At 52.9% G+C, this 115,343-nt stretch carries 109 protein-coding genes and 2 pseudogenes (1 of these 111 running past the window's edge); 63 read left to right on the forward strand and 48 right to left on the reverse strand.

The window, feature by feature from the left end; all coding sequences use genetic code 11:
• From CRO33_RS25030 to CRO33_RS15575, 20 genes are all read left to right on the forward strand, one after another.
• Positions 1-519: phage late control D family protein (locus tag CRO33_RS25030; protein WP_441339541.1), on the forward strand; the 519-nt coding region annotated here is incomplete at its 5' end.
• A gap of 24 nt (positions 520-543) precedes the next feature.
• Positions 544-1,953 (forward strand): DUF2345 domain-containing protein, encoded by a 1,410-nt coding sequence (locus tag CRO33_RS15485; RefSeq protein ID WP_441339542.1) that lies wholly within the window; start codon positions 544-546, stop codon positions 1,951-1,953.
• Between the two features lie 14 nt (positions 1,954-1,967).
• Entirely contained in the window at positions 1,968-4,343 is a 2,376-nt protein-coding gene (locus tag CRO33_RS15490; protein WP_097118708.1) for a hypothetical protein, read from the forward strand.
• Positions 4,340-5,302 (forward strand): formylglycine-generating enzyme family protein, encoded by a 963-nt coding sequence (locus CRO33_RS15495; RefSeq protein WP_097118709.1) that lies wholly within the window; start codon positions 4,340-4,342, stop codon positions 5,300-5,302. Before CRO33_RS15490 ends, CRO33_RS15495 begins: the two co-directional genes overlap by 4 nt.
• Positions 5,303-5,467: 165 nt before the next feature.
• Complete coding sequence (locus CRO33_RS15500; protein ID WP_097118710.1) at positions 5,468-6,430, forward strand: formylglycine-generating enzyme family protein; 963 nt, start codon at positions 5,468-5,470, stop codon at positions 6,428-6,430.
• A 198-nt stretch (positions 6,431-6,628) separates the two neighbouring features.
• Positions 6,629-6,886: a hypothetical protein gene (locus CRO33_RS15505; RefSeq protein ID WP_097118711.1), complete on the forward strand. Its 258-nt coding sequence runs from the start codon at positions 6,629-6,631 to the stop codon at positions 6,884-6,886.
• Entirely contained in the window at positions 6,883-7,845 is a 963-nt protein-coding gene (locus tag CRO33_RS15510) for a formylglycine-generating enzyme family protein (protein WP_097118712.1), read from the forward strand. The genes CRO33_RS15505 and CRO33_RS15510 overlap by 4 nt, the downstream gene beginning before the upstream one ends.
• Positions 7,846-8,093: 248 nt before the next feature.
• Positions 8,094-8,630 carry a hypothetical protein gene (locus tag CRO33_RS15515; protein ID WP_097118713.1) on the forward strand — a complete coding sequence of 179 codons (537 nt, stop codon included), beginning with the start codon at positions 8,094-8,096 and terminating at the stop codon, positions 8,628-8,630.
• A gap of 12 nt (positions 8,631-8,642) precedes the next feature.
• Positions 8,643-8,903, forward strand: coding sequence for a PAAR domain-containing protein (locus CRO33_RS15520; RefSeq protein WP_097118714.1), 261 nt, complete (start codon positions 8,643-8,645; stop codon positions 8,901-8,903).
• A complete protein-coding gene (locus CRO33_RS15525; RefSeq protein WP_097118715.1) occupies positions 8,903-10,093 on the forward strand; it encodes a hypothetical protein in 1,191 nt (396 codons plus the stop codon). The genes CRO33_RS15520 and CRO33_RS15525 overlap by 1 nt, the downstream gene beginning before the upstream one ends.
• A gap of 11 nt (positions 10,094-10,104) precedes the next feature.
• The gene (locus CRO33_RS15530; protein WP_097118716.1) at positions 10,105-13,491 is read left to right on the forward strand and encodes an ImcF-related family protein; all 3,387 of its coding nucleotides are present in this window, start codon (positions 10,105-10,107) and stop codon (positions 13,489-13,491) included.
• Positions 13,491-15,074, forward strand: a complete 1,584-nt coding sequence (gene tssA, locus CRO33_RS15535) for a type VI secretion system protein TssA (protein ID WP_097118717.1) — start codon at positions 13,491-13,493, stop codon at positions 15,072-15,074. The genes CRO33_RS15530 and tssA overlap by 1 nt, the downstream gene beginning before the upstream one ends.
• Before the next feature lie 19 nt (positions 15,075-15,093).
• Complete coding sequence (tssF, locus tag CRO33_RS15540; protein ID WP_097118718.1) at positions 15,094-16,857, forward strand: type VI secretion system baseplate subunit TssF; 1,764 nt, start codon at positions 15,094-15,096, stop codon at positions 16,855-16,857.
• Entirely contained in the window at positions 16,812-17,909 is a 1,098-nt protein-coding gene (gene tssG, locus CRO33_RS15545) for a type VI secretion system baseplate subunit TssG (RefSeq protein WP_097118719.1), read from the forward strand. The genes tssF and tssG overlap by 46 nt, the downstream gene beginning before the upstream one ends.
• Positions 17,884-18,423, forward strand: coding sequence for a type VI secretion system lipoprotein TssJ (tssJ, locus tag CRO33_RS15550; protein ID WP_097118720.1), 540 nt, complete (start codon positions 17,884-17,886; stop codon positions 18,421-18,423). The genes tssG and tssJ overlap by 26 nt, the downstream gene beginning before the upstream one ends.
• Positions 18,423-18,863, forward strand: coding sequence for a type VI secretion system baseplate subunit TssE (gene tssE / locus CRO33_RS15555; RefSeq protein ID WP_097118721.1), 441 nt, complete (start codon positions 18,423-18,425; stop codon positions 18,861-18,863). The genes tssJ and tssE overlap by 1 nt, the downstream gene beginning before the upstream one ends.
• A gap of 19 nt (positions 18,864-18,882) precedes the next feature.
• Positions 18,883-20,010, forward strand: coding sequence for a VasL domain-containing protein (locus CRO33_RS15560; RefSeq protein WP_097118722.1), 1,128 nt, complete (start codon positions 18,883-18,885; stop codon positions 20,008-20,010).
• 150 nt (positions 20,011-20,160) lie between these two features.
• The gene (locus CRO33_RS15565) at positions 20,161-21,492 is read left to right on the forward strand and encodes a sensor histidine kinase (protein WP_097118723.1); all 1,332 of its coding nucleotides are present in this window, start codon (positions 20,161-20,163) and stop codon (positions 21,490-21,492) included.
• 4 nt (positions 21,493-21,496) lie between these two features.
• Entirely contained in the window at positions 21,497-22,108 is a 612-nt protein-coding gene (locus CRO33_RS15570) for a response regulator transcription factor (protein WP_045834320.1), read from the forward strand.
• An 86-nt stretch (positions 22,109-22,194) separates the two neighbouring features.
• Complete coding sequence (locus tag CRO33_RS15575; protein WP_097118724.1) at positions 22,195-22,668, forward strand: GlcG/HbpS family heme-binding protein; 474 nt, start codon at positions 22,195-22,197, stop codon at positions 22,666-22,668.
• A 130-nt stretch (positions 22,669-22,798) separates the two neighbouring features.
• Here the strand turns inward: CRO33_RS15575 and CRO33_RS15580 are convergent, their stop codons facing one another.
• The 3 genes from CRO33_RS15580 to CRO33_RS15590 form a co-directional block, all read right to left on the reverse strand.
• Positions 22,799-23,581 carry a molybdate ABC transporter permease subunit gene (locus tag CRO33_RS15580; RefSeq protein ID WP_097118725.1) on the reverse strand — a complete coding sequence of 261 codons (783 nt, stop codon included), beginning with the start codon at positions 23,579-23,581 and terminating at the stop codon, positions 22,799-22,801.
• Positions 23,581-24,504 (reverse strand): extracellular solute-binding protein, encoded by a 924-nt coding sequence (locus tag CRO33_RS15585; RefSeq protein WP_097118726.1) that lies wholly within the window; start codon positions 24,502-24,504, stop codon positions 23,581-23,583. The genes CRO33_RS15580 and CRO33_RS15585 overlap by 1 nt, the downstream gene beginning before the upstream one ends.
• 114 nt (positions 24,505-24,618) lie before the next feature.
• Positions 24,619-25,179: a hypothetical protein gene (locus tag CRO33_RS15590; RefSeq protein ID WP_034830218.1), complete on the reverse strand. Its 561-nt coding sequence runs from the start codon at positions 25,177-25,179 to the stop codon at positions 24,619-24,621.
• Positions 25,180-25,467: 288 nt separating this feature from the next.
• Between CRO33_RS15590 and CRO33_RS15595 the strand changes: the two genes are divergently transcribed.
• The 3 genes from CRO33_RS15595 (at position 25,468) to ahr (CRO33_RS15605) (ending at position 28,137) form a co-directional block, all read left to right on the forward strand.
• Entirely contained in the window at positions 25,468-25,737 is a 270-nt protein-coding gene (locus CRO33_RS15595) for a hypothetical protein (protein ID WP_034830226.1), read from the forward strand.
• Positions 25,738-25,846: 109 nt separating this feature from the next.
• Positions 25,847-26,863 carry an NADPH-dependent aldehyde reductase Ahr gene (ahr, locus tag CRO33_RS15600; RefSeq protein WP_034830227.1) on the forward strand — a complete coding sequence of 339 codons (1,017 nt, stop codon included), beginning with the start codon at positions 25,847-25,849 and terminating at the stop codon, positions 26,861-26,863.
• A gap of 257 nt (positions 26,864-27,120) precedes the next feature.
• Entirely contained in the window at positions 27,121-28,137 is a 1,017-nt protein-coding gene (gene ahr / locus CRO33_RS15605) for an NADPH-dependent aldehyde reductase Ahr (RefSeq protein ID WP_097118727.1), read from the forward strand.
• A gap of 43 nt (positions 28,138-28,180) precedes the next feature.
• Here ahr (CRO33_RS15605) and CRO33_RS15610 read toward each other — a convergent pair whose 3' ends face one another.
• Together CRO33_RS15610 and CRO33_RS15615 are read right to left on the reverse strand one after the other, a co-directional pair.
• Complete coding sequence (locus tag CRO33_RS15610) at positions 28,181-29,938, reverse strand: DUF2534 family protein (protein ID WP_097118728.1); 1,758 nt, start codon at positions 29,936-29,938, stop codon at positions 28,181-28,183.
• Positions 29,939-30,000: 62 nt separating this feature from the next.
• Positions 30,001-30,417 carry a DUF2946 domain-containing protein gene (locus CRO33_RS15615; RefSeq protein WP_097118729.1) on the reverse strand — a complete coding sequence of 139 codons (417 nt, stop codon included), beginning with the start codon at positions 30,415-30,417 and terminating at the stop codon, positions 30,001-30,003.
• A gap of 186 nt (positions 30,418-30,603) precedes the next feature.
• On the opposite strand from CRO33_RS15615, the gene CRO33_RS15620 reads away from it, so the two are divergent.
• The gene (locus CRO33_RS15620) at positions 30,604-31,545 is read left to right on the forward strand and encodes a D-2-hydroxyacid dehydrogenase (RefSeq protein ID WP_097118730.1); all 942 of its coding nucleotides are present in this window, start codon (positions 30,604-30,606) and stop codon (positions 31,543-31,545) included.
• A gap of 4 nt (positions 31,546-31,549) precedes the next feature.
• Here the strand turns inward: CRO33_RS15620 and glsB are convergent, their stop codons facing one another.
• Positions 31,550-32,476, reverse strand: a complete 927-nt coding sequence (gene glsB / locus CRO33_RS15625; protein WP_097118893.1) for a glutaminase B — start codon at positions 32,474-32,476, stop codon at positions 31,550-31,552.
• A 264-nt stretch (positions 32,477-32,740) separates the two neighbouring features.
• Between glsB and CRO33_RS15630 the strand changes: the two genes are divergently transcribed.
• On the forward strand, positions 32,741-33,088 hold the full coding sequence (locus tag CRO33_RS15630; RefSeq protein WP_097118731.1) for a cupin domain-containing protein: 348 nt from the start codon (positions 32,741-32,743) through the stop codon (positions 33,086-33,088).
• Between the two features lie 100 nt (positions 33,089-33,188).
• On the forward strand, positions 33,189-34,592 hold the full coding sequence (gene clcA, locus CRO33_RS15635) for a H(+)/Cl(-) exchange transporter ClcA (RefSeq protein ID WP_097118732.1): 1,404 nt from the start codon (positions 33,189-33,191) through the stop codon (positions 34,590-34,592).
• On the opposite strand, the gene CRO33_RS15640 is transcribed toward clcA, so the two are convergent.
• Complete coding sequence (locus CRO33_RS15640; protein WP_097118733.1) at positions 34,589-35,785, reverse strand: L-talarate/galactarate dehydratase; 1,197 nt, start codon at positions 35,783-35,785, stop codon at positions 34,589-34,591. The two genes, clcA and CRO33_RS15640, sit on opposite strands and share 4 nt — an antisense overlap.
• 199 nt (positions 35,786-35,984) lie before the next feature.
• On the opposite strand from CRO33_RS15640, the gene CRO33_RS15645 reads away from it, so the two are divergent.
• Together CRO33_RS15645 and CRO33_RS15650 are read left to right on the forward strand one after the other, a co-directional pair.
• The gene (locus CRO33_RS15645; RefSeq protein WP_097118734.1) at positions 35,985-36,998 is read left to right on the forward strand and encodes a LacI family DNA-binding transcriptional regulator; all 1,014 of its coding nucleotides are present in this window, start codon (positions 35,985-35,987) and stop codon (positions 36,996-36,998) included.
• A gap of 93 nt (positions 36,999-37,091) precedes the next feature.
• A complete protein-coding gene (locus tag CRO33_RS15650) occupies positions 37,092-37,556 on the forward strand; it encodes a heme-degrading domain-containing protein (RefSeq protein WP_034830236.1) in 465 nt (154 codons plus the stop codon).
• 252 nt (positions 37,557-37,808) lie between these two features.
• Here CRO33_RS15650 and CRO33_RS15655 read toward each other — a convergent pair whose 3' ends face one another.
• The 5 genes and pseudogenes from CRO33_RS15655 to CRO33_RS15675 form a co-directional block, all read right to left on the reverse strand.
• Entirely contained in the window at positions 37,809-39,122 is a 1,314-nt protein-coding gene (locus CRO33_RS15655) for a cytochrome c (protein ID WP_097118735.1), read from the reverse strand.
• 2 nt (positions 39,123-39,124) lie between these two features.
• Positions 39,125-39,409, reverse strand: a pseudogene (locus tag CRO33_RS15660) (GMC oxidoreductase); the annotation flags it as partial.
• A gap of 96 nt (positions 39,410-39,505) precedes the next feature.
• Positions 39,506-39,964, reverse strand: coding sequence for a gluconate 2-dehydrogenase subunit 3 family protein (locus CRO33_RS15665; protein ID WP_255253281.1), 459 nt, complete (start codon positions 39,962-39,964; stop codon positions 39,506-39,508).
• 273 nt (positions 39,965-40,237) lie between these two features.
• The gene (locus CRO33_RS15670) at positions 40,238-41,062 is read right to left on the reverse strand and encodes a sugar phosphate isomerase/epimerase family protein (RefSeq protein ID WP_097118736.1); all 825 of its coding nucleotides are present in this window, start codon (positions 41,060-41,062) and stop codon (positions 40,238-40,240) included.
• Between the two features lie 17 nt (positions 41,063-41,079).
• Positions 41,080-42,093 (reverse strand): LacI family DNA-binding transcriptional regulator, encoded by a 1,014-nt coding sequence (locus tag CRO33_RS15675; protein WP_097118737.1) that lies wholly within the window; start codon positions 42,091-42,093, stop codon positions 41,080-41,082.
• Between the two features lie 453 nt (positions 42,094-42,546).
• Here CRO33_RS15675 and CRO33_RS15680 point away from each other — a divergent pair, with 453 nt between their 5' ends.
• From CRO33_RS15680 to CRO33_RS15690, 3 genes are all read left to right on the forward strand, one after another.
• Entirely contained in the window at positions 42,547-43,725 is a 1,179-nt protein-coding gene (locus CRO33_RS15680) for a Gfo/Idh/MocA family protein (protein ID WP_097118738.1), read from the forward strand.
• An 8-nt stretch (positions 43,726-43,733) separates the two neighbouring features.
• On the forward strand, positions 43,734-44,675 hold the full coding sequence (locus CRO33_RS15685) for a sugar phosphate isomerase/epimerase family protein (protein ID WP_097118739.1): 942 nt from the start codon (positions 43,734-43,736) through the stop codon (positions 44,673-44,675).
• A gap of 87 nt (positions 44,676-44,762) precedes the next feature.
• A complete protein-coding gene (locus CRO33_RS15690; protein WP_058962005.1) occupies positions 44,763-45,113 on the forward strand; it encodes an ArsR/SmtB family transcription factor in 351 nt (116 codons plus the stop codon).
• Here CRO33_RS15690 and CRO33_RS15695 read toward each other — a convergent pair.
• On the reverse strand, positions 45,110-45,955 hold the full coding sequence (locus CRO33_RS15695; protein WP_237449309.1) for an MBL fold metallo-hydrolase: 846 nt from the start codon (positions 45,953-45,955) through the stop codon (positions 45,110-45,112). The two genes, CRO33_RS15690 and CRO33_RS15695, sit on opposite strands and share 4 nt — an antisense overlap.
• Before the next feature lie 129 nt (positions 45,956-46,084).
• On the opposite strand from CRO33_RS15695, the gene CRO33_RS15700 reads away from it, so the two are divergent.
• A complete protein-coding gene (locus CRO33_RS15700) occupies positions 46,085-46,966 on the forward strand; it encodes a LysR family transcriptional regulator (RefSeq protein WP_097118741.1) in 882 nt (293 codons plus the stop codon).
• On the opposite strand, the gene CRO33_RS15705 is transcribed toward CRO33_RS15700, so the two are convergent.
• Positions 46,959-47,411 carry a GNAT family N-acetyltransferase gene (locus tag CRO33_RS15705; RefSeq protein WP_255253282.1) on the reverse strand — a complete coding sequence of 151 codons (453 nt, stop codon included), beginning with the start codon at positions 47,409-47,411 and terminating at the stop codon, positions 46,959-46,961. The genes CRO33_RS15700 and CRO33_RS15705 overlap by 8 nt on opposite strands.
• Before the next feature lie 217 nt (positions 47,412-47,628).
• Here CRO33_RS15705 and sfnG point away from each other — a divergent pair, with 217 nt between their 5' ends.
• Positions 47,629-48,717 (forward strand): dimethylsulfone monooxygenase SfnG, encoded by a 1,089-nt coding sequence (gene sfnG, locus CRO33_RS15710; protein ID WP_097118742.1) that lies wholly within the window; start codon positions 47,629-47,631, stop codon positions 48,715-48,717.
• On the opposite strand, the gene CRO33_RS15715 is transcribed toward sfnG, so the two are convergent.
• The 3 genes from CRO33_RS15715 to CRO33_RS15725 form a co-directional block, all read right to left on the reverse strand.
• Entirely contained in the window at positions 48,693-49,910 is a 1,218-nt protein-coding gene (locus CRO33_RS15715) for a CynX/NimT family MFS transporter (RefSeq protein ID WP_097118743.1), read from the reverse strand. The genes sfnG and CRO33_RS15715 overlap by 25 nt on opposite strands.
• A gap of 129 nt (positions 49,911-50,039) precedes the next feature.
• On the reverse strand, positions 50,040-50,348 hold the full coding sequence (locus CRO33_RS15720) for a CcdB family protein (RefSeq protein ID WP_097118744.1): 309 nt from the start codon (positions 50,346-50,348) through the stop codon (positions 50,040-50,042).
• A 2-nt stretch (positions 50,349-50,350) separates the two neighbouring features.
• Positions 50,351-50,590, reverse strand: coding sequence for a type II toxin-antitoxin system CcdA family antitoxin (locus CRO33_RS15725; RefSeq protein ID WP_058962011.1), 240 nt, complete (start codon positions 50,588-50,590; stop codon positions 50,351-50,353).
• A gap of 154 nt (positions 50,591-50,744) precedes the next feature.
• On the opposite strand from CRO33_RS15725, the gene CRO33_RS15730 reads away from it, so the two are divergent.
• Positions 50,745-51,275: a sterol desaturase family protein gene (locus tag CRO33_RS15730; RefSeq protein WP_058962012.1), complete on the forward strand. Its 531-nt coding sequence runs from the start codon at positions 50,745-50,747 to the stop codon at positions 51,273-51,275.
• Here CRO33_RS15730 and crtB read toward each other — a convergent pair.
• Genes crtB through CRO33_RS15755 form a run of 5 tightly spaced genes read right to left on the reverse strand, consistent with a single transcriptional unit; the run spans position 51,214 to position 56,978 of the window.
• Positions 51,214-52,143, reverse strand: coding sequence for a 15-cis-phytoene synthase CrtB (gene crtB, locus CRO33_RS15735; RefSeq protein WP_097118745.1), 930 nt, complete (start codon positions 52,141-52,143; stop codon positions 51,214-51,216). The two genes, CRO33_RS15730 and crtB, sit on opposite strands and share 62 nt — an antisense overlap.
• Positions 52,140-53,621, reverse strand: coding sequence for a phytoene desaturase (locus CRO33_RS15740; RefSeq protein WP_058962014.1), 1,482 nt, complete (start codon positions 53,619-53,621; stop codon positions 52,140-52,142). The genes crtB and CRO33_RS15740 overlap by 4 nt, the downstream gene beginning before the upstream one ends.
• On the reverse strand, positions 53,621-54,787 hold the full coding sequence (crtY, locus tag CRO33_RS15745) for a lycopene beta-cyclase CrtY (protein WP_097118746.1): 1,167 nt from the start codon (positions 54,785-54,787) through the stop codon (positions 53,621-53,623). Before crtY ends, CRO33_RS15740 begins: the two co-directional genes overlap by 1 nt.
• Complete coding sequence (locus CRO33_RS15750) at positions 54,787-56,058, reverse strand: glycosyltransferase (protein ID WP_097118747.1); 1,272 nt, start codon at positions 56,056-56,058, stop codon at positions 54,787-54,789. Before CRO33_RS15750 ends, crtY begins: the two co-directional genes overlap by 1 nt.
• A gap of 14 nt (positions 56,059-56,072) precedes the next feature.
• On the reverse strand, positions 56,073-56,978 hold the full coding sequence (locus CRO33_RS15755) for a polyprenyl synthetase family protein (RefSeq protein ID WP_097118748.1): 906 nt from the start codon (positions 56,976-56,978) through the stop codon (positions 56,073-56,075).
• Positions 56,979-57,219: 241 nt separating this feature from the next.
• Here CRO33_RS15755 and CRO33_RS15760 point away from each other — a divergent pair, with 241 nt between their 5' ends.
• The 6 genes from CRO33_RS15760 (at position 57,220) to CRO33_RS15780 (ending at position 61,516) form a co-directional block, all read left to right on the forward strand.
• Complete coding sequence (locus tag CRO33_RS15760) at positions 57,220-58,161, forward strand: 2-hydroxyacid dehydrogenase (RefSeq protein WP_097118749.1); 942 nt, start codon at positions 57,220-57,222, stop codon at positions 58,159-58,161.
• A gap of 117 nt (positions 58,162-58,278) precedes the next feature.
• Positions 58,279-59,460 carry an NAD(P)/FAD-dependent oxidoreductase gene (locus tag CRO33_RS15765; protein WP_097118750.1) on the forward strand — a complete coding sequence of 394 codons (1,182 nt, stop codon included), beginning with the start codon at positions 58,279-58,281 and terminating at the stop codon, positions 59,458-59,460.
• A gap of 119 nt (positions 59,461-59,579) precedes the next feature.
• The gene (locus tag CRO33_RS24835) at positions 59,580-60,089 is read left to right on the forward strand and encodes a Gfo/Idh/MocA family protein (RefSeq protein ID WP_237448818.1); all 510 of its coding nucleotides are present in this window, start codon (positions 59,580-59,582) and stop codon (positions 60,087-60,089) included.
• Between the two features lie 29 nt (positions 60,090-60,118).
• The gene (locus tag CRO33_RS24840) at positions 60,119-60,604 is read left to right on the forward strand and encodes a Gfo/Idh/MocA family oxidoreductase (protein ID WP_369682979.1); all 486 of its coding nucleotides are present in this window, start codon (positions 60,119-60,121) and stop codon (positions 60,602-60,604) included.
• Between the two features lie 100 nt (positions 60,605-60,704).
• Entirely contained in the window at positions 60,705-61,196 is a 492-nt protein-coding gene (locus CRO33_RS15775; RefSeq protein WP_097118751.1) for a GNAT family N-acetyltransferase, read from the forward strand.
• Between the two features lie 101 nt (positions 61,197-61,297).
• Positions 61,298-61,516, forward strand: a complete 219-nt coding sequence (locus tag CRO33_RS15780; RefSeq protein ID WP_441339543.1) for a hypothetical protein — start codon at positions 61,298-61,300, stop codon at positions 61,514-61,516.
• Between the two features lie 37 nt (positions 61,517-61,553).
• Here the strand turns inward: CRO33_RS15780 and mazF are convergent, their stop codons facing one another.
• From mazF to CRO33_RS15820, 8 genes and pseudogenes are all read right to left on the reverse strand, one after another.
• Positions 61,554-61,886: an endoribonuclease MazF gene (mazF, locus tag CRO33_RS15785; protein ID WP_097118753.1), complete on the reverse strand. Its 333-nt coding sequence runs from the start codon at positions 61,884-61,886 to the stop codon at positions 61,554-61,556.
• The gene (locus CRO33_RS15790) at positions 61,886-62,131 is read right to left on the reverse strand and encodes an AbrB/MazE/SpoVT family DNA-binding domain-containing protein (protein ID WP_058961633.1); all 246 of its coding nucleotides are present in this window, start codon (positions 62,129-62,131) and stop codon (positions 61,886-61,888) included. Before CRO33_RS15790 ends, mazF begins: the two co-directional genes overlap by 1 nt.
• Before the next feature lie 113 nt (positions 62,132-62,244).
• Positions 62,245-63,333: a mechanosensitive ion channel family protein gene (locus tag CRO33_RS15795; RefSeq protein ID WP_097118754.1), complete on the reverse strand. Its 1,089-nt coding sequence runs from the start codon at positions 63,331-63,333 to the stop codon at positions 62,245-62,247.
• A gap of 279 nt (positions 63,334-63,612) precedes the next feature.
• Complete coding sequence (proP, locus tag CRO33_RS15800; RefSeq protein ID WP_097118755.1) at positions 63,613-65,121, reverse strand: glycine betaine/L-proline transporter ProP; 1,509 nt, start codon at positions 65,119-65,121, stop codon at positions 63,613-63,615.
• A 459-nt stretch (positions 65,122-65,580) separates the two neighbouring features.
• Positions 65,581-66,045 (reverse strand): annotated as a pseudogene (locus CRO33_RS15805) (Qnr family pentapeptide repeat protein); the annotation flags it as partial.
• A 22-nt stretch (positions 66,046-66,067) separates the two neighbouring features.
• Positions 66,068-66,550 carry a glutathione peroxidase gene (locus tag CRO33_RS15810; protein WP_097118757.1) on the reverse strand — a complete coding sequence of 161 codons (483 nt, stop codon included), beginning with the start codon at positions 66,548-66,550 and terminating at the stop codon, positions 66,068-66,070.
• 85 nt (positions 66,551-66,635) lie between these two features.
• Entirely contained in the window at positions 66,636-66,866 is a 231-nt protein-coding gene (locus CRO33_RS24300) for a cytoplasmic protein (RefSeq protein ID WP_101749444.1), read from the reverse strand.
• Between the two features lie 4 nt (positions 66,867-66,870).
• Complete coding sequence (locus tag CRO33_RS15820) at positions 66,871-67,671, reverse strand: YggS family pyridoxal phosphate-dependent enzyme (RefSeq protein ID WP_097118758.1); 801 nt, start codon at positions 67,669-67,671, stop codon at positions 66,871-66,873.
• 69 nt (positions 67,672-67,740) lie between these two features.
• Between CRO33_RS15820 and ptsJ the strand changes: the two genes are divergently transcribed.
• Positions 67,741-69,069 (forward strand): MocR-like B6 salvage transcription factor PtsJ, encoded by a 1,329-nt coding sequence (gene ptsJ / locus CRO33_RS15825; RefSeq protein ID WP_097118759.1) that lies wholly within the window; start codon positions 67,741-67,743, stop codon positions 69,067-69,069.
• Positions 69,070-69,103: 34 nt separating this feature from the next.
• Positions 69,104-69,823, forward strand: a complete 720-nt coding sequence (locus CRO33_RS15830) for a type 1 glutamine amidotransferase (protein ID WP_097118760.1) — start codon at positions 69,104-69,106, stop codon at positions 69,821-69,823.
• Between the two features lie 165 nt (positions 69,824-69,988).
• Here the strand turns inward: CRO33_RS15830 and pckA are convergent, their stop codons facing one another.
• Positions 69,989-71,608: a phosphoenolpyruvate carboxykinase (ATP) gene (pckA, locus tag CRO33_RS15835; protein WP_097118761.1), complete on the reverse strand. Its 1,620-nt coding sequence runs from the start codon at positions 71,606-71,608 to the stop codon at positions 69,989-69,991.
• A 156-nt stretch (positions 71,609-71,764) separates the two neighbouring features.
• On the opposite strand from pckA, the gene CRO33_RS15840 reads away from it, so the two are divergent.
• The gene (locus CRO33_RS15840; protein WP_097118762.1) at positions 71,765-72,655 is read left to right on the forward strand and encodes a LysR family transcriptional regulator; all 891 of its coding nucleotides are present in this window, start codon (positions 71,765-71,767) and stop codon (positions 72,653-72,655) included.
• 153 nt (positions 72,656-72,808) lie between these two features.
• Here CRO33_RS15840 and CRO33_RS15845 read toward each other — a convergent pair whose 3' ends face one another.
• Positions 72,809-74,008 (reverse strand): MFS transporter, encoded by a 1,200-nt coding sequence (locus CRO33_RS15845; RefSeq protein WP_097118763.1) that lies wholly within the window; start codon positions 74,006-74,008, stop codon positions 72,809-72,811.
• A 951-nt stretch (positions 74,009-74,959) separates the two neighbouring features.
• Between CRO33_RS15845 and CRO33_RS15850 the strand changes: the two genes are divergently transcribed.
• Together CRO33_RS15850 and CRO33_RS24625 are read left to right on the forward strand one after the other, a co-directional pair.
• Positions 74,960-76,615 carry a methyl-accepting chemotaxis protein gene (locus CRO33_RS15850; RefSeq protein WP_097118764.1) on the forward strand — a complete coding sequence of 552 codons (1,656 nt, stop codon included), beginning with the start codon at positions 74,960-74,962 and terminating at the stop codon, positions 76,613-76,615.
• Positions 76,616-76,847: 232 nt separating this feature from the next.
• A complete protein-coding gene (locus CRO33_RS24625; RefSeq protein WP_176505781.1) occupies positions 76,848-77,021 on the forward strand; it encodes a hypothetical protein in 174 nt (57 codons plus the stop codon).
• A gap of 166 nt (positions 77,022-77,187) precedes the next feature.
• Here CRO33_RS24625 and CRO33_RS15855 read toward each other — a convergent pair whose 3' ends face one another.
• Entirely contained in the window at positions 77,188-77,427 is a 240-nt protein-coding gene (locus tag CRO33_RS15855; protein WP_176505782.1) for a transcriptional regulator, read from the reverse strand.
• A gap of 715 nt (positions 77,428-78,142) precedes the next feature.
• Between CRO33_RS15855 and CRO33_RS15860 the strand changes: the two genes are divergently transcribed.
• A complete protein-coding gene (locus tag CRO33_RS15860) occupies positions 78,143-79,957 on the forward strand; it encodes a bifunctional diguanylate cyclase/phosphodiesterase (protein ID WP_097118896.1) in 1,815 nt (604 codons plus the stop codon).
• A gap of 2,091 nt (positions 79,958-82,048) precedes the next feature.
• On the forward strand, positions 82,049-82,951 hold the full coding sequence (locus tag CRO33_RS15865) for a LysR family transcriptional regulator (protein WP_097118765.1): 903 nt from the start codon (positions 82,049-82,051) through the stop codon (positions 82,949-82,951).
• A 107-nt stretch (positions 82,952-83,058) separates the two neighbouring features.
• Here the strand turns inward: CRO33_RS15865 and CRO33_RS15870 are convergent, their stop codons facing one another.
• Positions 83,059-83,913 carry a helix-turn-helix transcriptional regulator gene (locus CRO33_RS15870; protein WP_097118766.1) on the reverse strand — a complete coding sequence of 285 codons (855 nt, stop codon included), beginning with the start codon at positions 83,911-83,913 and terminating at the stop codon, positions 83,059-83,061.
• Positions 83,914-84,029: 116 nt separating this feature from the next.
• Between CRO33_RS15870 and CRO33_RS15875 the strand changes: the two genes are divergently transcribed.
• Positions 84,030-85,439 carry an MFS transporter gene (locus tag CRO33_RS15875; RefSeq protein WP_097118767.1) on the forward strand — a complete coding sequence of 470 codons (1,410 nt, stop codon included), beginning with the start codon at positions 84,030-84,032 and terminating at the stop codon, positions 85,437-85,439.
• Positions 85,440-85,642: 203 nt separating this feature from the next.
• The gene (bamA, locus tag CRO33_RS15880) at positions 85,643-88,081 is read left to right on the forward strand and encodes an outer membrane protein assembly factor BamA (protein ID WP_097118768.1); all 2,439 of its coding nucleotides are present in this window, start codon (positions 85,643-85,645) and stop codon (positions 88,079-88,081) included.
• Positions 88,082-88,270: 189 nt separating this feature from the next.
• On the opposite strand, the gene CRO33_RS15885 is transcribed toward bamA, so the two are convergent.
• Genes CRO33_RS15885 through CRO33_RS15905 form a run of 5 tightly spaced genes read right to left on the reverse strand, consistent with a single transcriptional unit; the run spans position 88,271 to position 93,301 of the window.
• Positions 88,271-89,353, reverse strand: coding sequence for an ABC transporter ATP-binding protein (locus CRO33_RS15885; protein ID WP_097118769.1), 1,083 nt, complete (start codon positions 89,351-89,353; stop codon positions 88,271-88,273).
• A gap of 3 nt (positions 89,354-89,356) precedes the next feature.
• Complete coding sequence (locus tag CRO33_RS15890) at positions 89,357-90,298, reverse strand: carbohydrate kinase family protein (protein WP_097118897.1); 942 nt, start codon at positions 90,296-90,298, stop codon at positions 89,357-89,359.
• Positions 90,299-90,306: 8 nt separating this feature from the next.
• Positions 90,307-91,146 carry a carbohydrate ABC transporter permease gene (locus CRO33_RS15895; RefSeq protein ID WP_097118770.1) on the reverse strand — a complete coding sequence of 280 codons (840 nt, stop codon included), beginning with the start codon at positions 91,144-91,146 and terminating at the stop codon, positions 90,307-90,309.
• Entirely contained in the window at positions 91,136-92,044 is a 909-nt protein-coding gene (locus CRO33_RS15900) for a carbohydrate ABC transporter permease (RefSeq protein ID WP_097118771.1), read from the reverse strand. The genes CRO33_RS15895 and CRO33_RS15900 overlap by 11 nt, the downstream gene beginning before the upstream one ends.
• Before the next feature lie 9 nt (positions 92,045-92,053).
• On the reverse strand, positions 92,054-93,301 hold the full coding sequence (locus CRO33_RS15905; RefSeq protein WP_097118772.1) for an extracellular solute-binding protein: 1,248 nt from the start codon (positions 93,299-93,301) through the stop codon (positions 92,054-92,056).
• 261 nt (positions 93,302-93,562) lie between these two features.
• On the opposite strand from CRO33_RS15905, the gene CRO33_RS15910 reads away from it, so the two are divergent.
• Positions 93,563-94,732 (forward strand): ROK family transcriptional regulator, encoded by a 1,170-nt coding sequence (locus CRO33_RS15910; protein WP_097118773.1) that lies wholly within the window; start codon positions 93,563-93,565, stop codon positions 94,730-94,732.
• Positions 94,733-94,859: 127 nt separating this feature from the next.
• Here the strand turns inward: CRO33_RS15910 and CRO33_RS15915 are convergent, their stop codons facing one another.
• Both CRO33_RS15915 and CRO33_RS15925 read right to left on the reverse strand, forming a co-directional pair.
• Positions 94,860-95,561, reverse strand: a complete 702-nt coding sequence (locus CRO33_RS15915; protein WP_097118774.1) for a GNAT family N-acetyltransferase — start codon at positions 95,559-95,561, stop codon at positions 94,860-94,862.
• A 393-nt stretch (positions 95,562-95,954) separates the two neighbouring features.
• Positions 95,955-96,203, reverse strand: coding sequence for a hypothetical protein (locus CRO33_RS15925; RefSeq protein WP_058961653.1), 249 nt, complete (start codon positions 96,201-96,203; stop codon positions 95,955-95,957).
• A 364-nt stretch (positions 96,204-96,567) separates the two neighbouring features.
• Here CRO33_RS15925 and CRO33_RS15930 point away from each other — a divergent pair, with 364 nt between their 5' ends.
• The 3 genes from CRO33_RS15930 to CRO33_RS15940 all read left to right on the forward strand — a co-directional run bounded on the left by CRO33_RS15930 (position 96,568) and on the right by CRO33_RS15940 (position 98,170).
• The gene (locus tag CRO33_RS15930) at positions 96,568-97,026 is read left to right on the forward strand and encodes an acyltransferase (protein WP_097118776.1); all 459 of its coding nucleotides are present in this window, start codon (positions 96,568-96,570) and stop codon (positions 97,024-97,026) included.
• Positions 97,027-97,133: 107 nt separating this feature from the next.
• Entirely contained in the window at positions 97,134-97,595 is a 462-nt protein-coding gene (locus CRO33_RS15935) for a helix-turn-helix domain-containing protein (protein ID WP_097118777.1), read from the forward strand.
• Complete coding sequence (locus CRO33_RS15940; RefSeq protein ID WP_097118778.1) at positions 97,595-98,170, forward strand: PIN domain-containing protein; 576 nt, start codon at positions 97,595-97,597, stop codon at positions 98,168-98,170. The genes CRO33_RS15935 and CRO33_RS15940 overlap by 1 nt, the downstream gene beginning before the upstream one ends.
• Positions 98,171-98,216: 46 nt before the next feature.
• Here CRO33_RS15940 and CRO33_RS15945 read toward each other — a convergent pair whose 3' ends face one another.
• The 3 genes from CRO33_RS15945 to CRO33_RS15955 are packed head-to-tail and all read right to left on the reverse strand — an operon-like array spanning position 98,217 to position 102,590.
• Positions 98,217-100,007, reverse strand: a complete 1,791-nt coding sequence (locus CRO33_RS15945) for an ABC transporter ATP-binding protein (protein WP_097118779.1) — start codon at positions 100,005-100,007, stop codon at positions 98,217-98,219.
• Positions 100,004-101,446, reverse strand: coding sequence for a M81 family metallopeptidase (locus CRO33_RS15950; protein ID WP_097118780.1), 1,443 nt, complete (start codon positions 101,444-101,446; stop codon positions 100,004-100,006). Before CRO33_RS15950 ends, CRO33_RS15945 begins: the two co-directional genes overlap by 4 nt.
• A 10-nt stretch (positions 101,447-101,456) precedes the next feature.
• A complete protein-coding gene (locus tag CRO33_RS15955; RefSeq protein ID WP_097118781.1) occupies positions 101,457-102,590 on the reverse strand; it encodes an ROK family transcriptional regulator in 1,134 nt (377 codons plus the stop codon).
• 201 nt (positions 102,591-102,791) lie between these two features.
• Here CRO33_RS15955 and CRO33_RS15960 point away from each other — a divergent pair, with 201 nt between their 5' ends.
• The 5 genes from CRO33_RS15960 to CRO33_RS15980 all read left to right on the forward strand — a co-directional run bounded on the left by CRO33_RS15960 (position 102,792) and on the right by CRO33_RS15980 (position 108,507).
• Positions 102,792-104,327 (forward strand): ABC transporter substrate-binding protein, encoded by a 1,536-nt coding sequence (locus CRO33_RS15960; RefSeq protein ID WP_097118782.1) that lies wholly within the window; start codon positions 102,792-102,794, stop codon positions 104,325-104,327.
• A 3-nt stretch (positions 104,328-104,330) separates the two neighbouring features.
• Entirely contained in the window at positions 104,331-105,251 is a 921-nt protein-coding gene (locus CRO33_RS15965) for an ABC transporter permease (protein ID WP_097118783.1), read from the forward strand.
• Positions 105,251-106,117: an ABC transporter permease gene (locus tag CRO33_RS15970; protein ID WP_097118784.1), complete on the forward strand. Its 867-nt coding sequence runs from the start codon at positions 105,251-105,253 to the stop codon at positions 106,115-106,117. The genes CRO33_RS15965 and CRO33_RS15970 overlap by 1 nt, the downstream gene beginning before the upstream one ends.
• On the forward strand, positions 106,114-107,046 hold the full coding sequence (locus tag CRO33_RS15975) for an ROK family protein (protein WP_097118785.1): 933 nt from the start codon (positions 106,114-106,116) through the stop codon (positions 107,044-107,046). The genes CRO33_RS15970 and CRO33_RS15975 overlap by 4 nt, the downstream gene beginning before the upstream one ends.
• A 228-nt stretch (positions 107,047-107,274) precedes the next feature.
• A complete protein-coding gene (locus CRO33_RS15980; RefSeq protein ID WP_097118786.1) occupies positions 107,275-108,507 on the forward strand; it encodes an MFS transporter in 1,233 nt (410 codons plus the stop codon).
• A 38-nt stretch (positions 108,508-108,545) separates the two neighbouring features.
• Here CRO33_RS15980 and CRO33_RS15985 read toward each other — a convergent pair whose 3' ends face one another.
• Positions 108,546-109,424, reverse strand: coding sequence for a LysR family transcriptional regulator (locus CRO33_RS15985; RefSeq protein ID WP_097118787.1), 879 nt, complete (start codon positions 109,422-109,424; stop codon positions 108,546-108,548).
• 123 nt (positions 109,425-109,547) lie between these two features.
• Here CRO33_RS15985 and CRO33_RS15990 point away from each other — a divergent pair, with 123 nt between their 5' ends.
• Positions 109,548-110,273, forward strand: coding sequence for a pirin family protein (locus tag CRO33_RS15990; RefSeq protein WP_097118788.1), 726 nt, complete (start codon positions 109,548-109,550; stop codon positions 110,271-110,273).
• A 199-nt stretch (positions 110,274-110,472) separates the two neighbouring features.
• On the opposite strand, the gene iolG is transcribed toward CRO33_RS15990, so the two are convergent.
• Positions 110,473-111,471, reverse strand: coding sequence for an inositol 2-dehydrogenase (iolG, locus tag CRO33_RS15995; protein WP_097118789.1), 999 nt, complete (start codon positions 111,469-111,471; stop codon positions 110,473-110,475).
• 238 nt (positions 111,472-111,709) lie between these two features.
• On the opposite strand from iolG, the gene CRO33_RS16000 reads away from it, so the two are divergent.
• The 3 genes from CRO33_RS16000 (at position 111,710) to CRO33_RS16010 (ending at position 113,526) form a co-directional block, all read left to right on the forward strand.
• Positions 111,710-112,732 (forward strand): LacI family DNA-binding transcriptional regulator, encoded by a 1,023-nt coding sequence (locus CRO33_RS16000; protein WP_097118790.1) that lies wholly within the window; start codon positions 111,710-111,712, stop codon positions 112,730-112,732.
• Positions 112,733-112,849: 117 nt separating this feature from the next.
• Positions 112,850-113,104: a type II toxin-antitoxin system Phd/YefM family antitoxin gene (locus CRO33_RS16005; protein ID WP_034831240.1), complete on the forward strand. Its 255-nt coding sequence runs from the start codon at positions 112,850-112,852 to the stop codon at positions 113,102-113,104.
• Positions 113,101-113,526 carry a type II toxin-antitoxin system VapC family toxin gene (locus tag CRO33_RS16010; protein WP_097118791.1) on the forward strand — a complete coding sequence of 142 codons (426 nt, stop codon included), beginning with the start codon at positions 113,101-113,103 and terminating at the stop codon, positions 113,524-113,526. The genes CRO33_RS16005 and CRO33_RS16010 overlap by 4 nt, the downstream gene beginning before the upstream one ends.
• Positions 113,527-113,773: 247 nt before the next feature.
• Here the strand turns inward: CRO33_RS16010 and CRO33_RS16015 are convergent, their stop codons facing one another.
• Together CRO33_RS16015 and CRO33_RS16020 are read right to left on the reverse strand one after the other, a co-directional pair.
• A complete protein-coding gene (locus CRO33_RS16015; RefSeq protein WP_217992812.1) occupies positions 113,774-114,274 on the reverse strand; it encodes a hypothetical protein in 501 nt (166 codons plus the stop codon).
• A gap of 107 nt (positions 114,275-114,381) precedes the next feature.
• Positions 114,382-115,056, reverse strand: a complete 675-nt coding sequence (locus tag CRO33_RS16020; protein ID WP_097118793.1) for a GntR family transcriptional regulator — start codon at positions 115,054-115,056, stop codon at positions 114,382-114,384.
• 114 nt (positions 115,057-115,170) lie between these two features.
• On the opposite strand from CRO33_RS16020, the gene CRO33_RS16025 reads away from it, so the two are divergent.
• On the forward strand, positions 115,171-115,343 hold the start of the coding sequence (locus tag CRO33_RS16025) for a DUF2848 domain-containing protein (protein ID WP_097118794.1). It continues 508 nt past the right edge of the window; only the first 173 of its 681 coding nucleotides appear in the window; the start codon lies at positions 115,171-115,173; its stop codon lies off the right edge, out of view.

Raw genomic sequence — 115,343 nt, forward strand, 5'->3', positions numbered from 1 at the left:
CAGCCAGACACTCAGACTGAGGTCATCCGTTTTGGTGACGCGCAGAGCGCTTATTCCGATCAGAAGTCGCTGCCGCTGAACAGTCCCTCGGGTCTTGAAGACAATGCTCAGGAATCCGTCTGGAACCTGAATCTGACCCACAACGTGGTTGAAGCGGGTGTGACAGCAAAGGATTACAACCACCGTGAGGCACAGCGCATGCTGCGGTCGGTGAAGGCCGATATGACGCGGGGTGATGGTGACAACATCTCTTACGGGCAGGTTTATCACTATCGTCCCCGCCATCCCTACAGCGGCGATAAGTTTGCCCCGGAGACCGAGACCGCAAACTTTTATGCCCGTCTCGATCATGAACGTTTTCTTGCCCGGCAGACGCTGATATCCGGTGTTTGCAACGATGCTTTTATCAGCCCCGGACATGTTTTATCTGTTACCGAAACAGGCATACCCACTCTGCCTGCACAGTTGCAGAGTCCCGTTTTAATCACCCAAATCAATGTCAGTGCGAGCCGACGTTAGGCCTTCCAGGCCACGCTGAATGCTGTGCCCTACAGTGAGACGCTTTGCTGGCGTCCCGCACTGATTGCTCGTCCTAAAGTCAGCGGCACCATGACGGCGCGTGTGACCAGTGCGAAAGACAACGACATCTATGCCTGGCAGGATGCATCCGGGTTATATCGTGTGGTGTTTGATGCGGACGAGGATGGCAAGGATCGCGGCCTGGAAAGCATGCCCGTTCGCCTCGCGAAACCTTACGGCGGGGATATGTACGGCTTCCACTTCCCGCTGATACAGGGGACGGAGGTGGCAATAGCGTTTCGTGAGGGAGACCCGGACCAGCCGTATATTGCTCATGCGCTGCATGATTCTCGTCATGTTGATCACGTCACCGAGAAAAACAGCACCCGCAATGTTATCCGTACGGCAGGGCTGAATAAACTGCGCATGGAGGACAAGCGTGGTGAGGAGCATATCAAGCTCAGCACGGAGTATGGTGGCAAGACGCAGCTGAATCTGGGGCATAACGTGAGTGCAACCCGGGAGTTACGCGGTGAAGGGGCTGAACTCCGGACCGACAAGCATATTGCGATTCGGGGCGGAGCAGGGGTGTTAATTTCCGCAGATAAACAGCCAAAATCCCAGGGCAGTATGCTGGATATGAATACAGCAATTGCAGAACTGCAGAGCGCGCTTCAGATGGTCACTGCGCTTGCACAGAGTGCTCAAACATCCGGTGCGCTTGAGTCTGATGCTCAGTCCCAACAAAAATTAGCGGAAGCGCTTAATAAGTTTAAAGATGCCGGAATTCTGCTTTCTGCACCCGCAGGCATAGCCGCAGCAACGGCGAGCAATATTCAACTCTCTTCAGGCCAAAGCCTGACGGCAACAGCAGGCAAAAATGTCGATATGAGTATTGTGAAACGTTTCACTGTTGCGGCGGGTGAAGCCATCAGCCTTTTTGCGCACCGGATGGGGCTAAAAGTATATGCAGCAAAAGGCGATGTCGACATTCAGGCACAAACCGATGCCATGCGTCTTCAGGCAAACAAAAATTTGGCGGTTAACAGTATCAGCGGGGAAATAATCCTCAATGCCAGCCGGGGAATTACCCTGACCAGCAAAGGTGGCGCCTATATAAAAATTAAAAACGGATCCGTAGAAATAGGTGCTCCTTCGAGGATATCTCTTAAAAGTGGAGATATTGCGTGGGGTGGTAATGCCTCACTGGAAACTGCACTTTTAGCCGTTCCCGTTAGCGACCCGCAGTTTACGAACACAATGAATGGTCGATTCCGTGTACTGGATCAGGCCACACAACAGCCTAAAGCCTATATACCTTACCGAATTGAAAGCGCAGACGGACAAATCCTGCGTGGCGTGACGGACGAGCAGGGATATACGCAAGCGCACTACGGCCTGAACGAGGCGGCGATATCACTGCATTACGAATAAAGGGACTTTAATCAATGAGCGCGAAACACCCTCCCGCGGCAGAAAATGCACTGAGCAAAAAAGACGGTAACACTGTTAATGCGCATCACACCTCCTGCCAGTGCTATTTCCGACCGGAAACCACGGAAGTCATTTTCCTGGATGAATCTGATTCAGGTGAGTTTGATGATTTAACCAGCAAGCTAAGTGAGTTGATGGACAGGCTTGAAAAGGCACGGGTCCGTCATTCAGCTGCGATTGAGGCTTATTATAAAAAGCGTAATGACATAGCCAGTCAGGAAGCGCTACCGGCCTATTTCGATGCGGTCGTGTCGACGGAAATAGAGACTGAAAAAGCGACAGAGGCGCTGCAGAAGGAGGTGGGGGAGTTTGATGAGCAAGCGGGTTATGCCGGTCTCGTTGAACTTATTCCTCTTGAGCCTCTTAAGAAGGGCATCTACGGGCGATTCTACTGTTACATGAAGAAAACGGACTACGAGGCTTTCTCGGGCAGGATGACGGTCATCAGCCTGAACAACCTGGGTGCAGAGGATTTTTACCAGCGTGATAAGGACGGGAACATCATTGCTATCAGCACGAAAGCGATACGGGAACGTTTTCAGAAGGTCAGAGAGTCGCTCACGCAAATGTCCTCAGGAAACACCGCCTTCGGTGCGGACGGAACGTATGAGGCCAGCCTGACTGAGTGGGCAGAGGCCTGGAACGGGCAGGATGACTATGCTGCACAGGGGCGCGTAATAGATGTCTCCGCAGGCGCACAGTTTCTCCGTTTTTCCTCTAACGCGGGTGCGCAGCTTGACTGGAACCGGAATGAAAATGCGGGAAGCATCAGCGGCGAGGCTGAGGCAATGCTGACGCTTGCAGAGGCGTACGTCAAAGCCACCTTTTATCAGCCGGATCGTGGCGGGTGGCAGTTGAAGTTTATCATCAACGATGAAAATAAAGAGGCGAACCTGGGCGTGCTGCGCTCAAGGATTGATACGGGACTGAAGGGATTTGCAGGCGCCTCAGCGAGGATAGAAGGGAATCTGCAATTTGTGGTGAGTGACGGACAGCAGAAGCTGATGGGTGTCCGCGCGCCATACTCCCGCTTTGCACAGCGTCAGAAAGGGGTGATGGTTGATACGGAAAAGGAGACATCTGCCGCAACGTCGGTCAGGGCAGAGTTGTTCGCGGGTGTATCCGCCGGCGGGACCTTTGGCGGCGCGCTGCAGTGGCTGAAACCGTTTGAGTCTCTGGTAGACCACCTGCCGGATATGTTACGCACGTTTGGCATGGAGGCGTCGATATCGGACACGAAGGTGCTGGATAAAGTGCTGAGTATCAGCCCTAAATCCGCGGGGTCTGCCCAACGGGTGGGCAAGTTCACCGATTTTGCCGCATTCATTGCGGGTGGCGAGCTACAGGCTGGGCTGGGCGGGTCCGGGGAGTACGAGTTCTGGTTCGAAGATGGGAAGTTTAAATTCCAGATATCCGGCGGGGTTTGCCTTGGTGTCGGAGCTAAAGGCTCAGCTCAGGGAGAAGTTACACCACATCAGTTTACCGAGTTTGCAGTGTGGGCGGTTTACCAGCTGTACGGGATGGATTACCGTTATTTTAAGGTGTTCGCTAAGGATGCTTTTAAGGCTCTGACCCTGATAGTTCTTATGGGTGGGAAGAGTATTTATGAAAACTATTACAATAAAATGAAAGCCACATATTATACAGTGTCAGAAGATTTTGACGATTTCATAAAAAATATCAAAAAGAATCTATCGAATGCTGCTGAGGCATCCGATAGCAGAAACCAGTTTGCTGAGCAGATAAATAATAATCCGTCAGAAGTTTATCATTTCACTCCTGAAGGAAAGGGTATTTCAATTTATCTTCTCATACAGGGGGGAATGTATGACCGGATTGACCCCAGTAATCACAAATTAGCATCTTTAATCGATAACTCTGAGAATGGTCTGTTGCCCATCCCGGATACGGCGCATCAGCGGAAAAAAGCCGTGCTAACCATACTAAGCAGCATACAGACGAAACGTGAGTGGGCTGAAGTACTGATAAGGATGACCGGTAACGGCGAAAAGGTTGCAGGCGCTCCCATTTCTAAATTAGGGCAGGCGAGATTAATTAAACAGCAGGAAGAGCTAATACGCACCGCTCTGCAAATCGGTATTAATCAAGATCACCGGTTAAATGAGATGATTAAACGGCTTGAATTGCAGGATTTCCGTGAAGTTTACCGCCGCTTAAAAGAAAAGCCCGCTTTCGGGTATCCTTTTGCACCGAACTGCACGAAGCAATACGCCCTGTATTGTGACGATAATCCCTGGTACGCCTCACTTTGCCATATTGCACCAGCAAATCCAGTAATCACGAATGCACTTAACTTTTTGAATAAATGAAGAAAAAAATCTTATTGTTATTACTGTTCATCCTGTCCGGATGTGATGAAAAAAAAATAGTCGCGCCGGAATTATCTGCACCACAACAAAAAAAACTGGACGCATTTATCAGCCGTATTAAGTCCGATATGGTATATATGCCTGCGGGCACCTTTCTGATGGGGGATTTTTGTTCAGAAATGCGCAACGGCGGGGCGTTCTGTACTATAGATAAAAACAACAAGCCAGCTCATGAGGTTGAGCTATCATCCTTCTCAATATCCAGATTCAAAATCACGCATCAGGACTATAAGTTTTACCTGGAAGTTTCTGGGTTGCCAGCGCAGAGCTTTAATAAAGAGTACAGGAATGAAAGACTCGCTAAAATGACGGTGCTAAAAAACAGCCCGGCGATTATCAACTGGCACAATGCAGATAAGTACTGCCATTGGCTTAAGAGCCAGACTGGGCTAAATTTCTCGCTCCCGACGGAAGCACAGTGGGAGTATGCCGCGAGAAACCGTGGGAAGTACGTCAGTATCGCCACGGATGACGGTTCCCTGCGCGTCAGCAGAGACACAGAGTTAGGGGTGAATTTTGGTACTTATGAAGATCGGGAACTTGCAGCCCGGCCTGTTGGAATCGACCCAGGGATTCTAAGTTTACCTGTCGATAAATTTCCCCCGTCTCCGGCAGGTTTGTATGGTATGGCGGATAACGGCAGAGAGTGGGTCATGGACTGGTATGACCCGGGCTGGTACGCAAAATCTCCGGTCAAAGACCCTCATGGCCCGGAGTCCGGCGTGATTAAAGACGAAGAGACAGGGCAATACTGGAAGGTGCTGCGCGGAGCCATCCTGCCAGCACCTGGCCGTCCGTCCGGCCTCACGTTCAGCCGCAGTTATGACATTCCGGAACCGGGATATCCTGCGGGCCATACGGCCCGTTGCGTAGTGAATGAGCCGGAGCCGCTGAATTAGTCTCTGTAGTTTAAAAATCAATAAACCGAAATGATACCGGACTGAAACCGGTGCAGCCCAACTGTACGCACTCTTTAATTGCGAAGACGAACCCTGATATGCCTCGCTCTATCATGTGACACCACAGAGTGCCATTACACAACATAACCTTGAGCCGGCCCGAAAATGAAAAAGAACTTAGCTGTTTTCCTTCTAATACTGCTTTCAGGGTGTGATGATAAGAAGGTGGTCACGCCGCCCCTGACGGCAGAACATAAGAAAGAGCTGGACGTATTCCTCAGCCGCGTCAGAGCGGACATGGTTTACATGCCGGCAGGGACGTTTCTGATGGGGGACTTTTGTTCGGAAATGCGTAATGGCGGGGCGTTTTGCACAAGCGATAAGAATAATAAGCCGGCTCACAAAGTTGAGCTATCAGCCTTTTCAATTTCAAAGAAAAAAATCACGCATGAAGATTATAGCTTTTATCTAAAAATAAGCGGACGTCCTCTTCAGCAATTTGAAAAACCATGGAGAAATAAAGCTCTTTCTGAAATGACGGCTATGAAAGAAGGTCCAGCTATTATTAATTGGCGTGAGGCTGATAATTACTGCACTTGGCTGAGGAAGCAAACTGGTTTTAATTATTCACTCCCGACTGAGGCTCAGTGGGAGTATGCTGCAAGAAATAAAGGGGGTTATGTCAGTATTGCCACTGATGACGGTTCTTTGCGTCATAACCGAAAAACAGATGTTGGTGATAACTTTGCTACGGATTATGACAGACAGACAATTTCAGAGCAATTGGGTATCGACTCCCAGTATGTTTTCTTTCCTGTTGATAAATATCCTCCTTCACCGGCAGGCTTGTATGGTATGGCAGATAATGGAAAGGAGTGGGTTATAGATTGGTATGATCCTGATTGGTACAAGATATCGACAACAAAGGATCCTCAAGGCCCTGATTCAGGGGTGATCAAAGATAATACCACTGGGCAGTATTGGAAAGTTTTAAAGGGGGCTGACCATCCATCGCCCGGATGGCCTTCAGGTCTTACCTTCAGCCGCAGCTACAAAATTCCCGAACCGGATTTTCCTGCGGGCGTTACTGCTCGCTGTGTGGTGAACCAATCTGCTCCTCTGGAATAAATACACTAATTTATAATTATGGGGTATGCCCCAACCTTTATTAAAAAAATCAGCAGATATTAACTGCGGCTATGAAAAAAATTGACCAATCTTAAATTTTTGCAAGCATAAATAACGTTTTAAGTCAGTGGTGGTTAAATTTTTTCACATAGTCTTCTTTATTCTGGGCTGGAATGGTTAATTAGACGGGGTGAAGAAATGATACGCATTTTCCTGACGTCGGCTGTTAATCATGACAAGCAGTTGAATGACCTGATTCAGAAGCTGGAACTGCAGGACTTCCGCGAAGTGTATCGCCGTTTAAAGGAAAAACCAGCTTTCGGATACCCGTTTGCGCCCAACTGCACGAAGCAGTACGCCCTTTACTGCGAAGACAATCCTTGGTATGCCTCGCTTTGTCATGTGACACCGCAGAGTGCCATTAAAAAACATAACCTTGAGTCGGCCCGAAAATGAAAAGAAATTTAGCTGTTTTTCTCCTGATAATTCTTTCAGGGTGTGATGATAAAAAAGTGGTCACGCCGCCCCTCACGGCAGAGCAGAATAAAGAGCTGGACGTATTCCTCAGCCGCGTCAGGGCGGACATGGTTTATATGCCGGCAGGGACGTTTCTGATGGGGGACTTTTGTTCGGAAATGCGTAATGGCGGGGCGTATTGTACGGGTGATAAGAGCAACAAGCCGGCTCACATGGTAGAGCTGTCTGCCTATTCGATTTCAAAATATAAAATCAGTCATGAAGAGTACGCATTGTATCTGAGGTTATCTGGGAGCTCTCCGCGAAATTATAATGATGAAGTGAGTGATACGATGCTCTCGGAGATGACGATATTAGATAACAGCCCTGCAATAATTGACTGGCGCGAGGCGGATACGTATTGCCGTTGGTTAAAGAAAAACACAGGTTTAAATTTCTCGCTCCCGACGGAAGCACAGTGGGAATATTCAGCCAGAAATAAAGGGCAGTATGTCATTATTGCCACTGATGACGGTACGTTGCGTTATAACCGGAAAACGGAGCGTGGTGAGAACTTTGCGACGGATGAAGATCGTGAGATAGCCGCCCAGCAGTACAGAATCGACTCACCGCTTATCCGCCTGCCAGTAGATAAGTACCCACCTTCACCGGCGGGGCTTTATGGAATGGCAGAGAACGGCAGAGAGTGGGTCATGGACTGGTATGATCCGGACTGGTACAAAAAATCTCCGGTCAAAGACCCTCATGAACCGGAGTCCGGCGTGATTAAAGATGAAGAGACAGGGCAATACTGGAAGGTGCTTCGCGGGGCCATCCGGCCATCGCCCGGATGGCCGTCCGGACTCACGTTCAGCCGCAGTTATGACATCCCGGAACCGGGATATCCCGCCGGCCATACGGCCCGTTGTGTGGTGAATGAGCCGGAACTGCTGAATTAGCCTCTGTGGTTTAACAATCAATAAACCGAAATTATGCCGGACTGAACCTGTTACGTCCCGGTATGCCCCCTGTACAGCGAAGATAATCCCTGGTACGCCTCGCTCTGTCATGTGACACCGCAGAGTGCTAACACAGCACAACCTTGAGCCGGCCTGCTTTAATTTCTTAGGATAATAGATTCCCTTTCATTATCAATTGGTGCTGTTGACCCACTGGTATGACGTTCTTATAACGGAAGGTGGAAATAATGAGTGATGCTGAAATGCATGATTCGCTTTTAATGTTAAAAAAAGAGTTGTTGGCTCTAAATTACGAGATTGATATTCCATTTAATATAGTTTCTTCAAGGGATGAACTAATCGCCTCGTGGAAAATAGTCGATGCCAAAGCAATAGAGCCTTTTGGTATGGAGGGATTGAAAAAACAGTTTGAACTGAAATTGATTTTTGATGTGGATAACAAAACAGTGCGTTACACAGAAAAATCGACAGACATTAACTGGGACGTGCAATTAAAACGTTTTATTAAGAAAAAAGAAGTACGCCTGGGAAGTCGTAAGGAATTCAGTCAGGGAGCTTCATGGGGGATTAAAGAGGACGGTTCATTCGGTCAGCAATATGCTTTCAAATTCAGAACGCGAGACATTAAAAACCCAATTTTTAAGGTTGTGCAGAATTCAGGATGGCACCTGAAACTCAGTGCAACAGACAAGGTGGGGTGTCACATTTTCACCATTCTGATTGCGGTAATGGTGATCTGTGGTTTGGTGGTTTACCTGTTTTAAGGAGAGAAATGAGTGAAAGGAGTGATTCGTATCGGGGATACCCTGTCCAGCGGTGGCACCGTCCTGCAGGGCAGTTCCGGGGTAAGATTCCAGGGCAAGGACGTTTCCTGTGCAGGGGATAAGGTGATGTGCTCGGCCCATGGCGGGACGACCATTGCAGAAGGCGATGAAGTGGCAAAAATTAACGGTAAACCTGTTGCACTTCAGGGGCACCGCTGTGGTTGTGGCTGCACGTTAATCTCCTCATTACCCATTGCCGGAAGGCGTCAGTAATGCCCATTGAACTGGAAAAAATCCCGCCAAAGCGGCAACTGCCGGAGGCGCCTTCATCATTGCGATGGATCCTGGTCATTGCACTCCTCACGTTAAGTGGTGTGATGCTCTCTCTCTGGCTGTGGCCCAGGGATATGCCTACAAACTCTGTCTGGTTCTGGTTTTGCACCCTGGCAATACCTCTCTCTGCCGGATTTGCGTGTTATGGTCTCCGGCTAAAGGCTTATGAAAATGAAAGGGATAAGACCTGCTACTGGAACCAGCTTCATCAGCAACAGCATGACAGGTATGTCGAGCAGGGGCAGCGCGCTGTCGGTGTCTTGGGCCAGTCTTTTATAACGCCCTACGGCTGCAACAAACTCAGCTCCGTATTGCTCACTCATGGCAGCATGCTGTGCTCGCAATACAGTCCAGCACTACAGCGTGCGGTAACCACTGCACGTCTGTCAGACTGGATGCCGGATGTCCCGATACTGACCTTTGAAAAAAGGCTGGCTGGTTATCTCAATGATGTTCTTCACATGCTGAAAGCGGAGTTGTCAGCTCTCTCTGATGACAAGATTTCTGTACGTATTCAACACGATGGTGTGCTGACTAATTCGCAGGTGGGGCGGATCTGGCAGAGCATAATTTCACCCATTCATACTTTTTCCCTACCTGAGATTAGCACAGAGGACGCTGGGCTCATGTGGCTGGATCCCTTGCTTGATCAGGATGAAGCAACCGTCATGCTGTCGGTTGAAATCAATCTTTTTCACTCGCTGCGGGATCGCCAGTCTGAGTCAGTATCGGCACTCATACTGGCAACACCAGAATGGTTGTCCCGGCATAACGTTAAATCCGAGGTACTGATCCATCGTCCGGTAGTGGCAACAGAACTGATGAGTTCACTGGAGGATGTGCTGCGCTGGGGGAAACTGTCCCATGGTGAACCACACACACTCTGGCGGTCAGGTGTGTGTCAAATGTCGCTACAGCGTGTAATTCAGCAGGCTGAACGTCTGGGATATGTTCCGGGAAATATAGAGAGTTACGACATTGACGATCTATTTGGCGGGCCGGGAGCGGCGACAGGAAATATCGCTTTAATCTGCGCCAGTGGACATGCTGCATTGTCAGGAAACCCGCAGTGGATAATGGTTGAAGGTAATAACGCCCATCAATTAATTGTGCGTAAATCAGAAAGCTGAAGGAACGCTGTATGATTAAAAATAAACGGATAAGTACCTGGGTTATCATCACCGTTATATTCATAATAAGTGCCGGTCTCATCTGGTCAAATAATCCATTTTTACACCTCAGCGGTCGTGAACAAAAACTTTATGCATCATTAATCACTGCTGTGATGTGTCTGCTGTTATTACTGATGGACGAACTGCTCATCGAGGCGTGGCTCTGGCTGATATCACGGACTTTCCTGCAGCGATTAATAATGCTCACAGGGACCAAAACACAACAGACAGAGCATGCGCCTGATAACGACTTTTATCGGGACACGTTAAAACAGTGCAGACTTCATCTGCGTATAAATTCTGGCCTACGCTGGCGGCATAATGTTCGCGTCACACTCATCACCGGGAGCGTTGCGGATGTAGAGTCTCTGATCCCCGGACTCCCGACTCAGCTCTGGCAGGAGGACGGCGGTACACTTTTATTCTGGGGGGGAGACCCGTCGGAAAACCTTAACAACAGCTGGTTTAAAATGCTGAGTGGCTTTAGCCGCCGTCCGGCTGATGCAATGGTGTACGTTACGTCTGCTGCGGACCGATGTGCGGCAAGTCGTCGCGACGCCTCAGCATCTTTACCGCCAGCAATGAACATTGATGTTATCGTTCGGGGGATCGCAGCCCGTTATGATACCCTGGGGTGGCATCTTCCACTGTTTATCTGGTCGCTCCATCCGCGCACTGGTGAGCAAAAGGATCGTATCACTCAGCCCCTGGGCTGCCAGTTGCCTGAAACCAGTAATGTTGATGCTCTGCTGGCAGAACTCACAGGCCTACTCACCTCACAGGGTATTCAGCAGGTGGCTGGTAATCCGCAGCATCACTTTCTTCTCGGCCTGGCTGACCAGCTCAGCAGAAGTCCCGAGTCTGTTACTGCGATGATTTCTCACTTTCTGAGTCCACGTCGCCCATTCCCGCTGGCAGGTCTTGTTTTCAGTGCCCCTTCTGGAAAAGTCGAGGGCGGCATACCGCACCGCTGGATACGGGACAATCGCTGGGATACGTTGCCCGCGAACTCTAACGAACTGCCTGCACATCTTCGCCCCATCCGCACTGGCCTGCAGTGGAGCCGTATGCTCGCTGCAGCCGCCTGTGCGTTAGTCATTCTGTGGGGAGCGGGGATGCTGGTCTCTTTTGCCACCAATCGCAGCATTATTAGTGGTGCTGCTGAGGTTGCTGAAAACGCTGCTGACCGCAGTCAGCCTTTAGCGCAACGTCTGGGTGCACTGGGGAAGTTGCAGGAGACTGTCGCACAACTCCAGTATCGCGCTGAGCAGGGTGCCCCATGGTACAGCCGTCTCGGACTAAGTCAGAATACGATACTGCTTTCAGCCTTATTGCCCCGATATAGTGCAGCGGCTAAGCCATTAATTCGTGATGCTGCTGCATCGTATCTCACTGACGCACTGAAAGCCTATGCCTCACTCCCATCTGACAGCCCATTGCGGGAAACGCAGTCAAAGCAGGCCTACACGCAGCTCAGGTTGTATCTGATGCTGACGCGTCCTGAACGTATGGACCCCAGTTGGTTCAGCCAGGCACTGATGCAAAACTGGACGCAGCGGCAGAGTCTGGACCAGGCATACTGGCAGGGTGCCGGGAGTCCGCTGCTGGCTTTCTATGCAGAGAATTTCAATGCTCACCCTGAATGGGCGCTGAAAGCAGACCCGGAGCTGGTCAGGCAGGTGCGCACCCTGCTGGTACGTCAGATGGGGGTAACCAACAGCGAAACCCGCCAGTACCAGCGGGTGCTGGCGCAGGTGGCGCACCAGTATGCCGATATGCGCTTGGCAGACATGACCGGCGATACGGATGCGGGTCGCCTGTTTACCACCGATGAAGTGGTGCCCGGCATGTTCACCCGTCAGGCGTGGGAAGACGGCGTTAAACCCGCGATTGAAAAAGTGGCGAGGGAGCGGCGTGAGGAGATGGACTGGGTACTGAGTGATGCGCCGCCGTCTGCCGGTGATGCATCCTCATCCGAAGCGCTGGAAGCGCGGCTCAGCAGCCGTTACTTTGCCGATTATAGCGCCGCCTGGCTGAACTTCCTGAACAGCCTGCGCCTGCAGCCGGCACCGACGCTTTCAGACGCTATCGACCAGCTCACGCTGATGGCAGACGTCAGACAGTCGCCGCTGGTGGCATTAATGAACACGTTTAATGTGCAGGGCCGCACTGCACAGAGCGGCGGCGCGATTGGCGACTCACTGGTGAAATCCGCGCAGAACCTCTTTAACCGCGAAAAGCTCCCTGCCATTGACCAGAACAGCGGACCGATCGGCCCACTCGATGCGACTTTCGGCCCGCTGCTGGCGCTGACTGACAATCAGGGCAGCAGCAGTATGAGCCTGCGTACCTTCCTGACGCGCGTGACTCAGGTGCGTCTGCGCCTGCAGCAGGTCACCAACGCGGCAGACCCGCAGGCCATGACGCAGACGCTGGCGCAGACGGTGTTTCAGGGGAAAACCGTGGACCTGACTGACACGCGTGATTACGGCAGCCTGGTCGCCGCCGGGCTGGGACAGGAGTGGAGCGGTTTCGGACAGACGGTGTTTGTGCGTCCGATAGAGCAGGCCTGGCAACAGGTGCTGATGCCGGCTGCGGGCAGCCTGAACGCCCAGTGGCAGCAGGCGGTGGTGAACGAGTGGAACAGCGCGTTTGGCGGCCGCTATCCGTTTAAAAATGTCAGCAGTGAGGTGTCACTGCCGCTGCTGGCGAAATATCTGAACGCTGAGAACGGACGCATCACCCGCTTCCTGCAGTCGCGTCTGAGCGGCGTGCTGCACCGCGAAGGCACGCGCTGGATACCGGACAGCATCAACGCTCAGGGGCTGACTTTTAACCCGGCTTTTCTGCAGGCGCTTAATCAGCTCAGCCGGATTTCTGACGTGGTGTTTACCCGCGGCGAGGCCGGGCTGCACTTTGAGCTGCGTCCTGGTACGGCTGCAGACGTGATGCAGACTGACCTGATTATCGACAGTCAGAAGCTCACCTACATGAATCAGCAACCGGTGTGGAAGCGCTTCACCTGGCCTGCCGACACAGAAGCGCCGGGTGCATCACTGAGCTGGATAAGCACGAAGGCCGGCACCCGCCAGTACGGCGACATGCCGGGCAGCTGGGGTCTGATTCGCCTGCTAGATAAGGCTCAGGTCAGCGCCAATCCGGGCATCAGCAGCAGCTGGCGGCTCACCTGGCAGGCTCCCGACGGCCGCCCGCTGAACTACATTCTGCGAACAGAAGCGGGTGAGGGGCCGCTGGCGCTGCTGAAGCTGCGCAACTTCACGCTCCCGGCAGACATATTCATTATCAGTGACACACCGGAAGTGCCGGATGAAACTTTTGTCAGCGAGGAAGACTAATGCCACTGCAATCCCTGATTAATGCCTGCGGTGCGAATGTGGACCATCTTCGGGTGCTGGCCACGGAGTCTGTTTCGCTGTGGGAGCCGTGGCTGAAGCCCCTGGCGGACACTCACGCTACAGGGGAAGACCCGACCTACAACGATGCGTTCCAGCAGATGCAGGAAGAGATGAACCGTTTGTCTGGCGCGGATACGACGCTTATCTGTGCGCTGGCGGAACAGGTACTGACGACGGAAGCCAAAGACATCCGCGTGGCAGTCTGGTACTGCTGGGCGCGTTTGCAACGAGACGGTGAAGAAGGGTTTGCCGACGGTCTGGCCCTGCTTGCCGGCCTGCTGCAGCGCTTCGGTGATGCTTTGCATCCACAGCGGGCGCGCAGTCGTGAGGCGGCGCTGGGCTTTCCCGCCAGCGCGCGCGTGCTGGATACGCTGACGCTCTATCCCGAAGTGATGACATCTTCGGCGCAGCGTACCGTGGCGGCGTTGCTGGTGATTGATGACGTATGCAGAGCGCAGGGCGGGGCCGGCCTTGGTAGCCTTTACGGCGCGCTGGAGGCAAGGTTGCTGAGGGCAGGCGGCCCGGATGCGGTTGTGCCCCAGACGGCGGCAGACGGTCCCGCATCCCAGTCGTCTTCAGCCTCCGCCGCCCCCGCTCTGGCGGCTATCAGTTCCGGGCGTGATCTGCTGGACCAGGCACGAACGCTGGCCGCTTATCTGCGCGATCAGCCAGGCGGATGGCTAGCCGCGCATAGGCTGATGAAAACCATCCGTCATGACACGCTCAGCCAGCTGCCACCATTGTCCGGCGACGGCAAAAGCCGTATCGAGCCACCCAAGCCGGACCAGCGCGCACAGCTCAAGCGCCTGTGGCTGCAGCAGAGCTGGGCCGAACTGGCCGAACAGGCCGACAGCCTGTTCAGCCGGGGCGGCAATCACTTCTGGCTTGACCTGCAGTGGTACCAGCACCAGGCGCAGCTGCGCTCGGGCAATGCGACGCTGGCGGCGATTGTTCAGGACGACCTTAAGGGCCTGCTGTCGCGCCTCAACGGGCTGGAGACGCTGGCCTTCAGTGACGGAATGCCGTTTGCGGATGAGGTCACCATGGGCTGGATCCAGCAGCATGTGCTGATGTCTGCGGGAGTGTTTGGATTGGAGGCTGTCTCTGTGACTGCTGGCGCAGAGGATGATGTGTTGCAGCTGGAGAGCGAGGCCACTGACCTGGCAGACAGGGAGGGCATTGAAGCTGCGCTGGCCTGGCTGCAGCAACGGCCCGGCATAACGTCACCCAGGCAGCAGTGGTTGTTGCGTTTGCTGATGGCCAGACTTGCTGAGCAATTTGGCCGTCAGGAAATGGCGCTTCATCTGCTATGTGCGCTCGATACGCAAGCAGAGAGTATGACGCTGGACGAGTGGGAGCCATCTCTGTTGTTTGAGGTGCAGTCCCGCAGGCTGAAGCTGTTGCGCAGCCGTGCAGGCCGAAGCGAAGCGGATAAAACCAGGACGCACACAGAGATGGAAAGACTACTTTCATCGCTTATCCGGATTGATGCCGCTCGTGCTGCCATACTGACCACTTCGTAAAGGAAGACGAAACCCGTTTATGAAAGACTTAACTCTACGCTATTACGATAACGAAATGCGCTATCTGCGCGACGCCGCCAGAGAATTTGCCGAAACTCACCCTGACCGCGCCGCCATGCTCAACCTGGACCGTGCAGGCACGCCAGATCCTTTTGTGGAGCGCCTGCTTGAAGGATTTGCTTTTTCCGTCGGTCGACTGCGTCAGAAAATTGACGATGACCTGCCGGAGCTGACCGAAGGGTTGGTCAGCATGCTCTGGCCGCATTATCTGCGCACGATCCCTTCACTGAGCATAGTGTCGCTCTCGCCTGATCTGACGAAAATGAAAATGGCGGAGACCGCTCCCGCCGGGCTGGAGGTGTATTCCCGCCCGGTAGGCCCCAAAAATACTGTCTGCCACTACCGCACCACAAAGCCGGTTACGCTTAATCCGCTGTCAATCTCAGGCGTGGTCATGGGCACCGAGCCGGACGGACGTTCCGTGTTGCGTCTGCGCATAGCCAGCAGCGGGCAGGCGGACTGGAGCCAGTGTGATCTGCGTCATCTCAGCCTGTGGCTGGGAGAAGACGTGCCCGTGGCGACCGCGCTGCATCAGAGGCTGACCCGCCGTCAGGCCGCGATATACGTCCGCATGGCCGGGCAGCAGGAGCGGATCGCCCTCAACGCCTGGTTCAGCCCGGGTGGATTTGGTGAGGACGACAGGCTGTGGCCAAAGGGTGACAGCGCCTTCAGCGGCTATCAGTTGCTGCTGGAGTACTTCACCTTCCCGGAGAAGTTTCGCTTTGTGACCCTGAACGGACTGGAAGCTATCCCTCTTCCACCCGGACTCACGGGGTTCGATATTGAGGTGGTATTCAGTGAGGCGTGGCAGAGTGATTTGCCGGTGACCGATGCTTCGCTGAAACTGCACTGCGTACCGGTGATTAACCTGTTCACGCTGGAAGCTGACCCGCTGACGGTTAACGGACTGGAGAGCGAGTACCTGCTGCGCGCGAAGCGCCTGCAGGACGGACATACCGAAATTTACTCGGTGGATGCGGTCAGCGGTTCAGGGCTGACCGGTGCGGCTGAATACGTTCCGTTCACCAGTTTCCGGCACCGGGGCGGCATGATGCGACGCCTCGCACCTGAGCGCTATTTTCATACGCGCGTTCGAAAAGGCGTGACCGGGATGCACGACACCTGGCTGATACTCGGCGGTCAGCAGTGGGAGGAGGGGGAAGAGCTTTCCCGCGATACGCTCTCGCTGCGTATCACCGGCACCAACGGGCAGCTTCCCCGTCGTGCGCTGCAAAGCACCCTGCTGGACCGCTGCGAACAGGTGTTGCAGACCCCTGTCACGGTGCGCAATCTGACTCGTCCGACACTTCCTGCTTATCCACCTGCTGAGGACCGCTTTCACTGGCGGGTGCTAAGCCACCTCGGTTCCGGCTTCATCAATATGATGAATAGCGCAGAAGTGCTGCGCGGCACGCTGGCGTTGTACAACTGGCAGGATGACGAACTCTGCAACCGCAGGCTGGATGCGATTCTTGACGTACAGCATCACCGTCTGCAGCGGTTTGAGTCTGGTTACCTGCTGCGTGGTCTTGACATTGAGGTGACGCTCGACAGCAGCGGTTTTAGCGGTGATGGCGACATACACCTGTTTGGCGAGATGCTCAACCGCTTCCTGTCGCTTTATGCAGACATGAACCAGTTCATTCAGCTCTCCTTGATTATCCGGCCTGAAGGAAAATGCATCCGGTGGAAAGAGAATCACAGTCAGCGCCTGCCCGGCTAATCGCGCGGCTGGGTGACCGGCTGCCTTACATGAATTTTTACCGCTTCTGTCAGCTTCTGGAAAGGAGCGATCCCGAGGCACCTGTGCCGGGCAGCACTTGGCAGGTGCGGCACGAGCCAGTGCGCTTCCGGCCTCATCCCGGCATGGGCTTTCCGGCAGGAGAAATTCGCGGTGCAGAAGCGCCCGCTCATCCGCATCTGCCGCCCACGGTACGCATTAATTTCATGGGGCTCTATGGCACGGCGTCTCCGCTGCCGTCGCATTACATTGATGATGTGACGCGGCAGCGCGAAGGGCACGAGGCCACGCAGGATTTCCTGGATATCTTCAGCCACCGCCTGACCACGCAGTTTTACCGCATCTGGCGCAAATACACCTACCCGGCAACTTTCGCTCCTGGTGGCACCGATGACACCTCTCAGTACCTACTGGGGCTGGCGGGTCTGGGGATAAGCGGCTGTGCGCAGAATATCGCGACGCCGGTCTCGCGTTTCCTTGCGCTGCTGCCGGTGATGCTGCTGCCCGGTCGAACCGCCGAAGGAGTCTCCTCGCTAGTGAAGCTGCTGGCACCGGACACGCGCGCGCAGGTCGTGCCCTGGGATTCACGTCGTATTCCCCAATCCACCATACTGAATATGAGCACGCGCCACCCTGTCAGTCTGACGCATCGACCGGTGGTGGGGACGCATGCCACAGACGTCAACGGTCAGGTATTGCTGAGGCTGTTCACCGGCAACCCTGAGGAAGTCCGGGGATGGCTCCCCGGCGGGCAACTGCACGGCGACTTGATGGCGCTGTTGCACGTCTACCTGGGATCAAAGCTAGATGCGCGACTGGAGCTGTGCGTTTACCGCGCAATGATGCCTGATGCACAGCTAAGCTGCCGGAAGGAGGGGGCGCAGCAACTCGGGCGCACGGCGGTGCTGCCTCTGACACAAATCACGGGCTCCCGCGAGTCTAACCAGATAACCATACAGCTCGGTCGCTATCAGCGCGTCCGGGTGCAACCTTCAAGGATCGAAACCGATGAACAGGGCGACTATCGCTGGTAAAACGCTTATCCCTCTTATGCTGGCACTGAGCGTCAGCAGCTGCGGTCTGACGCAGAAAGTATCAGAGGGCACCGTCTCCGTAACAAAATCCATTTTTTTCAAGCAAATACGCACACTGCATCTCGATTTTCGCGCCCGTGAAGGGGCAAACCGCAACGCACAGGGTGCTGCGCTCTCAACCGTGGTGCGCATCTGGCAACTGAAGGACAGTAGCGCTTTTGACGCCTCAGACTACCCCTCGCTATTCACTGCTGACAGTCAGGTTCTGAAGGCGGACCTGCTGGCACAAAAGGACATCCGCATCCGCCCGGGTGAGTCAGTCAGTATTGATATGCCGATGGACGATAAGGCGGAATTCGTGGCAGTGGCTGGGCTATTCCTGTCGCCAGACACGCAGGATGATAAGTGGCGAATCTTACTGACCCGCAATGACCTCGATCCGGACAACGCGCGCGTGATTGAACTGGGTGACGGTACACTGACTTTGGTCGCGGAAAAGGCTAAAAGACCCTGATGATGCCTTCACTTTATGAGATCCTTTACGGCAATTTTAGTGGCGGGCTGGCGCTCGATGCCGTTAGCGAACGGGACCAGGTCATTCTTTCGGTGCTGGATAACCTGCAGCGCATCCTCAACACCCGCGCTGGTTCAATTGCACACATCCCCGACTACGGTTTGCCGGATATGACCCGCATCCTGCAGGGGATGCCGGGCACTGCGCACCAGCTGCTTCACACCTTTTCAAGCGTGTTGCTGAAGTACGAACCGCGCCTCAAGCGTATTGAGGTGGCATTGCTGGAACAAACGGTGCCAGGCGAATTGCGCTACGCCATTGAAGCCGAACTCACCGGTATTGGCCTGGTGCGCTACGGCACGGAATTCAAACCAGAGGGCAGAGTGTTGCTGCGTCACTTAAAGCAACAACAGTTAATGGGCAGTGGTTTGACGGGATAAACAAGGAAGGTTGCTGAATATGAATCAGGTGATTAAAACCGGTGCAGATCCGCGCACCTTACCAGGCTATTCCCAGTTGCGGGAAGAGATGAGTAAGCTGACGCATCCCGCCCGGCCCGATGTTGATTGGGGGAAAGTGGAGAGACTCACGCTGGGGTTGTTTGAACAAAATGGACTGGAGTTGCAGAGTGCGGCCTGGTTCACTTTGGCGCGTGCCAACAACGCGGGTTTGAGGGGGCTCAATGAAGGCTTGAATCTGATTGACGCGCTGGTGGTACATCAGTGGTCGATTTTCTGGCCGCTGGCGATTGATGCGCGCGCCGATATCCTCAGCGTGATGTTTCGACGTCTGCAAAGTCTTTACCGTGGCTGGCAGGTGGTGGGCAGCGAGATGGCGGCGCAGCTATTAGAAACGGAGCGGTTGCTGATATCCTTGCGTGAAGCGTTGTTACGTTTTGGTATTAGGGAATTCGCGCAGGCCAATACGTTATTGCATCAGGTCAAACACTCCATAACGCAGCTTCAAGAAAGACTGCCCTCTCCGGTACAGCTTATTCCGGCAGCACTCAACAGTGAACACCACAGCCATCCGGCTCGCGTTTATGTGGTCTATCCTGATGCGGATGAGCAGCAAGACGCGCCCACAACGGCTTCATCATTAAAATCATTTGTGAGTGGGGCCTGCTGTGCCTTACTGGCTGGCGTTTTAGTCTTTGTCTGTGGCAGTTGGTATCGATACGAACAGCATCAGCACTTGATGGCCTCTCAAGCCCTGCTCGAACAACAGCGCAGAGAGAAACAAGCGATATCGTTGGAAAAATTACAGAGCTGGCATCGTGGTATGGCGCAGTTGGAAAATATGGCTGAACAACTCAATGGACTGGATAAAACTAAAGGAAAATATCTCACGGTGAGTGAGCTTAAAACGGGGATTTTTTCCGCGATGCAGGCCTTTAACCAGCAGATTCCGGTTGAAGAGCAACTTCGACGTTATGCCGAGGGTAATGGTGATCAGCTGAGTGAACAAACGCAGACGGGATTACTGTTAAAACAGCTGATGTTTCGTTATCAACTCATACAACAGGATCACGCAGAGTCGCTTACCGTTCGGGAAAAAGCCAATCTAAATCAAAGTCGTACCAGGTAGACTTCTGAAATCAGCGCTAAACCAGTAAAACAGATTGAATCCAATGGGTGGGCAGGTTACAACGTTGCAAAACCATGAATGGATGCTGGTGCAGTATCGACAACCCTCCTGACCCGGAGGGCTTTTTTATCGCTTTAACAACGGAAAACTATGCCTCACACTTACCGCCCATGGATGAAAAGGTATTGGCTGGTCTGGCTACTTCTCACGCTGGTGACTTTGTTCGCATTACTTGCCGAACAAATCCTGGATCAACAGCGCACGCATGAAGCGGAATTCCATCAGCAGTTCAGTCGTATTGCGGCCTATTTAACGCAGAATGAAACTCTGTTGCCATTATTGACGGGTGATGAAAACCTCACTGAATTGCAGAAGAAATTTCCGCAAATCGTGCAGCTTGAGCACACACAGAACAGGCCGCTAACCGGCCCGCGGTTTGAAGATGCCAGCGAAGGACGGTACTGGCTGTATAACCCCTATCGACAATTCCGCATGCTGGTGGATTTGCATTTTGCCGTGCAAGCCCCAGAGGTCGGGCTGGCACTTGCATTTCATATTCATTCTCAGCCCGCAATATTAACTTTGGCCTATTCTGAAACGGCGCGCTGGCAATGGCAGCGTCCGTTTATCAACCTCTACCAACCTTTTCTAATTAAAGGCAGCGCGAATCCTGATTGGCGTGCGCTGCATGTCGCTCCGCCCCTGCTGGCTTTGACGTTGTGGCTCATCATCGGTTTTCTCGGTTGGGGATTATTGCGTCACTGGCGACAAAACGTCGAAATGCGTCTGCGGGCTGACTATTTCCAGCGCACGCGGCGTGAATCTTTGGGTGAATTCACGGCGGGTATCATCCATGAAATTAACCAGCCGCTCACCGCGATTAACACGTGGTTACACACCAGTCAGCTGCTGCTTAAGCAAGGCAAACACGATAGCCTGCCGCAGACACTCGGTGCCATCAGTTTACAAACTGAACGATTGGCCGGATTGCTGCAACGTTTTCGCGACATTGTCAGCGAACGCCCGGTGGCGATGACTGCGATCGGTGTTGAATCAACATGGCGGCGAGTCACGGTGCTATTACAACAAGAACTGGATGCGGGCGCTGTGGTGCTTCATCAGCAGTTTCAGCATGACCACGCGCGTGTTATCGGCGACGAACAATGGCTCGAACAGGTCTTTCACAATCTGCTACAAAATGCGATCCACATGCAGCAAGGGCAGGCGGATGCGTGGGTGGCTATCAATTCAGAACGCCTGGCGCACGAGATTAAAATCATCATCAGTGATAACGGACCAGGCTTTTCTGTCGAAGGATTAGCGCAGGCCTGTATGCCGTTTTACAGCTCGCGACCAGAAAGCATGGGGCTTGGCATGACGCTGGTTGAGAGCTTGATGTTACGCATGAATGGCCAGCTGCGGCTGGCAAACCGCGCCGAAGGCGGCGCGGAAATCACCCTAATTTTCCCACTGGCGGAGTAACGGAATGAGCGCAAAAGTTTGGTTAGTGGATGATGATTTGTCGGTGCGTGAATCATTGGGTTTTCTCTTGAGAACGCTGGAATATGACGTTGCCGACTTTGCTGATTTGGCCTCATTTGAGGCGGCTACGTCAGCGCAGGAACCGCTGCGCGGCTGTTTGTTGCTGGACGTCCGCATGCCGGGCATCAGTGGCCTTAGCTGGTTGGCAGAGAAGGGCGAAAGGCATCCGCTGCTGCCGGTGATCATCATGACCGGTCATGGCACGATTGAAGCCTGTCGCCGTGCGTTCCGTCAGGGGGCTTTCGAGTTCTACACCAAACCGTTAGAGATTGAACCGTTGCTGGAAAGCGTGCACCAGGCAATGCATGAAAGTGAACAGCGCGCGCAGCGCTGGCAGGCGCAACAGATTTTGCAGTCGCGTTTTGCATTGTTGTCGGTGCGTGAAAACGAAGTGATGCAACTGATGATTGCCGGGCAAACCAGTAAAGAGATAGCGCGTGATTTATCGCTGTCACCACGAACGGTTGAAGCCCATCGCGCCGCAGTTCTGACTAAACTGGAAATGGACAATCTTGCGCAACTGATTCACGCCTGGCAGCAACTTAACCAGGTATAACTACCTGGCAGAACGCGTGATCACCCGAATATTTATTAACCTGCTCTCATTTTACAGTGTCACCTAACATAACTCAGGAGTGACACATGACTATTCGCCTTTCTTTGATTGCTGCTGCGGCGGCATTTGTTTCTTTTGGCAGCCAGGCCGCCGTGACTGAATCCAATCTGTCATTGGCTGAGGCGCAAAAACTGGCCAGCGTAGCTATTCAGTCCTGCGCAGCAAAAAATTACAATGTCACCGTGACAGTAGTAGATCGCGCAGGTTTAGTGACTGCGGTACAGCGTATGGACAATGCCGGTCCGCACACCGTAGAAGCGAGCCGTATGAAGGCCTACACCGCGTTGAGTACCAGGAATCTGAGTGGCAAAGTGATGGAAACGGCACAGAACAATCCAGGCGCGCAGAATATGCGTGACGTACCAGGCTTTCTGCTGTTAGCCGGTGGCGTGCCGGTAAAAAGTGGTAATCAGGTGATTGGTGCGATTGGTGTCGGTGGTGCGCCGGGCGGTAATCTTGATGAGGCTTGCGCGCTGGATGCATTGAAAGCGATTGATTAAGTCATGATGGGCGCAATATATTGCGCCCATCAAGCACATGGTCTGTCGTGTCATTTCAATTAGCCTGTCCAACATAGCCAGGGCACGTCCTGCAGGCCACCCGCTACGGAATATCGGTTTCCCTGCCGCGCTATGACTCCACTGATGAACTGCCATAACGTACGCGTCTTGACGTCACAAAACACAGCAGCGGCACCGGTAAGGTAAACAACAGCAGCAACCACAGCAGTACGTACACCGCATCGACGCCGTCATTTTGCAGATTGTTATAAAGCTGAACCGGCATGCCCTGAGGGAAATAGGCGAAAATCATGACAATGCCGAACTCACCCATGGCGCGCACCCACGCCAAAGCTGTTGCAGAGGCCAAACCCGGCGCGGCCAGCGGAACCGACAAACGCCAAAATCCTTGCCACGGTGAGGCACCTAAGGTACGACCGGCATCCAGAATATCCTGCGGAACGCCCGCAAAAGCGGAACGCGCAGTGGTAATGAAGTAGGGCAGTGCGCCGTACCATTGCGCCAGAATAAACGCGGCAGGATTGTTAACCAGCGTCCAGCCAAATTTCCCCAGTAATTCCCCCGGAACACTATAAGGTCCGTAAGCGCTCACCAGTAAAATCCCCATTGCCAGCGGAGGCGTCAGTAATGGAATCATCACCAACAGTTCCACAATGGCGCGTGCGCGACCCTTTGCCTGCGACAACCACCACGCCACCGGCAATCCGCTGATAAAGATCAACAGCAGCGCAATCGCGCCCAATCCCAAAGAGGTGGAGATGGCACTGCCATCGCCCCAGGCAAGGTGCATGTGCTGCCATTGAGTGACACCAATCAGGGTGACGAATGGCACTGCCAGCAACATCAGTGCTGGCAGTGACAACCAAAGCGCGGTGGCGTGACCGGTCTTCATTACTGATAAACAGCTCCGCCTTTCGGCGCGGCGTAGCCATTCTGTTTAAACAGCGCCTGACCTGGCTTACTCAGCATGAAATCGACAAAGGCTTTACCCGCCGCCGCACCGTGCGGAGCGTTTTTCAGCACGGCTGCGTAGTAAACCAGCGGTTGAGTGTGCAGCACTTTATCTTTGCCCGCGCTATCTTTGACGCTGAAGCTGACAGTGTCATACCACTGTTTTGCCATGTCTGGGTTGCTCAGGTTGATCTCATCCGGCAGCGCCACGTAAGGCAGATGCGCGGATATCACTTCACTCTCATAACCTGCCGCGGCATCGACCTGACCACTCTCCAGACGAGCCAGCAGGCCACCTTCAAGATGGGTCTGAGCAGGGTTTTGGTAGCCACCAAGAATTTTATCGGCGATGCCCGGCTGCTTGTAATACTTCTCAGCCAGCAGCAGGGTAAAGATAATGTTCTGGCCTTTTGGATCGTTAATCGGATCAGTACGCCCGAACTTAATGCCCGGTGTCGCCAGCACTTTCAGCCAGCTAGCGTCTGTGCCTTTGGCCTGTGCAAACTGCTGAGCAAATTTCCCTTTAGGGCTGTACGCCACCACCATGCTGGTGCTGGCAACCGGTACGGCACCATCAATCAATCCAGCATCTTTTAAGATCTGCATCGGGCCTGGCGTGATGGAGACGAACACGTCAGCAGTGATTTTTTTACTCGCCAGCAGACGTGCCATGCCGTATGCGCCCTGGCCTTGCCCTTCATATTTTCCGTCGTTCTGTTTGGCAAAGGCTGGACCTAAAGACTGGTCCATCACTTTCCCCATCGAACCAGCATAAGTTACGCGAATATCGGTACTGGCTTGTGCTTGCAGGCTGAGGCCCGCGGCGGCGGTTAACATCAATGCTGTGAGGTATCTGACTTGCATTCCCTTTCTCGCTATATAATTAGGTAGATAACGATTATCGGAAATTGTGCAATCAGTGCAAGCTGAAATCTGTTGCGAAATATGGGGATAGCCCGCCGGAGCGGGCTGACGACATCAGGCGAGAATGCGCTGTGCCCAGGACTCAATATCATCACCGCTGCCAATATCCAACTGCACCAGGCCGTTGGTGATAAAGGTGGGTGAGACGTGAATACCGTTCTGGCGCGAATATTTACAATGCCATTTAATTTCGTTCTGCAGCTCGGCGCGCAGGAACGGCGCGTGTGCATCGATGCCGCTGTACTGCTGCAAACGTGCAAGGATTTGGTTCGGCGTCGCGTCCATATTGGGCCCATGACTGTGATCGGTGAACTCAAACTCCTCACGATGATCGGCGACCGCCTGCAGCACACGTTTTGCAGCGGCTTTGCCCTCTGGCAAAGTGGATGCGGCGAGGATGTAACGAACGATCAGTCCGGAATACATATGCCATGGCTGGGATTGCAGCCGAATCTTCAGCGTCATCTTATCTTCCCCCACCAATGCCAGCAGCGCATCCAGCTTATTAAAAGCACGGACTGAGAACGGGCAGGTAGGTTCCAGAAACACTTCAAACACTTTGGGGCCGTGGCCCCAGATTAATGGATCGGCGTGTAAAGCAGTGGTTTGACTCATATTCATTCCCTGTTGCGAGGTTAAACGTTGCCCTACTTTGGCAAAGCGCGGCGACGACAGCCAGCTTAGGTTTATGCTTTTTTGTTACAAGGACATTTGCGGTCGTCAGCACGATGCAAAATAAAAATCATTTTATAGATCCGTTAACTACAAGAATGTCCGCTGTTCCGGCATTTGCTCAGAAAATAAGCGGCTATAGTTATGCCAGCTTTGTTCTCTTTTTGTGCGGTCAGCGCCGCACGGTTTATTCATTTGCCTGGAGCCAATAGATAAGCAACGAGGTTCAATGTGTTTGCCGAAATATCCTGGAAAATCATCCATCAGGTCATTAACCAGACCATCGCGGAGATGGTGGATGAGCAGCAAACGTTGGATGTGATAACCCTGCGTAGACGGTTGCGTGAAATGGCCGAAAACGAAACAGATGAAGAGATGGTGCTGTGTTACTGGCAAGCCAGCAAAGTGCTGACGCGCTTGCCGGCCACAGTAACAGCCAGCCAGTTGGTTGAAGCGGCACGCCACGCTTTTCGCAGCCCGCTCAATCATGATCCGCTTTAACCTTGAATGCTTTTCTTACAAATCGCGGATAATTGATTGATTTATCGTCATAATCCTGGCGTGCGCTCTGCTAAACTAGAGCGTCAAAACGCTGAAACAGAGGACAGTAATGAAAATCAAAAGTTATGCCGCGATGAACGCAGGCGAAGCGCTGGTGCCTTTTGAGTATGAGGCCGGTCCGCTGGCAGCTGAAGAGGTACAGGTTGAGGTCGATTACTGTGGCGTTTGCCACTCTGACCTGTCGATGATTGATAACGAGTGGGGCATCTCAGCCTTCCCGGTGATCGCGGGCCATGAAGTGATTGGCCGCATCAGTGCATTAGGTGAAGCCGCACAGAATAAAGGGCTGAAAGTTGGTCAGCGCGTGGGCATCGGCTGGACAGCGAAAAGCTGCCAGCACTGTAATGCCTGTATCAACGGTGAGCAGGTTAACTGCGAAAACGGTTCAGTGCCAACCATCATGAACAAAGGTGGTTTCGCCAGCCATCTGCGTGCTGACTGGCAATGGGTGATCCCGCTGCCAGAGTCAATGGATATCACCACTGCCGGCCCACTGCTGTGCGGCGGTATCACCGTGTTCAAACCGCTGCTGATGCACAACATCAATGCCACCAGTCGTGTGGGCGTGATCGGCATCGGTGGCCTTGGCCACATGGCGATCAAACTGTTGCGTGCGATGGGTGCGGAAGTGACTGCGTTCAGCTCCAACGCCAGTAAAACGGAATCTATCCTGGCGATGGGTGCGGATCGCGTGGTGAACAGCCGTGATCCACAAGCATTGAACGCGCTGGCAGGCCAGTTTGATCTGATCATCAGCACCGTTGCGGTTGATTTGGACTGGCAACCGTACTTCCAGGCGCTGGCACCGCACGGTAAATTCCACACCGTGGGTGCCGTGATGAAGCCCTTTGAAGTTCCGGCTTTCAGCCTGATCATGGGTGACCGTGCCGTGACAGGATCATCCACCGGTTCTCCGGGCCAGTTGCGTTCGTTAATGAAACTGGCATCGCGTGCTGACGTTGCGCCAACGGTAGAAGCGTTCCCGATGTCGAAAATCAACGACGCGCTGGATCATGTCCGCGCCGGTAAAGCGAATTACCGCGTAGTGCTGAAAGCGGATTTCTAACATGGTGATAAAGTCGGCAGCCGTGCCCTTGCAACTTCAATGTCAGATGAGGGTCCGACTATTGCGTTGCAGTGCAGCCATGCCGACCTGAAGTCTTACGGTGCGCAGCGTGCGCACCGATTCTTCGCCCCTCCATTCTTAAGCTGCATCGTCCTTCCAAACAGCATTCCCCTTACTAATAACCTGATTATTCAGCATTATATTGCTCATCACTTTGCTACTCTGATGCTCTATCGAGCAAAACTCCGAGGACAGCGATGAAGATTTCCAGCTATGCCGCTCTGCAAGCGGGTGAGGCGTTAGTGCCTTATGAATATGATGCCGGCCCGCTGGCAGCGGAAGACGTACAGGTTGAAGTCGATTACTGCGGCGTGTGCCATTCCGACTTGTCGATGATCGACAATGAGTGGGGCGGTTCACGTTATCCGTTGATTGCCGGACATGAAGTGATTGGTCGCGTGGCGGCGCTGGGAGAGGCGGCGCAAAACAAAGGGCTCAGCATCGGGCAACGCGTCGGTATCGGCTGGACGGCAAAAAGCTGCCATCACTGTGATGCCTGCATCGCAGGCGATCAGGTCAATTGCGAAAATGGCAAAGTCTCGACCATTAATAACCGTGGTGGTTTCGCCAGCCATCTTCGTGCCAATTGGCAATGGGTGATCCCGTTGCCCGAGTCGTTGGATTTGGCGTCTGCGGGTCCACTGCTGTGCGGTGGTATCACGGTATTTAAGCCGTTACTCATGCATAACATCAACGCCACCAGCCGCGTAGGGGTGATTGGTATCGGTGGGTTAGGACACATGGCGATTAAGCTGCTGCGTGCGATGGGCGCGGAAGTCACCGCCTTCAGCTCCAATGCCAGTAAAACCGACTCCATTCTGGCGATGGGCGCCAATCGGGTGGTAAACAGCCGCGATGCGGAAGCCCTGAATGCATTAACTGGTCAGTTTGATCTGATCATCAGCACCGTTGCCGTGGATTTAGACTGGAAGCCCTACTACCAGGCACTGGCGCGACAAGGCAAGTTCCACACGGTGGGCGCGGTGATGAAGCCGTTTGAGGTTCCGGCGTTCAGTTTGATTGTCGGCGATCGTGCGCTAACAGGATCTTCAACCGGTTCTCCCGCTCAGTTGCGTACCTTGCTCAAGTTAGCCGCCCGCGTGGATATCGCTCCACAGGTGGAGGAATTTCCGATGTCGCAGGTCAATGCCGCGTTAGAACATGTGAGAGCGGGAAAAGCCCATTATCGCGTGGTACTCAAAGCGGATTTTTAAGTCTCGTTGATGAGATGAGGTGCGCATCCTTGCGCACCAACCCTTATTTACCTTGTGGATCGCTTTCGCCCAGGAAGAAATACCACAACGGAATCGACATCAGTGCGGTGAACACTGCGCTGTATAAGGCAATCATCAACCCCTGCGTGATGTACATCGTCAATGACCAGTGGCTAAACGGGATACCGTATTGATCGATCACTCCGCCAATAATCGCATTGCTCATCACCGAAACGACAATCACCGCCAGAATGCACACGCCGCGCAGGAAGTTACGCATCTCCTTGCGCTTCACCGTAAAGCGGGCGCGAATAATGCCAAGCGGTGACTGCTGCGACGCCAGAATCTCTGCTTCGGTCATCGGAACACGTTGCTGTTTACGCCAGCGCAGAATATCGATCAGTAAAAACGCCAGCAGGCTTACGCCCATCACCGGCAGCGCATAACCCAGCGCCAACGCCACTATCAAGCAGGTGCCTTTACTGTAGTGCGGTATGGCGAGCCAGGTTTCGGTTAATGTTTTCGCCGGGCTGGCTTCCGCTTGCTGCGGACGGCGAGCCCACCACATGCGATAACCCAGCACGATCATCGTGCATAAACCAAGTCCAAAGAACGCCAACAGCAGTTGGTTAGGCAAGCCAAACAGCACGCCCATATGCGCATCCACGCCCCAGCGCGTCAGTTTTGCCACCAGTGGGAACTGGGCGAAATAGACGTGATCAACAATCGTGAAGTCCTGCGGATTTACGGAAACCGCATCAACCCGTGTCGGCCAGCTTCGATCGATTTCGGTCACTGCCCATGCTTTGTCCGCGCTTTTCGGCTGACGTAACTCTAGCTTACTGGCGCTCAATCCATCCTGGCGGGCGGCGTTGAGTACGCGATCCCAGTCACTGTCCGGCAGATTGTCAGGCATTGGCTTCGCGGGCTGTGCAACCGGTTTTGTCATTGATGACATCGACATTTTGGACATGTCCATATCCGACATATCCATATCAGGCATCCCTGGCATGCTGTGATGGTCAGCATGAGGATCGGCGGGCGCCGTATCGCCATTGAGTGAGGTGTTGACCTGCGGTGTCAGCCAGTTCAACTCCGTACGCCAGCGGTCAATATTATTACCCGCCCACTGCGACCAGGTTAAACCGGTGGCGGAGAAGAATACCAATCCCAGCACCAGCGTTAGACCCAGCGTGATATGCCAGTGGCGGCTAAAGGCGAATCCCTTGCGCGCGGCTTTCAGCTTACGTTTCGGGCGCGTGCCCAGCCACAGCACCACGCCGCCCAGTGCGGCAACCCACAACCAGGACGCCGCGAGCTCGCTGTAGTTGCGGCCAAAATCACCCAACAGCAGACTGCTGTGCAGCAGATCAAGCGTGGTACGCAACGGCAGTACACCGCTGGTGCCGTACACCGTCATATCGCCTTTAACTTTCAGGCTATAAGGATCGATAAACACCGCGCGAGACTGCGAAGCACCCAGTGAGGCATCGCTGAACTGTACGCGAGTGGTATCCGTTGCGCCTGGCGCAGGCCGCACAGCGTAAATGTGCTGTTTCTCACCTGCGTAGGCGCGTGCCGCGCTGATTTGCGCAGACAGTGGCTGCGCAGGGCCATTGGGTTGTGCCGTTAACGCATCGGAGTAGATGACGTTTTCCAGTTGTGGCGTCAGCACATAGAGCGTGCCGCTGAGTGCCGCGACAAAAATAAAGGGCGCGACAAACAGGCCAATATAAAAATGTAAGCGACGAAGTAGATTAAGCACCGCACCACGCGGTGCTGCAGAGTAAGCAGCAGACAAAGCCGTCTTCCTTCCGGTTAGAGAATGCCGTGACGCAAAAAGGTGCGTCGTTAATGATGTTATCAGCAGGAGAGAACAGCAGGCGGCGCACGCGGACGGTGTGTTGGGCTAAAGCGTCGGATCACCGGAGCCTGCAGAGGCGGCAGCGGTGGGGCGCGAGAAATCACCATCATCAGCCAGATGAACGGGATGAACACCCACATCATCAACGGCACATGCACCAGCAAGTCACAGTAGCCGCAGGCGAATTCACCGTCTTCCATCATGTGATGGTCCATGCCCGGCATCGCCATATCCATCATCATTTCGTGATGATGCATCGACATTTCAGACGTCATGCCGTGGGACGGCATATCCATCATGCGGCTTTGCCGTTCCATCAACGACTTCGATACGATCGGCGCGACAAACAGCAGCAGCACCGCCAGGATGGCGATACAGGCAGTCAGGCGCTGGCGAAGTTGATGTGAAAAGGTCATGGCGGCGACGAAATGATTCAACAAATGAGGCCGAAGTGTAACGCCATTGCCGCAGAAGGGTTACAGAAACTCAGGCTAATTTAGAAAAAATTCGCACCTTTTGAAAAAAGTCACTTTACGCGCTGTATTTGTTAACCTAAATGCAACCTGATGAGAACAGTGCGGAAACATGTAAACGGAGAAGCGATGAAAATAGTGATGCTGGATGGTGATACGCTGCCTACACCGCCGACACGCCCGGAGTGGTGTACGGAATGGGATTTTCGTGGAACAACGGCACAGCACGACATTATTTCTGCCTTAAAGGGCGCGCAGATTGCCATCACCAACAAAGTGCCGCTGCGCGCGGAAACACTGAAACAGTTGCCGGATCTGCGCTACATCTGTGTCGCGGCAACGGGTTACGACTGCATCGATTTGGATGCATGTCGTGAACGCGGCATTGTGGTCAGTAATGTGCCCGGCTACTCCACGCGAAGCGTCTCCGAAGGCGTGATTGCCGCCTTATTTGCCCTGCGTCGCCATCTGGTGGATTACGCCAACAGCACGCGCGCGGCCTGGCCTGCATCGTCGCATTTTTGTGTGCATCGCCAGCCGATTCAGGATATTTTCGGTGCGACCTTAGGGATTGTCGGCAAAGGCGACATCGGCAGCGCGGTGGGTGCGATGGCAGAAGCGCTCGGCATGACGGTACTCTACGCGGACCGCAAAGGCAGTTCAGCGCCGCGCGCTGGTTATGTTCCGTTTGAAGAGGTGCTGGCGCGTAGTGATGTGTTGAGCTTGCATTGCCCGCTGACGCCGCAAACTCAGCAGTTAATCGATTTGCAGGCGCTGGCGCAGATGAAGCCGTCAGCCTGGCTAATCAACACTGCACGCGGTGGACTGATCAATGAAACGGAACTGGCCCACGCGCTGCGTCAGGGTGTGATTGCCGGTGCAGCGCTGGATGTGCTCAGCAGTGAACCACCAGCAGCCGATCATCCGCTGTTGCAACCGGAAATTCCTAACCTGCTGCTGACACCACACATCGCCTGGGCCAGCCAGCAAGGTGTGACGAATCTGCTGCGCGGCATCGAAGCCAATCTGGAAGGATTTGCTCAGGGCACCCCATCACATGTGGTGAGCTGAGCGTTTAAAAAATCGAGCGACCCAGTCGCTCGGTAAGTTTCTCCAGCAGCGCGGTGCCCGCCAGGGAGTTGCCTGAGTGATCCAGCGCCGGCGACCACACCGCGATACACATCTCTCCGGGAATAACTGCAACAATGCCGCCGCCCACACCCGACTTCGCGGGCATTCCTACACGCCAGGCGAACTCGCCAGCGCCGTCATACATGCCGCTGGTCATCATCAGCGCATTGACCTGGCGTGCCTGCCGCGGTGAAATCACGGCCCACTCATCGTGTTGGCTGCGTCCTTGATTGGCGAGATAGAGGAAGGTGCGCGCCAGCTCTTCACAACTCATCGACAGCGAGCAGTAATGGAAGTAGGTTTCCATCACTTTGCTGACGTCATTGTGAAAATTGCCAAACGACTTCATCAGCCAGGCAATCGCGGCATTGCGAGCGGAATGCTCGTATTCAGAGCGCGCAACCACACGGTCATAGTGAATATCGTTTTGCTGTGCCAGACGACGCACAATCTCCAGCATGCGCTGACGTGGTGCGGTCAGGCGGCCTTCCAGCAAATCGCACATCACCAGCGCACCGGCGTTGATAAAAGGGTTACGCGGCTTGCCCTGTTCCAGCTCTAGCTGAACCAGCGAGTTAAACGCCTGTCCGGAAGGCTCTTTGCCCACGCGCTGCCAGATTTCAGCATCGTCATAGAGCGTCAACGCTACAGTCAGCGACAACACTTTGGAAATCGACTGAATGGAAAAACGCGTGGAAGCATCGCCCGCCTGAAAATGCTGCCCATCTGGCGTGACAATGGCGATGCCGAGCTGATCGGCATCGACACCGGCCAGCGCGGGAATGTAATCCGCCACTTTACCCTGACGCGTTAACGGACGGACTTCAGCGACAATTTCTTCCAGCAATCCATTTGTGAGTTCTGACACCAGATGGCTCCAATTTTCTTGTTTTTCCGTTTCAAATACGTTTTCGGCGTGTTTCATAGCACGTATCTGCAGTCATGAAGCCGCTATCAGCTGCGCAATAAAGAGTATGGCAATCGAAGTGCGGTAGTAGAGACAGCATGATCTTTAAGGCCAGGATCATGGTGATTTGCCCCTAACACGTCAACGGGCGACGTAAAATTCTGTGAGCCTTCCAGGTGAAGCATGCGTTACAGTGCATAAATCCAGCAAAAACATCGGGCTCATATCATGTTCACCAATCTGTTGCGTGATTTTCCGTCTGCGGCGCAAACCGGCAGCGCCGAAACCTTCGAAGCACTGCTGTCACAACCCAATGTACTGATTGAACGTATCGTTTCAACCGGACAGGCCAGTCCGCCGGATTTCTGGTACTGCCAGACGCAAGGTGAATGGGTGATGATTTTACAGGGTTCGGCTGGATTGCAGTTGGAAGGCGAAAGCGAAGAGCGCACACTGTTACCCGGTGATTTTATCGATATCCCGGCGGGCTGCCACCACCGCGTTAACTGGACCGATAGCCAGGGCCCCACGGTATGGCTGGCGGTGCATTACGGAGAGCTGCCCAGCCAACCGTAAAATTCTGTTGCCAATGATTGCGTTACGCTCTCGCCAGCTTTGGCTATGCTGACGGCTTTTCGTCGCCGGAGATGCGGCGCTGATGTAATTGAGGATCTGCATGTCTGTTTCGCAAAATGCCACTCAGCCTGAGAATACGATGCGCGCCGGGCGCTTTATGTTGCTGCAAAAGCTGTTGCGTCGCGATAAAACCCCCGTGGCGTTGTTGCTGTTGGCCGCACTGGTCGGTGTGCTCACAGGTCTGGTCGGCGTTGCCTTTGACCGCGCGGTCAATTTCATCCTGCATTTACGCCTCAACTGGCTGGAAAGTGCCGTCACGCATCCGATTTTAAAAGTCCTGTGTGCTTTTCTGGTCGCCGCCATTCTCGGCGCTATTGGTTACTTTCTGGTGCGGCGATTCGCGCCGGAAGCGGGCGGATCAGGCATACCCGAAATCGAAGGGGCGCTGGAAGAACTGCGTCCGGTGCGCTGGTGGCGCGTGCTGCCGGTGAAGTTTATCGGCGGCATGGGTGCACTGGGCTCAGGCATGGTGCTAGGGCGCGAAGGCCCAACCGTGCAGATTGGCGGCAATATTGGCGGCATGTGTCTGGATCTGTTCCGCGTTAAATCGTCTGAATCCCGCCACACCTTAATCGCTACCGGCGCAGCGGCGGGGTTATCGGCGGCTTTTAATGCGCCGCTGGCAGGCATCCTGTTTATTATCGAAGAGATGCGTCCGCAGTTTCGCTACAGCCTGATTTCAATCAAAGCAGTGTTTGTCGGCGTGATCGTTTCCAGCATCGTATTTCGTTTGTGTAACGGGAATGAAGCCATCATCAACATCGGCCAGTTGCGCGATGCGCCAACCAATACACTATGGCTGTATCTGTTGCTCGGCATCCTGTTTGGCGGCTGCGGTGTGGCGTTTAACCGCCTGATATTTCTCGCGCAGGATCAGTTTCAACGATTACATCAAGGCCGCATTGCCGCCTGGGTAATGTGGGGCAGCCTGCTGGCGGGATTGTGTGGTGTGCTTGGCCTGTTTCTGCCTGCTGCCGTGAGTGGGGGGATCACGCTGATTCCCGATTTCTCTGCGGGAAGTTACAGCGCGCTGGCCTTGTTCGGTCTGTTCGCCCTGCGGACATTGGTGACAATTTGCTGCTTCTCTTCAGGCGCGCCGGGCGGGATCTTTGCGCCGATGCTCACCCTGGGCACCTTACTGGGTACCTGTTTTGGTCAACTGTGCATTCACTGGTTCCCCGGTTATCAACTGGAGGCCGCGACCTTTGCCGTAGCAGGCATGGGCGCACTGTTTGCCGCTTCGGTGCGCGCGCCCTTAACCGGCATCGTGCTGGTGTTGGAAATGACCAACAACTACCAGTTGATTCTGCCGATGATCATCACCTGCCTGGGTGCAACGCTTGCCGCACAGTTCTTTGGCGGCAAGCCGCTGTACTCTTCAATTCTGGCGCGCACGCTGGCTAAGGCTCAGCTCAGCGGTCACGCCAGTGCAAAGACACACTAAGGACGTTTACCCACGCTATGCGTCAGCGTGGTCCAGCGGCGCGCCTGTTCGCTAAGACTGAAGCCGAGGCCGTGACGATCGGATATCAACATACGACCGTCACGCAGTTCTAACTGCTCATTGAACAGCGGGTTGAGCCATTCAAAATGCTCCAGCCAGGGTTCGATGGGATAGGCTGCTGCGAGATGAATGTGAATCTCCATCGCGAAGTGGGGTGCCAGTTTACGTCCGTGGCGCGCCGCCAGACCCATGATCTGCAAGAATGGCGTAATACCGCCCACGCGCGGCGCATCCGGCTGCACAAAGTCGCTGGCGTTGCCAAGGATGAGTTGCTCATGTTCACGGAAGCTGGTGAGCATCTCACCGGTGGCAATCGGCGTATCTAACGCGGCAGTCAGTGCTGCGTGGCCTTCCACGTCATAGGCATCGAGCGGTTCTTCGATCCACACCAGATTGAACTGCTCCATCTTACGTCCCATGCGAATCGCTGTTTCACGATCCCACTGCTGGTTCGCGTCCACCATTAGCGGGAAATCATCGCCCAGCGTCTGACGCACCGCAGTGAGGCGCCGCAAGTCTTCAGCGGTGTTGGGTTGGCCGACTTTGAGTTTGATGCCGCCAATGCCATTTTCACGCGAGATAGCCACATTTTTGATCACCTGATCAAGCGGCGTATGCAGGAAACCGCCCGAAGTGTTGTAGCACTGCACGGAATCACGATGCGCGCCGAGCAGCTTTGCCAGGGGTAATTGGGCACGCCGTGCTTTCATATCCCAAAGTGCAATATCAAACGGTGAAATCGCCTGCACCGCCATGCCGCTGCGGCCCACGGACGCGCCTGCCCACAGCAGTTTGGTGTAAATCTTGTCGATGTCATTGGGATCTTCACCAATCAGCGCATCGGCAATTTCACAAGCATGGGCGTAAATGCCCTGGCCGCCCGCGCGTTTGGAATAGCTGAAGCCGATGCCCTGAAAGCCGTCACGCGTTTCGATCTCCGCGACGATGATCGCCACTTCTGTCAGCGGCTTCTGGCGTCCAGTCAGCACTTTGGCATCGCTCACCGGCGTGGCCAGCGGCAAAAACGCCAGTGACAGATTGACCCAAACGATGCGGTCACCGCTCTCGGAGGCATTACCGGCTCCTGTTGTTTTGGCATAGCTTACGGCACTGGAATTCACACTCGACATGATGTTCTCCTGTAAATGATTGCGCTAACATTTTGAATCGGAGAAGACTATGCGCCAATAACGTTGAGCTTTAATGCAGAGCCGATCACAGAATGGACAATTCGGGGATTTAAATGATAGCCCTAACATTCTCAGCGTTTTGCGCTGGCTTTGATAGGGCGGCCTGCTATGCTAGCGCTATCTGCTTCTACCCTGAGCCGCCATGAAACTACGCAACCCCGAGCGCAATGCTGCCCCTACGCTGGAAGATGTCGCCCGCGTCGCGGGAATATCGCCGATGACGGTGAGTCGTGCGCTCAATTCCCCGCATCTGGTTCGACCGGCGACTGTCGCCAAAGTCAAAGCGGCAATCAGCGCCACCGGCTACATTCCCAACGCGCAAGCGGGCAGTCTGGCGAGCAATCGTAGTCGCCTGATTGCCGTTGTGGTGCCGCAAATCAATAACAACATGTTCGTGGACACCATTCAGAGCCTGAATGACAGCCTGAGTGCGCAGGGCTATCACATGCTGTTGTGTGTCACTGGTTATGAAGCGGAAACAGAAGCTGAAACCGTAGCCACGCTGTTGTCTCGCCGGCCGGATGGCATCGTGCTCACCGGTATTCATCACAGTGCGCAGCTGAAAAAAGTGTTGTTACAAGCCAATGTCCCGGTAGTCGAAATATGGGACATGACGCCCACCCCCATCGATATGCTGGTAGGTTTTTCTCATGAGAAAATCGGCGCGCGCGTTGCCGCTTACCTTGCCGAGCGCGGTTATCAAAAGCCGGGTCTGATATGGACAGATGACCGCCGCGCATTGCAGCGTAAACAGGGCTTGCTGGATGCGTTAATGTCATTGGATATAGAACCGCTGGCTGATGTGCCCGTTCAACTCCCGGCGCTAATGGCACGCGGTCGCGAAGCCAGTTCACAATTGCTGGAGCAACATCCAGATGTCGATGTGCTGGTGTGCAGTTCAGACACGCTAGCGCAGGGCGCATTGATGGCGGCGCAGGCGCGTGGTTTAAACATTCCGCAGCAGCTGGCGGTGATTGGTTTTGGTGACCTTGATTTTGCCGCGGCAAATTATCCGGCGATTTCGACGGTCCGCATTGACAGACACCGCATGGGGGAGCTTGCTGCAGAGCAATTGTTAAAGCGCCTGCAACATCAGACGGTGGATAATCCGATAATTGATATGGGATTTACCATGGTGTCGCGTGATTCAGGTTGACCCAAACTGAACTGCGATCTTCATCACATGCGAAAAATATCTTCCATGTTATAAAAAGTGGAAAATAAATTTCATTTTGAGAGGATCCTATCAATGTCAGCACTGCCTTCATTAGAAACCCTGCTACAGCAGGAAGCTGAGCACCGTTTACCGCAGTTTGATTTCGATTTGGCCTGGCAAATTGGTCAGGGCATTCAACAGCGTGGCCGCGAAATGAATGCGCCAATTGCTATCGAAGTTTATGCTTTTGGGCAGGTGCTGTTTCTGGCGGCGTTACCCGGTTCCGCGCCCGAAAATCTGGAGTGGATGCGTCGTAAACGCAACACGGTGCTGTTGACCGGCCACTCTTCGATGTATGTAGGGTTCGCTAATGAGCAGAAGGGCGAACGTATGGCGCAGCAGCGTAACATTCGCCAGGAAGATTACACCGATCACGGTGGCTCCTTCCCGCTGCTCAGCCCGCAGGGCGCGATCATTGGTGCAGTTAGCATCAGTGGCTTACCTTCTGAAGACGATCATGCTTTAGCGCTGTGGGGAATCAACCAACTGCTGCGCTAATTCCGACGCAATGAGACGTCATCGAGCACAAAACTGGAAAGCCGGTTTAGCGAAAATGTTAATGGTTGTTGGATGAGGGGAGTGATACAGAGCGGCCTGTTTTTTAAATTCCCGTGAATGCTTACGGCAGCTCATTGTTGAACCCCCTACTCGTTGGCATGGTGTCCAATTTTCGGAATTCACTTCAGAGCTTGCGCCGCTATTCTTTGCACAGAAAGGAATAGCGGCGCGTTGATGAAAAACGAGAAGCCGTTATTTCGTTGCCGGTACTTTCAGCTTATCTCCCGCATCCGTGGCTTTGCGCAGCGTGGCAACATCGCTGGCTTTCACCTCGGCAGCCTCGTTACTCCATGAATTGCGCACGTAGTTGAGCACATCTGCCATCTCTTGATCGTTCAATTTCCACGAGAAGGAAGGCATGCCGGCAGACGTTGGGCGTCCTTCGGTGTGCGGCGCTCGCGCCCCATCCAACAGCGCATGGATCATGTTGGTGGGATCATTCTGCATCGCGGTGTTACCCGCGAAAGCCGGCACCATACCCGTGATACCTTCTCCCGACAAGCCATGGCAGGCTGAGCAGTCCACCTCATAGCGCAGTGCCGCCTGATCGTGTTTCGTCTTATCCATGACAAATGCAGTTGGCTTAGCCGTTGCAGAAGCGGGCAGGCTGCGCAAATAGGTGGCAATGGCTTTCAGGTCCTGGTCATTGAAATATTGTGTTGAGTGCTCAACCGCTTCTGCCATCGGACCGGCCGCAACACTCTCCCCGTTGGAGCCGGTTTTCAGGTAATCCGCGATCTGCTCATCGCTCCATTTTCCGATGCCAGCATGAGGATTCGGCGAGATATCAGGTGCATACCAGGTCCCTAAGTTGCCACCTTGCAGATACTGGCTGCTGATCTCTCCTCCTAACGCATTACGTGCGGTGTGACACACACTACAGTGCGCGGGGCCATCAACGATGTACTTACCGCGGTTCCAGGCATCATTCTGCGCACTCTGGGGCTTGAACGCACTGTTATCGAAGAACAACAGGTTCCAACCCGCCATCGCCAGACGAATGTTATACGGGAATTTCATGCCTGCGTTTTCGTCGATGGCATTTTTCACTGGCTTCTGCACAGAGAAATAGGCCCAGAGATCGTGCATGTCGGCATCGCTCATCTGCGTATAAGCGGTGTAAGGCATCGCAGGATAAAGGAAGCCGTGTTCGCCGCGTCCCTGACGGACCGCATTAAAGAAATCGTGCTCCGTCATGTTGCCGATGCCGGTTTCACGATCGGGTGAAATGTTGGAGGTTTGCAGTGCACCAAAGGGGGTGTCGATCTTGTAGCCGCCGGAAAAGTCCGCGTTGTGGCACGCCGCGCAATCCGCCAGGCGCATCACATATTCGCCACGTTTAATGGCATCTGCGTCACTGCTGTGGAAATCGGCTAACCTGACCTTATCATCAGCCACATTTGAACGTGAGCTGTCCATCACAACCCACATTCTGCCGGTCACGCCAATGGCGGCGACCACGGCCAACGCCGCGAGGGTATAGGTAATTTTCTTTGCCTTCGCCATGATTATGCCCCCACCAGCGGTGCCGGATTATTGATGTACTTCTGGTGGATAGCTTGCGCCGCACGCACCGCCAACGCCCCCACGGTGACTGTTGGGTTGTAGCCGCCATTGTTGGGGAAGGCCGAGGCACCGACCACAAACAAATTATGCGCATCCCAACTTTGCAAGTATGGGTTGAGCGCGGAAGTACTTGGATCGGCACCCATGACTGCGCCGCCAATGGTGTGCGAGCTATGCTGCATGTAAGGGTTCCAGCTTTTCTCGGCTTGGTTATCGACCACAATGTGCTATTAATTCAAAGAAGGCCTGGCTATTCACCTGTGCCCCCAAATCGATTTTTCCGTCTTCCATTTTTGTGAGGAAATCATCAACCTGCTCAGCATTTAACGCATGGAAGGAGGATTGATATTTTTTTGTGCCCAGTTTTCCAGCGCTTTTAAACCCGTTAAATGACGTTCCTTTGGTGCGGAGAGAAATTGAGGGCTGCCCATAATTTTTTCTTCGTTTTCAGGATGCAGTGGAGCTTGCAAATAAAGCGCGGCTCCTGAACCGTAATCCCCCGCTAACTGATTATCGAGGAACTCAATACAGCCCGCTTCAGTAGCTGAAGGCCCTGGCTTATCGGCCGGGATTAAACGATCAAAAATGGCTTGTAGATTCTGGCGATCCAGTGGGTTGGTGAGCACCTGGTAACCGTCTTGCCACGCTGGCTGTGGCAAATGGTCGGCACTGTGCTGGGTTTCCAGCGGCACATTGTGCAGCTCTTTGGCGCGCAGTTGCGGTGCCACGGCAAGTGAGGCGACAATACCGCTCAGCGAAAAGAGCGCTTCTCTTCGGTTCATACTTCTTTCCCTTGATCATTCCATCGTCTGATGGACACGGCAGATTAATATTGACAGAGCACGACGTTCCGGACATTCAGACATAGACCGGCCACACGTTAATTAGCGCGCAGCCGTCCACGACGAATCCATGTTCGTTATTATGATTTCTCAGAAAGTATTGAAAGACGTTATGCGCGTGTTGTTAATCAACACGCGATTCCGTAGACTGGATTTTTCCCGCCATTGCCAAATGTCTTCACGGAAAACCCGTTATTCGGGCCTCCTTTATTTTTAATAAATATATTTTTTCATGTCGTCGATGCTGTGACGGGCAATATCCCAGAGATCATCTTCCCAGTTGAGCGGGCTCAATAATTCCGGTGACCATACGCCGTTGTATCCCGTGGCTTTCACTGCCGCCACCCAGGCTGGAATATCAACATCTCCCTCACCGGGCGCGTAATTGCGCTGGACCCATTCATCCCAGTCTTCGCCCGGATAGGCGGCGCGACCATCACAGAAATGCACACCGTAGATCAAATCCTTGTCCATGCGCGCCACTTCATCCGGTGTGGTGCCACCGCCGGCGTGCAGGTGCCAGAAATCGACCACCACGCCAAGGTTATCTTTGCCACTCTGTTTAATCAGATCCAGCGCGTGTCGCAGTGAATTGAAGGCAGTGAAGGCCACCACCTCTATCTGGAATTTAATGCCATGTGGCTTGCCGATATCGGCGATGGCGCAGAGGTTTTCCAGCAAGATGGCGTCACGTGCGGCGTCTGGCAGATGATCTAATTCGGTTAACGCCATTATTTGCACCACCGGGCAGCGCAGTTCCACGGCCGCCTGCACCACTTTCTCCGCTTCACGCAGCAGGGCGGCACGTTCTTCTGGCTGGAAACGACCCATCCGCTTCAAAGCATTAATGCAGGTAATCTCAATCTGATACTTCGCCAGCAGATCACGATATTTTGCGTAACTGCCGCCGTTATCCAGATAGCGATACAGATGTTCAGGCAGAATCTCCAGTCCGCTGTAGCCTGTTTCGTGGGCGATGCGTAACTGAGTGACGGCATTGCTGTACCAGACAGAAACACCATGCAGTGACAACTTCATCTCTCCTCCTTGTTACCTCAGGGTTTCAGGTGAGAGCGTCGTAAGCGCAATTCTCCCTGAGACCAAACACCACCTGGAGTGGCCTTTCCGTCAATCAAGCGGTTGAGGGCTTCATTGACAATTAAATCCAATCGCTGGCTAAACGTGGTCAGTTGCCAGCTGGACAAACTGGCTTCATCGATATCATCAAAACCCACCACCGCCATAAAACGGTTGCCTGCATGCTCTTTAAGCGCCGTCAATGCGCCGAGTGCCAAAATGTCATTCTCGCAAAACAGGGCGTCAACCCGCTGCTGAGGGGCGTGCGAGTTGAGATAATCACTCAGCACTTCATAACTCCGCTCACGAGAGTACTCGCCTGCAGTGAGCAGTAATTCCAGCGTCAATCCAGCCTCCTGGAGTGCCAGGTTTAGGCCATCCAGGCGCTGGGTATGATGGCTGCTGGTTTCCGGTCCCATCATATAGCCGATACGGGTGTAGCCCTGTGCCAGCAACAGTTCGCCCAGCTGTTTACCCGTGCGTAAACCGTCAACGTTCACCACATCGATATCGGGCTCGTCATTGTTTCGGCACACCTGCACCAGCGGAATCTGATGCATCTCGCGCGCCACGCTAATCAGTTCGTCGGTTAACACGGTGCCGAGAAACAGCAGGCCATCCACTTGCAACTGATCGGCGAGCGTCAGCACGGCGCTGTAATTTTTTCCGCTACCAATATTCAGTAACAACGCCATATAGCCGCGCTGTTGCAATTGACGTGTGACCATGTCGAGCATCAGCATCGAGTGAGGATTCTTCATCTCATCGATCACCACGCCGATAATGTGCGTTTTCTTCTGCGACAGGCTGCGCGCCAGCAGGTTAGGGCGATAGCCCAATTCTGCGGCGATTTTCAATATTTGTTCACGCGCCTTGTCAGAGATGGATGCACCGGGCGTGAAAGCGCGGGATACGGTCCATTTTGAGACGCCGGCAAGTCGTGCGACATCACTTGCTGTGGCTTTGTGGGGCTTCTTTGTTGGTTTATTCATAGCACCTGCGTAGGGATAAAAGGCGGAGTCCCCTGCATTGAACGTGAAAGCCAACTGAAAATAAACACCTAAGCGCAGGCAAATGAGGCAAATGACATCGAATAACCCTGTTTTTATGATGTTACGATTATGTTTGATCTTTGCACCCGATTGCAATGAGTTTTGCATTCGGGTGCAAATTTAACGGTTTTTGTGATCTTCTTCGCTGAATTGCATGTTGCCAGATTGACTAAAAAGTCGGCATCGCTGACATTCAGCGCTTGTAAGCACAAGAATCATCCTTTTTATGCCCGATTCTGATGCGATTTGCACTCGGTAGCATCTCGTGAAGTACGGCAGTACGTGCAGTGCAATGGATTCCAGTGCATGAATAAATAACAAGAATCAGCAGTAACAGATAAGAACATCTACCCTCAACCTAATTTGCACCCGGGTGCAAAAACAGGAGTGACTATGTTAAATGGTGAAAAACACATTCCACGCCCGCTCCGCTGGGCAATGATCGGTGGCGGCCGCCTGAGTCAGGTGGGTTATAAACATCGGTCCGGTGCCTTGCGTGACAATACCGCCTACCAGATGGTAGCCAGCGCCTTTGATATTGATGCTACACGTGGGCGCGAATTTGGCGTCAATCTTGGACTTGCGCCGGAACGTTGTTATGACAACTACCAGCAATTGCTTGAGGAAGAGGCAAAGCGTGACGATGGGGTGGAAGTGGTATCAATCGCCACCCCCAATGGCACCCATTATGAGATCACGAAAGCGGCGCTGAATGCCGGTATTCATGTGATTTGTGAAAAACCGCTGTTCTTCACCAGCGCGGAAGCGCAGGAGATTAAAGCACTGGCAGAGGCAAAAAAGCTCATCGTCGGCGTGACATACGGCTTCTCCGGCCATCCATTGTTGATGCAGATGCGAGCCATGATCGCCAACGGCGAGATCGGCGAAGTGCGTATGGTTGAGCTGCAATATACCCACGGCTTCAGCGCCAATGACAGTGCCGATAAATTTAGCGAAGCACAGAAATGGCGTGTCGATCCAAAAATCGCTGGTCCCTCGTTTGTACTGGGCGATATCTCCACTCACACCTTCTACATCTCGCAGCTGGTGCTGCCGCAGATGAAAGTCAAATCGCTGCTGTGCGATCGCCAAAGCTTTATTCCCTCACGCGCACCGCTGGAAGACAACGCGATGGTGCTGATGCATTACGACAACGGGGCGGTTGGGCGCATGTGGGCGTCGTCGATCAACGCCGGTTCAATGGACAGCCAAAGTATCCGCATTATCGGTTCACGCGCCAGTCTGGAGTGGAGTGATTACAACCCGGGCGAATTGAAATACGAAGTCCAGGGCCAGCCAAATCAACTGATGCATCACGGTATGCCGTATTTGCATGAAAGTGCGCTGGCGGATGAGCGTCTGGGTGCATTGCATACTGAAGGCCTGGCCGAGTCCTGGGCCAACATCTACCTGAAATTCGCCATCGCTATCAGTGCCACCCAGCGTGGCGATCAGCACACGCTTGATAACCTGATCTATCCCGACATTAATGCCGGGCTGGAAGGCGTGCGCTGGATTGAAAACTGTGTTCGTTCTGCCGACAACGGCGCGACCTGGGTCAACTACCAATAAGGACTGCCATGAAACTCTCTTTTTGTACCGACAGCCTGGGGCATCTGCCGTTTGAGCAAATGCTGGACAAACTGCTGGAACTGGGCGTTTACGGCGTTGAAATGACGACGGGTGGCTGGTCTTCTGCACCGCATTTGCCGACAGAAGCGTTACTGGGTAGTGCCACGCAGCGTCAAAACCTGCTGAAAGCACTGGAAACGCGTGGGATGTCGATTGCCGCCCTGAATGTATCGGGCAATCCGCTGGATCCTGGTGAACTGGGGCAGAAACATAAACGCGATACCGAGAATGCCCTGGCGTTGGCGGGTGAGTTAGGGGTGAAGAAAATCGTCATGATGAGTGGGTTACCGCCTGCCAGCCCGCATGACACCATTCCCAACTGGATCACCTATACCGTGAGCTGGCCGCCGACACTGAAAAACTGCCTCGACTATCAATGGAATGAAGTGGCGATCCCTTACTGGCAAGGGCTGGTGGCGCGTGCGAAGCAAAGTGGGGTCGAGAAATTTGCGCTGGAGAACTTCAGCTCCATGCTGGTGTGGAATCCAGAGACCCTGTTCCGGCTGCGCAATGCGGTGGGCGACATGGTAGGGCTGAACCTTGATCCCAGCCATTTACTGTGGATGGGCGCCGATCCGATTGCCGCAGCTCGGGCGCTGGGGCCGGCGATTCATCACTGCCATGGTAAAGATGTGCGGATGGAACGGGGTCTGGTCAATATCAACGGTCTGCTGGAAACCAAACCGGTGGAGGATGTGGCAAACCGCGCCTGGAACTACGTTGCTGTGGGCTGCGGCCAGGATTTGCAGTGGTGGAAGGAGTTCTTCTCGGTGGTCCGTATGATGGGCTACAACGACTGGGTCTCACTGGAAATGGAAGATCTCACCATGTCGGTGGAAGCGGGCATCACCTCATCGATTGCCGCGTTGAAACAGACCATCAGTCAGTAGGCGTTGAGCGCGGTGTGCTGCCGCGCTGTACATCCCGCATCCGCTGCCCGATACTTCGTGTTTATACGAACTATCATGAGGCAGCCTATGCTGGAAAATCACCCGCAGCGCGATGAAATCCGTCTGGAAAATGTATTGGCCGCGCTCGGCAATCCCCTGCGCATGAGTGTGGTCGCTATCCTGGCTGAGGGGGGTGAGCACACGTGCGGATCGCTGCTTAAGGGCGTGTCCAAATCCACTCTAACGCATCACTGGCGCGTACTGCGCGACAGTGGCGTCATCTGGCAGAAACCTTCAGGCCGTGAAAACCTCTTGTCACTGCGTCGTGACGACCTGGACGCACGCTTCCCCGGGCTGCTGGACGCATTTCTTACGGCGACCACGCAGGATGGTCTGACGCGTGGCACCGTCAACGACTTTCACAGCTCAGCGTCTTAATCCGTTTTTGGCCGCAACAGATAGCCGGAGCGCACATCACCCTCAATATAGCCAAATGCGGATGCGCCAAAGTGCATGCCTGCTACCCGCGTTTTGTCCCTTGAAACCTGTTCGATAATCGCTTTGCGCGTGGTTTCAGCCAGTGCCGGATCGTTATCAAAGGAAATGGAAACGTCTGGTCGAGCTAACTGGATATGCGGGTAATGCACAATATCGCCCCAGATCAGTAGACGTTCATTGTCGGAATCAATCAGATATCCGGTATGCCCCGGCGTATGGCCTGGCAGACTGATAGCCTGGATATCCGCAGTGATATTATTCTGCTCAATCAGGTGCAGGCTGGGCCGATAGGCCTCGAGCGTACGACGCACCAGCAAGGCATTTCTCTGAGTGCGTTCGTTGGCTGTTTCAAGCTTTTCATCATCCCGCCAAAATGCCGCTTCAGCCGTAGAGAGATAAAGTTGCGCATTAACAAAGGCGGGTTGACCGTTGGCTGTTAGTAAGCCGCCAATATGATCGGGATGGCAATGCGTGAGCAACAGAGTATCAATGGCGTCGGGGTTAACACCCAGCGCTAACAGATTAGGCTGCAATTCCCCGCCAATATGATTGACGGCGCCCATGCCGCTATCAATCAAGATCGTGCGTCCTTCACCGCGAATCAGATAACAGTAAATATGAATATCACCCGGCACATCGATACCCGATTGCGCTTGAATTGACTCTGCGCTGGGGATATCAATGCCGGAGAGCAGCGTAAGGCTGGCTTTCATGGTGCCATCACTGATAGCCGTGACCAGATAGTGACCCACGCGTTGTGAGGAGAAATGTTTGACCATCATTACCGCCTTTGTTCTTCACCGAAAGAGAAAACGCTGTTTAATCATTAAGCTGCATCAGCAATGAAATATTGCAGGGAACCGGCGGGTGTGACTATCATCCTTTTCGACTGAGTTGAGACCGAAAAAGCTGTGGACATTAAATTATTGCGATCTTTTGCTACTGTGGCGCTGCTGGAACATGTCGGTCAGGCGGCGGAAAAGCTGCATATCTCGGCATCCCCGCTGAGCAGGCAAATTCAACAACTTGAGAGTGAACTCGGCGTCACGCTGTTTCATCGTGAGAAAAAGCGTCTGCGATTGACGGAAGCAGGGCGAAAATTTCTGGATGAGGTCACGCCTTTTCTGCAACATCATGCGCGTCTCACCGATTATGGCCGCAGCCTGACGCAGACGGCCAGGGGGCGTCTGGATATTGGTTATGTTGAGGCGGCGATACATTCGCGCATACTGCCAGATGCCATTGCCCGGATTGATCAGCAAAGCGGCACCGCTATCCATCTGCACGCGATGCGATCCCAGCAACAACGCGAATTACTTGAGGAAAGGGCGCTGGATGTAGCGCTACTGCATACCCCTCCCGAAAAGGGCGACTGGTTTTTGCAGAAAAAAGTGCTGACGGAACCGATTCTGTTAGTCATGCCAAAAGCACAAACCATCGCTACACCCACACCGGCAGATTTACAAAAACAGCGCTGGATAGCCGATCATGCGCACCTCAATCCAGCTGCGCGCGCCCGCTTACTGGCTGCATGTGAGCAAGCGGGTTTCCAGCCGGATATTACCTTTGAGGTGAACGGGCCGCTGGCTGCCCTGGCCTGCGTGGAAGCGGGCCTGGGGTTTACCTTCATTCAACAAAGCCTGGCGAGTCGGGTCGCAGATACCGTTTCACTGGTGATGCTGCCGTGGTTACCGCTGGAGATAACCTTATATGCTGTGTGGCGGAAGGACGATAACAGGCCGCAGATTCGGGAGTTTATTGACGCGCTACCGAGGAGGGATGCGCTCACTTAGTCGCGGCAATGAGCTGTAGCCGATGCGTGCTGATATCCTGATCCGCTAAGCAATGAAAACCCAACCGTTCATAGAGGGAATACGCTGCGTGCGGTGCATGGGTATTGATCAGAGCAAAATGGATGACCGCATCCTGAATGATCTGTTGCAGTAACAACGTTCCCAGCCCCATGCCGCGATAACATTGACCTAAATAGAGATGACGAACCCTGCCAGCCCGACAATTTGTCATGAATGGGTCCTGATTCAGCCCGCCAACACCAATCAGTTGATGGCATGAAAACAGCCCCAATAGTTTTTCGCCAGGGAGATCGAAACAATTGGTGCCGTTGCGCCAATTATCATCGAGCCTGCGAAGCATATTGAAACCCAGGTCGATGCTCTCCGCTTTGAGTGACGAAAATCCGGGGACATACGGGGTGATGGTTTCAACGCGCAGATTCAATTTCTTCTCCTCTCACTGTTGCAATGGCGACGGGCGTTTTACAACGGCTGTTGTATTTGCAACTTCTCACCCGTTAAGTAACGCTCCCATCTCAATAAAATCAACTGCTTAAATTCATGAAAATCTGGCACAGCTGCTGCATTACCCTTTATATATCGAAAAGATAGAACTTGATTGAAATTCATATTTTTTAGCTATATATCGACAGGAGAAGCCGATGTCAGATAAGAAACCCCTGCAATTTGCGTACTGGGTGCCCAATGTGTCCGGTGGATTGGTGATCAGTCAGATTGAACAGCGCACCCGTTGGGACGCGGAGTATAATCGCGAACTGGCAAAAATCGCTGAAAAGGCAGGATTCGACTATGCCCTGACGCAGATCCGATTTACTGCCGGATACGGTGCAGATAACCAGCATGAATCGGTGACCTTCTCACAGGACTTGCTGAGCCATACCTCAACGCTCAAAGTGATTGCCGCGCTGCTGCCCGGCCCATGGAATCCCGTGCTGGCCGCCAAGCAGATCGCTACCATCAGCCATCTTTACGGTCCACGCATTGCCGTTAACATTGTCAGCGGCTGGTTCCGGGGCGAATTTAAAGCGATTGGCGAACCCTGGCTCGATCATGAAGAGCGTTACCTACGGTCTGAAGAATTTATCCACTGCCTTAAAGGTATCTGGCGTGAAGACAGCTTCACCTTTGCCGGAGACTTCTATCGCTTCCGCGATTACGCATTAAAACCCAAACCTCTTTTACCTTTACCTGAAATCTTCCAGGGCGGCAGTTCCCGTGCAGCGCGTGATATGGCGGCACGCGTGTCGGATTGGTACTTCACCAACGGCAATACGCCGGAGGGCGTTCAGCAGCAAATTGAAGACATTCAGGTGAAAGCCATCACGCAAGGACATCAGGTTAAAATTGGTTTAAACGGTTTTGTCATCGCCCGCGATACAGAGCAGGAAGCACAGTCCGTCCTGCAGGAAATCATCGCCAAAGCCAATCCGGATGCCGTTAAAGGTTTCCAGCATGAAGTAAAAAACGCGGGAAGTGCGTCACCGGAAGGTGAGGGCAACTGGGCAAAATCGTCGTTTGAAGATCTGGTGCAGTATAACGACGGCTTTAAGACCAATTTAATTGGCACCCCACAACAGATCGCTGAGCGCATCATGGCGTTGAAGCAGGCAGGCGTCGATTTATTGCTGCTGGCCTTTTTGCACTTCCATGAGGACGTTGAGTTCTTTGGCCGCGAGGTGATGCCGCGAGTGCGTGAACTGGAACGTCAGGAAAGCCGGGTCTCCGCCTGATAGCAAATATGGCGGGCGCGGCCCGCCAGTAGCGCCATCATCATCTGAACCACGGTAACCGCCAGTAACATGATCAGCGGCACCAGCCAGTTACCGCTGGCATCATGTAGCATACCGAAACACAGCGGGCCAAGTGCCGCCAGTCCGTAACCGACGCACTGCGCCATGCCGGAGAGTTTTGATGCCTGGCGATGATCCTGAGTGCGCAGATTAAACAGTGAAAGGCTGATCACCAGCGATGCGCCCGCGCCCAATCCAGCCAGAATCAGCCACAAAAGTGACCATGACGGCAGCAGCAGCAAGCCGACCAACGCAACAAAGATCAGGAATGAAGCGATAAAGCCAATAGCGCGCTGATCTTTCAGGCGTTTGAGGGCGCTCATGCAGGCGAGATTGGAGACGATGGCGACGATCTGATAGACGAACAGTATGCCGCCTGCCTCAATCTGGCTAATACCGTTGTCTTGCGCAAACGGGGTGAACCAGCCAATCAGGGTATAGAACAGCAGTGACTGACTGGCCATAAACAGCGAAACTTGCCAGCCCAATGCTGAGCGCCAGGGCGATCGCGTCACGCTGTGGGTTGCTGCGGCGTGCACCTGCGGCCCCGACTTTTTCAGATAAGGTAGCCAGGCGAACAGTGCGATAAACGCGGGCACCAGCCACACCGCGAGCGACAGACGCCAACCTGCGGAGCTGATTTCAGCCAGCGGCACCGCAATCCCTGATGCAATACTGGCTGAAATCCCCATCACCATGGCATACAACCCGATGTAGCGTGCCGTGTGCTCAGTAAAGTCACGCTTGATCAGCGGGGGCAACAGCACGTTAGCGGCGGCAATACCGGAGCTCAGAATTAGCGTGCCCGCCCACATGGCATTTTCACTGCCGGTAATGCGCAGCAACGACCCCAGCGTGATCAGCAGCAGCGAGCCCCACAAACTGCGTTCCAGGCCAAAGCGATTACCAAACCAGGCGGCAGGCGGTGCCAGCGTGGCAAACATCAGCAGCGGTAAAAAGTTGATCACGCCTGCGGCACTGGCGCTCAGACCAAAACTGGCGCGGATATTCTCCAGTATGGGGCCGGTGGCGGTGATCGGCGTGCGCAGGTTGGCAGCAGTAAGCAGCAACAGAAACAAGAAAAAACCCGCGCGTTGCAGGGCTGGATTTTGGGCAATAGTGGTATGGGACATATTTGCGCACCATAGAGTTGAGGCAGAACGATTCTGCATATGGTGCGTTGATTGACGTTAACGCTTACGCAGCAGTTCATTTCCGCTGAGGAGGGGAATACTAACGAGGGACGTTTGACATGTAAAGTTTCAAAATCCATCAAAGATAAAATCAATAGAATCTTTGATTTGCTGGCGATAAGGGCGCGCATCCATCACTTGTTTTCCTAACAGAGATGCGGGCACACTTGCCATTTCATGGGTCATGACGAGATAGCCTTCTCCCTCAATTTCGATGACGGGGTTAAGCCGTTTTACCTGACCAGCCTTAAGTCGATTCATAGGGTACAAAGGAATGACAATACGCGTTGTGAGCTGATCAATGATATCGCTTTGAACATCGACCAGATAATGGTAAGCACTGTTTTTACTGGTGTTGTTATAAATCATGTACTGCATATTTAGAACGTCCTGTGTTCATCCGACAATAAACCATGCTCTTCAGTTATGCGGTTCAGTTCCTGTAAACCGGCACTATTTTCTTGTTTCCATTTTTCTGCAGCGGCTACCCGTATTTCTTGTCGCAAAGCCTCAGCAAGAATCGCGGATAAGTTTAAACCGGCCTCTCTGGCTTGTTGCAATAGCATGGGTTCGACGGTGACGCTGACGGTTTTCTTCTGGTTTACACTGGTATTAGGCATAAATCCCCCGTGTGGACTACACGTGTAGTAATGTCGATGAGTATGGATGAAAACTCAACTGCCATCAATCCAACAAAAATAAACGTTATTGACTTGCCTCTCGACCTATCCGCGTCCACTTTTAAAGCCTCTGTTCAACACAAATGGATGCACGATGCTTTGGTTATGGAATACGCTGATCCTGCTGGCGTCAGTGGTGGTGATGGAAGTGGTGGCGGCACTGTCGCATAAGTACATCATGCACGGATGGGGCTGGGGCTGGCATTTATCACACCATGAACCGCACGACGGCAAATTTGAACTCAACGATCTCTATGCCGTGGTGTTTATGTTCTTGGCGATTGCGCTGATCTACATCGGCGTAAACGGTTACTGGCCGCTGCAATGGATTGGTGCGGGCGTAACCTTGTACGGCGCACTCTATTTCATGGTACATGACGGGCTGGTGCATCAACGCTGGCCGTTCCGCTATATCCCGCGCAAAGGTTATCTCAAGCGTCTGTATATGGCGCACCGCATGCATCATGCGGTGCGGGGCCGCGAGGGGTGCGTCTCATTCGGCTTTCTTTATGCGCCGCCTTTGCATAAGTTGCAGGCGGCGCTGCGACAGCGGCATAAATCCGTTAACGCGGACGCTGCCACAACCCCTCAGGACGCGACTCCGGACGAGTCAAACGTGAAGTAAGCGCCAAGCCAGCACCTTTCACCAGCAGCGCCAGTTTTTCGCCGCTGCTGGTGCGTTGTCGCGCATCCCAGGCATGTGCGCCTGCATGTTGCACCTTCACCCCAATTTCACGATAGACGCCGCGTGCAGTGGCGATGGCCCATGCGGAGCGCAGCGGCAATCCGGGTAAGCCGGAACGAGCAGAGTGATAATAGGGTTCTGCTTCGCTCACCAGTCGCGCGGCCAGTGGTGCCAGGGCAGCGCGATGTTGCGGATCGGCCAGATTCTGGCCGGTTAAGCCCGCTTGGTCCAGCCAGCTTTGCGGCAGATAGCAGCGCCCGTTCTGCGCATCTTCAACGATGTCGCGGGCAATGTTGGTGAGCTGGAAGGCGAGCCCCAGATCGCAGGCGCGATCCAGCACCGCTTCGTCACGGACGCCCATCACACGGGCCATCATCAGGCCCACCACTCCCGCGACGTGATAGCAGTAGCGCAGAGTATCGTCGAACGTCACGTAGCGCGCCTCACGCGCATCCATCGCAAAGCCTTCCAGGTGATCAAACGCCAACTGTGGCGGCAACTGGTGAATTAACGCCACCTCCTGGAATGCTTTGAACGCGGGTTCATCCATGTGCGCACCGCTGTAAGCACGGCGGGTTTCAATTTGCAGATGCAGCATGCGCGCTTCGGCATCTTCTACCACATGTTGTGTGCCGCCTTCGCCCAGCGTTTGTCCATCAATCACGTCATCGCAGTGGCGACACCACGCGTACAGCATCAGCGTGCTGCGCCGCGTGGGCGCATCGAACAGTTTCGCGGCCGTGGCAAAACTCTTTGAGCCGATCGCCATGGTCTGAGTCACTTGCTCTAGCAGGGGTTGGCGATTCATCCAGCGAGATCCTCCTGCATCAGTTGCGCAGTGGCTTTCGCCGAGCCAATCACACCGGGTACCCCGGCGCCGGGATGTGTGCCAGCACCAACCAGATAGAGGTTGGCGATATCCGCATCGCGGTTATGTGGGCGGAACCATGCGCTCTGCGTCAAAATCGGTTCCAGCGAAAACGCTGAACCCTGATGGGCATGCAGCGTGTCGCGAAAATCAAACGGCGTAAACATGCGGTGCGTCACCAGTTGCTGACGTAGTCCCGGCATATAGTGCTCCTCCAGATAAGCAAAAATGCGATCGCGTAAACGCGGTCCTTCCTGTTGCCAGTCGATCGCCGCCGTGCCGAGATGCGGCACCGGTGCCAATACATAGAAACTGCCACAGCCTGCCGGAGCCAGTGATGGATCGCTGGAGCAGGGTGCATGCAGATAAAGCGAAAAATCGTCTGAAAGCTGGCTGCTGTTAAAAATCTCGTCGATCAGCTCACGATAGCGCGGGCCAAAGCACACGGTATGATGCGCCAGCTGTGAATGCGGGTGATTCAGACCGAAATAGAGTACAAACAGCGAATTGCTCATGCGTTTACGTTTCAGTGAGGCCGCACGTTTACTGGCGGCAGGATGCCCACGCAGCAACCGATCATAGGTATGCACCACATCGGCATTCGACGCCACCGCATTAGCTGCAAACCGGCGACCATCTTTCAACTGTACGCCACTTATGCGATTGCCCTGGGTTTCAAGCTGACTCACTTCGGCGTTGAGCAACAATTCGCCACCCATGTCGGTAAACAGCTTAGCCAGGCCCTGCACCAGCGCTCCCGTGCCGCCACGTGGGAACCATACGCCCCATTCGCGTTCCAGCGCATGAATCAAGGTATAGATCGAGGACGTTGCAAAAGGATTACCGCCAACCAGCAGCGAGTGAAAAGAGAATGCCTGACGCAGGTGATCGTCCTGTATAAATTTTGCCACCATACTGTAAACGCTGCGCCAGGCCTGCAAGCGGCCTAACTGAGGGCCAGCATGCAGCATGTCACGGAAATGCAAAAAAGGCACAGTCCCCAACTTAAGATAACCCTCTTTGAACACCTCGCGTGAATAGGCGAGAAACTGCCGATAGCCTGCGACATCGGCCGGGTTGAAGCGGGCAATTTGCTGCTCCAGCAACGGTTGATTATTGTCATAGTCGAGCTGTTTGCCGTCTTCCCAGCATAAGCGATAGAAAGGCGTAACCGGCATCAATTCAACATAATCACTGAGCGATTTACCGGCCAGCGTAAACAGCGCTTCAATCGCTGTCGGGTCGGTGATCACTGTCGGTCCGGCATCAAAAGTAAAGCCCTGTTCCTGCCATGCGTAGGCGCGTCCGCCGGGTTTATCGCGCTGCTCAAGTAGCGTGGTAGGAATGCCAGCTGCCTGCAGCCGGATAGCCAACGCCAGGCCGCCGAAACCGGCGCCAATCACATAAGTACGTGTCATTATTTCTTCCCTGGTTTAGAAGAGGTCGTCATCAGTGCGCGCACCGCTTCGCCAATCGGCACCGGCGGTTTGCCACATAAAATGCGCGCTTTATCGCCGAGCTGGAGTTGCCCGGCGTAAAAGCGGCTGATTAATCCGGCATTCAGCCGATAAAAGCGCTGCATGACACGCCAGCGCTGGTCCGGGTGCCCGGCCAAGAACAGCATTCGATTGAGCAGCCGGAAAAAACGCTGTGTTCGCCACTGCTCGCGTGCAAACTGTTCGATGGCGCGACTGAGCGTTGTCGCATCACAGGGCAACAGTTGGGCAATGCGGTCAGCCAGCGCCAGTGCTGTGGGCAACGAGTAGCCCGTGGTGGCGTGAAACAAACCGGCGCGCAATCCACTGCACGGTTGACCACGCTGTTGCAGCCAAAAGGCATCAATATCGCCACTCAATGTTATTGGCAGTGAACCTTGCTCCTCACGCAGCAGAAGGCTCAAGCTCCAGTGATGCGCTTTGGCGTAATCGGCGATATTCAGCCGCGCGGTGTGCTCTGTCAGCGTGGGCTGATTAATGTAGTGCGTATCTTCAATTAAAAGACGATCTGTACTCAGCGGTAAGGTGTAAACAAAGCGGTAGCCCTGTTGTTGATCCACTGTCGCATCCATCAAGATCGGTTGTGTTAAACCGTGAGGCCTAGCCAGATGCCACTCCTGACCGATAAAGGCTTGATAGCCGAGTTGCAGATGCGGCGTGTGTTGCAGGCCGCGACCATCAATCACCACCGCAGCATGCAGTACGCGATGGTCGTCCAGGGTGACCTGAGTGGGGCGCACCTCATTCACCGGGGTATTGATCCAGAGATCATCCGCCATGACCTCATAAAGCCGTTGGGCAAAATCTGCAGAGGTGATTGAGCAATATTCTCCGCTGAGATTGCGGCGCAGTGTAGGGAATCGCACCTGATAGCCGGGCCAGCGGTGGGCAATCAACGGTTGCAGCCACTGTAGCTGATTGGGGCTGAGATCGTCCTGATGAAAGGACCAGGTATGATTACCTGCCGGATGCGCGTGACTTTCCAGCATCAGAATGCGCAACTGGGGTTGGCGCTGACGCAGCTTCAGCGCAATCAAGCCATTAGCCAGGCCGGCCCCCACTAAAATCACGTCATAATTCTCGGGCATCAGGTCGCCTCCGCCAGCACAACACGGTGTTGCCCCAATGCCTGCTCAACGATATCAGCGGCGCGCTCGCAACCGCCTGAGCGCTGCAGCTGCGCCTGAATCGGCGAGATACGCAGCCGATAGCCGTCATCCGTCAACAGTTGCTGCAGGTGCTGCTCCAGCTGATGCACGCGGCTAAAGCGAGACGCGCGATGACCGACACCGTGCCAGGCAATACGTGACGCCACGCCGGGTTGGTCAAAGGCCAGCGGCAGCGCCAGCATCGGGGTGCCCCATTCCAGTGACTCTAACGTGCTGTTGAGTCCGGCATGGGTGATAAACAGCTGCGCATGTTGCAGCGCGGCTGGCTGATCGAGAAAATCCGTCACCCACGCCGCACCGGCGCGCTTAAGCTGCTGCACCTGATTGGCGTCCAAACCGCCACAATGGGCAATCACCAACGAGAGCTGCTGGTTGCGGCACGCTTTTGCCAGATGCAGGAACAAGCGAAAACGATGACCTTGCAAGGTGCCAAAAGAGGCATAAACCACCGGCTGTCGCAATTCTGGCCAGGGCGCGCTGGCACTGCGGGGAGGATTCGATGCCTGCAGCAGACCCACAGCGTGAAAATGGCTGGGCAGATGCTGGCGCGGAAAATCAAATGCCGGAACGAGTTGGCTAATCTGCGCCAGCGGTGACAAACATTGATGCAGGCTGTGGCGATCGGGTAAACCCCATCGTTGCGCATGGTGGCTGATCACCGCGCCATGGCGCTGCATCAGGCGATCATAAATATCCTGACTGGCCTGAAAACGTTGCAGTGATTTTTCATCCTGACCAAAGCGAAACGGCATCACCGCCAGCGGTATGCCAGGCTCGCGATTCACCGGCAGCGCGCAGGCCACTGAAACAAAGGGAAGGTGCAACGCTTCTGCCACTAAGCCACCCGCCGCTTCCATCTGATCGGCAATCACACCATCGACTTGCAAAGAGGTTAAACGCGCAGGCAGTTCACGACACAACATATCGGTGCTGGCGGCGATATCACTGATTACCCGCCATAACGAAAGGGGCGAGGCCAGATGCTGTAACACCCGTGCCAGAGAACCGGCGGGATGGCTGCGCTCACCTACGGTGCTGAATCCTATACATTCATCCGTTAGCAGGAGACGTGCATCATCCTGTTGCACAAAGGTGATGCGATGACCGCGCGCAATCAGCGTCTGTGACAACGCCTGCAGCGCGTGAAAATGGCTATACAGTGGCGGCGCAATCACGGCAAAGTGCCCCATCGGCAGTCCCGCGATCAGTGAAACATCGCCAGCTGTTGATTAAACAGGGCGTGCATATATTGGCGGGTCGCTATGCCACGATGGCAGGCGCAGGCGAGGTGCGCATCGGCACTGCGCAGATGTTCACGCAAGCGGCGCTCAGCACCTTCAGAACCGAGCATCTGTACAAGCGTCGATTTACCCTGATCCTGATTAATGTCCTTGCCGGTGTGTTTGCTGCCGTCGGCGAGATCATCGAGCAATTGGAAAGCCTGACCCAAATCCTGCGCGAAATAGCTGAGCTTCTGGCGCATAGCGGGGGTTGCTTCCGCGGCAATCGCCGCCATTTGCAAGGTGGCTCGGAACAGCACGCTGGTTTTGAGTTCATTGGTTAATGCGACGGCTTCCGGGCTACGCGATTGCGCGCCCTGATGCAGATCCTGGAATTGACCCTGCACCAAACCTTGTAAACCCACGGCAGAAGAGAGTTCGGCAATCGCCTCTGATTTCTGCAGGGCGGCTAAACCTGGCGCAACGGCGATCACTTCAAAGGCGCGGCTCAGCAGGGCAATCGCCGCCAGAATCGCCACGCTTTCGCCAAATTCGCGATGCACCGTTGGGCGCCCGCGTCGCATCTGAGCATTGTCCATGCATGGAATATCATCGAGGATCAACGACGCGGCATGCACCATTTCAACTGCGCAGGCGAGATCAAGAATGCCCTGTTGCGATGCTTTGCTGCCCATATCTCGCGCAGCCAACAGCAGCAGCAGTGGACGAATGCGTTTACCCGGTGCCAGTGCACCGGCGCGCATGGCGGCACGAACTTGATCGCTCGGCTGACCCGCAGGCAGCAGTTGCTCAAGATGCGTCTGCAATAATTGCTGCAAAGAGTGTAGTTCGTGTTCCGGGCTTGCGGTGATGTCGACATGGGCGGTCATAGCGGCTTTCCATGGTAAGTTGAATTGTTATGGTTTTTTTATTAACCGTAGACTGCGTAAGGTGAGTTCGCCAGCGCGCTCAACGCATTACGGTAAAAACAGATCCGAAATAAAACCTGATTCTCCACCAGGATTCATTGCACTTTCCCCGTGATCGTATTAGCGAAAAAAGTAACAAGGGTGCCGTAACATAAATTCATCCGGTAGTCTGAAACGACACGCTTATCCATCCAGGAAAATAATGATGTCTTCGCAACCTCATATTCTGATTATTCAGCCACTGATGCCGCAGCTGGACGAAAAACTCTCGCAACATTTTCATTGTCATCGTTTATATAATGAGCAGGACCCTGCGCTATTTCTTCAGCGCCAGGGCAAAGAGATTCAAGGCATAGTGACCCGCGGTGACGTGGGGGTAGAAACGTCGATTCTGGAACAGGTGCCGGCCTGTAAAGCGATTGCGGTGTTTGGGGTGGGAACCGATCGTATCGACCTGAATTACACCGCTGCACATGATATTCAGGTGAGCATCACCAGCGATATTCTTACCGATGATGTCGCCGATTTAGCCATGACGTTGACCTTAGCTTTTTCACGCAACCTGGTGGCCAATCATCAGTTCGCCCGCTCTGGCGCGTGGGAAAATACCGCTACTTCACTTTCCAGTAAAGCCAGCGGGAAACGCATGGGCATTGCGGGTTTGGGTGCGATTGGTCTTGCGATTGCCCGGCGTGCTGAGGCATTCGGTATGGAGATCGCTTACATCGCGCGCAGTCAAAAAGAAGTGCCTTACCAACGCTGTGAGAACATAGAACAGCTGGCGGCGTTCAGTGATTTCCTGGTGCTGGCGCTGCCGGGTAGCCCGGAAAATATCCAGCTGGTGGACGCAAAAGTGCTGGCGGCGTTGGGGAAATCGGGTGTGCTGATCAACATTGCACGCGGTACGGTGGTGAATGAAAACGATCTTATCCAGGCATTGCAGCAGGGTGTGATAAAAGGCGCCGCGCTGGATGTTTTCCCACAAGAACCGATTATTCATCCTGCGCTGCGTGAATTAGATAATGTGTTATTAACCCCACATATTGCGAGTGCCACCCATGAAACCCGTGAAGGCATGGCGAATAATGTGCTGAAGAATTTGCTGGCCTATTTCTCAAATGGGAAAATGCTGACAACGATATAAATTTATTCTCTGGCATCAGAGGATTTTCTTATATCCTGCGCAGTAAGCGTTATATAGCAATTGCAATCTCTGCCGATGAACGTTGTTATGATAGGGCTATTCATTCAGGAGCCATTCATGACAACTCAAAAGATTGCGATAGTGGGCGGCGGCGTCATCGGTTTAGCGGTGGCGCGCGCATTAGCCTTGCAGGGCGTACAGGTTACGATTTTTGAGCAGCAGCATATTGGTGCCGGCACCAGCAGCACCACCTTCGCCTGGGTCAACTCCAATGGTAAACAACCCCTCAGTTATCACCAGCTCAATGCCCTCGCTATGGAAGAACATACTCGTTTGCAGCTTTCGCAAACCAATGGTCTGCGCTGGCTGGAAACCTGTGGTACCTGGGAGTGGGCGTCAGAAGGCGAGGCGCAGCAGAGGCTACTGCGGCGTGTTACCTCCCTGCAATCGCTGGGTTATCCCGCGCATGAGGTGACACCGGATGCGTTGCAGCGTGAAGTGCCGGATCTGCGTTCACAGGCGGTAAGTGGCAGCGTCTGGCATTTCCCAACGGAATCGGTATTGCATCCGACGCTGTATCTCTCGCGACTCTGGTCTGAAGCGCGTGCCAATGGGGCGGTATTGCATCAACAACATGCGATTGAACGTCTTAGCGAACAAGCTGATGGCGTCACGCTGCATCTGGTAAACGGTGAACAGTGGCAGGGTGATCACGTGGTGATTGCCACCGGGCGCTGGGCCAATCAACTGCTTAACACCCTTAATCTTGATTTGGCGCTGCTCGATACCAGCAAACCCAACGCGGTGGCCTGTAGTTTCCTGGCACGCACGGCGCCACAGCCGCTCTCGCTGGCAACCAATTTAATCTCTCCTCAGCTCAACGTGCGCCCGGATGGCGGCGGGCGGTTGTTATTACAAGCACTGGAACTGGACGATCTTGCCGATCCTGCCTCGCCACCTTCGCTCCATGGCGATATTGCCCAGCAGTTCCGCGATCGCTACCACGCGTTGTTTGCAGATGCAGGCGAATTGCAGATTGAGAACATTGTGATTGGTCAACGCGCCAGACCGGCGGATGGATTACCTGCCATTGGCTACGTCACGCCTCATCAGCGTGTATATGTTGCAGTGACACACAGTGGAATCACATTGTCACCGTTGATTGGCAAGCTGGTGGCGCAGGAACTGGTGCAGGATCAGGCCAGTGAGTTACTGGCAGATTTCCGCCCTCAGCGATTGTTAGGCAAAAACGCCAGTGACTTTGCACCGATTAAGCGCAACTTCCCTGCGGCACAGTAAAGCCATTTTTCCTAAAAATGATATTTTTGTGCCATTTTTGCGTGAGCGAGCAGTTTTAGTTGTTGCGATTATGTTATTACTGATTGCCTTACCACCCTCCTCTATCACAAGGAGGCAGCATGAAAATCGGTATCGTGGGCTATGGAACGGGCGGCAAACACTTTCACGCGCCATTCATTAATGCGGCTGAGGGCGTGGAGTTAGCGGGCATCGTGGCGCGTGCGCCAGCCACTATTGCACGCGTGAGAGCGGATTTTCCCGACATTCCGATCTATGCCAGCCTGACCGACATGCTGGTGGCAGGTGTCGATGCCGTCACGATCACGACACCACCGCAAACGCGCCGCGAACTGGTGCTGGAAGCGATTGCTGCGGGTGTGGCGGTGATTGCCGACAAACCCTTTGCACCCGACGCGAAAACGGGGCGTGAGTTGGCCAATGCCGCGAAAGCGAAAGGCGTCGTACTGAGCGTGTATCACAACCGTCGTTTTGACCATGATGTGCGCACGCTGAAAAAACTGATTGAGCAAAATCGCGTGGGAAAAGTGTGGCGTTTGCATAATCGTATGGATTTTACGATGCCAATACCCTCGAAGGCGGCGAAACTGGCGGCCTGCTGCGTGATTTAGGCAGTCATATTGTTGATCAGGCGCTGTTCCTGTTGGGTCCGGTAAAATCAGTTTATGCTCAGCTGGATATTATCGACCTGCCGGAAGGGCCGACCGACGCCAGTTTTGTGCTGACGCTCACTCATCAAAACGGGACTAAATCCTATCTTTCCGCCACCAAACTGAATCGCTTTGTTTGCCGTGAGTTTCGTCTGTATGGCGATGCCGGTAGCTTTGTTTCACAAGGGACGGATGTGCAGGCGCAGGCCATTTTTGCGGGCCAGCGTCCGGCGGACGATCGGGATGCATGGGGCAATGAGCAGCCTGAGTGCTGGGGCACACTTAATACGCCGCAAGGCTCAGAACGGGTGCCTTCTGAACAAGGTGCCTATCACGCCTATTACGAAGCTTTTGCTCAAGCGGTACGCGATGGCAGTGAGCCTCCGGTGACGCCAGAGCAGGCGATTGAAGTCCTGGCGGTACAGGATGCTGCTTTTGTTAGCGCACGTGAAAATCGGGTTGTGGAAGTGATTTAAACGGTAGCGCTGCAGCAATGCAGCGCTCTATTCTCTTAACCTTTCCCCATGACACCCTGCTAATATGGCGCTCACGAGATGTTATGTTTAGAGGTCTGTTGTGTCGAATCTAAAGTTTCGAAGTGCCACCTTAGCCGATGTTGATCGCTGCTATGCCATTGAAATTAATGCCTACGAAGGCGATGAGGCTGCCACGCGCGAAAAAATCGCAACCCGTATCGCACAGTATTCTCAAGGGTTTATGTGCCTTGAAAACGAGGGTCAAGTCATTGGCTTTATCAATGCAGGTTGCGCCTGGGATGTGGTGATGTCAGATGAGGAATTTAAGGAGTTAATCGGGCACGATCCTGCAGCACCTAACGTGGTGATTATGTCAGTGGTGCTCGATCCGGCCTATCAGGGCAAAGGGTACAGCACACTGATGATGCAACAGTTCATCAAGCTTATGAAGCAGATGGATAAACAGACCATCCATTTGATGTGCAAAACCCATCACGTTGATCTGTATAAGAAGTTCGGCTATCAGTACATCAAACCTTCGGCGTCCGATCACGGCGGCATGGCGTGGCACGAGATGCTGATGACGCTGTGATTATTTTTTAACCAAAAAGAATTCATCACCTGATCGCGATCATAAAATTACGCTGAAAACTGCTCAACCATGTCAGTTAAATCACATGCAACGAGGAGGTTATGATGCGTACTACACTGATGACCTTGCCGGAGGTGGCGCGCTATCTTGGCGTGCCCTCCGCCACTTTAGCCTGTGCGATTTGCAATCGTGGCACGCTAGAGAAAGTCCCGCTACCCGCCGCGGCTGACGATACCGCGCCGTTGTCCTGCCGCTGCTGGACGCCACAAGATGTCCGCCAGTTCAGGCTGGCGATGATGCGGGCGCGGCGTGGGCACTGAAGAACAACTGGCGGCTTCAGGCTGCAAGTTTTCGTGCTTATCCAATCAGCGCTTTCGCCTTGGCGCGAATCTCAGCCAGTTCATTCGATGTGACATGGCTTTTTTTCACCACTTTTCGGGCGTGCCAGTCAATGCTGGTCACCTGATCAGCCAGCGCGACACTCTCACGTGCGCCTGACAAGTTGACTTCAAAGGGATAACCCTTGGCCTGAGTGGTGCAGGGAACGCAAAGCAGCATGCCCACTTTGTTGTTATAGGCAAAAGGACTGAGGACGACAGCAGGGCGATGTCCACCCTGCTCGTGCCCCAGTGTAGGGTCAAAATCCAGCCAGATCAGGTCTCCGGCATCGGGTACAAAACGTGAAACCATTAGAGCAATTCCTTGCCAACTGAAGGTCCAAAATCAATTTTTTCATGGACGTTATCTTCAGTGATGCCGTCCAGTAGAGCGTCAAGGGAATACTCCTTTTCTCTCACCGGGACAAGTATCAATTTGCCATCTTCCACGCTGAGTTCCAGTTTGTCGTCAACACTGAGCGCAGCAGATTGCATTACGCTGGCAGGGATGCGGATTGAAGGACTATTGCCCCATTTTTTTAACGTCACCGTGGTCATAACCAACCTCCTGCGAAATGTCGATACACTGTATATCATCGTTAAGGTTGATACAACGTAGATACGTCATTACCGCTTGAGCTGCCACCTTTAAACGCAGGAAAGCGTATCATCTAAGATAACGTTTTCGTGCTATTAGATACTCCAGTCTCGGTCAACGTCGCCCGCACATGAGGAAGACTCTGCGGGTAATTCTGTTGAATAAACTCAATCATCTTCTCACGCACATAGCAGCGTAAATCCCAGGCGGTTGGGGAGTTTTGTGCGGTCATTAATAAACGAATCGTCATGGTTTTGTCCGTAGTATCAGTCACCTGAAGCACCTGCGTTTGTTGATCCCAAAGTTTGGTTTCGCTGAGAACTTTTTCAAAATGCTGACGGAGTGGCTCTAATGGCATCGAATAATCGAGGTAAAGAAAAACCGAACCTAATATTTGGGCATTATTGCGTGTCCAGTTCTGGAAGGCGTTTTCGGTAAAATAGGTAATTGGCAGCACCAGACGGCGCAGGTCCCAGATACGTACTACAACATAGGTCAGGTTGATCTCCTCAATCCAACCCCATTCATTTTCAACCACAACCGCATCATCAATTTTGATCGGTTGTGTGAAAGCGATCTGAATGCCAGCAAACAAATTAACCAGTGATTTCTGCAATGCAAAACCGATAATGATGCCGGCCACCCCAGCTCCGGCGAGGATAGTGGTGCCGAATTTTCTCACGCCGGGAATGCTGATAAGAATTAGAGAAAGGCAGAATGATACAAGGAGGACAATCGCGACCTTTTTGACATAAATGATCTGGGTGCGAATCTTCCTGGCGCGCAGGTTGTTTGACAGATTAATATCATAGCGAATAAATAGCATGTCCTGCGCGACGTTGGTCAATCTTATTAAAATCGAGCACAATGACAATATTATGAAAACATTCAGCGTGGGGGTAATGAACGAAAGCGAATCGGGGTGAATATTTACATACTCGGCTCCGACGTTGATTAACATCAGTGGAATAAATAGAAACATTGAACCACGAAGATGCTTCTCAAGTGATTTGAATAATTTCCTGTCGCGATCCTGCCAGTAACGTATAAACCTAAGAAGTAAAAATCGAGCCAGAAATCCCGCGACAAGCGAGAGAGTGACAAGTAACACAGCAGGCACCCATGAAGGGGCGTCAGATAACTCATCAAATATCGATGGCATTATTTTCCCTCATTCTCTGCTGACAATATATCATTGTCAGGTAAATTACATATTCAGTAACCGTTGTCTATCCGGTTATCTGCTAACTATCTATTCGCTAATAATGAAATTAATTTAATACCCATCATTGATTCTGATGAAAACAATTTCATCATTATCGAGTTTTAATTAAAAATAGTGAATAAACCAACTCACTGAAAGTATAGACGATAATAAGTCTTCTGTGTCAGGAAGAGCGATTGAGGGGGGAATCCGCTGCCCTGAGGCAGCGGCTGTTATTTATTGCGTGATTTCGGGGTGCTGAGCAACTAAATTGCGGCGTTTATTTTTCAACTCCTCAATTTGTTCATCAATATCCTCGATGCGCTGCTCAATGCCATCATGATGCTCCTGCAGCAACTCTTTGGCTTCTTCAAGCGAGGAGGCAGCTGGGGTGTCACCATAGAGCGGTTTGTTAGCGGTTTCCCTCACGGTAAAACCGGTCACCACACCGATCGCACCCACTACCATCAGATACCATGCCGGCATATAAAGGTTGCCTGTCACTTCCACTAACCAGGCGGTAAGGGTAGGGGTAATACCCGCAACCAAAATGGAGATGTTATAGGTGCTGGCCAACGCGCTGTAACGCACTTCTGTCGGGAATAACGCGGGCAGGGTCGAGGCCATCACGCCAATCAGACAGTTGAGTATGACCGCCTGAATCAACAATCCGAAAAAGAGTGCGACTAAACTGTGATGAGTAATCAGCATAAAGGAGGGAATGGATAACAGCACCATTGCCACGCTACCAATAATGATAAACGGACGACGTCCAAATTTATCACTGAGTAATCCCATCACCGGTTGCACAAACAGCATCGCCAGCATGATAACGACAATGATTAAAACGCCACGGTCTTCTGAATAGTGCAGATTGTGGGTCAGGTAACTCGGCACATAAGTCAGCAGCATGTAATAAGCCACGTTGGTGGTGATAACGATGCCGATGCAGGAGATCAGATTTCGCCAGTGTTTGCGTGCAATCTCTTTGAAAGGAACAGAAGGGCCTTCACTCAAACCTTGCTTGGAACCTTCTTCCAGTGAATCCACATGTTTCTGGAATGCTGGGGTCTCTTCGAGCGCATGACGCAGGTAAAGGCCGACTAAACCTAATGGCAACGCCATAAAGAAGGGGATGCGCCAACCCCAGTCATTGAAGGTTTCCTGGCCCAGGATCGTGGTGAGCAGCACAACCACACCGGCGCCACAGACGAAGCCAACCAGCGAACCAAAATCAAGCCAACTGCCTAAAAATCCGCGTTTACGATCGGGTGAGTATTCCGCCACAAAGATTGAAGCACCGGTATATTCGCCTCCCACCGAGAATCCCTGAACCATTTTTGCAATCAGCAGCAAGACCGGCGCCCAGAGGCCGATGGTGGCATAGGAAGGAATAAGTCCGATACTGAAGGTGCTGAAGGTCATCAATATGATGGTGATGGCCAGAATCTTCTGACGGCCGTATTTATCACCCAATACGCCAAAGAACATTCCCCCTAGCGGACGAATGATGAACGGAACCGAGAATGTGCCCAAAGCGGCGATGATCTGAATGCCAGGCGAGGCACCCGGGAAAAAAACTTTGCCTAAAACGGCTGCGACATAGCCGTATACCCCAAAATCAAACCACTCCATGGCATTACCCAGAGCGGCGGCGGTAATCGCCTTCTTGAGACGAGCATCATCAATGATTGTCACGTCCTTCAACCGCATCGGTTTAACCTTTTTACGTCTTAAACTAAGCATTCCCATTCCCTTAAAAATCAATTACTTTTGATTGATATCTAGTTATAAACAAACAGTAAAACGTCATAGTGAACCCAGCAAAAGCTCATGATCCTGATACAGCATAGACATAAATTTACAATTTGCCGGGAGAAACCCCGATTTAGCGGCTTTTTTAGGCTGACGTATATAAGTAATCGCGAAGATTTGAGACGTAAGGACGGGCGTTCTCAGTGGGCAAGACGGACTCACTGATGCTGGTTAAGCTCACAGGCCCCTAGGCATCGTCACTGCGCCTTCATTCCGTGACAGGAGTGAAGGCAACACGATGGGGTGAATAGTATTTGGTCGACCATGCCAGACAATCGACCTTGTGCTGATGACTAGCGGTATTGCCATAATATGTTGTTTACTGGCAGTCCGTATTCATTCACTCAAGCAATGCGATAAATTTAAAATGAGTGGTTAACATGCAGCTTATTAATTAACAACCGAGATGCCAAGATGCTGCAATATTAATGAGGCCTGGTAGTTGTCCAGCTTCACGCCCTGCATATCAACTTCACGCACATCGATTTCACCTAGCTCCGAGTTAGTCAGATCGCAATAAGTGAAATTGGCGGAAGGCCAGTCAAATGAAGAAAACTCACCGCCTGAGAGATCTGAACCACTGAATGTTGCGCCCAGAATATGAGTGCCAATCCAGCGGTTATCCCATAGCTCGCACTTCTCTAATACCACCTTGGATAAATTGGCGTAGCTGAGGTTTGTTTTGGTGATGTATGCACTGCAGAACCAGGTACGGGTTGTAATCATGTTCATGAAACTGGCACCGCGAAAATCGGCACCTTGTGCCATACAGCTACGAATCTCAATACCCAGCGCACTAACGTTTCTAAAGTCCGCCATGGAAAGATCGCAATTATTAAAGATGGCATCTTTCAGCGCGAATGACGCTCAGGAATGATTAGATTTCAAGTGCAGCTATAATCGCAGATTCCATTTTCTCTGGCGTGGTGAACGGTGCAAAACGCTTAATCGGTTTGCCGTCGCGTCCGATGAGGAATTTAGTGAAGTTCCACTTGATCCTACCGCCCAGCACGCCGGGTAATTCGTTTTTCAGATAACTAAACACCGGATGCGTAGCCGCTCCGTTGACCTCCACCTTCTCGAACATCGGGAAGCTTACACCGTAGTTAATGTGGCAGGTTTGCGAGATCGCGTCGGCATCACCGGGCTCCTGCTTACCGAACTGATTGCAAGGGAACCCCAGCACCATCAGCCCCTGGGCGGCATACTTCCTATAAAGCGTTTCAAGGCCTGCGTACTGTGGCGTGAAGCCGCAATGGCTGGCGGTGTTCACCACCAAAACCAGTTTGCCAGCGTAATCCGCCATTGAGATAAGCTGGCCGCTCAGGCTGGTGGCGGTAAGTTGATGGAAGGTGGTCATGTTGGCTTCCTTAAAGCAGAAAACAGTTCGACGTCGACATTACCACGTTGCTTGAAGGCGCTGCGTGTCGACTGTCGCGATAGATTTATGCCTGGCGGTAAAGCTTTTCACTGCTTATAAGTTTGATACCCGTAGGGCTACTCTCAAGAATACGTTTTTCCTGATCCGAAACCCATCTGACAGTAGACCATCCCTCTTCGGCAGATAGTGCGCTCTGAATTTTTGTGATGAGTGCATCGGCCTGATGACTTTCACAGTCAAGATTACCGACCAGGTTGTTATTGAGGTACACGCTGAGGCGGTGTGTCGTGATCATTGCCTTAGTTTCCTGTTGGCCAGAAGTGATCATCTGGGAGCGATCGGGCACCAAAAATGGCCTGACCTACGCGCACAACATCGGCGCCTTCTTCGATAGCGATTTCGAAATCACCCGACATCCCCATCGACAGCTGCAAATGGCCATACACATCAGCAAGTCCATCGCGCAGTTTCCTCAAACGGATAAAGCAGGCCCGCACACGATCGGCATCTGAGCTGAATTCTGCCAATGTCATCAGCCCCTTAATATGCAGATTCTTGAGCGGACTTAGGTGCGCCATGAAGTTCGCCACCTTTTCAGGAACCAAACCATATTTGCTCGGTTCAGCAGAGGTATTCACCTGCACAAACACCTCCAGCGTGCGGCCTTCAAGCTGTAAACGCCGATCCAGTATCACTGCCGTGTTGAGTGAGTCCAGAGCTTGAAATTCACTGGCAAATCTGGCAACCAGTTTGGCTTTGTTGGACTGAAGATGACCAATCACAGACCATTTCAAGTCAGTGAGATCTGACATGGCCTGCGATTTCCCCCATGCTTCCTGCACTTTGTTTTCACCCAGCAACTTACATCCGGCCTGATGCGCCAGACGGATATGGTTTTCATCCATGGTTTTACTGACGGGTAGCAGGCGAACGTCGGATACATCACGCCCCGCGCGCAGGCAAGCTGCATCGATTCGGGATTGCACGGCGGCCAAATTGTCGATGAAATCCTGCACACTCTCTGCGCGAGGCCAACGATTATGCATGTCGTGACGGGGCTGAGTGTCAGGATTTAAGGTTCTGATTTCGGTGTTTTTCATGGCGTATAGACAAGCGCTCAGCAGTCAATTAACATTGACCTAGGCTAAACTTTTATTTGTACCAGATCAATGAAGATAAACGGAAAAACAGCGGGTGATATTTTCGATCAGATTCGCGCAAAGATTCAGTCCGGTGAACTCGCGCCCGGCACGATGCTTCCTACACTACGTGATTTAGCCGGTGAGTTGGGCATTAATCGCAACACGGTTGCTCTGGCCTATAAGCGCCTCACGGATGCAGGTTTTGTGCTGTCCAGAGGCAGAAACGGCACCATTGTGCGTGAACCGATCGCGACGATTGATATTGAAGGCAGCGCACCGGGCCTGGCGATACGCGATCTCGCCAGTGGCAATCCTGCATCTTCGGTTCTTCCCTCTGTTAACCAACTTGTTACGCATATTCAAAATACACCGGGTTTGTACGGCGAACCGGAAATCCGCCCTGAACTTGAGGCGGCGGGTCTCGAATGGCTACAACCCGATCTCGATGTTCACTTTGAATTAAATTTGACCAACGGTGCGGTTGATGCGGTTGAGAGGGTGCTTGCCAGTTACCTGATTGCAGGCGATCGCGTGGCGGTTGAAGACCCCTGCTTCCTGAGTAGCATCAGCACCTTGCGGCACAATCGTCTGCAGGCTGCGCCTGTAGCAATGGATACGGAAGGAATGCAGATTGAGGCACTATCACGTCAGCTTTCTGCGGGCGTCCAGGCGGTGATCATTACCCCTCGCGCCCACAATCCAACCGGCTTTGGCCTGAGCGCTGGCAGGGCAGAGGGCATACGTACTTTGCTGGCAAGTTATCCGCAGGTACTGGTGATTGTGGATGACCACTTTTCTCTGCTCTCAACACAGGATTATCACCACATTGTTCCGGCAAATACCCGTAACTGGGTGCTCATCCGCTCCCTGTCCAAGTTTCTTGGTCCTGATATGCGCATGGCCTTTGTTGCCAGTGATGAAGAAACTTCACAGCGTCTGCGTCAACGCCTGAATGCCGGGACAAACTGGGTCAGCCATATTTTGCAAGATATGGCTGCGGGCCATATGCGTTCGCCTGACTTTCAGCAATCCATTCTGGCCGCACGCAGGCGCTATTTGGGCCAACGAGAATTGCTGGTCAGCGCGTTGAAACAGCACGGCGTCACCGTTTCAGAACATCACGACGGCTTAAACGTGTGGGTTCCTTTAGCGCACAACAGTGCGGCAACGGTAATGCAAATGGCGCAACGGGGTTGGCTGGTTCGCGGCGGAGAAGGATTCATGCTGGACAGCACGCGTTCAGGGTTACGGATCACCGTCTCTGAGCTTGATGCACCCGAAACTGAATTAATCGCAAAATCCCTGGCCGGGATTCTGTCACAGCAGCGTCAGATTCAGGCTACCAATAAGGTCTGAACAGGCCAGTACATTACTCATGGAGTTCTCTGCAATGCGCGTACATTTCATCGTACATGAAGATTTTGAGGCACCCGGCGCCTACGAAACATGGGCCATTAATCACGGCCATGATGTGTCTTACTCGCGGGTTTACGCCGGTGATAAGTTGCCAGGAGACGCGGAAGGTATCGATTTTCTGATTGTGATGGGAGGGCCACAAGATCCCTCCACCACATTAGCTGAATGCCCGCACTTTAATGCGAAAGGTGAACAGGCGTTGATTGCTTCGGCGGTTCAAACCGGTAAAGCCGTTATCGGTATCTGTCTCGGTTCACAACTGATTGGTGAAGCGCTAGGCGCATCTTTCGCTCACAGCCCTGAAAAAGAGATTGGTAAATTCCCGATCACGCTGACAGAAGAGGGTAGTAAGGACGAACTGTTCTCTCACTTTGCCAGCACGCTGGAAGTGGGGCACTGGCATAACGACATGCCGGGTCTGACGGCAGATGCAAAAATCATCGCTTACAGCGAAGGTTGCCCGCGCCAGATCGTGGCGTATTCAGACCGCGTATATGGTTTCCAGTGCCATATGGAACTGACGCTAGAGGTTGTGGAAATGCTGATCGCGCATTCAGAGAAAGATCTGAATCGCGCCGCAGAATACCGGTTCGTCAACACGCCAGAAGAACTTCGTGCACACGACTACAGCGAGATGAATCAGGTGCTGTTTGGCTTTTTAGATAAGTTGGAAGCTCGTTTTAAATCAGCATAAGCACTGAGTACGTCAGGCTAACTGTGCCTGGCATTCTTTCTGCTCTATTAATTAATAACGCTGCCCGGCGATTTTACGCGGGGCAGCGTCAGTTCAGTCAGCTTTTAGCGCCTCACTGGCGGCGACAGAGTGCCACTGTATGACATCCATCTTATATGCCATCAATTACAATTGCGGACCTGCCTGCGCAATACGCGCACCGGCCTCGTTGTTGCTGTACTGTTTGAAGTTATTGATAAACAGCTGTGCCAGTTTCTCGGCCGCTTCCTGCCAATCTGCCGGGGATGCCCAGCCGTTACGCGGATCGAGTGTGTTCACATCGACGCCAGCAATCTCCTGCGGAATGGCGAGGCCAAAGATCGGCAGTGTTTCTTCACGCATTGCGCCAGTTTCCCCTTCGAGGATGGCGTTGACGATCTGGCGCGTATCTTTCAGCGACAAACGTTGGCCTGCACCGTTCCAGCCGGTATTCACCAGCCACACTTCAGCACCGCTTTGTGCGACCTTTTCCTGCAGCACATCAGCATACTGCGTTGGATGCAGCATCAGGAAAGCCGCTCCGTAGCAAGCTGAGAACGTTGGCGTCGGAGCGGTAATGCCGCGCTCGGTGCCCGCCAGCTTGGAGGTGAAGCCAGAAAGGAAGTGATACTGCATCTGCTCTGGCGTCAAACGTGAAACCGGAGGGAGCACGCCAAATCCGTCCGCAGCAAGGAAGATAATGCGTGAAGGGTGACCCGCGCGAGACACCGGCTGCACGATATTCTCGATGTGCGACAGTGGATAAGAGACGCGTGTGTTCTCGGTTTTGCTGCCATCGGCATAATCCACGCTGCCATCTTCACGAACGACAACGTTTTCCAGCAGCGCGTTACGGCGGATAGCACCATAAATTTCCGGTTCAGATTCCGCTTTCAGATTGATGGTCTTGGCATAGCAGCCGCCTTCAAAATTGAATACGCCGTCAGCATCCCAGCCGTGCTCATCATCACCAATCAGCTGGCGACGCGGATCGGTCGACAGTGTGGTTTTACCGGTGCCGGAAAGGCCAAAGAACAGCGCCACGTCGTCTTTTTCGCCACGGTTCGCTGAGCAGTGCATTGACGCAATACCCTTCAGCGGCAGCAGGTAGTTCATCACTGAGAACATCCCTTTTTTCATTTCGCCGCCGTACCAGGTCCCGCCAATCAGCTGGATATTCTCTGTCAGGTTGAAGGCAACAAAGTTCTCCGAGTTTAACCCTTGCTCCTGCCACTGCGGATTGACGCAACCGGCGCCATTAATCACCGTGAAGTCCGGGTTAAAGCTTGCCAGTTCTTCGGCGGTCGGGGCGATAAACATGTTTTTGACAAAGTGCGCCTGCCAGGCCACCTCAGTGACAAAACGCACGGCCAGACGGGTATCCGCGCTGGCACCACACCAGGCATCCACGATATACAGCGCTTTCTCAGATAAGTGATCGGCTACCAGCGATTTCAGGTGTGCCCATACTTCAGTGGACATCGGTTTATTATCGTTGCGCCCCAGGCCAGCATCGGACCACCAAAGGGTATCTCGCGTCACATCGTCACGAACGATGTATTTATCGCGTGGAGAACGGCCAGTGAATTCGCCGGTATCAACGGTAACCGCACCAGACGTCGTCAATATTCCGCGCGCCGGGCCTTTAAGCTCGGCTGACGTTTCATGCTCGAACAGCAATTCGTAACTCGGGTTGTAAACAATCTCGCTGACATCGTTGATGCCAAGGCTTGAGAGATGTTGCATGACAGATTTAATTGCGCTCATAAAATACCCTGACTCATTGGATGATTGGCGAGGCGGCAAGGGCCGACCCGAGTAAGGGATGGATAGTAGCACTGGCTTTTTGATGCAGAAATTGCATATAAATCATTTGTCATGTAAAAAATGCATAGAATTGGGGGCTGCAATTGGAGAAAAGACGTGCTAAGTAACCTCGAAGTGAAGTGGTTCTATGATGTGATTGCATTAGAAGAATGCCGCAGCTTTACGCTTGCGGCAGAGAGACGAAATATTTCGCAATCCTCGTTTAGCAGAAGGATTCAGGCACTCGAATCGAACCTGGGTTTCAGCGTCTTTAATCGTGAAGTGAACCCGCCACAGTTGACGCCGCAGGGCAGGATATTTGTCGGCTATGCCAGGAACATGCTCGACGATATGGACTTCCAGATCAGCCGAATTAAGGGGGAAGATAAGCTTAAGCAGAGTATCCGTATCGATGCGGCGCCTTCGCTTTCCGTCCTGCTGCTGCCCGATATACTGGCGGATTACCGTGACAGCCCTGATAAAGTTTTCTTTGTTGAATCGATTAACGTCAACGATGCCGTATTTAACCTGAAAGAGGGGAAAAGTGATTTCATCCTGTCCTTTTATAATGAAGAGCTGATGAATTATCCGTTTATCAATCACAAAATTTTCGATTCCGCGCTGCACCTGGTTTCACCCTGTGACCAGCACGGTAAGCCGATTTTCTCCATCAATGGCGATACACTGCCGCTGGTCAAGTATGCCAATGACAGTTATATGGGGCGTCAGGTCAATCAGGTGATTGATCGCATACCCAATACCACCTTCATTCTGACCTTCGTTTCATCGATGAGCGAGTTGCTGAAGAGAATGATCCTGAAAGGCGATGCCGTTGGCTGGCTGCCGGATTACTCGATTCAGCGCGAGTTGGAGGAGAGAAGGCTGGCGATCATGGATCACAGCCTTTCGCTGAAGATATCGGCTTATGTTTATCGATCTGGCGCGCGTTTAAACCTGACGGCGGAACGTTTCTGGCGCTACGTTAAGGGGCGAAACATTGATGGCTAAAGTAAAATTTTATGCCTGAAAAGGATATTCAGGATAAAAATGAGCGCCAGGGATGTTTTTTGGGATTTTCATCAGCGTGATTAATACGTGTGATTCATGCGCTATGTCAATCAATCGCCATCATATTATTCCCAACAACGTTTTTTGTTCAGGCTAAAGTGATTTAAACACATGCTTGCTGAATATTATCCATATGAAAACGGCGCAAAGCGCAATGCCTGCCAAAACAAGATAGGCAAAGCTCCATGAGGTGTGGCTGACTATGGCACCAGCCAATGCCGGACTGAGTGAGGCTCCCAATCCCTGTAGCAACATAACGAGCCCAAGCGCGGCGTTGATATGTCCTGAACCATTGAATAATGAGGCGATAAGTCCGGGAACGGCAACGCCTAAAATACCCGCAGCGACACCGTCCAGTGCCTGTACGGGAAACAACACGAACTCATTGCTCCAGAACGACGCAATCGCCGCACGAAATGGCAGTACAATCAGCGCAATAACGACAAGTCTGGCATAACCATACCGTGATGCATACCTTGCGGTAAGCAATGCGACGGGGATCATCACCGCTTGAGAAATAGCGACCGTGAGGGCAGCATAGGTGCCAGGTGAAAACAGAGACTCCGTGGAAGAGGAGGCGACCTGCATGCTTAACATTGGCAGTTGCGCTGCATTGGCCAGATGGAAAAGAAGCAAGGTTATCCCTGTTACTGCCAGTTCAGGTCGCTTGAGTAATGCCAACACAGAGACAGACACGGTAGAACCTTCATGCTTTTCTATTCCTCTGGCCACATCGTGATCTATGTCGTTTTTGTTGATCGCTAAAGTGCATAAAACCGCGCACACCGCCATTGTGGTCATCAGCAAGAATACCGAACCGGTGCCCCAGATCCAGCAGGTGATGGCCGCCAGCACCGCCACCGTCATATTGCCGCTATGGTTAAAAGCTTCGTTTCGTCCCATCTGTGACAAAAAACCTTTTTGACCGGTGATACCTAAGGTGATACCCGCAATCGCTGGCGCGACGACAGCTGCCGCAATACCAGTAATAATTTGCGATAAAATAACCACAGCAGATGTGGGGAAATACCAGAGGGCGAGGGCGCTTAAGGTAATCAGCAGAGATGCAGTAACAATCAACAGTCGTTTAAAACGGGTGGCATCGACAATTATCCCTGCGGGGAAGGTAGCCAATAGTCCAGCTAATCCGCCCAATGTCATCACCAGACCAATTTCTTCCGCTCGCCAGTGGTGGGATACCAGAAAAATGCCCAGAAACGGCCCCAGCCCATCCCGCACATCAGCGATAAAGAAGTTGAGCAGACAGAGAACCTGCAGTGAACGTAATCTCATCAACACCCGCCCCGAAAAGTTTTATCGTCCTAAAATACCCTGCGCCTGGTCAGGGTTGATTGGCCAATCTTTTGATAATTTTGTGGCTGAGGAACCTTGTTGCTAATCGTCTTGAACCTCGCTCAAAAAATAGTGCTCATCTCACGCCTCGTCAACGTCCGCACCGCCTCGCTTTGCGGAACTCATGATTGAATTGAGGGCGTTTAAGTTCAAGGGGTAGGTACCAGAATAGGGCGTTTACCTGGGTTCGATGCCCTAACCTGCGGTTTCAAATGAGTGATAAGCATTGGTTCGCAATAGAATCGGTAGGGGGGTAATCAGTCATAATCTGTCTCCTTATGAGATGTGTGCTGCTCCTGTTGATAATGTGTGTAATCAGGGAAATCATGCAGTAAACATTAGCGCAAAATTGTCACTCACGCATATTTACTTAAGTCAGGCTTAATATAGACCATAGGGACGTGGCGATATTTACTGCTTAAGAACGCTTGTGGCGGGACGAGAGAAAAAGTCGAACAAGCGAAGGTTTCTAAGTCAGGAAAGCTCTATGATGATTGGCACGGGACTTCAGCGAATTTTTTTCAGCAACTCAGTTTAAAGTATTCGGAGTTTACGTATCACTATGTTTAGAAGAGATTTTCTGCCATTAATTTTGATTCGTAGAACCAGATTTTATTGTCCTGCCAATGATCCTCAGTCACAGTACAAACCAATTTGCGTCTTTCATCTCAATCTAACGCCAGGCCAAATGGCATTTGCGCTGAGTTCCCAGTTTAGTGAGCTTATCATCCAGAATGACAATAACGTTGAGTTCAACACTGCAGTGTGACGCTCCAATAGGATGGTAATTAATCATAAAATATTAATGCTAAGCATTTCATTCTCCCTGCCGATAACCTGATCAATTGAATCAGTTCACGTTTTTCCTTCTCTCAAATCAGGCGAATAAGCATGAATATTTCCCAGCGGTTAACCCTAATTTGCTCATTGTTATCTGCAGCAATTATTGCTGTTGTTATTACTTCTCTTGTGGTTATTTCAGGTTTTCAAACGCGCTTTCATTACATTCAGTCCAACGCTACTGCCTCTGTTATTGATCTGGGTAAATTGGTCAGTGGGTCTAACGAACTCACTATCTGGATGTACCGACACCTGACTTCACCAGACGCAGCGAGAATGTCTGACGTTGAGAAAGAGATTAATGCGCGGATAGATGAGATGAATGCCCTTAATCAATTTTATCTTGAGAATGAGATCTCTAGTGATGAGGACCGACGAATGACTGAGAGCGCAATAGCCACTATGAAAGAGCTCAGTAATAAACTCCCTGCCTTTCTGGAGAGTTCACGTGCCCTAAATAGTAATCTTTCGCTTGCGCTCTTGCAGGGCAATAATGGAGTCGGCCAGCTTGCTCGTGACCTGATTGTTGGATATAAGAAACAACTCCAACTTAATCTGGAAATTGGTAACGGACTGCGCAAAAAAAATGATCGCACCTACTTCCTCACCTTTTGGGGCATGCTGATAAGCTCAACGCTGGTCGTCGTTCTTCTGGGTGCGCTGGCCATGTTAACCATACGAAACATTCGCACCAGCCTTAGTGGCATGCGTACCGTTATGGAAAACGTCAGTAATAATCTGGATTTAACGCTGAGTGCAGATGAATCCCGTAGGGATGAAATTGGCCTGACATCCAAGGCTTTTAATCATCTTATTGCTGCTTTTTCAAAAGCCCTGTTATCTGTGAGCGCCTCTTCTGGCTCTGTCAGTACCGCATCGGCTCAGATTTCTGCCGGTAACGAGGATCTATCGTCCAGGACGGAAGAGCAGGCGGCCTCGCTGGAACAGACCGCTGCCAGCATGTCAGAATTGAGTGAAACTGTCCGCCAGACAGCGGAAAATACCCAGTTGGCCAGCCAGCTTTCACATAATACCCGCCTGATATCAGATGATAGCACGGATAAAGTTCAGGGCATGTTGCAGACCATGTCTGATATCAACAGCAGTGCGGTGAAAATTACCGACATTATTTCCATTATTGAAGGTATCGCGTTTCAGACTAATATTCTGGCGCTTAATGCCGCGGTGGAAGCTGCAAGAGCTGGTGAGCAGGGGCGTGGATTTGCCGTGGTTGCCGGAGAGGTGCGAAATCTTGCCCAGCGCTCATCCACCTCTGCCCGGGAGATTAAAGAGCTGATTGAATCTTCGATGCAGTTTGTTCGCACCGGTTCAGCGCAGGCTGAAGAGGTCGGCAACAATATGAACCGCATGAATGACGCCATCCGGCAGGTCAACGATCTGGTGAATGAAATCGCGGCTGCCGCTCAGGAGCAGACCTTGGGGATAGGGCAGGTGCACCAGGCGGTCAGCCAGATGGACGACGTGACACAACAAAATGCGGCACTGGTAGAGGAAGCCTCCGCAGCGTCCCACTCACTCATGGAGCAGGCCTCTACCCTAAATAATCTGGTGTCAGCTTTTACCCTGAACGCTCCGAAGGAGTTGAATTCCATCAACGCGGAAACATCCCGTACTTCAGTATCACGTCCATCGTTAAATCGGGCAGCACCTCAGGCAGATTTGGAAGGTAGCTGGCAAAGTTTTTGAGAAAATGACGGCCCGGTGAGCAAAACCGTCGGGCCCACTAAAATTTAAAATAAAACCGATATGAAAAATAATAATGGATAAAACGTCGTACCATCAATAACATCAGGAACTTATTCTTATCAGCGAGCATGCAAACGTGCTGCTATGGCAGATGAGGAATAAGAAATATGCCGACGTGACAACATTTATTAATAATTTAAATCACCTTGAGCGATATCAGAAGGTTATCCTCATGCTGTCAAAAGATTCAGTATTCTGGCAGTGGTTTAAAGAAAATGACACTGATCTTTTTATTCACACTGAAGCCATTCAACTCTCTTTCGGTATTCTGGATAATCTGATTGAAAATCTGCGTAACGCCTTTTTGATGTTCAAAAAAGAGTCGGAGTCAAGCAGCGCAGGATAGTTTCAGATTCATCTCTCTGTAGAAAAATAAAAAAATTACGGTAATTTCGGGCGCTTTACTGACGCATAATTTTATGAAAAAGTGAGGTGTCTTTCATGGTCATCTGCACATGTGTCCGAATTCGCCATCGCGTGCCTCATTTTTGAGGCATACTGAATCCAACATTTTATTTCCTGGCGTTCTGGATGACGGTATAAAAGGGATGTCGTCCGGCGAGGAGCAAAAGTAATTCGTATTCTCCCTGACTCAGCAGACCGGGATTTTTTGTGGCCTCCTTCATTTGCCATACGCGCAGGCTAAGATTGAACCTCTCCGCTGCTGCCTCTTGCGACAAACCCGCAGCCATTCGAAGCTCTCTGACATTGGAACTGACAATGACGGGGCGATTCATAATCTGATTTCCCAAAGGACACTCCTTACCTGTATGAGGTTTAAACATAATGATAAACATTAATTTTTTATGAATTTTTTATTACAATCAATTGTTGCGATGGTTCTCCGTCATGATGCCAAAACCATTCGGCATAAGGTTTAAATCTTAAACTCATCATTGATTTTCTTTATTTTAACGCCCGAATCAAAAATTTATAATTCCTTTCGCAGGTAATTCTTTATTTTTACTCAATCCTTACAAAAAGCACGTCAGCTGATTTAAGGTGTTGACGAATGAGCATTTATTCCACTCTTATACAGAAATAAGTCTGTGGCATAGAGCAATAAAAGCCATTTGAAAAAGCCACACTTGGAAGGTTATCGTGAAGACTTCGGTGGATTCCACGGTATGGCGCTAACGACTTAAGGTGAAAATTTTTGTAAATTTGTTTAGTCACTGTCATTCTTGCTTTATTTTCAGAAACCTCAGCTTATTTTGCTATATCTATCAATGGATAAAAATTGATGGGGCGGGAAATAAAACCTATTAAATTAGGGTTAAACCAAAATTTTTATCTGGTTTAATCGTTTCACTATGGTCATTAACTGGCACTAAAACCAATCACGCCTATAGTGAATTTTGATGAGGGAAGTCACCTGATTTTTTTCTGGTCGCATCTCTGAAAATGGCTTTTTACCGCTTTCAAATTTTTATTTCGCACCGGATCCAGGCCGGGGCGGAGGAACTCATGCTAATAAATCTTAACAGCGACATCGATCGCCGTGTGCGGGCGCTGAATGTGCTGCGCCACCCAGACGAAAGCCGCGACGAGGTGTTGTCCAAATTCGTGCAGCTAGCGAGCCAGGCCCTTGGCATTCCCGGTAGCTTTATCTCCGTACTCGATGACGACTACCAGCACGTACAGGCCGCACATAACTTTGCCCTTACACAATCGACACGCGAGAATGCCCTCTGCCGATATGTGGTGGACAGCGACAGCCCTGTCATTGTGCCGGATACAAGGCTGGACGCCCGCTTCGTTATGCATCCACTCATCGCTGGAGCCCCCTTCATAAGGTTTTATGCCGGCGTACCGCTGAAAAATCGTGAGGGTATCGTGCTTGGCACGCTGTGTGTCACCGATACCGCTCCTCACTCGTTCAGCGCGGAGCAGCTTGAAACCCTTACACAGTTGGCCTCGCTGGTGATGTCCTTTTTGGAGGGGTGGCACTCCGCCGGTTTTGTGGATCCGGTCACCGGACTTCCCAATCGCCAGCGTCTCATTCGCGACCTGCAGTATCTCGCTGCATCGCCAGACCCTGCGCCTCGCCGTCTCATACTCATAGACTGCATTGACATGCCGCGTGCCTATGAGCTCGCCCGATCAATTGGCATTGAGGCGTTGGAAACCCTGCTCAAGGATGTGGCTACACTGCTGCCGCTGCGCCTGCGGCCAGCCAAAAGTGAATCACTTTATACCATTGCCACCGGGCGATTTGCCCTGCTGACGCGAGCTGGCAGTCCCCTGAGCGCCGAGTGGATCGCAGAACGTATGGAGGGAATCAACGCCGAACTTGGGGACGGCATCTATTTAGCTCTCAGTACCCGCACAGGAGAGACAACTTTTGTCTGCGGAGAAACCCCAGCGCATGAAACACTTCGCCGTGCCATCAGCGCGCTGCATGAGGCCATTGCATTGGGTATGCCATCTATGCGCTTCAGCCAGACGTCCGATATCCAGTCCAGGGATGACGGAGTTTTGATGAACGATCTGGTCGCCGCGATCAGAGAAGATAATGGTCTGTGGCTGGCTTATCAGCCGAAAATATGCCTGCGGACCGGGCAGCCCTTGGGGCTGGAGGCACTGGTGCGCTGGCGCCATCCGCTTCGTGGCGAGCTCTCACCCGCGCTGTTTGTACCCCTGGCAGAGCAGACAGAGCTGCTCAGCAAACTGACGGGCTGGGTCACAGACCGTGCAATCGGCCGCCTAAAGAGGCTGCGCAACAGCGCCATCCAGCTTCCCATTACGATCAATGTTGGGAGCCACGATATTGCGCGCGAGGGTTTTGCCAGTATGCTGGAGGATAAGATGATCAGGTCAAAACTGCCCACCTCAATGCTGGGCATCGAGTGCATGGAGACCGAACGTATTATCGAAAATCCAACAGCTATGCGCGGGCTGGAAAGGCTGAAGCTGAAGGGATTTAATATCTCGCTGGACGACTTTGGCACGGGCTCCAGCAACATTGGTTATTTGAGGCGTATGCCTCTTGACATCATTAAGCTGGATCAGTCACTTATCAGTGAAATTTCATCGGATACCGCATCCCGTATCATTGCGCGCAGCATTATTAACATGCTGAAGGACCTTGACTATACGGTGGTGGCTGAAGGAGTTGAAGATGCAAATGTTGTATCCGCGCTGAAGGATTATGGTTGCGATCAAGCGCAAGGCTTTTTTTATTCTCGACCCCTGCCTGATGAGGAGATCGACAAGTGGCTTTCCTGGAAACTTCGCGACCAGTGCAGGAGTAATCTTCAACCCGGTTATACAGGTATCTGACCTGAAACCTGCGGGCTGGAAAGTATATACCGCGGTTCATGACCCTTAATTTTGCGCTGACAGCGCGCAGTAGGAGATTAACAATGCGCAGCCATGTCGATAGATCCAGTCATTACCATTGTGCAAGTGATATTGTATTGACGACTATAACAGGTGTGTAGGGCCGTAATTTACTGCGTTAAGCGTAGGCAGCCTTTCAAACCGACGCGCTTTAAACATGTATCGACCGTTTTTCTTCGACAACTCAGCTGCAAAGCACCGGAAATAAATGGCTCCCTGATGGGAGCCGAATTATTACCAAGGATTTAGTCGTCATGTGCCCTTTTGGGTACAGAAGGATTATCGCCATCTGCTATCGGGTCATCAGCGCAGCCTTGGAGAATGTTTTTCGTTACAGAGATGCGTCACACTTTTCACATTACAGTGAGGCATTGTTTCTTCAGGAAGTAAGGCTGCGGTATCACCGTCATACTTACAGAATCATTGTTTGTGAGCGATAAGCAAAAGACGGTCATTAGTCGTGCTTTTTAACGATGACTTCATTAACATCATTGAACAAACATGACCGATGGGAACGAGCCACAGTCAGTACATCCCTACCAATAGCGCATCAGAGGGGTATCGAATGGGATCATTATGATGAGTTTTATTGACGGTTTCTTATGAGAACTTAGCTTTCAAAGGAGGGGGATTATCTTAAAAGCCCCGACCATTGCAGCCATGGCTTTTAAGGTACGTCGGACTTCAGAATTGACATTAATAGACTTAATAGAATGATACTGCTATTTGTACTGCGTTTAAATGAACCCGTTTACTTCAGACAATATTGGGTATGAATACTAAAAGCCTCCCTCTATTTATCTCGTCAAACACTTGCCTTCGCTTTCAGAAACCGAGCGTGGCAACTTTAAACAAGCACATCCTCCATAGCGATATAGACTCTTTGATGCGTTGCCCGTTGCTGAGCCACTTACCGTACACAAAACACACCGTCAGCAGATAAAAAACAAGGCCTTACATCGTCGCGTTTTACTACCATTTTGCTAACCAGCACATTTATAACCAGGCCTGAAAGCAACTACATCCCAAACAATAAACTTCGTGGCCTTTAAAGCCAAACGGTGTTATTACAACTTAGTACTATTCAGAAACTTAATATCGATTTTTATTGTGCTGCTGGGTATTAATTTACTCATATAGAATTAGAGGTCAATAGTGTTTTTTAAAAAATGTTTTAATTTACAGCGGTAGAAAGGGTGCTGGATCCCGCTAATCATCTCTCGGTGATTGCAGTCAGCCTCCACGCCGGACCATTAAATTCTGATGTGCGGGACACCGATCTTTTGATACGACCTTTTTCTGACAAATTTTTTTCATTTTCATCGGTTTTCCTGATTCATTTAGCATTGAATTTCGTTATATTAATGATGCAGGTGAACAACATGCCTTTCTGTACAGCAAATGATCATCCCTTTTTTGACGATGTGAAAAGTCGCTGATGACCTGACCGTAGCCATGAGTATTGAAGGCGTAAGACCTGATTATATTTGATCTCAACACCTCTTTACTCATGAATGACGCTGACAATGTCTCATTAAACTCATGACGCCATTGTTACAAGATTATCTCACCAAGCAATAACCCAAATTCCGCCACTGCTTTTCTGAATGCAGACACCAGCGGAACGGTTACCTTTACGGGACTTATAGTCGAATCTACCTGTACCACGCAAACCTCTAATTCAATGGCGGAAATTACATGCATCCGTGACAGCCAGGTCACAACGGATAATGTAGAGTTCGATAAAGTTAATATTAAGATGTCGGTAGGGAACGTCATTTCAACGGCCCTGCTCAGACATATTAATGATAATAAAAAAGTTGCAATACTGGATGTGGATTACCAATAAACGATTTTTGTTATAGAGCTTATTAACAGACTTGAATGATAATTCATTTCCGTATTGCAATGGGGGCCTAAAATCAGGTGGGTTATAAACTCCTGCCTGTTTTCATAGTTCAGTCAGTGTGTCGCGAAAACAGGCGCTATAATCAATGCCAAAACCAAATGAGTATTGCACAGGGAGCAATAATGCAGGATGACGATTTTCGCCAACGCGAAGCGTTTTTAGCGGTGGTGCGTGCGGGCAGCTTTAGCGCTGGCGCGCGTAAGTTAGGACGTGATATCTCCGTGGTCTCGCGCCGCATCGCTGCGTTAGAAAAACGGCTGGGCATTCGCCTGATTGAGCGCACCACGCGGCGGATACGTCCCACGGAAGAAGGGCAGCGCTATCGTCAGAAGATCGAACTTGCTGATGAGCTATTGCGGGAAGCGGAAGAAGAAGCGCGGGCCCTGGCCGCGCGTCCAGCGGGCACCATCCGATTAACCGTGCCAGCCTCATTTGGTCGCAGCTGGGTGGCGCAGGCGTTGCCGGGCTTTTTGCAGGCCTATCCCGATATTCGCATCGTGCTGAATTGCAGCGACCGCTACGTCGATTTGCTGGGGGATAATTTTGATATGGCGATCCGCATCGGCGTGCTCACCGATAGCCGACTGATAGCGCGTAAGCTGGCGGATACCAGCCGAATGCTGTGCGTGGCGCCAGATTATCTGGATCGTCATCCCGCGTTAAGCCAGCCCCAGGACCTCCGCCAACACGACTGTCTGGGATTTACCCCAATGCACAGCTGGCCGGAATGGCGGCTGGAGAAAGGCGGCCATCAAATCGCGGTACCGGTGCAAACGCGTTTTGAAAGCGATGAAATGGATGCACTGGTGCTGGCCGCGCAGGCAGGCATGGGCGTATTACTGGCGGCCAACTGGCTGGTGCAAAAGGAGCTGGCCGAAGGATCGCTGGTGCCGGTGCTATCTGACTGGCAGGCGGTTGGGGAAGATGGCGTCTGGCTGATGAAACCTTCCAGCCAACTTCAGTCGGCGAAAATCAGTGCCCTGACCGAATGGCTGGTGGCCTGGTTTGCGGAAAAGCGCTGGTAATTCGAAGCCCTGACCTCACTCTGAGGTTGTGCGGCTGCAGCGGCCTGAAGACCGCTCCAGCCGTTTGCATCACTGGATGTTGAGCATAGTGTTGAGGAGGCCGATTTTTACCGTTTCATCAATTTCTGCAGTGACGCCGCACTCTGCTCATCATCCGGTACATACACCAGCAGGCGGTCGCCGTTGCGTGAAGCAGACCACCAGTTATTCTGGCGCAGCGTCATTTCACCCACTTCCTCGCGGTAAAAACGCTTCAGCCGATTTTCCACCTTGCCCAGTTCGTAGCGTTGCCAGGTTTGGGCAAATTCATCCGAGCTATTCAGCAAACGAGCGAGAAAACTTTCCCAGTGCGGATCGCCAAGGTGTTCGCCCATTTGCCCTCGAAACATCGCCACCATTTGTGGCATCACGTCGTCCCAGTCGCTCATCGCTTTGCGCCAGGCAGGATGATTGAACGCCAGCCAGATGCAGTTACGATCTTCCACAGCTATCCCGGCCAGATCCACATCCATCAGCGCACACCATGCGGCGTTGTAGCCAAGAATATCGAAACGCGGTGTTTCGATAATCGCCGGTAACTGGATCGCGTCCAGCATCTGCTGATTATGCGCCGCGATTTTGCAGCAGGCAGCGGCCACCCGTACCGATGGCAACGAGTGTCCGGCAAGGGAAAACAGATGCTGCGTCTCGACATCGTTGCACTGCAATGCCGTGGCAATGGCCGTCAGGGTTTTTGGCGAGGCTTTGATATCGCGACCCTGTTCCAGCCACGTATACCAGGTCACGCCGACATCCGCTAACTGCGCCACTTCTTCACGGCGTAATCCGGGTGTACGGCGGTGACGCATATGCGGCAAACCCAGACGATTAGGGTCGAGACTTTCACGACGCGTGCGTAAAAAAGTGCCAAGCAGTTTTCGATTGTTGTATTCAGCCGTGACGGGGGCAGTAGCCGTGCTCATGAGCAGATCTCCAAACGAGACGGGTAGTATTTATACCATGATAAACAAGCACTGGTACCCGTTTAATAGTTAGGTGATGCTATGCCGTACTGCACTTAAAAACAAGGTTAAAACCGATGCAAACATCGCAACTTCAACGCGCGGGACTGGTGGTCCTGCTGGCAGGGCAACTGCTGCCCATGATCGATTTTTCCATTGTCAACGTGGCGCTGGATGCCATGGCGCATACGTTGCGCGCCACATCGATTGAGCTGGCGCTGATTGTCGCCGTGTACGGCATTGCTTTCGCCATCTGCCTGGCGATGGGCGGACGCCTGGGGGATAACTACGGACGTCGTCGGATATTCCTGGCGGGAGTAGGGATCTTTGGTATTGCATCTTTATTATGCGGCATCGCCAACAGTGTCGGTCTGTTGATGTTTGCTCGCGCATTGCAGGGTGTAGGCGCGGCTTTCATCGTGCCGCAAATCCTCGCCACCATGCATGTCACCATGAAGGGCAGGGAGCACGCGCGCGCCATTGGCCTTTACGGCGGCATTGGCGGGCTGGCCTTTATCATTGGCCAGGTGTTAGGTGGATTCCTGATCAAAGCGGATATCGGCGGCTACGGCTGGCGCAGCGTGTTCCTGATCAACCTGCCGATTTGCCTGTTTGTGCTGATTACCGCGCGACGTTTTGTGCCTGAAACGCACAACAATCAGCGCGTGCCGGTCGATGTCAGCGGAACCTTGCTGTTAGCGGGCGCGATTGGCTGTTTAATGCTGGCGCTGGCGCTCGGTCCGCTGCTGCACTGGTCATGGCCGTGCATTCTGCTGCTGGTGCTGTTCCCGGTGTTATTGCATCGCCTGCGTCAGAGTTCACTGCGTCTGGAAGCAGAAGTTGGTTCGCCGTTGCTGCCCCCTTCGCTGCTGCGTCTGCCAAGCGTTCGTTTTGGTTTAACCCTGGCGGTGCTGTTCTTCTCCTGCTGGAGCGGCTTTATGTTCGCGGTAGCGCTGACGCTGCAGTCAGGCATTGGCTTAACTGCATTTCAGTCGGGAAACGCGTTTATCGCACTGGGCGCTGCCTACTTCATCGGCGCGATGCGTTCAACGCGCATGGTGGAACGCTTTGGTAAACGCACCACGTTACTGACCGGTTGCGGCATCCAGATGGTCGGTTTGATTGCACTGATCGGGACTTTCCAGTTTGCCTGGCCTGATGTTGGCGTCTTTACCCTGATGCCGGCCACCATCCTGATTGGCTTTGGTCAGTCATTTATCGTCAGCACCTTCTACCGTATCGGCATGAGCGGTGTACCGCATCACCAGGCGGGCGCGGGCAGCGCAGTGTTATCCACCGTACAGCAATCGGCACTTGGCCTGGGCCCGATGCTGCTCGGAGGCGTGTTCACCCAGATAAATGTGCATGGCAATCATTTGGCGGCCATCTCCGGCACCCTTGGCGTCGAGCTGTTAATGATGGTGACGCTGGTGATTCTGACCAGTCTGAACCGTCGCACTTTCCAGCCGGTGACGGCGGAAGGGTAATCCTTATGCTGTGATTTCTGCAGCGGCTTTTCAGCTTACTGTAAGGTAAGCGAAAATCCGTTGATTGCGCTGAATTTACCTTTGGCGCAGTGGTCTTTTTTCCGGAACATATCGCCGCAACTAACGGGCTGAACCGCGTGTTCAGCCCGTTTTTTGTGGTGCGGCAGAAATGCGTTGAATGGAAAACGGCAGGCTCATAGCAGATGAAAAAGATGTTAACCGGGTTACTTTTCATGGTAACCACCACAGCCTTTGGTGCAGACGATTTCACCCTCAGGGATATTCACTTTGACGGCTTGCAACGCGTCGCACCGGGTGCAGCAATGCTGAGTATGCCCGTACGCGTGGGCGATCGCGTCACAGATGACGATATTCGTAACACCATTCGTGCGCTATTTGCCACTGGCAACTTTGAAGATGTGCAAGTGCTGCGCGATGGCGATGCGCTGCTCATTCGTGTGAAAGAACGGCCGGCCATTGCGAGCATTTCCTTCTCCGGCAACAAGGCAATCAAAGAAGATCAGCTGAAGCAAAATCTCGACGCCACCGGTGTGCGGGTCGGCGAAGCGCTGGATCGCACCACATTATCGGATATTGAAAAAGGGCTGGAAGATTTCTACTACAGCGCGGGTAAATACACTGCCAGCGTCAAAGCTGTGGTCACGCCGTTGCCACGCAATCGTGTCGACCTGAAGTTCGTGTTTACCGAAGGTGTATCCGCGAAGATTCAGCAGATCAATATTGTCGGCAATCATGCCTTCTCATCAGATGAACTCATCTCGCACTTCCAATTGCGTGATGATGTGCCGTGGTGGAATTTTATTGCCGATCAGAAATATCAGAAACAAAAACTGTCCGGCGATTTAGAAACACTGCGTAGCTATTATCTCGATCGCGGTTTTGCACGTTTTAATATTGATTCAACGCAAGTGAGTTTAACACCCGATAAGAAAAGTATTTATCTGACAGTCAATATTCATGAAGGCGATGTTTACCATATTTCCGATGTTATCCTGAACGGCGATATGGCGGGACACTCCGCCGAAATTGAGAAACTGGCCCATATACCGCCAGGGGCTTTATACAGCGGTGCCAAAATTACTGAGAACGAAGGCGCGATCAAAGCGCTGCTCGGTCGCTACGGCTATGCTTTCCCGCAAGTCAGTTCTCAGCCTGAAATTAACGATGCAGACAAAACCGTTAAACTGCATGTGAATGTTGAAGCAGGGCATCGTTTCTACGTGCGTCAGGTGAAGTTCAGCGGCAATGACACCTCGAAGGATTCGGTGTTACGTCGCGAAATGCGCCAGATGGAAGGGTCGTGGTTAGCCAGCGATGCGGTTGATCAAGGTAAGGCCCGTCTCAATCGTACCGGCTATTTCGAAAGCGTCGATGTTGATACCCAGCGTGTGCCCGGCAGCCCTGATCAGGTCGATGTGGTGTATAAGGTGAAAGAGCGTAACACCGGCACTTTCAACGTGGGTCTTGGGTACGGCACCGACAGCGGCATCAGTTACCAGCTTGGCGTCAGCCAGGATAACTGGATGGGTACCGGTAATACCGTGAGTTTTAGCGGCACTAAAAACAGTTATCAAACCTATGTTGAGATTGCTGCCACCAATCCTTACTTCACCGTGGATGGCGTGAGTCTTGGCGGTAAACTGTTCTACAACGACTACAGCGCCGAAGATAATGACCTGTCTGAATACACGCTGAAGAGTTTTGGTGCCAGCAGTACGTTAAGCTTCCCGATCAGCGAAAACAGTAATCTGAGTTCAGGGCTGGATTACACCTACAACCGCGTCAGTAATATGGCACCACAGGTCTCCATGTGGCGCTATCTGGGATCGCAGGGCATCCATCCGAAAGTGATCACCACCAATGAAGATGATGATGACGATTACGCCACCAGCGATGAGAAGTTTGTCGCCAATGACTTCTTCTGGAACATTGGCTGGAACTACAACTCATTAGACCGTGGTTTCTTCCCAACGTCGGGGGTTTCCGCTGGCTTTAATACCAAAGTGACGATCCCCGGATCGACCAACAGCTATTACAAAAGTACGCTGAGTGCCAACGCATACTTACCGCTTAGCAGTGACCATCGCTGGGTGTTGATGGGCCGCACCAAAGCGGGCTATGCGGATGGGTTCGGTGGCAAAGAAGTGCCGTTCTACGACAACTTCTACGCCGGCGGCTCAAGCTCCGTGCGCGGATTCTCATCCAATACCATCGGTCCAAAAGCGGCTTATTACAGTTGCACCGGCAGCGAAAGCAGCTATGGCAACTGTTCGGTGAATAAATCGGATGATGCGGTGGGTGGTAATGCGATGGCTGTGGCGAGCGCGGAGTTAATCGTCCCGACTCCATTTGTTAGCGATCGTTATGCGGATTCACTGCGAACCTCGTTCTTTGTCGATGCCGGTACCGTTTGGGATACCAAATGGGAAAATACCGGGGCAACGCGCGCGGCAGGCATTCCGGATTATGGTGATCCGAGTGAAATCCGTGTTTCCAGCGGTCTGGCATTACAATGGCAATCGCCGCTTGGTCCGCTGGTGTTCTCTTATGCCTTGCCGATCAAAAAATATGAAGGCGATAAGTCTGAGCAGTTCCAGTTTAATATCGGGAAAACCTGGTAGTGGTTATTTCTCTGTTAAAGAAAGAAGTAAGATTTACGTTATCTTTAAACAGAGAGAACAGAATAAAATAGCCGTTTGCGTAAAATAGTCAGGGTACGGTGCTTATGGAATGAGTGCCTGCCATCATCGTTGTTATGCATTTTCTATCAATATATTTCGCCACCCATTTGGGTGGCTTTTTTATATTATTTAACCTTCGCTCAGGCGTAATCCGCTTTCTGCATCAAACAGATGAATCTTCTCGGCGTTAAATCCAATACGAATCTGATCGCCACTCACCGCGCTATGACGCCCGGCGATTTGCATATGCATGGCGTGACCGTGCCATTCAAGGTGCAACAACGTTGATTCACCGGTGATTTCGACCACTTTTACTTTAGCTTGTGCGCGAGTTTCGGCTTCCAGTAAATCATGAGGACGCACGCCCAGCGTCACCTTAGCCCCTTCGCGATCGCGTGCCGCCGCATGCCAGCGCAGAGGTAGCGGTTGCCATAGATCCTGGCACTGCACACCCGGAATGCCATCGCGGGTAATCAATTGCGCCGGTAACAGGTTCATCGGCGGCGAACCGATAAAACGCGCCACAAACGTGTCCGCTGGTCGGTCATAAATCGCCAGCGGTGCACCCTGCTGCACGATGCGGCCCTCTTTCATCACCACAATTTGATCGGCCAGCGTCATGGCTTCTACCTGATCGTGCGTGACATACACCATGGTGGTTTTGAAGCGCTGGTGCAGTGATTTGATCTCTGCCCGTAACTCCATCCTCAACTGTGCATCGAGGTTGGACAACGGCTCATCAAACAAGAACACCTGCGGATTGCGCACCATCGCGCGTCCCATCGCCACACGCTGGCGCTGCCCACCGGATAACGCACGCGGATAGCGCCCGAGCAGTTTATCAATGCCGAGAATCCCGGCGATGCGTTCGATTTTGCTCTGCTGCTCTTCGCGCTTCACTTTCTTCACCTGCATATGAAACGCGAGGTTCTCTGCCACCGTCAGATGCGGATAAAGCGCATAGCTTTGAAACACCATAGCGATATCACGATCGGCGGGATCGCGATCGTTGATTGCCACTTTATCCATCATGATTGCGCCATCCGACAGGCTCTCCAGCCCCGCCAGCAGGCGCAATAAGGTGGATTTACCACAGCCGGACGGACCGACCAGTACGGTAAAACTGCCGTCGGGAATGGTAAGGTCGAGCGGATGCAGAACCGATTGTTTGCCGTAGCGCTTGGCCACTTTTACGAGTTCAACACTGGCCATGATTTAGCGCTCCTGTGCGGAAAGTTGCAGTTGATGCCAGTCGGGATAGCGACGTGGCTGGGTACTGATTGCCAGTGACGCCACCGCGATGCCCCATTGCAACGCGGTGGTGATATTCTGCTGATGCAGCAGCGCAGTGAGAAAACCGGCATTAAAGCTGTCGCCTGCGCCAATGGTATCTACCACGGTGACGGGCTTAGCGGGTTGATTGATGTGCTGATGTGATTGCCAGCAACCTGCGCCTTGCGCACCGCATTTGACCACGCAACCGCCGCGGCCGCTGAGTCGTTGTGCGAGTTGGGTGGCGGCCACGTTAAGATTCTCCGCGTCCATTAGGCCCAGCGTTTCGACCTCATTGAGCAGCAGCCAGTCACACAGCGGTAACCACTGCGTCATCTGCTGGCGAACCTCTTCGGTCCACCCCTGCGGCGGCCATCCGGTATCCACGGCGGTGGTAAATCCGCGTTGCTGCAACTCACTCAGTAACAGCGGGTATTCGTTGTAAAGTTGCAGGCACAGGAAGGTGCCACACAGCAGCACGATATCGCCTTCACTGGCACGCAGCGGCAGTTGATTCAGCACATCTTCGGCGGTGAGCCGCACGATATGGCCAAGATTACTGAGGAAGGATCGCTCGTGATCGGAGTGCGTCACACCCACGGTCAGTGAGGTTTCACAGTGATAGCGCGTCCAGTGGGCGACGCTGTGCGGGAAGTAACTGCCCAGCCAGGCGCTTAAGCCGTCATCGCCCTGATTTGCCACCGCACGATGACGCACCTGCATCGCTTCTAACGCTAACGCACAGTTGCCCGCCGATCCGCCCGGTCGCAATTCGCTGTGATTCATCATCACTTCGGTGCCACGCTGCGGCCAGTGGTCGAGGGTGCCCATAATCAAATCGACGTTAATATTGCCGACCACATACAGCGTGGCGGTAGAGTCCATGTTCATCTTCATCCTTTGCTCCCGCCGCTGGCGAGGCCGCTGACCAGTGTTTTCTGCAGCCAGATAGCAATAAACAGCGGTGGTACCGAGGCCAGAATCCCGACTGCTGCGATCAAACCATCATCGGTGGCGCGTCCGGCGGTAAAGCCCGCAATCGTCACTGGCAAGGTTTGTGCTGCGATGTTGCTGGTGAACAGCAGCGCATAGAAAAACTCATCCCACGCCAGCAGCCAGCCAAACAGCGCCGCTGCACCCAGCACTGGTTTTGCCAACGGCAGGGTAATACGCAGCAGTACCTGCCAGACACGCAAACCATCCAGCCGCGCCGCTTGCTCAATATCCTGCGGTAAGGCATCGAACTGGTTTTTCAGCATCCACGTCAGAAACGGCAGGATCAGCGAGCAGTAAACGATGATCAAACCGGGGCGCGTGTTAAGCAGATCAAACTGTTGCAGCAGGAAGTAGAGTGGCAGCACAAACGCCACTGGCGGCACCATATATATAGCGAGCGAGGCAAACAGCCAGCCATCGCGACCACGGTAGCGGGAGAAGCTGAACGCCGCCGGAATGGCCAGCAGCAGACAGATAATCGTCGCCCCGGTTGCCACTAACAGGCTGTTACCCAACGCATGCAGGAACAGTGTGCCGGGTTGGCCGGGTTCCAGTGACATCAATCGGCCGTAGCGACTGAAGTCCCACTGGCGCGGCAACCATTCCAGCGGAACCCGCGTGAGATCGCTGGTGGCGCTGACGCTCATCAGAAACAGCCAGCCCATTGGTGCGAGTACCGAAATTGCCACCAGCAGCGCGGCGGCATATTTGGCTGTGTTGCGTAATTTAGCCTTCATACGCGCTCCCTTTACGGCGCTGACGCCACAACAACAACATATAGAGGGTGATCAGCACGGCGCACAGCAGCGTCATCAGCATGGCGTAAGCCGCGCCGCTGCCCGCGCGCAAATAGCTGAATGACTCCTGATAAACGTAGAAGCTCAGGGTTTTAGTGCTATCGACCGGGCCGCCGCGTGTCATCACATAGATGATGTCGAAAATCTTGAAGGCATCGATGGTGCGCAGTACCAGCGCCACACTCAGCGGGCCGACAATCGCCGGGAAGGTAATGGCACGGAAGCGCCGCCAGGCAGATGCACCATCCAGACGAGCCGCTTCAAACAGATCGTCAGGGATGGATTGCAGCGCAGCCAATACCAACAGCGTCACCAGCGGATAGTTCTTCCAGACGTCGGCGAACATCACCGCATTGAGCGCCGAATCAGGCGACCCCAGCCAGCTGCGATAACCATCGATAATGCCGAGCTGAGTCAGCAGGGCGTTAATGCTGCCGTAGTCGGGGTTAAAGTTGAGACGCCACATCATGGCGTTGACGATGGTCGGCAGCGCCCACGGCAGAATCACCAGCACGCGCAAAATGTTGCGTCCGGCAAATTTCTGATTCAGCAGCAGCGCCACCAACACGCCAATCGCCCCTTCAAACGCTACCGAGACAACGGTGAAGTAGAGTGTGCGCCACAGTGAAGATTGAAAATCAGGATCGGTGATGGCGAACAAATAGTTCTCCACACCCACCCAGGCTGGCACTTCGCCGCTGCCAATGAGGGCAGCATCGGTGAAACTCAGCCAGATGGTGCGCAGCAGCGGCCAGGCGGTGAGCAACAGCATCACCAGCAACATGGGTGCTAACAGCACCCATGCCTGCCGTTGTTCGCGTTGACGCAAACTCAGCATGCTGACCCCTTAACGTAAACGCGCAGCACTTTTATCAACCGTCTGCATGGCCGCGTCTGGCGTGGCGCTGCCCACCAGCACTTGCTGCAGTTGCTGCTGCAAGGTGTTGGAGAGACGGGAATAATCAGCGGTTTCCGGGCGTGAAAGCATCACGTTCAATGATTTGTCCGCCGCCGCGATCAGGCTCTCCTGATTCTTCAGTACCGCAGGATCCTGATATGAGCTTTTCCAGATGGGCAGGCTCAGGGTAGCGTATTTGTTTTGAACCGGTTGCGAAGTCATGTAGCTAATGTATTGCCACGCCTGGTCACCGTGGGTGCTGCCTTTGGCGATGCCGAGCCCCATCGAACCGTTCACCGCACCAAATTTACCCGGCGCATCGCCTGGTGCCGGAACGATACCCACCTGACCGGCCACTTTGCTCTGCTTCGGATCGTTAGCCATGTTGTACATATAGGTCCAGTTCAGCGCGAACGCGGCATCGCCGTTGGAGAAGGCTTTGCGCACATCCTCTTCCAGATATTCGCGTGATGCTGGGTTACTCAGCCCTTCATCCAGCGAACTCTTCATCAGCTTGACCGCCTGCAATGAGGCCGGGCTAGAGAAATCGAGCTTGCCGTTATTATAGAATTTGCCGCCAAAGCCAGATACCAATGTGGTGTAATCACACACCAGCGCTTCCGCCTGCGACCAGCTCCACACCAGTGGATATTTTACGATGTTCTTTTGTTTGATGATGCGTGAGTCATCAATCACCTGTTGCCAGGTTTGCGGCGGGGTGGTGATCCCGGCTTTCTCCAGCATCGCTTTGTTGTAATAGAGATATTTGGTATCCAGGATCCACGGCATGCCAAGGGTTTTGCCGTTATAGACCACGGTGTTCATTGCGCCGGGGAAGATCTTCTCTTTTTCGTCTGCGGCGATCCGGCTGCTGACGTCCTGCAGCAGATCAAATTTGGTGAATTCCGCAGGCCAGATGGCATCAAACAGCACCACGTCATAACCGTTACCGCCTGCGCCACGCGCCGCGACAATTTTGTCGTGCAGCGCTTCGTACGGCACAAACTCCAGATTCACCTGCACATCCGGATGCGCTTTCTGGAACTCCTGCGTCATGGCGCGAATATCATTTTCGCTGTAAGCCGCCTGAGTCATAAACAGCGCATTGAGGGTGGTTGCGGCTGCCGCGCTGCCGGCGCTGGCTAACATGACCGCGATGGCACAGCCTTTCAATGTGGTCGAAAACCGGATTTTCATAACATTTTCCGCCTTGATGCAAGAAGAGGGTGTTTAATTAAATCAATTTGATTGATTTAATAACGCGCACAGGTTGTCAGGTTGCTGCAGCTGACATCAATGAACTAAAGCAAGTGACGTGCCAGGGCATAAATCTCGTTTGCCGCTGCTCACTACTCTGCACAGATTTTTGCGGCTGTCAGGTAAACAGGTTGTAAATTGTGTCGCCGATCATAGATATTGATGCGCTGGCAGTCGCGGGCGTGAGAAGAGGGAGGCAGGATGAAAACATCAGGAACCAATCTGGAGCATGCGCGCGCGCACAATCGCCGTGTGATCATCGAAGCGATCCGCCTGCACGGTGAATTGACGCGGGCTGAGCTGGCGCGACTGACCGCCTTAACCCCGCAAACCGTCTCCAATATCGTGGCTGAACTGGAAGCCGCCGAACTGCTTACCAGCCGCCAACCGCGCAAGCAGGGGCGTGGGCAACCGGCGATTCCGGTAATCCTCAATCCAGCCAGTGCCTTCTCCATCGGCATTCATCTCGACCACCAAACCCTGCTGATCGTACTGGTGGATCTCACCGGTGAAGTTCATTTCCGCCGCCTTATTCTGGTGCAAAAACCCCAGCCCGATGCCACTTTAGCGCGCATTGCGGAGGTGCTGGCAGAGATCAAAACGCAGCTCGGTGACCGCTGGCAGAAAGTCCTGGGGATCGGCGTAGTGATGCCGGGTCCGTTTGGCGTTGAGGGGATTTCCTCGGTGGGTCCCACTACCTTGCACGGCTGGGAGTCGGTCGATATCGAAGCAAGGCTGGCCGAAATGAGCAGCGTGCCGGTCACGCTGGAGAACGATGCCACGGTAGCGGCGATTGGGGAGCGTTTCCACGGCGTTGCGCGCCATCTCAACTCGTTTATTTATCTCTATATCGGCACCGGATTGGGCGCGGGTATTATCATGGATGGTCACGTTTACAGCGGCCATGCGCACAATGCTGGTGAAATTGGGCATGTGGTGGTGGAACCGGGTGGGCGCGAATGCTATTGCGGCAATCACGGCTGTCTGGAACGTTATGTGTCACTGCAGGCCGCCTATGAATTCTGTGGGCTGGACCCGATGACCGCGTTGCCGGACGACCTGCTGGAAGTCGATCCCGCAGTATTTGATCGCTGGATTGATACCGTGCTGACGCCATTGCGTCAGGGCATCAATATGCTGGAATGCATTTTCGATGCGGAGAGCGTGATCATCGGCGGCATGATGCCCGCCGCACTGCTGGATAAAATCATTCAGCGCCTGCCGCCGCTCTATCAGTCGGTGCGCGGGCGTTATCTTACCGGCTCACGTTTGAAAACGGGCATGACCGGCAGTGATACCGCGGCATTGGGTGCGGCGGCGTTGCCGATTTTTGACGAGTTTAATCCGCAGTTTCAGGTGTTGATGAAATGAGGACAAGAAGGAGCTGGCAAGGCCGGTTCCTGCCCTTAAATGACGTTGAAACAACGGAAATCCTGACTTGCCATCTGCCAGAATACTGTGCCTGACGCCTGCGCTGAGGCAGGTGACTTGATAGGATTTAACCTGCGAAAAATACGCTCAACTTTTGCTGCTCCCGGCCGTGCTCATCCATATTATCCGCCGCCAGCCAGGCCGATATCGCATGCTTCACCTGCGGCCATTCACCATCAATTATCGACAGCCAGTCGGTATCGCGATTGCGTTGTTTGCGTGTCATTGCCTGGCGGAAACGCCCTTCATAAGTGAAGCCAAGACGTTCCGCTGCCCGACGTGAGGCGAGGTTAGTGGAATCACAGCGCCAGGCGACCCGGCGGTAGCCCAGCTCAAATGCCTGTTTCAGTAACAAGTAGATCGCTTCACTGCCCATCACGTTACGCTGCATCAGCGGCGACCAGGTGACATGACCAATCTCAATCGCACCGTTCTGGCCGTCAATATTGGCGAAACATACCGCACCAACCGCTTGCTGAGTGCGTTGGCCGATCACCGCGTAACTCACCAATCCGCTGTCCTGGCATTTTCCACTGATCCAACTTTCCATCTCTGCCAACGAGGCGGGCTGTGTCGCGCCCAGCCAGGTCCAGTCCCGATCGTCTGGTGCGCTTGAGAAGGCGGCAAACAAAGCGTGACTGTGCGCAATATCTAACGGTTCAAGCGTACAAAAGCGGCCGTGAAGCGGAATAGCAGGAGGCGCGGCCAGCGGCTGCCAATCTGGCAGAGCAAAACCCACTGGCTGACCATATTGGTTTAGTTGCGTCATCGTCTTTCCCTGGCTGAGTTGCAAATTATGTGCAAAGGCACTGTGTTGCCTTAATACACTCAGTTTATAACAAGAAAATTATCGGGCGATTTAAAATCTTTTTTACGCATTACCGTAATGACATTTTGTACCACCCATGACTTGCCAACTTGTCTGTCATGGGTGACTGCACACGGAAAATGTAAATGTGTTGTATTGCACTTTAAAACAAACCGCGTACCTTCATCATAATCAATTATCGTAGAAAGGTGTGTTTGAATGAATATCTGAAATACGTTATCCAGTTCATGTAATGTAATGGATGGTTTATTACGCGGATCGTTTAGTCGTTCAAATGCGGCATGGAAAGTAAAATGAATTCTGGCGCAGTCTTCAGCGAGGATGTCATTGATATCAGCTTCCAAATCCAGGAGTTGTTGTTCCGTTATGGTCATAATGCTGCGCAGCAACCTCGCTCAGTTTGCGATTGAGCTCTTCATTTGAGAGTGCATGAACGGTCGCAACATGGGCGCTGTAGCTTAGCGTTCCCATCCGGACATCAAACTCTTCATTATCAAATGAATCGACAAAGACGGCGTTGCCGCTCTCAGCATCAAAGAATGAGGCGTAATTCTGCTCTATTTGCATGTCAAATTTAAACATACAGACTCCCAATCAAGAAATTCTCTTCGATTATAGATGACAGAAATTACACCTTTTATGCAGTTTTAGCGACAAGCCTATAAACAATTCGCGATGATTTTATCACTCGATGAGCAATGTGTAATATTTAAATGGTCGAAGTGGTGAAATAATTTCTATTTAAATCATATTGTTAATGGTTTTGGTAACGAGAGTTAATACTGTTTTAAGGCCACATATGTCTCGATTTTTAATTTTCAACTTGTTAGTTTTACAGTTTCCAAAACCGAGAATATCTGTTGTTAAAACGTGTAACTAGATTCAGTCACATTATTAAAAATATATCTCGGACGAGAATCTTCAGAACAAAACAAATGGAGCTAAAATGCAGCCAAATCTACGCGAAGTCGCAGTCAAAAACGTTGAAATCGGTAGTAACGTTACGATTTACCAGCCTGCGAACGTTTATGGCTGCACCCTGCAAGACGATGTCTTCATCGGTCCGTTTGTCGAAATTCAGGCACATACGGTGATTGGAAGAGGCACAAAGGTGCAGTCGCACACCTTTATCTGCGAATACGTTAGCGTGGGCGAAAACTGCTTTATTGGTCACGGCGTGATGTTCGCCAACGATATGTTCCGGGATGGCAAACCCAATGCCGATCGAGAAAGCTGGGCGCGCATCACGCTGGGTAACAACGTCTCAATCGGCAGTGGCGCGAGTATTTTGGCGGTCAGCATCTGCGATGGCGCGGTCATCGGCGCGGGCAGTGTGGTGACGAAAGACATCACGCAGAAGGGCGTTTACGCCGGAAACCCGGCGCGTTTACTGCGGTTGCTATAGTACAAGGAACAGACTGGTTGTTTCGTTTATTTCGGATGTTGTTTGTTTCGTTTGTTTCGATTAGTATTAGAGCGCTGTAATTCACGAACTAAGAAACTGGAAAACTCATGACAAACTCAATTCTGGACAATGTCAGCCTTCCGGCTCAGAAGGAAATTGAGGCCGCTCTACGTGGACAAAGAGAACTGGCGACTTTTCTCTCCACAAAGCTGGAGACACAAGTCATATCCATTCAGGATGCAAACGACGAAACTCACCAAATCGAGTTGCCAACCTCAGCTTTAACGTTGCTAATGAAGGTGTTGGGAGAACTGGCCGTTGGAAATGCGGTGCAGGTCGTTCCGGTTCATGCTGAATTAACCACACAGGAAGCAGCCAATATCCTCAATGTCTCACGGCCTCATATGGTGAAACTATTGGAAGAGGGGAAGCTGCCATATCATAAAACTGGCCGCCATCGCCGCGTGCTTTTTGCAGACCTGATGCGCTATAAAGCTCAGCGCGAAAGTGAAAGTAATAATGCTATGCAGGAGTTGGCTGACTTAAGCCAAGGACTCGGTCTTTACTAATGACTCACTCGCCTTATCCGGTTGTACTTGATGCCTGTGTTATTTATCCAAACATGCTTCGTGACTTGCTTATGCGACTTGAACTAAGTGGTTTATACATGCCTAAGTGGACCGCGACTATCCATGATGAATGGCAACGAAACTTGGTTAAAAATATGCCTGAAGTCACGCCGGACAAGGTTAAGCGTATAGAAGTGCTAATGGACAAAGCGCTTCCTGATGCTCTTGTGACTGGTTTTGAGCCGCTGATTTCTGGGTTATCACTGCCTGATGAAGATGACAGGCATGTGGTTGCTGCGGCAATAAAATGTAATGCAGAAGTCATAGTCACGTTCAATTTAAAAGATTTCCCGGGCGAGAATTTGGATGCGCTGGAGATTGAGGCGATGCATCCGGATGAATTTATTTTAGATTTAATCGATCTGAATCGAGCGCTGGTTTTAAAGGCGGTGCGAGAGCAGCGTACAAGCCTTAAAAATCCAGCAATCGGTTCAGAGGAGTATCTTACCTCATTGTTAAAGCTTGGATTGCCAATGACGGTAAGAGCTTTGGAAGCTTATAGCTTCATGATTTAGCTCGCATAATGCGGGCAGCATTATTGATTTATCTGTTGCGTCTGCTTTAACTCTCCATCACCCAATGCCCGGCGCTCACCTCGCGATAGCGCCGTGTTTCCGGCACAAACCCCAGAGCGCGCACCGGGCTTTTCAGCTCGCTAACGTCCATATGGCGCTTGAGATGACGTCGAGCTGGATCTGGAACCGGCACCGATGACAATAACTTGCGCGTGTAGTCATGCTGCGGATTCTCAAAGATCGCGGCGCGCGGGCCGATCTCGACAATCTCGCCCAACAGCATCACCGCCACGCGATGGCTGATGCGTTCCACCACCGCCATATCGTGCGAAATAAACAGATAAGACAGCCCTAGGCTGCTCTGCAGATCCAACAGCAGATTAATAATCTGCGCTTTGACAGTCACATCCAGCGCAGAGACGGATTCATCGGCAATAATCATTTTGGGGTCGAGCATCAATGCACGGGCAATACAGATGCGCTGGCGCTGACCGCCGGAAAACTCATGTGGATAACGTTTCATCATCGCCGAAGACAAACCCACACGTTCCATCAACTCCGCCGCCTTTTCCCGAGCAGCCTGTTTACTGCCGAGCTGATGTTGCAGATAAGGCTCGGTCAGGGCTTCGAGAATCGACATCCTTGGATTAAGGCTGGCGAACGGGTCCTGAAATATCATCTGCATCGCCCGACGTAACTGGCGCAGTTCGCTGGAGGAGAGATTTAGCACGTCATAACCGTCGAAAGCGATCTCGCCGGCATCGGCTTTCACCAGCCGGGTGAGGGAGCGACCGGTGGTGGATTTTCCACAGCCGGATTCACCGACCAGCGACAAGGTTTCGCCGGGCATCAGATCGAAAGAGATATTCTCCACCGCATGCACCGCACCGGTTTTGCGGCTTAACAGCCCTTCGTGGATGCTGAACCGGGTGCTAAGGTTTTTTACCGACAGCAGCGGCTGTTGCGAAGCGGGGCGCTCAGGTAGCAGTGCCACCGCATCACCTTTCAGCGCAAACTTCTGCGGCCCCGAAATGCCACGCATGGCGCCGAGCTGCGGCACGGTAGCGATCAGCGTGCCCGTATAATCCGCCGCTGGCGCCGAGAAAATGTCCGCCGTGGTGCCGGTTTCCATCACATCACCTTGATACATCACCAGCGTGCGATCCGAGACTTCTGCCACTACGCCCATATCGTGGGTGATAAACAGTACCGCGGTGCCTTCCTCTTCCTGCAATGTCTTAATCAGGTCGAGAATTTGCCCCTGGATAGTGACATCCAGTGCGGTCGTCGGCTCATCGGCAATCAGCAGTTTTGGCCGCAACGCCAGCGCCATGGCAATCATCACACGCTGGCGCATGCCGCCGGAAAAGTGATGCGGATAATCATCGAAGCGTTTAGCGGCATTAGGAATGCGCACTTTCTCCAGCAGCTTCACCGTCTCTTTCCGCGCCGCCCGCTTACTGATGTTGCGATGGTTGATCAGGACTTCAGCGATCTGGTGACCAATGGTGAAAGAGGGGTTGAGGCTGGTCATCGGCTCCTGAAAAATCATCGCCACGGCGTTGCCACGAATATCGCGCATCGCTTTTTCGCTCAGATTCAGCAGGTCCACGCCGTTCAGCAGCACTTTGCCGGTCACGCGCGCGTGGCGCATATTCAGCAAGCGCATAATCGCCATCGACGTCACGCTTTTGCCCGAACCCGACTCCCCGACAATCGCCAGCGTCTCACTGGCGTTGATGGTCATCGATACGTTCTTCACTACCTCACGCCACTGATCGTCATGGCGAAACGCAACGGTGAGGTTTTCTACCTGCAAGACCGGCTCGCGACTCATTTGGCCGCCACAAAGCGAGCCGAACGGGTGCTGACCGGCAGAAATTCAAAGTCAGTGTCGAAAGGATAGGCAGGCTGCAGTTTACGTTTACGCGCCAGACGTTCGACGTACTGATCCACCACGCCTTCAGACAGCGCCATCAGGTTAGGATTAGCAAATGGTGCCAGTTCCGGTGACAGATAACCCGATTTCACCACCACAATTTTTGCCTGCGCAGGATGAAGCCCCAGCAATTCAAAATCAGCGATATTGTGATAAGGGCGACGACGATCGGCGACCACCACCGTAATGCCGCCGGTTTTCAGCAGCGCCTGTTTAGCCAGCGAACGCGCATCATCACTCACCAGCAGGACTTCAAATTCTGCAGTAACTTTCCCCCCTGCGGGATCGAGCGTGGCACCGATCGTCAGAGTGAGTTTCGCCCCAACGCCTGCCGCAAAAGCAGCATCGGTGGCCGGTTTATCGGTGATTCCGGCGACGATCACATCCTGCGCGCCCTGGCGAATCAACTCTGCCAGCAGATTGGCACGATCGCCCACGCCACCACCGGTCGGGTTATCGCCCGAGTCGGCCAAAATCACCGGTGCAGTTTCACTGGCGATGGCCATTTTCACGCACTCTTCGGTGCTGCCTGTGACGCAGCCGAAGACAAACTCGTCGCGCGCCTGCCAGTATGCCAGCGCCAGTTTTGCTGCCTGTTCGGAAAGCACATCGGCGTCGGTACCGGTCATGATTGCCGCCGCAGTGGCGCGCGGTTCATCGGCCCAGACATAGCCGACCATCAGCGACGCATCCCAAATGTGGTCGATTTCATTGATACCCGGCAAACGCGCATACAAACTTTTTGCCGGTTCATCTTCGGTACTGGTGCGCTCACCGGGCAACACCACCGGAATCGGTGCCCAAATCACACCGGGTTTCACGCCGGTTTGGAGGCTTTTCACCAGCATCGACACGGATCGACGCATGGTTTCTTCCACATCGATGTGCGGCGCCGTGCGATAGGTTGAGAACATATCAATGGCATCGATGATGCGCTGCGTCACGTTGCCATGCAGATCGTAACTGACGGTGATCGGACAATCCGGGCCGACCAGTTCGCGCGTGGCAGTAATCCAGTCACCTTCGGCATCTTCCATCCCTTCCACATACACCGCGCCGTGCATGGCGAGGTAGACGCCGTCCACCGGCAGCTGGGCTTGCAGACGGGTGAGAAAATCCTGCCTGAAGTCATCATAAGTGACCCGCGCCACCGGGCCACCGGCGATGGCGCGCGCATGGAAGGTCGGCAGAAATTCGGCATCGTAATCCTGCAGGAAAGCAAAGTAGGGGTTGGTCAGCAGATCGTCACCGCGCACGATGCGGAAGTCGTCGGCATAGTTCAGCACCGGGTTATACGTACTGCACTCCGTATGAATGCCACCAAAAGCTATGCGCATACAGCCTCCGCTAGTCGGGTAATTGAATGATAAATCGATATGCTGCCACGCTTGCCGCGGCGCGCGCCCAGCTCTGTTCGCTGATCAAGATGCTGGAAATCGGGGTTTTGCCCATGATCGACGGCAACACGTGGCTATCAATGGATTGCATCACCACGGTTTTCAGTAAGCCGTCAAAAGCATCGGGTTGATGTGCGATGACGATCAATTCGGGATCGTTCATCTGAATAATGTTGGCGATCGAGAGGCCCAGCGCGTGACCAGCCTGATGCAGAATGGCGATGGCGGCACTGTTGCCTTTCACCGCCAGCGCTTCCAGTTCGGCGATGGTTTGGCTCTCGAGTGCTTTATCGCGCATGCTCTCGCGAATCGCGGTCAGCGAGGCGAGAGTATCCAGGCAGCCGCGTTTGCCGCATCGGCAAGGGCGTCCGCCGGGTTCGATGGTGCAGTGGGCGATTTCACCGGCCCCGCCGTGTGCGCCGCGATGCAGTTGACCCTGGAAGAAGTGTGCGGAACCGATGCCGTCACCATGGGAAATCAGGGTGAAGTTGCGCGCTTTTTTCGCCACGCCGAAGATCTTCTCGCTGACGGCCAGCGCTTTGGCATCGTTCTCCAGCGAGACGTCCAGCCCGGTTTGCCGTTTGAGCATGTCGGCCAGCGGGACATTCTTCCAGCCCAGAAGCGCTGATTGCACGCAAATTGCCTGATTTTCATCGACAAATCCGGAGAGCGTAACGCCCAGGCCAATTAATTGATCGGCTGAAATGCCTTTCTGCGCAATCAAATCGGGAATCGCTGCTGCTAGCGTCACAGTCAGCTGTTGGGGATCAGGATCGAGTGGCATGTGCGTGCTCGCCAGCACCAGTCCATGCATATCAATCAGCACTAAAACGACGTACTCGCCGAGTAGCGAGGCGCCGAGAAAATAGGCGCTGTCAGCACGCATTTTTAATAACACCGACGGACGACCCTGGCCGCTGGATTCTGGAATGCTCTCTTCAAGCAATCCGGCATTCAACATCTCTTTCACCAGTGGGCTAATCGCGGCTTTGCTCAACTTCATATTTTCCGCAATAGCGGTACGGCTCATGCCGTGCGAGGCAATAAGCAGACGCAAAATTTGCTGCTGGTGGGCATTGAGCATGTTGGTTCTCACTGCATTAGCGATATGACCTGACAATAATGAGGCTGGAAAACAAATTCAACGACATTTAGTTAATTTTATGAACGCAGATCTAACTATAAGTAAAATATATGAACTTGCGTATTGGCTTTTGTTCAGAGAGTGTGCCTTATATAACGTTGTTAATTCACCTAACATTTCAATGATTCATTGAGGGCCTTCATGCAAAGCACATTCAAGCATTTAAAGGTACTGACGCTGGCCGGTTGTATCATGGCGTCACTGGCAAGCTCGGCGGCAATGGCCAGCCAGCTGGTGATTATGCAAAACGAACCGCCACGCAGCATGGATCCGGGCAACCAGACCGCTACCTTTACCGGCACGGTACTCGACCCGATGTACGAAGGCCTGACGCGTTTGGGTGATGACGGCAAGATTATTCCCGCGCTGGCGCTCTCCTGGAGTGCGGACAGCAGCGGATTGCACTGGACCTTTAAGCTGCGCCCCAACGTAAAATTCCACGACGGCACGCCGTTTAATGCCGATGCGGTAGTGGAAAACTTCCAGCGCCATTTGGATACCAAACGCGGTCTGGCGGGCAGCGGTAAAGTTCGCACCTTTATTCAGGATGTGAAGAAAACCGATGATTTAACGGTTGAGTTTGAGCTGAAAAAAATCAATCCCGCCTTTTTAACCGTGCTGGCATCGGGACCAGGATTAATGGTCAGCCCTACCGCAGATAAAGCAGGCAGCATCAATAATAAAGCGGACGGCACCGGGCCTTATAAGCTGGAACAATATAAATCTGGCGAATATGTGCTGGAGAAAAAGAACAGCGATTATTGGGGTAAATCAAACGGCCCTGATGAAATTAAATGGACGTGGAGCAGTGAGCCTTCCGTGATGAATATGGCGCTGCAATCCGGCCAGGTCGATATTATTAATCCGGTACCGCCGCAATTCGCCGGAATGTTGAAAAACAATGCCAACGTTAATTTAAAACAGTCGCCGGGTGCGGCCGTGTTCTGGGTGGATCTTAATACGCAAAGTAAAGCGTTGAGCGACGTGCGCGTGCGTCAGGCGCTGAACTTTGCTACCGATCAGCAGGCGCTAGTGAAAGCCATCATGTTTGGTTATGCACAGCCGGCTAACTCTTCACTGGCACCGGTCGATGCCAACTACGATAAGAACCTGAAGGATTATCCTTACGATGTGCAGAAAGCCAAAGACTTGCTGAAAGCGGCGGGTTACCCGGATGGCTTTAGCATGTCAATTGCTGTTCAGGCACCCGATGCGCGCACCGCGCAGGTGTTGCAGGGGCTGTGGGCTAAAATCGGCGTGAAGTTGAATGTGCGCCAGATGGAAAGCGGCGTCTGGACCAAAGCCGCCTTCGCCGATGCCAAAGAGAAAGCCCAGCAGGGCACTGATGCAGTATTGGCGTCGTGGTCATCCGGTTTATACGGTTCCGACTTGCAGCTGCGCCCGCTATATCACAGCGCCAGCTTTGCACCGGGCGGCGCGAACCTCGGCTTCTTTAGTGATAAGCAAACCGATGACCTGATCGATACCGCCGCCTCCACGCTTGACGATGCGAAACGCAAAGATCTCTATTTCCAGGCACAGAAACAGATCAGCGGGCTGGCTCCGCAGGTGCTGCTGTTCTATCAGGATGATCTCTACGCCTCGCGCAAAAACATCAGCGGCGTCACCATGCAGCCTGGCGGACAGATTGTGGTTCGCGATGCAGTGAAGAACTGATAGATGAAAGCGTATGTCGCGAAAAAGGTGCTCTCGCTGCCGCTGATTATTTTCGGTGTGTCGATCATCGTATTTATCGCCATCCGCGCGTTGCCGGGGGATCCGGCACGCCTGATGGCGGGCCCGGAAGCGCCGCAGGAAGCGGTGGATAACATGCGCATCCGGCTGGGTTTGGATCAGCCGCTGCCGCTGCAGTACATCAAATTTGCTACTGAAGCACTGCACGGCAATCTGGGGGAATCGTTGCAGTCACAGCGCCCGGTAATCACCGAAATCAGCGAGCGTTTGCCCTACACCTTGTCGCTGGCGGCGCTGGCCTATCTGCTGGCGATTGCTATCGGCGTGCCTGCGGGCATGACCGGGGCGATCTATCGCCAGCGTATACCCGATCAAATCGTGATGGTGCTGACCATTGCGGGCGCATCGATAGCCAACTTCTGGCTCGCGCTGCTGGCGATGAACTACTTTGCGGTGGAACTCGGCTGGTTGCCGCTGTTGGGCGCGGACTCCTGGAAGAACTACGTGATGCCGACCGTCACGCTGGCGATTTTGCCGATGGCGATGATTGCCCGCATGACACGCTCCAGCATGCTGGATGTGCTGAGTCAGGACTATATTCGTACCGCCAAAGCCAAAGGCTTATCGTCGGCGAATATTCACTGGAAACATGCGCTGCGCAACGCCTTGATCCCGATTGTCACCATCGTCGCACTTAACTTCGGTAGCCTGATTGGTGGCGCCGTGGTGACGGAGTCGGTGTTTAACTGGCCAGGCATTGGCCGCCTGCTGGTGGATTCGGTGAAGTACCGCGACTACCCGGTGATTCAGGGCGTGACGCTGGTGGCGGTCACCGGCGTGGTGCTGATGAACCTGGTGGGTGAAATATTGATTGGCCTGCTCAATCCAAAAATAAGGTTCGACTGATGAACAGCCTCGATACCTCTTTGCTGCCGACACGATCGCGCCGTCGCCAGTTCCTGCGCATGCTACAGAGCAATCCGTCGATAGCGATTGGCGGCGGATTGGTGCTGCTGGTGGTGCTGGCCGCGGTGTTAGCACCGCTGTTAACCCATTGGGATCCGATCGAACAGGATCTGCTGAACACCTTGCAGGCTCCCTCTGCTGCGCACTGGTTTGGCACGGACGACTATGGCCGCGACATCTTCGCCCGCGTGATTTATGGCGCGCGCATCACGCTGTTCGAGGTCTGCCTGAGTGTGGCGATCTCGATGGTGATTGGTATTCCGCTTGGCATCATCTCCGGTCTGGCAGGACGCAAAATCGATGCGCTGATTATGTGGGTGATGGATATTATTTTCGCCTTTCCCGGTATCGTACTGGCGATTTTGATTGTTAGCGTGCTGGGTGAAGGGCTGGCCAATATGCTGATCGCGATTTCGCTGTTCTCCATTCCGGTGTATGCGCGCCTTAGTCGTAACCTGACGCTCGGCCTTAAGAACATGGAGTACATTGAAGCCGCGCATATGCTGGGCGTGCGCTATCCGCGTATCATTACCCATTACATTCTGCGCAACTCAATCGGACCGCTGATTGTGCAATCGACTTTAACGGCGGGCGCAGTGGTGCTGTCGGCGGCCAGCTTGTCGTTTCTGGGGTTAGGCGTGCAACCGCCGATGCCGGAGTGGGGCACCATGATGAGTGATGGGCGCAACTTCCTTGGGCTGAATATTTACGTGTCGCTGTTTCCCGGACTGGCGATTTTGATTACTGTGCTCGGCTTTAATGTGCTGGGCGACGGCCTGCGTGATGTGATGGATAAACGTTTATGAGTACAACACCGGCAGTGATCTGCCTCGATCTGGGCGGTTCGTTCGTGAAGTTGGGTGTGATGGATGCGCAGCAGCAGCTGACGATCCTCGATCAGCAAAAAATCCCGGCAGACAGCTGGCCGGATTTTACCGCGCTGGTGAGCCGCATGATCCAACAACATCAGCATTTCAGCACGGATTCACCGCTGGCGATCTCCACTGCGGGCATCGTGGCACCGGATAGCGGTGAGATGTTTGCCAGTAACATCCCAGCCTTTCATCAACGCAACCTCAGCCAGGCGCTGGGAGAGTTACTGCAACGTAAAGTGATCGTGCATAACGATGCCGACTGCTTCACTTTCGCGGAAGCGCAGGCAGGTGTGGGCAAAGGGCACAAAGTGGTGTTTGGCGCCATTCTCGGTTCCGGCGTCGGCGGCGGTTTGGTGGCAGATGGGCGAATCATCACCGGACAGAATGGCCTGACGGGTGAATGGGGCCATGGTCCGATTACGCTGACCGAAGTGGACATTGAAGGCGAGACAATACGCTTGCCGCGCCAGCCTTGTCCCTGCGGTCAAAAAGGCTGTCTCGATAGCTACGGCGGCGCGCGCGGGCTGGAGAATCTCCATCGCACTTTGCATGACGTTAATGCGAGCAGCATCGACATTATCGCCGGCTGGCAACAGCAGGAAGTGCAAGCTAATCGCACCGTTCAGGTGTGGTTACAACTGGTGAGTCAGCCGCTGGCTTACACTATCAATATCACCGGTGCATCGTTGGTGGCGGTGGGCGGAGGATTGGCTTCGGTGACAGCGTTGATGGAAGCATTGAATGAGGAAGTGCAGCGTTATGTGTTGCGCAGCACTCAGCATCCTTTGGTGGTGCCCGGCGCGTTTGCCCATAACGGCGGAATGATCGGCGCGGCGCTGCTGGCGCGGCAGGTTGCTTAACGAAAATGCACACACTGCAGCGGTGCCGGTCAACATACCCTTGCTTTGCGCCATGTTGGGCGCAAGGCGGCTAATCAACGATTAATTAGCAGCCACATAATTCTCTGCCATCAAATTTTCATTTAAATCAGTTATCATGTTCCGCTAAATCCTTTCAGTCTCAACGATGGTGGCCTTCAATGCCGCCACGATTGTGATTGGATTCTTCACCTGCGTTACTGGAAAACCATGTCATCTGCACAACCTCAACTTAATCAGCTGCCGGAGCAGGCATCGCTGCCACGCGCCAGTGTGCTCAAAGCGCTGTTTGCGCTCGGCACCGGTGGCTTTGCCATTGGTACCGGCGAATTCGTCATCATGGGCCTGCTGCCCGATGCCGCCACCGGCCTCAATGTTTCTATCCCTACGGCGGGCCACCTGATCAGTATCTACGCGCTGGGCGTGGTGATCGGCGCACCGCTGTTGGCTGTGCTCGGTGCTCGCGCTTCACGTCGTAACTTCCTGATGACGCTGATGGGCCTGTTTGCCGCGGGTAACCTGTTTAGCTCGGTAGCACCGGGTTACTACTCAATGCTGCTGGCGCGTTTCCTCGCCGGTTTCCCGCACGGCACGTTCTTTGGTGTCGCCGCATTGGTCGCTGCTGGATTGGTGGAGCGCAGAAAACGTGCTCAGGCCGTTTCGATGGTGCTATTTGGCCTGACGATCGCCAATCTGCTTGGCGTGCCTGCGGTTACCGCGATTGGACAGGTGTTTGGCTGGCGTGAAGCGTTCGCCATTGTGGGCCTATTAGCGCTGTTGACCATGGTGCTGGTGGGCATGTGGGTGCCGAACGTGGCGGGTGACAAAACCGCCAGTCCGTTGCGTGAACTCTCGGCGCTGACGCGCAAGCAGGTGTTGCTGACGCTGGCGATTGGTGCGATCGGCAGCGGCGGCTTGTTCTCGGTGTTCAGCTACGTGAAACCTACGCTGACCGAACTGGCACAAATGCCAGTGAGTTGGATTCCGGTGGTGCTGGCGCTGTTTGGACTCGTCATGATTATCGGCAACGTGGTGGGTGGTCGTCTGGCGGATCGTGGACTGGAGAAAACCATTCGTATGGTGCTGATCTGGTCGGTGCTGGTGCTGAGTGCTTTTGTGTTCACCGCGCACTATGCGTTTGCCGGTTCACTCAACGTGATGCTGGTCGGTACCATGGTGGCGCTGGCGAGCGTGCTGCAAATCCGTTTAATGGATGTGGCGGGCGATGCGCAAACCATGGCGGCGGCGTTGAATCACTCGGCATTTAACCTGGCGAATGCGCTCGGCGCATGGCTGGGTGGCGTGACCATTTCTGCGGGCCTTGGCTGGCAGTCCACTGGTTGGGTCGGTGCGATTCTGGCGGTGTTGGGCTTGTTGATTCATGGTATCGCGGTGCGCGATGCACGGAGAAAGTCGATTACGTTTGCGCATGAAAGCGCCTAGTTGATTCTTATCGGGCGGCCGTCAGGTCGCCCGTTTCATTATCCTGCCAACTTTTCCTGCAAAAACGCCATAAATACCCGATTCACTTCGCTGCGCTGACGATGCTGTGGATAGAGCGCGTTCAGGTTAAGTGAGGAAGGCTGCCACTCATCCAGCACGATCATCAAATCACCGCTGGCTAAGGCCGGTGCCACGATAAACTCCGGCAGTAGAATCAGCCCCAATCCAGCCACTGCCGCATCACGCAGCATCTCGCCATTATTGCTCACCATCGGGCCTTGCACCGCCATCACCTTGCGTTGTTCACCGTTAAACAGTTCCCAGCCGGTCTGGCTTTCTCGCCCGTAACGCAAACAAGCATGATTGAGCAGATCCTCCGGTTCACGTGGTGCGCCCGCGCCCTGAATGTATGACGGACTGCCGCAGATCACGCGGCGAAATACGCCCAGACGTTTGGCGATCAAGCTTGAGTCGGGCAGGGTGCCAATACGGATCGCCATATCAAAGCCTTCACCGACCATATCGACGTAGCGGTCCGCCAACTCCACCTGGAACTGCAATCCGGGGTGCTGACTGAGGAACTCGGCGATATACGGTGACAAATGGCTGATGCCAAACGACATCGGAACACTAAGACGAAAGCTGCCTTGCAACACCTGTTGCCGGCCAGATACCGCCTGCTGGGCTTCCTGCACATCATCGAGAATACGTAGCGCATGTTGGGCAAAGAGTTGGCCGTTATCCGTCACCGACAGTTTACGCGTGTTGCGATTCAGCAGACGCGCACCGAGTGATTCCTCCAGCGCGGCAATACGGCGGCTAACGTATTGCTTCGACAGCATCAACTGTTCGGCGGCGGCGGTGAAGTTACCGGCTTTAATTACTGCGACATAAATACGAAGATCTTCTATCTGCATATTGTCCACTTTTCGGTGACAGTCATTGTCAGGTTAGCGCATTGTTGGGCAAATTAGTTTACGTATACTTATCCTCATTCGGAAGGGCAAGCGTCTTTCCACCGCACATTTGAGGAGCAAACCATGATTGAACAACGTCTGTCAGAACAACGCGGAGTGGGTGACCACGGTTGGCTGAATTCACATCACACTTTTTCCTTCGCGAATTACTGGGATCCTAAACAGATCGGCTTCTCCGATCTGCTGGTAATCAATGACGACCGTGTCGCACCGGGTCGTGGCTTTGGTGCGCATCCACACAACAATATGGAGATCATCTCCTATGTGCTGGACGGCGCGCTGGAGCATAAAGATTCAATGGGCACCGGTTCGGTGATCGTCCCCGGTGATGTGCAGTTGATGAGCGCGGGTAGCGGTGTGACGCACAGCGAGTTCAACCACTCGAAAAGCGACAACGTGCACTTCCTGCAAATCTGGATTGTACCGGGCGAGCGCAACACCCAGCCGGGCTATCAGCAGATCTCCGTGCCAGAGAGCGAGAAACGCGGGCAACTGCGTTTGATTATTTCGCCGGAAGGGCAAGAGGGCAGCCTGAGCGTACGTCAGGATATCCGCATCTATGCCGGTTTCTTTGATGGTGCCGAGCAGCAGACCTTCGCACTGGATGCCGATCGCTACGCCTATATTCATGTGGCGCGCGGCAGCATCGAAGTGAACGGCGTGAAGTTCAAAGAGGGTGACGGTGCGCGAGTGCGTAATGAGAGCGCATTGCACTTAGCTCAAGGCGATAACGCAGAAGTGCTGTTGTTTGACCTGCGTCCGCTGGAAGTGAATCATCCACAGCGTTAAAACAAGCCAGGGCGTCTTAACGGACGCCCTGAAGCCTATGCGTTTTGCTTGCTTAACGTCGGCATGAATGAGCAACACAATGCTGCCTATGTCGCGCTGACCGGTTTACTTAAGCTTCAGTGAGCTTTCAATCAAGCTTCCATCTTTATGGGTAATGGTTTAAGGGACGGACCAGAGTTCGCCCCTTATCAGCACCGTCTTATAGTAGCGACTGCGGCGATACCGGCTTGCCGGTTTTCAATGACTCGAGCGCTGCATCCGCCAGTAATAGCGCCTGCAACCCATCATTCCCGCCGGGGTACTGGCCTTCGCCTTTTGCCAGCGCCTCAATGAGGGTCGCCAGTTCATTGCGGTAAGCATCGGCATAACGCTGCAGGAAGAAGTGCTGCGGCTTCTGCGCCACCACCCCGTTTGCCACGGATTTCACCAGCTGTGATTCCAGCTGATTCGTTACCTGCAACATCCCTTCGCTGCCGTGCACTTCAATACGCTGATCGTAGCCGTAGCTGGCACGACGGCTGTTGGTGATCACCGCCATCTTGCCGCTGGCACAGGTGAGGGTGACAACGGCGGTATCGACATCGCCCAGCGCTTTAATCTCGGGATCAACCAGCGCCGCTGCACTGGCATATACCGATACCGGCTCTTCATTTAACAACCAGCGCGCCATGTCGAAATCATGAATGGTCATATCACGGAACAGGCCGCCAGAGACTTTAACGTACTCGGCAGGTGGTGCACCCGGATCGCGTGAGCTGATGGTCACCAGTTCGGTTTCACCAATCTCACCATCACGCAGACACGCCTGCAAATGCGCCATGCTGGGGTCGAAGCGACGGTTAAAACCAACCATCAATGGCACGCCTGCCTCACGCACCGTGGCTAAACAGCTCTGCACGCGCTGCAAACTTAAATCCACCGGCTTCTCACAGAAGATGGCTTTTTTGGCGCGCGCGGCGGCTTCAATCAAATCTGCATGGGTGTTAGTGGCGCTGCAAATCGCCACCAGATCAACCGAACTGTCCGCCAGAATGGTGTCGAGATCTGCCAATTTGGCACCGTATTTCTCTGCCAGCACATTAGCAGCAGGGGCGTAGACATCCATCACATACGCCAGACGACATTGCGGATGCGCGGCGATATTCCCAGCGTGGATCTGTCCAATACGGCCAGCACCTAAGAGAGCAACATTGAGCATTTTTTAATTCCTATGAGGGCGACAGGTGATGGCGCTATTAAGCGTATTGGTGAAGTTTTAAGTCAAAGCAAAGCCTGAAACGGATGCTAAAAGGATGAGGCCGATCACATGAAAATTTGAGGTGAATGACCTCAAATATATGATTGTTCACTGGATTCATGGAGTTATAACAATTTGATTATCAGTGTCTTATCAAGCTACTGTTTTATCCATGAGGTGAAGGACATCAGGAAATATCATGACGCTGCAAAACTGGAAATCGCCATCCATTAAAGCCATCGCGCAGGAAGCGGGCGTCAGTCCTGCCACCGTTGACCGTGTGCTCAATGGCCGGCAAGGCGTGCGCGAGGTGACGCGCAAGAAAGTTGAAAATGCCATGGTGCGGTTAGGACTGAGTGGCACAGAAGACCCTCGCGGAGCGGCAAAGCGTATCGCGATTGTGTGTGAATCCGGCACCAGCTTTGTCGCGCAGCTTGAGTTTCATGCACGCGCGGTAATGCGCGAGCGTCCGCAACTTCACATCACACTGGATACGTTGCCGAGTGCGCAATTCCACGCTGACCGCTTTAGCAAGCTGATTGAACGCCGCGCTACTGAAGCCAGCGGCATTATTCTGGTGTGTCGCGATGACGTGAAGATCAACCGTGCGGTTAAAGCCGCCATTGATGATGGTGTGCAGGTGATTTGCCTCACCAGCGATCTGCCCAATTCGCGGCGTACTGCTTATGTGGGTATCGATCAGACCGCTTCAGGCGCGACTGCCGGTTGGTTTATGGGCCGCATGCTGCCGCCGCAGCAACCAAGCAATATTCTGCTGATTTGCAGTTCGACCTATCGCACCCAGGAGGAGCGCGAGATCGGCTTTCGTCGCGTGCTGCGAGAGGCTTTCCCGTGGCTGACGATTCGCGACCGCGTCAACATTAACGACGAAGCCGCAACCGCCTGGCACAGCGTGAAAAAGTGGCTGGAAGAGGGCAAACCGCTGGCCGGAATTTACAACACGGCGGGCGGCAACGAAGGCGTAGCTAAAGCGTTAGAGGCATTTGGTGTACAGGATCAGGTGATCTTCGCCGGGCATGAGTTGAGTGAATCGAGTCGCTTGCTGCTGGAGAAAGGGACCATGGATATGGTGCTGGGGCATGACATGCGGCGCGAGATCGAGCAGTGCCTGGCGATATTTGAAAAGCCGCTGAGTGAGCGCTTGCCGGAGGATGTGAAAACGCCGCTGCTAATTTATCACCGCTATTCTTATTTTTCTTGAACTTCAATCAGCTAGATTTCCAGTACCCTTGAAACATGCTTATTTTCAGCATGGTGTTGAAATATTGTGCAGCTGACGTATCATGTAGTTATGTTTCTACATTCTCAGGAGGCTGTTATGGGTATCTCAACAATTTCGAGCCGTTCGTTCAATCAGCAGGTATCAGCTGCGAAAAAACTGGCGGAGGAAGGCCCTGTATACATCACTGATCGCGGAGAACCAGCCCACGTATTGATGACGTTTGAGGAATATAAAAAGCTAACGGGTACACGACGCAATATCCAGGATGCACTTGCTATGCCCGGTGTCGCTGATATCGATTTTGATCCTCAACGAGTGGACATAGACTTCAGGGATGTGGATTTTTCATGAGATATTTGCTTGATACCAATGTCATTTCGGAAATGCGTAAGGCAAGGACGCCCAAAATTGATCCACAAGTATCCAACTGGACGGATACGGTAGATGCGGGTGATATGTTCATATCAGCGATTACGATTATGGAGATCGAAAAAGGCATCCTTCAGGTGTTGCGAAAGGATGTGCGTCAGGGAGAAATGCTGCGCGAATGGTTTGCATCAGTGGTATTACGTGAGTTTTCAGGCCGTGTACTGCCTTTTGATGCCGAAACTGCCATTTATTGTGCGAGCCTCCATGTACCCGACCAACGTTCCGCGAATGATGCAATGATCGCGGCCGCTGCCTTTCGTCATGATATGACTGTAGTTACGCGAAATACCAGGGACTTTGAAGGACTAGGCGTTATGTTGCTCAATCCATGGGAGTGGCAATAACATCATCAGAACACATTTAAGAATCAGAATAAAATAATAAGACTAATAAGACTAATAAGCGATATGTAGCTATTTTAATTGCAGGGTTATTTAATTTAACGAAATCCGGCGCTGTTATTGACCGGTATCTATCAGCCTCGTATTTCTTATATCCAGGTCAATAACTGTATTATCGAACTAAATGTCATTTACCAACGTCAATGAATTATTAATGCAGAGGGGCTGAGCCTTCATTTGCTCTGGCCGTTTATCCATGTCCAACCCCTTCGATTTCGTCCCTTGCGGCTTCAATCACCCGCTCTGAGTGTTTAGCCAACATATCCTGTGGGCGTTGACCACCAAGAAAGCTGTTCACTGACAAGAACCAGAACGCTATTCCCCAACCATCTTTATGATCTGCGAATATCTTCAGCACATCAGAGAGCGCTTTCAATGGTCGAAATTGCGTATTGCGATCCAGACCGTAATCCGGGAAGTAATCAATGCCATTGTGGTGAATCGCAAATATCTGGCCGCTTTTTTTCCATTTGTTCGGTTGAGCACTGGGATTGGTAGTACTCAAACCGGCTAACTGCGAGACGTCAGCGGCGGTTAACCAGTTCCCACTTTCCAACACGGCTTTACGTGCTTGCAACAGCATGGCCGCTTCTTTCATCAGGTGTGGTGAGGCAGGGGCCTTGGGCAGCATCGATCCAACCAATATCTCGAGTGACTGCTTCTCCTGCCGCTCTTTAAAAACTTCAAACATGGTTGAAGCTACAGTAGAAATATTTTCTGTCAGCGCCCAGCCGCCGCAATCCGGTTGCTTGGTTTCCTACAAGATATAAGCGGCAGGGTGGAGAACGGCGGTAGACATCAAGTCGAAAGCAGGGCGCGCTTAAACGAGAAAATATGAGCACGGGCCGCATCGGCCGCGCGTTGCTTATCGCCAGACTTCAGCGCCTCAATAATCTCATTATGCTCCGCAATGACTTCATCCATATGGACAACATTGGACAACGTTGTCGCCCAAAAGCGCTGTGCCTGCGCATGAATCACACTCAGAATATCTGACAGCCGACTGTTTCCGGCGATATCGGCCAGCACCTGATGAAATTCGCGATCCAGCAACATCATTTCCTCGCGACTACGTGATTCGCTCGCTCTGGCGATTTGCTGGTTCAGTTCGCGCAGCTGTTGAATGTGTGAATCAATAACTTTCTGACTGGCTAGCTCAACACACAGGGTTTCATTGACCAATCTCACCTCAATTAACTCCAGTGCATCATCTATCGACAAAGGTGCCACCATCACGCCTTTGCGCGGGATGATCTGCAACAGCCCCTCGGTGGCCAGCCGATGAATCGCTTGATTGATCGGCGTCCGACCCATTGCCAAATCATCCATCACCTGAGCGGTATTTAAATACTCCCCTGGTTTGTAGCGAAGCGTGATGAGCTTGTGCCTGAACGCCAGATAAGCCTGTTCATTCAAAGAGAGGCTCTTTTCCCGGCTGGCTGGGTTCACATTTTCAGTAACTGACTCACTCATCACGACGTTCCTTTTTTTGCCAATGAGACATATTACACAAAAATCTGGCATGAAAATCGCTAGTTTGAAAACACAGTGAAATTTCACAGTGATTTTTCAAATGGAGATCATCACATGCACCTTCAGTTCACAACCGGCGATAAAGCCGCTAGCACGCTCGATGTCGAGGTTTCCCATTTCATTATTGCGGGTTGGGCCGGACGCGATAGTGATGCGGTTTTGCACCATATCAGGGAGCTTGAGGCTCTGGGTGTGCCCGCTCCCGGTGCAGTACCGTTGTTTTACCG

Source organism: Pantoea sp. GL120224-02, from assembly GCF_900215395.1.
In the GTDB taxonomy this organism is placed as follows: Bacteria; Pseudomonadota; Gammaproteobacteria; order Enterobacterales; family Enterobacteriaceae; genus Pantoea; species Pantoea communis.

What these genes read in the sequence shown, in the direction of transcription:
- CRO33_RS15490 (WP_097118708.1), top strand. Translation starts at nt 1,968, where the DNA reads ATGAGCGCGAAACACCCTCCCGCGGCAGAAAATGCACTGAGCAAAAAA.
- CRO33_RS15495 (WP_097118709.1), top strand. Translation starts at nt 4,340, where the DNA reads ATGAAGAAAAAAATCTTATTGTTATTACTGTTCATCCTGTCCGGATGT.
- CRO33_RS15500 (WP_097118710.1), top strand. Translation starts at nt 5,468, where the DNA reads ATGAAAAAGAACTTAGCTGTTTTCCTTCTAATACTGCTTTCAGGGTGT.
- CRO33_RS15505 (WP_097118711.1), top strand. Translation starts at nt 6,629, where the DNA reads ATGATACGCATTTTCCTGACGTCGGCTGTTAATCATGACAAGCAGTTG.
- CRO33_RS15510 (WP_097118712.1), top strand. Translation starts at nt 6,883, where the DNA reads ATGAAAAGAAATTTAGCTGTTTTTCTCCTGATAATTCTTTCAGGGTGT.
- CRO33_RS15515 (WP_097118713.1), top strand. Translation starts at nt 8,094, where the DNA reads ATGAGTGATGCTGAAATGCATGATTCGCTTTTAATGTTAAAAAAAGAG.
- CRO33_RS15525 (WP_097118715.1), top strand. Translation starts at nt 8,903, where the DNA reads ATGCCCATTGAACTGGAAAAAATCCCGCCAAAGCGGCAACTGCCGGAG.
- CRO33_RS15530 (WP_097118716.1), top strand. Translation starts at nt 10,105, where the DNA reads ATGATTAAAAATAAACGGATAAGTACCTGGGTTATCATCACCGTTATA.
- tssA (WP_097118717.1), top strand. Translation starts at nt 13,491, where the DNA reads ATGCCACTGCAATCCCTGATTAATGCCTGCGGTGCGAATGTGGACCAT.
- tssF (WP_097118718.1), top strand. Translation starts at nt 15,094, where the DNA reads ATGAAAGACTTAACTCTACGCTATTACGATAACGAAATGCGCTATCTG.
- tssG (WP_097118719.1), top strand. Translation starts at nt 16,812, where the DNA reads ATGCATCCGGTGGAAAGAGAATCACAGTCAGCGCCTGCCCGGCTAATC.
- tssJ (WP_097118720.1), top strand. Translation starts at nt 17,884, where the DNA reads ATGAACAGGGCGACTATCGCTGGTAAAACGCTTATCCCTCTTATGCTG.
- tssE (WP_097118721.1), top strand. Translation starts at nt 18,423, where the DNA reads ATGATGCCTTCACTTTATGAGATCCTTTACGGCAATTTTAGTGGCGGG.
- CRO33_RS15560 (WP_097118722.1), top strand. Translation starts at nt 18,883, where the DNA reads ATGAATCAGGTGATTAAAACCGGTGCAGATCCGCGCACCTTACCAGGC.
- CRO33_RS15565 (WP_097118723.1), top strand. Translation starts at nt 20,161, where the DNA reads ATGCCTCACACTTACCGCCCATGGATGAAAAGGTATTGGCTGGTCTGG.
- CRO33_RS15570 (WP_045834320.1), top strand. Translation starts at nt 21,497, where the DNA reads ATGAGCGCAAAAGTTTGGTTAGTGGATGATGATTTGTCGGTGCGTGAA.
- CRO33_RS15575 (WP_097118724.1), top strand. Translation starts at nt 22,195, where the DNA reads ATGACTATTCGCCTTTCTTTGATTGCTGCTGCGGCGGCATTTGTTTCT.
- CRO33_RS15580 (WP_097118725.1), bottom strand. Translation starts at nt 23,581, where the DNA reads ATGAAGACCGGTCACGCCACCGCGCTTTGGTTGTCACTGCCAGCACTG.
- CRO33_RS15585 (WP_097118726.1), bottom strand. Translation starts at nt 24,504, where the DNA reads ATGCAAGTCAGATACCTCACAGCATTGATGTTAACCGCCGCCGCGGGC.
- CRO33_RS15590 (WP_034830218.1), bottom strand. Translation starts at nt 25,179, where the DNA reads ATGAGTCAAACCACTGCTTTACACGCCGATCCATTAATCTGGGGCCAC.
- ahr (WP_034830227.1), top strand. Translation starts at nt 25,847, where the DNA reads ATGAAAATCAAAAGTTATGCCGCGATGAACGCAGGCGAAGCGCTGGTG.
- ahr (WP_097118727.1), top strand. Translation starts at nt 27,121, where the DNA reads ATGAAGATTTCCAGCTATGCCGCTCTGCAAGCGGGTGAGGCGTTAGTG.
- CRO33_RS15615 (WP_097118729.1), bottom strand. Translation starts at nt 30,417, where the DNA reads ATGACCTTTTCACATCAACTTCGCCAGCGCCTGACTGCCTGTATCGCC.
- CRO33_RS15620 (WP_097118730.1), top strand. Translation starts at nt 30,604, where the DNA reads ATGAAAATAGTGATGCTGGATGGTGATACGCTGCCTACACCGCCGACA.
- CRO33_RS15630 (WP_097118731.1), top strand. Translation starts at nt 32,741, where the DNA reads ATGTTCACCAATCTGTTGCGTGATTTTCCGTCTGCGGCGCAAACCGGC.
- clcA (WP_097118732.1), top strand. Translation starts at nt 33,189, where the DNA reads ATGTCTGTTTCGCAAAATGCCACTCAGCCTGAGAATACGATGCGCGCC.
- CRO33_RS15645 (WP_097118734.1), top strand. Translation starts at nt 35,985, where the DNA reads ATGAAACTACGCAACCCCGAGCGCAATGCTGCCCCTACGCTGGAAGAT.
- CRO33_RS15650 (WP_034830236.1), top strand. Translation starts at nt 37,092, where the DNA reads ATGTCAGCACTGCCTTCATTAGAAACCCTGCTACAGCAGGAAGCTGAG.
- CRO33_RS15655 (WP_097118735.1), bottom strand. Translation starts at nt 39,122, where the DNA reads ATGGCGAAGGCAAAGAAAATTACCTATACCCTCGCGGCGTTGGCCGTG.
- CRO33_RS15665 (WP_255253281.1), bottom strand. Translation starts at nt 39,964, where the DNA reads ATGAACCGAAGAGAAGCGCTCTTTTCGCTGAGCGGTATTGTCGCCTCA.
- CRO33_RS15670 (WP_097118736.1), bottom strand. Translation starts at nt 41,062, where the DNA reads ATGAAGTTGTCACTGCATGGTGTTTCTGTCTGGTACAGCAATGCCGTC.
- CRO33_RS15675 (WP_097118737.1), bottom strand. Translation starts at nt 42,093, where the DNA reads ATGAATAAACCAACAAAGAAGCCCCACAAAGCCACAGCAAGTGATGTC.
- CRO33_RS15680 (WP_097118738.1), top strand. Translation starts at nt 42,547, where the DNA reads ATGTTAAATGGTGAAAAACACATTCCACGCCCGCTCCGCTGGGCAATG.
- CRO33_RS15685 (WP_097118739.1), top strand. Translation starts at nt 43,734, where the DNA reads ATGAAACTCTCTTTTTGTACCGACAGCCTGGGGCATCTGCCGTTTGAG.
- CRO33_RS15690 (WP_058962005.1), top strand. Translation starts at nt 44,763, where the DNA reads ATGCTGGAAAATCACCCGCAGCGCGATGAAATCCGTCTGGAAAATGTA.
- CRO33_RS15695 (WP_237449309.1), bottom strand. Translation starts at nt 45,955, where the DNA reads ATGATGGTCAAACATTTCTCCTCACAACGCGTGGGTCACTATCTGGTC.
- sfnG (WP_097118742.1), top strand. Translation starts at nt 47,629, where the DNA reads ATGTCAGATAAGAAACCCCTGCAATTTGCGTACTGGGTGCCCAATGTG.
- CRO33_RS15715 (WP_097118743.1), bottom strand. Translation starts at nt 49,910, where the DNA reads ATGTCCCATACCACTATTGCCCAAAATCCAGCCCTGCAACGCGCGGGT.
- CRO33_RS15720 (WP_097118744.1), bottom strand. Translation starts at nt 50,348, where the DNA reads ATGCAGTACATGATTTATAACAACACCAGTAAAAACAGTGCTTACCAT.
- CRO33_RS15725 (WP_058962011.1), bottom strand. Translation starts at nt 50,590, where the DNA reads ATGCCTAATACCAGTGTAAACCAGAAGAAAACCGTCAGCGTCACCGTC.
- CRO33_RS15730 (WP_058962012.1), top strand. Translation starts at nt 50,745, where the DNA reads ATGCTTTGGTTATGGAATACGCTGATCCTGCTGGCGTCAGTGGTGGTG.
- crtB (WP_097118745.1), bottom strand. Translation starts at nt 52,143, where the DNA reads ATGAATCGCCAACCCCTGCTAGAGCAAGTGACTCAGACCATGGCGATC.
- CRO33_RS15740 (WP_058962014.1), bottom strand. Translation starts at nt 53,621, where the DNA reads ATGACACGTACTTATGTGATTGGCGCCGGTTTCGGCGGCCTGGCGTTG.
- crtY (WP_097118746.1), bottom strand. Translation starts at nt 54,787, where the DNA reads ATGCCCGAGAATTATGACGTGATTTTAGTGGGGGCCGGCCTGGCTAAT.
- CRO33_RS15750 (WP_097118747.1), bottom strand. Translation starts at nt 56,058, where the DNA reads ATGGGGCACTTTGCCGTGATTGCGCCGCCACTGTATAGCCATTTTCAC.
- CRO33_RS15755 (WP_097118748.1), bottom strand. Translation starts at nt 56,978, where the DNA reads ATGACCGCCCATGTCGACATCACCGCAAGCCCGGAACACGAACTACAC.
- CRO33_RS15760 (WP_097118749.1), top strand. Translation starts at nt 57,220, where the DNA reads ATGATGTCTTCGCAACCTCATATTCTGATTATTCAGCCACTGATGCCG.
- CRO33_RS15765 (WP_097118750.1), top strand. Translation starts at nt 58,279, where the DNA reads ATGACAACTCAAAAGATTGCGATAGTGGGCGGCGGCGTCATCGGTTTA.
- CRO33_RS24835 (WP_237448818.1), top strand. Translation starts at nt 59,580, where the DNA reads ATGAAAATCGGTATCGTGGGCTATGGAACGGGCGGCAAACACTTTCAC.
- CRO33_RS15780 (WP_441339543.1), top strand. Translation starts at nt 61,298, where the DNA reads ATGATGCGTACTACACTGATGACCTTGCCGGAGGTGGCGCGCTATCTT.
- mazF (WP_097118753.1), bottom strand. Translation starts at nt 61,886, where the DNA reads ATGGTTTCACGTTTTGTACCCGATGCCGGAGACCTGATCTGGCTGGAT.
- CRO33_RS15790 (WP_058961633.1), bottom strand. Translation starts at nt 62,131, where the DNA reads ATGACCACGGTGACGTTAAAAAAATGGGGCAATAGTCCTTCAATCCGC.
- CRO33_RS15795 (WP_097118754.1), bottom strand. Translation starts at nt 63,333, where the DNA reads ATGCCATCGATATTTGATGAGTTATCTGACGCCCCTTCATGGGTGCCT.
- proP (WP_097118755.1), bottom strand. Translation starts at nt 65,121, where the DNA reads ATGCTTAGTTTAAGACGTAAAAAGGTTAAACCGATGCGGTTGAAGGAC.
- CRO33_RS15810 (WP_097118757.1), bottom strand. Translation starts at nt 66,550, where the DNA reads ATGACCACCTTCCATCAACTTACCGCCACCAGCCTGAGCGGCCAGCTT.
- CRO33_RS24300 (WP_101749444.1), bottom strand. Translation starts at nt 66,866, where the DNA reads ATGATCACGACACACCGCCTCAGCGTGTACCTCAATAACAACCTGGTC.
- CRO33_RS15820 (WP_097118758.1), bottom strand. Translation starts at nt 67,671, where the DNA reads ATGAAAAACACCGAAATCAGAACCTTAAATCCTGACACTCAGCCCCGT.
- ptsJ (WP_097118759.1), top strand. Translation starts at nt 67,741, where the DNA reads ATGAAGATAAACGGAAAAACAGCGGGTGATATTTTCGATCAGATTCGC.
- CRO33_RS15830 (WP_097118760.1), top strand. Translation starts at nt 69,104, where the DNA reads ATGCGCGTACATTTCATCGTACATGAAGATTTTGAGGCACCCGGCGCC.
- pckA (WP_097118761.1), bottom strand. Translation starts at nt 71,608, where the DNA reads ATGAGCGCAATTAAATCTGTCATGCAACATCTCTCAAGCCTTGGCATC.
- CRO33_RS15845 (WP_097118763.1), bottom strand. Translation starts at nt 74,008, where the DNA reads ATGAGATTACGTTCACTGCAGGTTCTCTGTCTGCTCAACTTCTTTATC.
- CRO33_RS15850 (WP_097118764.1), top strand. Translation starts at nt 74,960, where the DNA reads ATGAATATTTCCCAGCGGTTAACCCTAATTTGCTCATTGTTATCTGCA.
- CRO33_RS24625 (WP_176505781.1), top strand. Translation starts at nt 76,848, where the DNA reads ATGCTGTCAAAAGATTCAGTATTCTGGCAGTGGTTTAAAGAAAATGAC.
- CRO33_RS15860 (WP_097118896.1), top strand. Translation starts at nt 78,143, where the DNA reads ATGCTAATAAATCTTAACAGCGACATCGATCGCCGTGTGCGGGCGCTG.
- CRO33_RS15865 (WP_097118765.1), top strand. Translation starts at nt 82,049, where the DNA reads ATGCAGGATGACGATTTTCGCCAACGCGAAGCGTTTTTAGCGGTGGTG.
- CRO33_RS15870 (WP_097118766.1), bottom strand. Translation starts at nt 83,913, where the DNA reads ATGAGCACGGCTACTGCCCCCGTCACGGCTGAATACAACAATCGAAAA.
- CRO33_RS15875 (WP_097118767.1), top strand. Translation starts at nt 84,030, where the DNA reads ATGCAAACATCGCAACTTCAACGCGCGGGACTGGTGGTCCTGCTGGCA.
- bamA (WP_097118768.1), top strand. Translation starts at nt 85,643, where the DNA reads ATGAAAAAGATGTTAACCGGGTTACTTTTCATGGTAACCACCACAGCC.
- CRO33_RS15885 (WP_097118769.1), bottom strand. Translation starts at nt 89,353, where the DNA reads ATGGCCAGTGTTGAACTCGTAAAAGTGGCCAAGCGCTACGGCAAACAA.
- CRO33_RS15890 (WP_097118897.1), bottom strand. Translation starts at nt 90,298, where the DNA reads ATGGACTCTACCGCCACGCTGTATGTGGTCGGCAATATTAACGTCGAT.
- CRO33_RS15895 (WP_097118770.1), bottom strand. Translation starts at nt 91,146, where the DNA reads ATGAAGGCTAAATTACGCAACACAGCCAAATATGCCGCCGCGCTGCTG.
- CRO33_RS15900 (WP_097118771.1), bottom strand. Translation starts at nt 92,044, where the DNA reads ATGCTGAGTTTGCGTCAACGCGAACAACGGCAGGCATGGGTGCTGTTA.
- CRO33_RS15905 (WP_097118772.1), bottom strand. Translation starts at nt 93,301, where the DNA reads ATGAAAATCCGGTTTTCGACCACATTGAAAGGCTGTGCCATCGCGGTC.
- CRO33_RS15910 (WP_097118773.1), top strand. Translation starts at nt 93,563, where the DNA reads ATGAAAACATCAGGAACCAATCTGGAGCATGCGCGCGCGCACAATCGC.
- CRO33_RS15915 (WP_097118774.1), bottom strand. Translation starts at nt 95,561, where the DNA reads ATGACGCAACTAAACCAATATGGTCAGCCAGTGGGTTTTGCTCTGCCA.
- CRO33_RS15925 (WP_058961653.1), bottom strand. Translation starts at nt 96,203, where the DNA reads ATGTTTAAATTTGACATGCAAATAGAGCAGAATTACGCCTCATTCTTT.
- CRO33_RS15930 (WP_097118776.1), top strand. Translation starts at nt 96,568, where the DNA reads ATGCAGCCAAATCTACGCGAAGTCGCAGTCAAAAACGTTGAAATCGGT.
- CRO33_RS15935 (WP_097118777.1), top strand. Translation starts at nt 97,134, where the DNA reads ATGACAAACTCAATTCTGGACAATGTCAGCCTTCCGGCTCAGAAGGAA.
- CRO33_RS15940 (WP_097118778.1), top strand. Translation starts at nt 97,595, where the DNA reads ATGACTCACTCGCCTTATCCGGTTGTACTTGATGCCTGTGTTATTTAT.
- CRO33_RS15945 (WP_097118779.1), bottom strand. Translation starts at nt 100,007, where the DNA reads ATGAGTCGCGAGCCGGTCTTGCAGGTAGAAAACCTCACCGTTGCGTTT.
- CRO33_RS15950 (WP_097118780.1), bottom strand. Translation starts at nt 101,446, where the DNA reads ATGCGCATAGCTTTTGGTGGCATTCATACGGAGTGCAGTACGTATAAC.
- CRO33_RS15955 (WP_097118781.1), bottom strand. Translation starts at nt 102,590, where the DNA reads ATGCTCAATGCCCACCAGCAGCAAATTTTGCGTCTGCTTATTGCCTCG.
- CRO33_RS15960 (WP_097118782.1), top strand. Translation starts at nt 102,792, where the DNA reads ATGCAAAGCACATTCAAGCATTTAAAGGTACTGACGCTGGCCGGTTGT.
- CRO33_RS15965 (WP_097118783.1), top strand. Translation starts at nt 104,331, where the DNA reads ATGAAAGCGTATGTCGCGAAAAAGGTGCTCTCGCTGCCGCTGATTATT.
- CRO33_RS15970 (WP_097118784.1), top strand. Translation starts at nt 105,251, where the DNA reads ATGAACAGCCTCGATACCTCTTTGCTGCCGACACGATCGCGCCGTCGC.
- CRO33_RS15975 (WP_097118785.1), top strand. Translation starts at nt 106,114, where the DNA reads ATGAGTACAACACCGGCAGTGATCTGCCTCGATCTGGGCGGTTCGTTC.
- CRO33_RS15980 (WP_097118786.1), top strand. Translation starts at nt 107,275, where the DNA reads ATGTCATCTGCACAACCTCAACTTAATCAGCTGCCGGAGCAGGCATCG.
- CRO33_RS15985 (WP_097118787.1), bottom strand. Translation starts at nt 109,424, where the DNA reads ATGCAGATAGAAGATCTTCGTATTTATGTCGCAGTAATTAAAGCCGGT.
- CRO33_RS15990 (WP_097118788.1), top strand. Translation starts at nt 109,548, where the DNA reads ATGATTGAACAACGTCTGTCAGAACAACGCGGAGTGGGTGACCACGGT.
- iolG (WP_097118789.1), bottom strand. Translation starts at nt 111,471, where the DNA reads ATGCTCAATGTTGCTCTCTTAGGTGCTGGCCGTATTGGACAGATCCAC.
- CRO33_RS16000 (WP_097118790.1), top strand. Translation starts at nt 111,710, where the DNA reads ATGACGCTGCAAAACTGGAAATCGCCATCCATTAAAGCCATCGCGCAG.
- CRO33_RS16005 (WP_034831240.1), top strand. Translation starts at nt 112,850, where the DNA reads ATGGGTATCTCAACAATTTCGAGCCGTTCGTTCAATCAGCAGGTATCA.
- CRO33_RS16010 (WP_097118791.1), top strand. Translation starts at nt 113,101, where the DNA reads ATGAGATATTTGCTTGATACCAATGTCATTTCGGAAATGCGTAAGGCA.
- CRO33_RS16015 (WP_217992812.1), bottom strand. Translation starts at nt 114,274, where the DNA reads ATGTTTGAAGTTTTTAAAGAGCGGCAGGAGAAGCAGTCACTCGAGATA.
- CRO33_RS16020 (WP_097118793.1), bottom strand. Translation starts at nt 115,056, where the DNA reads ATGAGTGAGTCAGTTACTGAAAATGTGAACCCAGCCAGCCGGGAAAAG.